Here is a 111132-nt window from a genome sequence, read left to right as displayed (position 1 = left end):
GTTCCACGAGCGCGCTCGATGACGCGATCGCCACGCTCGAAGCACATGGCGATCGTGCGAACGCCGCACATGCACGGTATCTCAAGGCCCGACGCCAACTGCTGATCGGGCGCGTGGATGACGCCGAAAGCACGCTCGCCGATCTGGACGTTGCGTCCTTGCGGCCCTCGTCGCGCGCATCGTTCGAAATGGTGGCCGCAGGTATCGCGATGAAGCGACTGCAAACAGTCATCGCACGCGCCGCTCTGCGCCGCGCGAGTGATGCGGCGCAGCTCGCCGACATACCCGCGCTGATCGCAGAAGTGCATGGTGCTACCCGTGGACTCGATCTTCCGGCCGCCCAACTCATCGAACGCGGCGAAAATCGGCTGCTGCGCCTGGATGAGGTCGAGGCGTTGCTGAACTCGGAGACGCTTGTCGTGGATGCGTGCCGCTACGCCGTGCGCCGCGCAGGCACGATCTTCGCGCTGGAGCGACGACCGGTGCTTTTCGCGCTCGCTCGATTATTGGGCGAAGCGTGGCCCGGCGACGCAACGCGGGCCGCGCTCATTGCGCAAGCGTTCCACACGAAGCACGCCGACGAATCGCATCGCGCACGATTGCGCGTCGAGATCGGACGCCTGCGTTCGCTTCTCCGATCCATCGCCCATGTGCACGCAACGAAGCAAGGCTTCATGCTCGCGCCGCACGACGCAAATCATGTGGTCGTGCTCGCGCATCCAACGGATGAATCGCATGCGGCCGTACTTGCGCTTCTCGCAGATGGCGAAGCATGGTCGAGCTCGGCGCTGGCGCTCGCGCTCGACACCAGCCAGCGCAGCGTGCAGCGAGCGCTCGACGCGCTGGCGACAAAAGGGAAAGTGGACGCTTTCGGCCGCGGGCGCTCACGTCGCTGGGTAACGCAGCCCATGCCCGGATTCCCGACAAGCTTGTTACTCCCACCCACATTTCCCGACGACTAGGATGGCTGCATGAAACGATCAAACGCAGAAATCATCCAGCAATATGGCCCTTTTTCGGGCGTCGACGCCGTGCATGGCGTCACCTACGACGGAGAGCGCGTGTGGTTTGCAACGGGCGACACGCTGGCCGCGTTCGACCCGGCAAGCGACGACGCGCCGCGCACACTCGACATCGCAGCGCACGCAGGCACCGCTTTCGACGGCCGCCATATTTTCCAGATCGTCGAGGATCGCATCCAGAAAATCGATCCGGAAACCGGCGACGTGCTCGCCAGTATTCCCGCACCCGGAAACGGTGGCGATTCCGGACTCGCGTGGGCCGAAGGTGCGCTGTGGGTCGGTCAATACCGTGAGCGCAAGATCCATCAAATCGAACCGGAAACCGGCACGGTTCTTCGCAGCATCACCAGCGATCGTTTCGTCACCGGCGTGACCTGGGTCGATGGCGAGCTCTGGCACGGCACCTGGGAGGACGGCGAGGCTGACGTGCGGCGCATCGACCCGACTACCGGCGAAACGCTTGAGAGTTTGCAGATGCCCAGCGGCACCGGCGTGTCGGGACTGGAGTCCGACGGTGGCGATCGCTTCTTCTGTGGCGGCGGTGCCAGCGGCAAGATCACCGCGATCCGAAAGCCGAAACACAAGGACTGAGCGACTGACCTATTCGCGGCTGCGCACGTCGATTCATTCATCACGAGCGCCTCAACAGCAAGCCGAATGTCTTCGCGCCACACCGGATCGCTTGCATCCACTTCACGCTGAAGAATCTAAAACGGCAGCTCCCGCCTGAAGCACGCACCGGAGCTCCACATGCAAACCGAACAGAAACTCGAAGAAAAATTCTGGAAGGCGCTGTCTTCCGACCGAACCGTGATGCTTGGCCTCGACGGCGTGGAGGATGGCCACTCGCGGCCCATGACCGCGATGGTGGAAGACGATCACGGACCGATCTGGTTCTTCGTCGGCAAGCCCAATGCAGTAGCCGACAACCTCGCGAAAAGCCCTCGCGCCATCGCAGCCTTCAGCGCGAAGGGGCACGAGCTGTTCGCCAGCATCCACGGCACGTTATCGGTCGATCAGGACCGCGCGGTGATCGATCGCCTGTGGAATCCCTTCATCGCCGCATGGTTCGACGGCAAGGACGATCCGAAGCTTGTGCTGCTGCGCTTCGACCCCGAACACGCCGAAGTGTGGCTCAACGAGTCGAACCTGCTCGCTGGCGTCAAGATGCTGTTCGGCTCGGATCCGAAGAAGGATTACAAGGACAAGGTCGGCGACGTGGATCTGCGCTGAGCGACAGCACTTGGTGCGGTCGACCTGCCTTTGTCGACGCAGCACTTGTCGAAGGCGATCAGCGATTCTCGGCCTCCGCGAATGTCCAGCCGCAAGCCAGCACGGACAAGCCCGCCATCACGGACAACAACGTGATGGCGGATGTTGACCAGTCGCCATGCATCACATCGCGCCAACCTGCATGCAACAGCGGCGAAAATAACAGGCTCACGACGCACGCAGCCACACCCGCCAGTACACCCGACCACACCGGCCACGCTACGCGACGACGGCGCGGCGGCAGCCGTTGCATCACGTGCTCGGAGAAACCTTGGTCGGCGATCGGCCCTTCGAATTGCCTGCGTAGCATGGCTTCGATGGAATCGTCGTTTTCTTCGTGATTCGTTTCGTGACTCATGTTCTTTCCTCACCGGCGGCTTCGCGCCATGGTGCCAGCCACGCTTTCAGTTTTGCCTTACCGCGTGTCGCGTGGGTTTTTACCGTGCCCAGCGGCATCGCCAAGACGTAAGACGCTTCTTCGTGACTGAGTCCGAGTTGTACGCAGTGCAGCAGCACGGTCTGCTCCGAAGAGGATAGACGTTGCATGGCCCGATCAATATCCAGTTGCAGATCGATCGCATGCACCGGCGCCGCCAGCTGCTCGACTACTTCGTCATCGCCATCCATCGAAGACGGCGATTTCTTCCGATACGCCTGCAGAAAACAGGAATAGGCAATGCGGTAAAGCCAGGTGGAAAAACGCGCGTCGCCACGAAACTGATCGAGCTTGCGCCACGCCAGCAGAAAAGCTTCCTGCGCCAGATCATCCGCCGCAGCGTCGTCACCGCGCATCAGTCGGCGCAACTGCGCGCGCACCATGCCTTGATGGCGACGCAGCAGCTGCTCGAACGCATGTTGATCGCTGCCCAGCAGAACCCGCGCAACCAGTGCCTGATCAATGCGCGCCTCGGCGGCGCTATCAGCCACGCGCATCTCCACGCCGGTTCAACCACCAGCTGGCGAGGTAACCCAGGCCGATCGTCAATGGCAACAATCCCAGCCCCCACAGACTGCCGATGCTGCGGCCGTTGTCGAGTTGACCCGGCAGCGCGAGGAATGTGGCCATCAACCCAAGACCGCTCGCGATCAGCACCAGCGCACGGCGGCGCTCGCTGTACGCCACCTGCGGTTCCAGCAGCAGTTGAGGCGGAAGCTCAACGCCCTTGTCTGCGAGTTGCAGCAGCATTCGATAGCGCGCCTGCGTTTGCTGACGGCGGTAACGCAGCGTGATCAGAACGATGAGCACGGGGGCCATCATCACGACGAGGGGAATGACAAAAAATTCCATGGTCTTGCTCCGATTTTTGTTGCAGATGCGGCGGTTGACAAACCGACGAGTCGGATCATCGATGTTTTGTGTCCTCGGCGGCGAGCAAGTCGGCGATGTGCTCGGCAAGCATCCACGTCTGGCCGGGGCCCTCATTGCTGGTCAGCACGACGGCCGACGTCGTTCCCCACACCATCTGCAGGTTTGCATCCGTGCCCTCGATCCCGCCGGCGTGGCCGCGAATATGCCGACCATGGGAAAGCCGATCGCCGAATCCGGCAGCGTAGCCGCCGGGGCCTGCAGGCACTTCGTCGTCGAACATTTTCGTCAATGTCGCCGGCTTGACCAGCCTGCCTTCGCGCAAGGCCTTGGCGAAGCGCAAGAGATCGGCGTTGCTGGAATAGCCGCCGCCTGCCGGGCTGCCCTTGAAACCGGTTTTCATCCAGTCCGCCTTCCACTCGCTTGAGAACAGACCGTCGTGAAAATAGCCGACGGCGAGATTCGGCGTGATGTCTTCCACGCTGTCGAATCCGCTGACCTGCATGCCCGCTGGCGCGAACACGTGATGCGCGATGTAGCTGAAATAATTTTCGTGCGAGACATTCTCGATGATGCGACCAAGCAGCACGTAGCCGGCATTGCTGTAGCTCCACTGCTTGTCGGGTTCGCCAAGTTTCGGCTGCTTCGCGACGAGTTCGAGATAGTCGGCCGGGTTGACGAACTTGCCCGGCTGCTGAAAGAACTCCGGAACCATGTAATCGCCGAGACCCGCCGTGTGATGCAGCAGTTGCCACACGGTGATCTTCTTTGCCGCTGCGTGATCGGGGTACTCGGGTACCGCTTCGGCCAGCGTCGTATTCCACGACATCTTGCCGGCTTCGACAAGCTGGGCGATGGCCACGGCGGTAAACATCTTGCCGATCGATCCGACGTGGAAACGGGTTTGATGATCGACGGGCACATGGAAGCGGCGCTCGGCGAAGCCGCGACATTCGTCGAATACGGTTTCGTCGTTGTCCACTACCGTCATGCAACCGGAGAAATCGGAGGTGTGCACAAGTCGGTCGAGCGCCGCGTGGATCAGGCGCGTCATCTCCGTGCGCGACACTGCGCCTTTCGGCCAGCCGGCATACAGCGCCGGGGCGTCCGTAGGATGCAACTCCGCCTGCTTCAGCCGGTCGGTGTGCGCCGGATCAGCCGCCAGAAAAAATAAGGCACCCTGCCCGTTGCGACGTCCCTTGATATCCACCATAAGGCCGGGTTGTCGCGGATCGACTTGCACATCGGTCAGCGCGACACCGCCGCTATAACGCACGGCCGATGCCAGATCATTGACGAAGGCGGCCTTGTCGTCCGCGTTGATGTCTGCGGAAAGAATCGTCGGCGCCCATTGTCTGATCTGTTCGGGTGTATCGGTATTGATGTGATGGATCAGTTCGCCGCCCAGCTTTCCCACCGGCGTGCCCGGCAAGGTTTTCGATGCAGGACCAGCGACAGCGGCCGAAACACCGAGCAGTGCCATGCACGTCGTCATCGCGCGAAGGCAATATCCGCTGCGTACTGAGATGGGTCTGGCATATTTCATGTACGACGCTCCCTTGCGTTCGATTCGCCCGCGAACGGGCAAATTCACAGCCGCGACCATCGCGGTGTCTGAGGCTTGGATGCGTCGACAGCTGGAAATGGATTCACCGCGAAGAAATCAATGTGTGTCGATTTTCGTCACGCTCATTCGTCCTTATGATGGAGAACCGATCCTCAGCAACGGGAAATAGTCATGAGCACCAACACACTTCGTCTTCATCGCGTGCTTTCTGCACCGCCGGATCGGGTATACCGCGCCTTTCTAGACGCCGACGCCGTCAGCAAATGGCTGCCGCCGAACGGCTTCACGTGCACGGTGCATCACCTCGATGCAAAGGTTGGCGGCACATACCGGATGACGTTCACCAACTTCTCGAGCGGCCACGGTCACAGCTTCGGCGGCACGTATCGCGAGCTCGTGCCCGGCGAACGCATCCAGTACAACGACCGTTTCGAGGATCCGAACCTGCCTGGCGAAATGACCACCACGATCACGTTCCACGCTGTGTCCTGCGGCACCGAGATGCATGTGACGCAAGAAGGCATTCCCGAAATGATTCCGGTGGAACAGTGCTATCTCGGCTGGCAGGAATCGCTGGTGCTGCTCGGCAAACTGGTCGGTGTCACCATTCCGGATTGATCCGTGCGACGGCGTTGATGGGCGAGGCCACTGCGTACGATCAGAGATCGGCTGCTACTCCTTTGTGGGTATGACCGTGCAGGCTCGATCGTCTAAGGTTGCGGCGCTCATCCTGTCGCCGCTACCTGGACTCCTCTCATGGCCACTCGCAAGATTGCCCCTGCCGCATTCGTGGCCTTGCTCGTTGCGACACACGCAGTCTTCGCTGCACAAATTCAACATGCGTCGGAAGATGCGAGTGCGGTCGCTCAGTACAAGCAATTGCATCTCAGCAAGAATCCGATGGCCGCTGACGCCGGCGAATACAAACTCGATCCGCATCACACGTCGGTGACGGTGAAGCTCGCCCACATGGATCTTTCCCGCTACACGCTTCGTTTCAATCGAGTGAACGGTGGGTTCCGATTCGATCCCTCGCTGTCGTCAGCGTCCAATCTGAAAATCTCCATCGATCCGGCATCCGTCGATACAGGCGACCAGATGTTCGACAAGCGCATTGCGCAGAAATATTTCGAGTCGGCGAAATATCCGGTGATCACTTTCGCATCGGCGACGGCGAAGATCGTCGGCGGACAGGCGACGGTCGATGGCGTGCTTGATTTTCACGGCGTCAAAAAGCCTGTGACGCTCAAGGTCACTTATCGTGGATCGACACAATCCCGCATGGGATTTTCCGGCGAAGCGACATTCAAGCGCTCGGAGTTCGGCGTCAGCGAATGGGTGCCACTGGAGGCGGATGAGGTCACCATTCTTGTCGAGACGGAATTGGTGAAGGCGTGACGTGTTTTTCCAGAGGCGCTGCCGATCGGCAGCTATGACGGCATGAGTCTGCGCCTTGTCGCGCATATTTTTCTCGCTGGTAGTGCATGAACCCAGCCTGCTGGACGTTACGAGAAGCCACCCCATGAAACGACTTGTCGCGCTGATCCTGCTTCTCCCGGCCCTATCGCAAGCGCAAACCCATCTGCCGGTTCGCGTCGGCTTTTATTCTTCCGCCGACTGCAGCGATCCGCCAAACGCGAGCCTGCTGCACTTCGATGGCAAGAATCTGACCGGTGCGCACTCCGCCGCTTGTGTCGACGATACCGTTCAAATAGCAGCGCACCGTTTTCGGTTGAAGCAACGTTGCCCCGCCCAGCAAGTCGGCCAGGCTGTGCCGGCCACGGCGACATCGCAATTGCGCATCGTGAGCATCAACCAGGATGCATCGTTCGACCTGCTCGGAAACGCCTCTGGATCGAGAGACCCGATTCACTACCACCTTTGTAAAAATCTGTAGCTCTTCGGGCGACTCCGGTTCAGCGATCGATGATTCCCCGCTTATGCGCGATCTGCACGGCGTGGGTGCGCGACGTGGCGTCAAGCTTTCCCAGGATGCTTTTCATGTGTACCTTGACCGTCGCTTCGCTGATGCACAACAGATCGGCAACGATCCTGTTGGAGTGACCGCCGGCCACGTAACGCAGCACGGTGAGCTCGCGGGATGTCAGGCGTTCGTCAATGGCGTGATCGGCTATCTCCGCCGCGATCTCGCGTGGCACGCTTTTTTTCCCTTCGTGCAGGGCGCGAATGGTGTCGATGAGATCGCGTCGCAGTGAACTCTTCAACAGGTAACCGCGCGCACCGGCCTTGAGCGCGCGCAAGGCTTGTGCGTCGCCCTTGAAAGTCGTCAGCACCAGGATCGCGGCGTCGGGATGTTCGTCGTGGATCTGCCGGATCGCCTGCTCGCCCGACATGCCGGGCAATTCCAGATCCATCAGGGTGACGTCCGGTTGGTGCGCACGGAACTTCACGATCGCGTCTTCACCGCTGGTCGCATCGGCGACAAGCTGCATGCCGGGCTCGGCGTCGATCACCGCAGCCAAACCCTCGAGCATCATCGGGTGATCGTCCACGGCGAGGATGCGGATCATCGGCTGCTCTGCGTCCACGGGGGTCATGTCTCGTTGCTCAGGAAAGAGGATCATTGTCGGGTGTCGGCATCGACGGCGCCATGCCATCGCGTCGATGTTGCGCGCTGTCGAGGCCTTTTTCCAGAACGCTTTCCGCGCGGTCGATGGCGGCGATCAGGTCAAGACGCGTCGGATGATCGGGTGGCAGTTGTCGTGCGATCGCCTCGAAGCGAAGGATCAGGCCTTGCCCGGATTGCAGCATGAATTCCTGCATCGATCTGGCCGCTGCCGCATTCGCGATATCTTCGGCCCGTGAGCGCGACGAGCGAAGTGCCTGATGGCGGCGCCAACGCAGCAGCACGCCGATCATCAGGATCATCGTGACAACGCTCGCCGTGATCCACCAGGCGCCGGGGCAACGCCACGAAATGCCTTGCATCGTGCTGATCCTTTCAGTCCGGCCTCTTCAATAGCGCACGACCTTGCGTGGCAGATCACCCGAAAGTGGTAGCCCGCAAAAGCACGCAGTCGTTGGACAATGAAGTCGATCCACGCCAGCGCAGGACAGCATCAACGCCGGCGTGAAATATCTTGCTGCACCGATGATTTGACGGGTCGAATGCCTTCGATCAGCACGCGGGTTCCACCCGTCTCGCCGGCGCCGATGACAAGGCGAACGCCGATTCTCCTCGCGCGTTCACGCATGCCGACAAGACCCCAATGTCCGGTCGTGCCCGCTTCATCGAGTTGTTCACTGCTGATGCCACAACCGTCGTCGGTCACACTGATGCCGATCCGACCAGCGCGTTCTTCGAGCTTCACCTTGACCGACTTGCCACCGGCGTGGGCGTACGCGTTGGCGATCGCTTCATGCACGATCGCAAGTACGTCCTCGCTCACGTCGTGCCGAAGCGCCGCGTCTGGTGCGTGGTCGATGACGACAAAGCCGGCGGCATGCAGGGCAGCGAATTTGTCGCCGATGACGCGAATCGCATTCGACAGGTTCACCAACTCGCCGTCGTCGGCGCGCAGCTCGGCAATGCGATCGCGGCCCTGCGAAAGCATCGAGCGTCCCTGCTCGCTGGCGCGCTGCATGTCGCCTTGCAGATCGGTCGGCAACTCGCGTCGTCCGGACCACACCTGCACGCGCATCAGCAAACCGCTGATGCCCTGCAATAACGTGTCGTGCAGCTCGCGTGCGATGCGTTCGCGTTCGGCATGGCGCACGGCCATCTTCTGTCGCATCAGCTTGCGCTCGTGACGCAATCGCCATCTGAAGATCAGCCACAACGCGACGAGGCCGATGATCACGCAAATGGATTTGAACCAGCCCGTCTGGAAAAACGTTGGCTCGATGTTGAATGGCAGTCCGGTCGCCTGACTGGTCCACACACCATCTTCGTTGCCCGCGATCAATTCGAAACGATAACGACCGGGCCCGAGATTGCCAAAAAACGCTTCGCGTCTCGTGCCGGCATCGATCCACTTGTCGTCCAGGCCCAACAGTCGATAGCGCACCTGCGTTCGATCCGGCCGCGTCAAGGAAAGAACGTGAAATCTCATCCGCAGTTGCCGCGTCCCCGCCGGCAAATCCAAACCGTTCGCTGGCTGCGCGACGTCATTGACGCCTGCAATCTCGACGGAGGGCGACTGCCGATTGACCGGAAGGGATGGAGGATCGATCGAAGACATTCCATTCGTCGACGCCACCCAGATCCTGCCATCGCTACCTCGTGTCAGGGTTGGCAGCGGCCGCGCCTGCTGCGCCGTGCCCGGCACGCCATCGCCTTCGTCGTATAGCCGTCCATGCATCGCGAAGTTTTCATCGCTCAGGGCGTGCGCGACTTCATCCGCGGGGTAGTGCACCAGACCGCGAAAACCGTTGATCCAGAGCGAGCCATCCTGATCACGCAGCAACCCGGTGATGCCCGAAAGTTGTGCGACGTCGGCGGCGTGAATCGCGTGAAACGCTTTTCCGTCGAACCATTGCAGACCGCGCTCGCCACCGACAAGCATCGGCTTTTTCGTGATCAGCGCGGTGACCGAACCAGTGACAAGTCCCTGCCGTTGATCCCACTGCGAGACGTGATCGCCGGCGTCCAGTCGGACCAGCATGTTGCTGCGGTAGCCCAACCAGGTGTCGTTGCCGGACGGAACGATCAGCGCCACCAGGCCGGCAGGCAGTTCGGCAATCCCGCCACGCTCGCGCCATCCGAGCGTGTCCTTGCGCCATGGCGGAAGCGTGTTGAACGCGAGCCAGAGTCTGCCGGCACCATCTTCGGCCATCGACTGCGGCGTGACACCTTTGACGGAAACCGCGTGAGGCCCCTCGAGTGGCACCTCGCTTCTGCCATCGAACCGCCAGATTCCCAGCGGCCCTGCGAGCAGTATTGAGTGATCCGGTTCCAGCCACGCAGCGGAGGTCGCATGACTCGAAAGCGAATGAATGGCGTTGTCGGTATCGACACGCCACAACTGATCCACGGCATTGTCGCTGCGGCCATCGGTTCCCACGACGACCGTGCCGTCCGCATCGGGAACGACGGTGAAAAAATAAGTGTTGTCGGGAAAACGCACGCGTCGCGCCGCCGCGAGACGAAATTGCACCAGCCCCAGTTTCGTTCCGACCCAGGTGTTTCCTTCTTCGTCGACAAGCAGCGTCATCGTCCCGGGAGATTTTTCCCCATCCGCTTTCCAGGGATCACTTTGCTCGTCGGCGCCACGCCGCAACGTCGTGGAATCACGTGGCGAAAAGCAAAGGTCGGCGTGATCGCATTCGACACTCCATATCGCACCCTGCACATCCCGCATGCTCATTTCCGACGACGCACTAGACCGGGCTGACCTCGATCCTGCCGGCACGCTCAGTTGCGTGGATGCGTCAGTGGGCGACATCGAGCCGTCCACCACCGACATGCCGCCCGCGGCACTGAAAACGAACGTCTGGATCGCGTGCCAGTTCCCGTTTATCGGCACAAACCGATTCGAAAAACGCGTGCGCACATAGATGCGCGTATCGGTGCAGTACCAGACATTGCCGCGGTGATCGCTGAAGACGGTTGGCTCGCCGTCTTCGGGCAAGCCGACGTCAGAAGGACGCACTTGCTCCCACTGATCGCCGTGGTTGCGATAGATATGCGGGCCTGAAGTGATCCATACGTGGTTCTGGTCGTCGTCAGCCTCGCTGTCGATGGTCGCGCCTTCGGACAGACCGGCAATCCATGCAGGGTGATCGCGATCTCCACGACGCAAGACCGAGGCGCCACCCGCACTGAAAAATACCCAGAGATCGCCGTTGGACGTAGTGAGCAACCGGCGCACGGATCTCGAATGCAGATTTCCCGCGGGCAAGCTGTCGCGAGGGCTGAAGCTCAGGCCGTCGAACTGGAATACGCCGGCACTGGTGCCGAGCCAGAGCCATCCGTCACTCGATCGCGCCATCGCCTGGATGCCGGCAGGCGCACCATCTTTCTGGGTCCAGGTGGTGCGCTGGTAATCCAGCAACGAAACAGGCGTCCGCGTGTTCGCAGCCTGCGCCGCAAAGTGCGCCACGGCCAACAGACTTCCCAGCACCCATCGCCAGTCCAGACGCACGCGGCCCCCATTGATCGCCGCACCGGCGACCTCGTCGGCATTCTGGAACGTGGACGGCTATTTGCCTAGAAAGATTGACATGTGCTTTTCGACAGATCGCGTCGGCCTACTCCTTTGGGATGAAGCCGTTCGTTGCGCCGGCGCCTATGCTGCAGCTAGCAAACGTTTGGGACGATCACCCTGAGCATGGCGTGTAGCACGTCAAAGGATGAACGATCACTTTGCTGCCACGCATCGGCGCGCTTCATCACGCCACGTTTGCGCCAACGACCACCCGCAAGGAGTCTTCGATGAATATCCGCCCACGCATCCCGCTTGTTCCTGCGAGTCTGTTCGGCATCGTTCTGGGTGTGGTTGGCCTGGGCAACGCGTGGCGTGTCGCGCACCGTGTATGGGGACTTTCCGCCGAGGTTGGCGAGGCGCTCGAGTGGATCGGCTCCGCGGTGTGGCTCGTGCTGGTGTTGCTGTACATGGCCAAGTGGCTGTTCGAGCGGACGCGCGCCATCGAGGAGCTGAAGCATCCCGTGCAGTGCTGTTTTGTGGGGCTGGCGGGCGTGACCACGATGCTGGTGGCCGGCGCCATCGCACCGTATTCCCATGCTGCGGCATCGGTGTTGTTTGCGCTGGGTGCGATTTACACCATCGCTTTCGCCGTGTGGCGCACAGGCGGTTTGTGGCAAGGTGGCCGCGATGTGGCGCAGACCACGGCCGTGCTTTATCTACCCGCCGTGGCCGGATCGTTCCTCACCGCGATTGTCGTTTCAGCGCTGGGTCGGCCGGATTGGGGACAGCTGGCCTTCGGCGCCGGTGTGTTTTCGTGGCTCGCGCTGGAGTCGGTGCTGGTGCATCGGTTGTTCGTCGCCGAGAGTCTCCCCGTTCCCATGCGTCCCACGCTCGGCATCCAGTTGGCACCACCGGCGGTCGGCGCCATCGCCTATCTCTCCATCACGAGTGGCATGCCCGATTTGTTCGCGCATGTGTTGATCGGCTATGCGTTGCTGCAGGCGTTGGTGCTGCTGCGCCTGATGCCTTGGATCGGCAAGCAGCCTTTCGCAGCGTCTTATTGGGCTTTCAGTTTCGGTGTCACTGCTATCGCGATCGCGCCGCTGCGCATGATCGAACGTGGCGATATCGGGCCCGTGGCGACGCTGGCGCCGTGGCTGTTTTTGTTCGCCAACGTGGTGATTGCCGTGCTTTCCATCGGAACGCTTTACCTGCTGATCATGGGCCGGCTGTTGCCGCCTGTCGCAGCGCCCGTTGTACCTGTCGTCGCGGTGGAACAAGGTGCGCGTTGATGCAATGTTCGCAGGCGCCGTGGCTTCAACGCGGCGCGTTGCCGGCGGCGTGACTACGCCGATATGCAGCCGGCGTCATGCCTGTCTGTTTGGCAAACACTTTTCCGAAGGCAGCTTCCGACTGGTAGCCCACGCGTTCGGCAACATCACCGACCGTCGACTTGCCACGCGAGAGCAATCCGGCCGCCATGCGCATGCGCAACAAGGTGAGCAATTCCCATGGCGAGGTATTTCCCTTCGCCGCGAAATGACGGGCGAAGCTGGCGCGGGACATCGCCGCGCGTTCGGCGAGGCTCTCCACTGTCCAGGCCGCTTCGGGCTGCCGCAACATGGCCTGCACGGCCTGGCCCAGACGTGCGTCCGCCAGCAGCAACAGCAGCGAAGCCGGTACGTCGTCGCGCAAGGTGTACGCGCGAATGGCCAGCACGAACAGCGCCCGACTCAACGCAGTGATCACGGCCGGCGCTCCGGGCGCCATCTCCGAGACTTCGGCGCGAAGCATGCCGACCACACCTCGCAGTACATCCATGCCGCCATGTTCGGCCAGCGAGACGTGCAGCACATCGGGCAACGCCGCCATGATCAGATCCGCCGATCCATGCGCGTAGCTGAAGCGTCCGCACAGCAGGTCGAGTTCTGCCGAACCATTCGTGTTGGAGCGCACAGGCAACGATCCGCTATTGTCGATGCTCATCGATCCAGCGTGCGCGGTGGCGCTGTCGGCGTCGCGCATCACGTGCGCGCTACCGCGCGGCAACAACAGCAGGTCGCCTTCGCGCAACGCGATCTCTTCGCCACCCGATATCTGCAAGCTTCCCTTGCCACTGAGCACGAGGTGATAAGGCGCTTCGCCCTCGGGCACCTGTTCGTGGTCGAGTTCGAACGGACCAGCCAGCAGGCAGCGCAGATCCGGCGTGCCTTTCACGTCAGCCAGTTCCAGCACGCGGCTCAGCGCATCCATGAGACGACCTCGCCAGAAATTGAGATCGCGCAGTATTCATCCGCTCCCTGCGCGGCGCAACACTGCACATCACGGCCAAGCACTAACCCGGCCGGTGAAAACACGAGAGGTGCACTCATGATGGATTGGCTGCAATACCGCAAAGAACTGACGGGCCGCATCGGCGAAATCGGCAAGCTCAGCCCCGACACCCTCGCCGGCTATCAGACGCTTTCGAAAGCTGGCGCCAAGACCGGCCAGCTCGATGCGAAGACGCGCGAACTGATTGCGCTGGCCGTGGCCGTGACCACGCGTTGCGACGGTTGTATCACCGTGCACACCGGCGAAGCGCTCAAGCATGGTGCGAGCCGCGAAGAAGTCGCCGAAGCACTTGGCGTCGCCGTGGCCCTGAATGCAGGCGCCGCGATGGTCTATTCGGCACGCGTGATGGACGCGATGAATCAACACGCGCCTGCTGCTTGAATCCACGGCGGCGCCGCTCCCCGCGGCGCAGCCTCTACCGAGGAATTCCCGTGAATCAATTGACTACCAAACACACCGCTGGCCGCAACGAAAACGAAGTGCGTTTCAACACGGTCGGCGTGGACGGCTTCGACGTGTTCTATCGCGAAGCCGGCCCGGCCGATGCGCCGGTACTGTTGCTGCTGCATGGCTTCCCGACGGCCAGCCACATGTTCCGCGACTTGATTCCGCGACTTGCGGGCAAGTACCGCGTGATCGCACCCGATCTTCCCGGCTTCGGCCAGACGTTCAAGTCGAAAGGCAAGTTCGATTACACCTTCGACAACCTTGCCAAGGTGATCGATCAGTTCACCGACGTGCTCGGTCTCGACCACTTTGCGCTTTACATCTTCGACTACGGTGCGCCGGTCGGCTTGCGCCTTGCACGAGCCAGACCCGATCGCATCACCGCGATCATCACGCAGAACGGCAACGCGTACATGGAAGGTTTCAGCGACGCGTGGGGCACGCTGCAGGAATACTGGGCCGACCCGACGCCGGCGCACCGCGAAGCGTGTCGCGACCTGATTACCCGCGAAACCATCGAGCAATTCCAGTATTTCCACGGTGCGCCGCGCGATCGTGTTTCGCCCGACGGCTACGAGCTGGATATCGCTTATCTGACCCGCCGCGGCGCCGATGAAATCCAGCTCGACCTTATTTACGACTATCGCAAAAACATCGACGCCTATCCTTCGTTTCACGGGTACTTCCGCGAACACCAGCCGCCACTGCTGGCCGTATGGGGAAAGAACGATCCGGCTTTCATTCCTTCCGGTGCGCTGGCGTACAAGAAGGATCTGCCCAACGCTGAAGTGCATCTGCTCGAGGCAGGACATTTCGCACTGGAAACGCATGCCGCGGTGATCGCAGACACGATCCTCGATTTCCTTGCGCGCCACTGAAACAACGCTTCCCACTACGTATCCCCATGACTACCCATCGCACCATGCAAGCCGCCATCGTCGATCACATCGACGGGCCTTTCTCACTCGTCGAACTGCCGGTCCCTGTTCCGGCAGACGGTCAGGTACTCGTCCGGATTCATGCGAGCGGTGTCAATCCACTCGACCTGAAAATTCGTGCCGGCAACGCTGCACATGCAAAGCAACTTTTGCCGGCGGTACTGGGCATCGACATGGCCGGCATCGTCGTCGCCATCGGTAGCGGCGTCATCGAATTCGCGATGGGCGACGAGGTTTTCGGCATGACAGGCGGCGTGGGCGGCGTGCAGGGGTCGCTTGCGGAATTCGCCGCCGTGGACGCATCCCTGCTCGCCCGCAAGCCTGCCGCACTCGGCATGCGTGAAGCGGCTGCGCTGCCCTTGGCTTTCATTACGGCGTGGGAAGGCCTGGTCGATCGTGCGCACGTGTCGAAGGACATGCGTGTACTGATTCACGGCGGCGCAGGTAGTGTCGGCTATCTGGCCATACAGATCGCGCGCGCGTTCGGCGCCCAAGTATTTACCACCGTCTCCGCGGCGGACGCAGCACTGGTCTTGGCTTGCGGTGCCGTCGCCATCGATCGGCACCTGGAAAGTCCGGAGGATTATCTGCAGACGCACACGCATGGCGACGGCTTCGATATTGTCGTCGACACCGTCGGTGGCGAAGTTCTCGATGCGTCGTTCAAATCCGTTGCGCGCTTCGGCCACGTGGTCAGCGCACTGGGCTGGGGTACGCATGCGCTGGCACCACTGTCATTCCGCGGCGGCAGCTATTCCGGCGTCTTCACCCTGCTCCCGTTACTCACCGGCATCGGCAAGGAACATCACGGCGACATCCTGCGAGAGGCGGCGCGCCTTGTGGATGCCGGCAAGCTTTACCCGCGCGTGGACCCGGAGCGTTTCGATCTTTCGACGGTGGCAGCGGCGCATGAGCGTGTCGGCAATTCGCGTAGCGACGGCAAGGTCGTCGTCGATCTCGTGCAACAGAAATCGAGAGTCGGTCACTTCTGATACCGACCAGGCCGAAGCTGGCAGCATCCATTCATCCCCACGGAAAAAAGAACGATGCCCATCATCAACGTGCAACTGCTGGCCGGTCGTAGCGCGCAGCAGAAAGATACTTTCATGAAAGAAGTAGCCGCCATCGCCATGCGCACATTGCAGGTGCCGGAGCACGTTGTAACGATCGTGCTGACCGAAGTGGAGCGCGAACACTGGAGCGTCGGCATGAAAAGCATGACCGAAATCCAGGCGGCACGATTGCGCGAATAATCCTGATGGTTCAATTCTCCACGCGTTGATGGAGACCAGCGTTTGGCATGTGGACAACGGTTTGCTCTACGACCATGCGAAGTACGGTTTCAGCAACGAGCCGACGCGGGTCAACCAAGGGGTGAATCAGCTTCGGCCCGAAAAATGCTCCGCATGGATCGGCGCTTTTCATTTGCCAACATTGCCCATCCCTTTGCCGATCTGCCACTGATGGCAGCAGCCAGCATCACCGTCAATGCAGATACGGATACAACAACGCGATATAGGCGCCGATGGTGATGGCGCTGAACGGCACGAGAGCCTTGTGAAACCACTCGCGCGAGGTGCAGGCGGCGACTACGGCTGCGATGAGAAAGAGCAACTGGACACCGGTATCCAACGACACCGGGAGGTTGCCGAAGAGCACCAGTTGCTTGATGAAACTCGCTGCCAGCAGCAACGCGAGGATGGTGAAGAACCACCGATGATTGTCGTAGTAGTGCCTGCGCAGGTCGAGCTGTTCGTGCGTTCCGGCATCCGGCAATACCAGGCCGGCCAGCAGGTACAGCGGAATCGTCTGCGCAAGCACGGCGGCAAAGCTGACAAAGCTCCAGACATGGCGCCAGCGCAGGATGTACATGGCCCACCACACCTGCACGTCGAGCACCAATAGCAGCACGGCCCACGCGATGCATGGCCAATAAGCATGAAGCCGCTTGCGCGCGAGCATCAGGCCGCGAAAGCCCTGCAACACCTGCGTGATCGCCAGACCGAGGATGATCGACAGCAGCACAGAGAGATAACTGAAGGCATCCATCATCGAATTCCGGTTGAGTCAGGCAAGGCCAAACGGGATAGCCTCCCCGGCGTGACGAATCGTCAGGATAAAGGCAGCGACGCCAGCTTCAAAGATGCTCGCTATGAAGGGCTTGCCACGAAGGGTCATTCGATCGCTTCCTCGCTCGCAGCCAGATCCGCCTCATCGTGCACATAGGTGAGCAAATCGCCAGCTTGGCAATTCAACGCTGCACACAGTCGTGCCAGCGTGCTGAAGCGCACACCACGCACCTTGCCTGAGCGAAACAGCGACAAATGCGTTTCGCTCACACCGATAAGCGTGGCCAACTGTTTGGCTTTCATCTTTTTTGCTGCGAGGACTTCATCCAATGCGATGCGTATGGGCATCAGAAAATTCCGTCCAGTTCCGCCTGGACGCCTGCGGCATGACGCAACACATCGGCGATGACTTTCAGGGACAGTCCGATCGCGCCCAACACCAGCGCGGAGACATCATAGGCGATCCAGTAACCCGGGTCGTATCCGAGCACGCGGCACAGTCCAGGCACCAGAAACACGCTGACGAACGCGCCGACAGCAAGCATGAGCCCGACGCGATCAAGCATGTGCTGGATGGTCGGACCATAGAGCTCGCCTTGCGCGATAGCGTTCAGCGCTTGTCGTATCCACCACAGCGCCAGCAAGTAGGACGCTTCAGGCAACGCATGAATCATCTGGACGGCCAGACGTCCAAACGATTGTCTTCCCGGACCGTTGTGAACGAGTTGTTCCAGCGCAAAACCGAAGCGTTCAAGCAATAGCAAAACGATCAGCAGAATGCATAGCGAAGTGACAAAACGGCGCAAGCCTGCGCTGCGATGCTGGATGGTTACGGTTGCGAGTTCGATGACCACATCAGCTCCAAAATTTAAGCTTGACATAAATTTTCGTGCTGATAGTTTAACTCTTATATCAACTTAATCAATCGTCTGATGCCGGTTTCCGGCGTCGAATCGCCCTCTCTGTGCCTTTTCATTGGCAGCGCCACGGATACGCCGACATGTACTGTCTCGAGACATCCAACCTGATCCATCGCTATTCGAATCGGGAAATCGCCCTCGACGGTGTCAACATGCACGTTCCGGCAGGAAGCATCTATGGATTCCTCGGGCCCAATGGCGCAGGCAAGACCACCACGCTGCGTCTGCTGCTGGGTTTGCTCAAGCGCCAGCAAGGCAATATCTCCATTTTTGGCCGCACCTTCGAACAGCATCGGGTTGAAATACTTGCCAGCGTTGGCTCGATGATCGAAAACCCTTCTTCCTACGACCATCTCACTGCAAGCGAAAACCTCTCGGTGCTCCAGCGCATTCATCGCTGTCCCACGCCACGCATTCCGGAAGTGCTGGCACTGGTCGGATTGTCCGGAACACAGCGCAAGAAGGTCCGCCAGTTTTCACTCGGCATGAAACAACGGCTCGGCATCGCGATGGCGCTGCTGCATCGGCCGAAATTTCTCATCCTCGACGAACCGACCAATGGACTCGATGCCAACGGCATGGTCGAGATTCGCCAGCTCCTGGTCCGGCTCAGTCGCGAGGACGGCATCACCATTCTTCTGTCCAGTCACCTCTTGGCGGAAATCGAAAAGCTGGCGACGCACGTCGGCATCATCGGTGACGGACGCATGAGGTTCGAAGGGACGATGACGCAGTTGCGGCAACAGCAGCAGACGACCGCGTCGTTGCATGTTCGCACCACGAACGACCAGCGCGCCCTGAAAATCATGGCAGGGATCGGCATGGCCGGCGTCGTCGACGAGAACGGCATCGTGTTGCCGGCCATGGCCGACGACCGTATGGCAGCAATGAACCGGCAACTGATCGATGCGGGGGTGGACGTCTACAGCCTGAGCAGCCGCGGCCACGATCTGGAATCGATTTACCTCGCAATGGTGGGATACGCGGCATGATCGCCGTGGCGCGCGCATTCGAAAGCGAATGGCTGAAGACGCGACACAGCCTCGCCGGATGGCTGGTGCTCGGCGGAAGCCTCTTCACGCCGCTCGTCGTCATCGTCGCTCGGCTGGTTCAGCACGAACGGCTGGTACACATTAATGCGGCAAACGGCTTCTGGTTGAGTCTTTGGCAAAGTTCATGGCAGTCGATGGCGATATTCTTCCTGCCGCTCTTCGCGATCCTGATCACCAGCCTCATCACGCAGATCGAACACCGCAACAATGCTTGGAAACAGGTGCATGCACTCCCGCTCCATCCGAGCGCCATCTTTCTATCCAAGCTCGCCGTCATCGTGGTGCTGATCGTGCAGTTTTTCGTGTTGTTCAACGTGGGTATCTGGTTGTCGGCGATCGTTCCCACGCTGCTGGTCGCTGTGGCGCCCTATCCGCACGACTCGTTGCCGTCGGCGCGATTTCTGCACGATGACACGATGTACTTCATCGATTGCCTGCCCATCGTCGCGCTGCAGTATTTGCTCGGGTTGCGCTTCCGGAATTTTCTGGTGCCACTGGGCGTCGGATTTCTGATGTGGATCGGCGCACTGGCAGCACTCTCGTGGAAGTACGGCTACGTGATTCCATACACCTACAGCATGCTGGAATACCTCAAGCACGATCCCGGCAAGGCAATCATTCCCAACGTCGACATCCACGCGTACGCACTCGGTTACGCCGTTGCATTCACCGTAGCCGGCTATGTGCTTTTCAGGTCGATGAAGGAAAGAGGCTGAGCGAAACAGTCGTCACTCATCCATGAGACCGGGCTTGACGTTCGGTTGTGCGACTGATCCAGCGCGCCGACTCTCAGAAAGCCTTGCCAACCTCGTCGAAATCACGACCCGCCTGCTCGACCTGCTCCAGGTTATCCGACGCCCATATCCAGACGCCGCAGAAAGCCGCGCCGAGACCGAGTCCCAACGTCGTGAGCCTGTATTCCACTTTGGGAGGCACGACGGGATGCACGGTGCGAGTGATCAGGCCATCCCGTTCCATGCGCCGCAGTGTCTGGGTCAGCATTTTCTGGCTGATGCCGTCGATGGCTTCGCTGAGACGCGTAAAGCGCAGCTCACCTTTTTCCGTGAGCACTTCCAGGATCAGCATGGTCCACTTGTCGGTGACCCGACCGATCAAGTCGTTCACCAAGGCGTCGATGCGCGGATCGATCTGCGCGGGAGGCGTCAGCGAGGCGTGGTGCTTCGCGATTGCGATTTGCTCGTCGGTGAATTTCGCCACGCGCGCCATCTCCACACTCTCTTTCAGGTAAGTATGAAACTTTAAAGTGCCTTCTTTTACTTCGGCAGTGTGGAACCCAGAATGAGGAATGCCAATGGCTACCTCAACTTCCGGAGCACCCCATGAAACTCGAACACAAAACCATCCTGATCACCGGTGGCACCAGCGGCATCGGCATGGAGCTCGCAAAGCAACTTCGCCAGCGCGGGAATACGGTGATCGTCACCGGGCGCGACCAGCAAAAGCTCGACATTGCGAGCCGCGAGATTCCAGGCCTCGTCACCTTTCGCAGCGACGTGTCCGACGAGAACGACATCCGCGCACTGCATGAACAGGTGACCGCGAAGTTTCCCGAGCTCGATGTGCTGATCAACAATGCCGGGATCATGCGCAACCTGAAGTTGCAGGCGCCGCGCGATTTGAACGATGTCACGCGGGAGATCGAGATCAATTTGAACGGGCCGATCCGGATGATTCAGCAGTTCCTGCCTCACCTCAAAACGCGAAAGAACGCGCTGATCGTCAACGTGTCATCCGGCCTGGCGTTTGTTCCCTTCCCCATCTCGCCCGTCTACTCCGCAGCCAAGGCGGCTCTTCACGCCTATACCCAGTGCCTGCGCATCCAGTTGCGCAACACAGGCGTGACGATTGTGGAGCTTGCACCACCGGCGGTGGAAACACCGTTGCTTCACGGTGAATTCGCCGAGGAGATGAAAGGACAGAAAGGCATGGATGTCATCAAGCTGGCGCAGAAAGCGATCGCAGGCATCGAAGCGGGCAAGCTGGAAATTCGCCCGGGCCTGAGCAATGTGCTGAAGTTGATGAGCCGTATTGCACCGAGCGTCATCCTGAATCAGATGGCCAAAGCGTCGAAATAAAATACGCGCTGTTCCGGTCGCGTCACTTCTCTCGGTTTCGCCGTATTCGCACGACGGTGGCATGATGGTTTTTCATCACGCACGCGAAGGGAAAGCGGAGATCGCCATGACCGAAGAGAACAAACCCTGGTTCGGCCCCAAGCGCATCGGCTTCGGCATTTCGCCGAAAAGCTGGCAGGGCTGGATGACGATATTCGTCTACATCGCAGTGGTGCTTGCAACGTTGCGCTTGCTGCGTATCGCGCATCCAGCCGCAACGACGGTTGTACTCGTCGTCGCTACCATCGCGCTCATCGTGATCATGATTGCGAAAGGCTCGACTCGCCGTCGCAGCTGAAACTACGGCGGCGGTTGAATCGAAAACTACGAATGGCCGTCCATCACGGCGCGCTCGATTCGCCGATCCGGTACGAGCCAAATCAGCGCGCCAAGGATGTAGAACACACCCGATAACCATGGGCGCCAGAACGCGGACGCCACGCCCAGCAAATAGATGAAGGGCGACAGCTTGCCTTTCCAGTCGTTGCCGATCGCGCGTGCGAGCGGTGAATCTCCCGGCTGGCAACCGATGATCGTGCGTTGCAAAATCCAGTACGCCGCCGCAGCCATCAGCAGGATCGCGCCGTAAAGTGCGGAAGGCGCAGCGGTGAAATGGTTCTCCCCCATCCAGCCCGTCGCGAACGGCAACAGCGACAGCCAGAAAAGCAGATGCAGGTTGGCCCACAACACGCTGCCGGTCACGCCGCGCGTCAGGTGCAACATGTGGTGATGGTTGTTCCAGTAAATGCCCACATAGGTGAAGCTCAGCACGTAGCTGAGGAAGGTCGGCATCAATGGCAGCAGTACATCCCAGCCGTCACCGTGCGGCACTTTCATCTCCAGCACCATGATGGTGATGATGATCGCCAGCACGCCATCGCTGAACGCTTCGAGTCTTCCCTTGCCCATGATATCCAGGTGCTTTGAGCTGCAAGGTTCAAGTATCCAACGGCAGACGCCGTTTGGGGCGTTTCCGTGCAGACAAGCACAGGAAATCGTTTTATACGATGTCGATTGCTCCCGCTTCCGCTCGTCGCATCAACGAGAGCTGCCATACAGGCAGCTCACTACACAGGAGAACACCATGTCTTACGTCGATGGTTTCGTGATCGCTGTCCCCAACGCCAATCGCGATCAGTTCATCGCGCACGCCAGCAAATTCGACGCCATTTTTATGGAAGTCGGCGCCACACGCGTGATGGAGTGCTGGGCCGAAGATGTGCCCGAAGGAGAACTCACTGACTTTCGTCGCGCCGTGCAGGCCAAGGACGATGAGTCGGTGGTTTTCTCCTGGGTCGAATGGCCCGACAAGGCCGCGCGCGATGCCGGCATGGAAAAATTCATGCAGGACCCGCGCATGCAGGACGCCAGCGACTGCCCGTTCGACGGCAAACGGATGATCTTCGGCGGGTTCACGCCGGTGGTGAATCTGCCGGGCTGACCGGAGAAAAACGTGGGCAGCGAGCACGCGCTGTCCACGCCCCGGAAAACTTCACCGTCATTTCAACTCCGAACACGCACGCTCTCCACTTTCCGAATGCGCTTCCCGCGTTCGAAATGGCCACGCCGGAGAATCCGTGATGAATCAGACCCAGATGAAGCTCGTGCGCATCCACGCCTTTGGCGATTCCAATGTGCTTTCACTGGACAGCGTTCCGGTGCCCGAACTGCGGGACGATGAAGTCCTGCTCAGGGTTCACGCCGCGAGCGTCAATCCGGTCGATTTCAAGATTCGTTCGGGCGGCTATCCGCAGGTTGGCGAGAGCCAGCTGCCGTATGCCATGGGTCGCGATGCTTCCGGCGTAGTGCAGCGGGTCGGCAAAAACATCGGCTCCGTGCAGGCCGGCGCGGAGGTTTACGCGATGTCCGACATGACGCACGGCACCTATGCGGAATACGTGATCCTGAAAGCGGACCAATGCGCCGTTCGACCCACGTCGATCGATCACGCACACGCGGCGGCCGTTCCGCTCGCCGCGCTCACGGCCTGGCAAGGTTTGTTCGATCATGGCGAACTGAGCAACGGGCAACGCGTGCTGATCCACGGTGGCGCCGGTGGCGTGGGTCACATGGCGGTGCAGTTCGCGCGTCACGCAGGCGCGCATGTCATCGCGACCGCCTCGGCGCACGACATCGATTTCGTGCGCGAACTGGGCGCGGATGAAGTGATCGACTATCACGGCGAGCCGTTCGAGCAACTCGTGAAAAATCTGGACGTGGTGTACGACCTGATCGGCGGCGACACGCGCGATCGTTCGTTCAAGGTACTTCGGCGCGGCGGCATCCTGGTTTCCACGCTGGGCGAACCGTCGCGAGAGAAAGCCGATGAGTACGGCGTACGCGTCGTCGGCTACAAGGCAAAACCCAGCGGCGAACAATTGACGCGCATCGCCGCGTTGATCGACGAAGGCGAGGTGCGCGCGCACATTGCGAAGACCTTCAGGCTTGAAGAAGCCGCCGCTGCGCAGGATTTCCTGGAAAAAGGCCACCTGCGCGGCAAGGTGGTGCTGGTCGATATCGCATCGACGCCATAGCGCGCTTCTGTTGGCGAAGGCGCGAACGCCAGTTTGTCATTTCGGAAACAGCACCGGCTGTGCTTCGCGCATGAAGATGCGCAAGGTCACCGGACCGAATCCCTTGAACGCAAGCAGCCGACGTTCAAATTCGGCGCGACTCTCCGCAGCGTCCGCGATGTAGAGCACGCGACCGTGGTACTCGGCGATCAAGTTCTTTCATAACAGCGCCAGGCGGTCGGCAGTGGATTCGTCGTAGCGCGCATAGCCGCCTTCACCCAGCATTTTCACCAGCTCGGCATGGGTGCAGTTGCACAGCTTGCGCGGCGTGTCGCGCCCATGTGTCTCCACCAGCACCCGCCAGGTCTGCGCGGCGATTTTCTGGCTTATGCGCTTGCCGAACAGAAAGCTTGCCAGCAACCACTTGAACAGACTTTCCTCGTCATTCTTTTTCACATGAATGCCGAGATCGGTGGCGGATATGTAACGGCTCATGACGGCTCTCCGACGGATCAGGCAGATACGACGCAAACGTATCCCGGCACGGTTGATCAATCGGTGAAACCATGGATGCACTCGCTGCGATGCCATGACATTCTCAGGCGCGCGTTCACGCAGTCATCCACCACGCCTTTGGTAAAAGACACGATGGATGATGCGTGTTCATCCCTCCCAAGGAGAACCACTTGCTGACCTTCTACGACCCGGAGAACAAGCAGCTCGCGTCCTGGCAAAAAGGGCAAACCATCCCGGATCACACGGCGTGGTTCGACCTGCGTGATCCATCTGCCGATGAAGTGGCCACAGTCGAATACGCGACCGGCCTGAAGATGCCGACGCGCGAACAGATCAGTGGCATCGGCGTATCCAGCCGAAATCGCAAACGCAATGGCGCCGTCTATCTGCACATGCCGGTGTACATCGACGTCAAGGACGATGCGCCGAGCTCTCCGCTGGGAATCGTGCTGGCACGAAAAATACTGGTGACACTTCACTACCACGCGTCGAAGACGGTCGCGCGGGTCAGCGAGCAACTGGACGGTTGCGAACAAGCACCAGGCAGTTGCGACATCTTCGCCACGATCGGAGAAGTCATCACCGACCGCATGGCCGAAAGCATGGAAGACATCGCCGCCGATCTGGTCCATTTGTCGGATGAGGTTTTCGTCACGCATCGCCTTCGCACGAAGGCCCTGCGCGAACTCATGCTTCACGTGGGACAACTGGAGGCGCGGCTTGCGCGCACGAGATCGTCGCTGCTCGGCTTTCGCCGTTTGATCTTCACTGTCTGCGACCACCATCCAAGCTGGTTGCCCGAAGACGAACACGTACGCCTGAAGATGATCCAGCACGATCTGGGCATGCTCGACCAGTTCGACGAACAGCTCACCGACAAACTGGCGTTCCTCCTCGACGCCATCCTCGGCTTCATCAACACCGACCAGAACGAAGTGATGAAGCTGCTGACCGTCGCCTCGGTCGCCACGATTCCGCCGGTCGTTCTCGCAGGCATCTGGGGAATGAACTTCAAATACATGCCGGAGCTTTCGTGGCCTTGGGGCTATCCGCTCGCGCTTGCCACCATCGCGCTCAGCATCATCATTCCGCTGCTGTGGTTCAAATCGAAAGGCTGGCTTTCCGACGACTGAGCCGACGGCATGACTGGCGCGAAATATTCCTTTTTGTCTGTTACGCCTCGTTTCGGTAGCTCCCGCATTTGCGCCGGCAGACAATCCTTGCCACCGGATGTGTGCGTCGACTACCTTCGGTCGTCCGCCCGCTGGCATTTCTCGCGAAAGGAGATCGACATGCTGCATTGGCGAATGAAGCACGCATCGAAACATCGAACCACTTGCACTCCACGCAAACGCATCGGCAACGTTTCCATCGCCATGACGCTCATTCTTCTTGGCGCATGTCGGCCAGTATCGGCCGTGATGGATTCACACACCCAATCCGCCAAAGAGCATCTTGCGATGACCACGCCGACAACGAGCAACGCCTCTCCCGCAACGCATTCGTCGCTCACCGCGAAACAGGCATTGGATCGGTTCGTTGAATTGATCCGCACGACCAACGTGGTGCAGGACGTCACGCCGGATCGTCTGCAGCAGACCATCGGCGTGCCGATCAACATCGAGACGCCCGAGCATTACGGTTACGGGCAGGCACTTTCGGGCGAATGGGCATTCAGCGTCGAGCGGCAGATTCCCAGCTCGGGCCATCCGGAAGTGAGCCTGAGCTTCGATCCCTTGCCGGGCAAGGACGCGTCGAGCAAGGACATCTGCGATCCGGATTTCGCGCACGTCACCGGCGCGCTCGAACATATGGGTTTCGCCCGCCATTCGATGCGCGGTGAACACGATCGCTGGCTGTTCGACTATTTCGAACGAGTCGGCATGCGGGTGGAGGTGTATCCGTTCGTTTCGCATAGCGATACCGGCGAACCGATCGGCCCGAATTGCGTCCGCCGCGTTCTGCTGCGCTAAGGAGATCAGCCATGCCGCTGAGCACGCAAGCGCAAGCCATCGTGACGGCCTTCGGCACCCAGCCGGGCGTCACTGCAGAGCAACTGAAAAATCTTCAGGCCACCTTCGACGCATCGCCCGCGTTGACCGATGAAGTGAACAACGCGGTCGCCCAAGGCCACTTGCAGCACATCGTGCCGTTGAACAACCCCCATGCCGGTGGCGAATACAACGCCGCCGCGCACGAGATGCGTCTTCCGCTGGCAATGTTGAATTCGCCAGCCAGCGGCGCGTTCAACATCGGTGAACCGACCTTCGTGCTGGGCCACGAATTGCAGCATGGCTTCAATGCCGCCACGGCCGCCACGGCGCAGGAGACGTTTGCAACCGACCTGCAAGCCATTGCCCAATCACCCGCGCATCGGCATGACTACACCGCCCCCATCGGCGCGATGATCGCCGCCAATCGGCGTGACGAGGCAGGCGCCGAAATTTCCGGCTGGAATGCCATCGTCAGCGCCGCGCAAAAGGATGCAACGGATCATCATCAGGCCGCGCCGGGCCTGGCTGAGATTTATGCGCGCAGTCCGGGACGCATGGGCGATTTCATCGACGTGGATCGTTCGCACTTTCCGCCGACCTATGCAGTCAGGCCGAACCTCACGCTCAATGCGGACATGACCATGGCTGCCACGCCGCACAACATCGAAGGCATGGGCCAGAATTATTTCGATCGTGGCGCCAGCCTCGGGCACAATGGCAATTCCAGTTACGCCAACTATTACGGCTCCTACGCGGTAGGCCTCGCCAGCAACTACGAGCGCAGCTACAACCCGCCGACTCATCCGCAACCCGGACATGCCGCGCCTGCCGGGCACGAGATGGACGTCAATCTCGCGCAGCTTCATCTGAGCCCGCGGATCATGGCCGAAAACGGCATCGACTTGGGGGCGAACACGCATCCCATGCCTTACGTGGATAACAGTACCCATCCGCCAACGCACGCGCAGTTTCGGCACACGATCAGCACCCACACTTACGCGCCGGTGACCTCCGCCAGCGAACCGGCTGCCACCGTGCGACTCGACGATGCAGCCCATCCCGACCACGCACTTTTTCAGCAGGCTCGCCAAGGTGTCCACGTGCTGGACGCGCAGCATGGACGCACGCCGGATCAACGCAGCGACAACCTGGCCGCCGCGCTTGTCGTCGCGGCGAGACGCGATGACATGCACGAAATCCACCACGTCGCGTTGGGCAACGATGCAGTGAAAACGTTCGCCGTGCAGGGCGAGTTGCATTCACCGCTGAAACAAATCACCCAGGTGGATACCGTGCAGGCCGTGCAGACACCCGTGGCGCAAAGCAGTCAGGCGTGGGAACAAGTCATCGCGCAGAAAGCAGTGCAGCCTGCGCAGGCGGAGCAGCCCGCGTTGCAGCCAGCGCAACCGTCGGCGCAACCCACCCTGGGTTGAACGGTCCGGCGTTGGGCACGAAATTGCATCGCCCTCAATGCAAAAGTGAACCTGCATAACGACTGGGCGACACGCCGACGACGCGCTTGAACGCATGGCTGAAAGCGCTTTCCGAGCTGTAGCCAAGATCACGCGCGAGCACCGCCACCGGCACGCTGTCGCGACGCAGCGCATCCTGCGCCAGCCGCATGCGCCATTCGGCCACATACGTGAGCGGCGCCACGCCGGCATGTGATTTGAAGTGTGCGGCGAAGATCGTGCGCGACATCGCCGCCGCGCGTGCCAGATCATCCAGCCGCCAGGCGCGACCCGGCTCTGCATGAATCATGCGCAACACCGGCGCGAGTCGTGCATCCGCTGCGGCGCGCAACCAGCCGGCCGGCATCACGTCGCCCGAAGCGAGGTACGCGCGTAAAATGTGCACGAACAACAAGTGCGCGAGCTGCGTCTTGGCTGCGCCTGAGCCGGGCAGATCCACTGCACATTCCTCGGTCATGCGATCAAGCAGCCAGCGTATCGGCGCAGCCTGCGGTGACGATGCACGCACGTGGATCAGTCGCGGCAACGCAGCCGACATCATCGGCGCGTACGCGCGATGCAGGCGAACGTGGCCGCCGATCTGCAGCACCTCGTCGCCCTCGTTCACTGCAACGATATTCGTGCTGCGCCCGGCGAAAACGTCATGCGCAAGTCGGGGCGTCGCCGTCAAATCGCTGCCCATGACGAAGCCGCACTCCACCGCGAGCAGCACAACGTCGCCGGACTCGATGTGCGTGGCCTCGGCTTCGTCGTCCAGGCGCAACCAGCAGCCACCGCGCACATTGGCAAAAAACTTCAGCTTGTCCGGTGGTGCAAATTGCACGGCCCACGCGCCGCCCGCCGTGAAACCGCCCGACACCACGGATTGCGCGTCGGCGAGGCGGAGTACATCGGTGATGGAGTCGCTGGTCATTTAAGTACGATCACGCATGCATCCGGGATTTTCAAGCATTCATCGTCCGCGACATGGCGACTATCGTGGTGGCCAGCAAATCAACGCGACCATCGATCCAGCAGGAGTCCACCATGCAAACCCCTCTTCCTTCGGGCTTCGGCCCCGCTACCACCGCCGCCGATGTCATCGCCGGTGTCGATCTCACCGGCAAGCTGGCGATTGTCACCGGTGGCTATTCGGGCATCGGCGTCGAAACCGTGCGCGCACTTCGGGGCGCCGGTGCGCATGTCATCGTGCCTGCGCGTGATGCGGGCAAGGCGCGCGATGCGCTGGCCGGGATTGATGCCGAGATCCTGCCGATGGATCTCGCCGCTCCGGCGTCCATCGACGCGTTCGCCGAACAAGTGCTTGCGCGCAATCGAGCGCTGCACATCCTGATCAACAACGCCGGCGTCATGGCTTGTCCACTCGAGCGCGACGCTCGCGGTTACGAGCGTCAGTTCGCCACCAATCATCTCGGCCATTTCCAACTTGCGGTGCGACTCTGGCCAGCTCTACTGCGTGCGAACGGCGCGCGCGTGGTGGCGCTTTCCTCGCGCGGTCATCGCTACGCCGCCGTCGATGTCGACGATCCGCATTTCCACAAGCGCGACTACGATCGCTGGATCGCTTACGGCCAGAGCAAAACAGCCACGTCGTTGCTCGCTGTCGGTGTCGATGTGCGCGGCAAGGCCGACGGCATTCGCGCTTTCGCGGTTCACCCGGGCGCCATCGTGACCCCGCTCGTGCGCCATCTCACCAACGAAGAGCTGCGCGGCTTCGACGCACTGGATGAAAACGACCAGCCCGTCGTCGACATCGCACGCGGCATGAAGAGTCCCCAGCAAGGCGCGGCCACCAGCGTATGGGCAGCCACCAGTAGACAACTCGATGGCCGCGGCGCCATTTATCTCGAAGACTGCGATATCGCACCGGTCGTCACGGAAACAGCCGCCGGTCCGCAAGACACATTGCACGCCGCCGGTGTGCGGCCCTATGCCATCGATCCTGTTGCCGCGGAAAAACTCTGGGCGTTGAGTGAGGTGCAGACGGGCGCGCGGCTTCAAGGATAGAAACCTGGCTGCGTTCAGTTCTCGCGGGAGTACGAATCGAAGCGCGATTCGTGATCAACGATCGACGCAGACGAGCGAGCGGATATCCATCGTTGACCTTTATTCCTGGAGCACTGCCTCGGGATCGCCGAACCATCGAGAGGCAGCCTCCGCCGCCGCTTCTTGATCGGGCGCGGCCTCACTGGCCCACGCAACCACGCCGTCAGGTCGCACCAGCACCGCGCTCAAACCCAGCCGATTCTTGACGTCGCCGGCGACATAGGCGATGCGGTCATGCCATCGGTTGGCGAGCGATCGAAGCGGCGCATCGGCATTGAAATCCAGCAGCAATCCTTTGCCGCTGGCGAGCAGTTCGCCGAGCTTTGTTCCGTCGGCCCACTCGAAATTCGGCGCGCTGCGACCTGCCAATGGATGACTGCCACCGAGATCGTAACCAATGGAAACACCCCACAGGCGCTCGGCGAAATAGGTAGCGCCGTCACGCGTGTCGATGAGGTCGCGAATGATGGATTCGAGTGCGCGTGAGTGTGGACTCGGCCGCATCAACACGACCTGCGCGCGTGACCAGTCGAGCACCCGCGCGCCAACCGGATGCCGCTCGCTCGCGTAGGTGTCGAGCAGGCCGGCCGGCGCGTGGCCACGAAGGGTAGCAACAAGCTTCCATCCGAGATTCATCGCGTCGCCAAAGCCGAGGCTGAGGCCCTGCCCGCCCAGCGGCGAATGGATATGCGCCGCATCGCCTGCGAGCAATACGCGTCCATTGCGATAGGTCGTCGCCTGATACGCACGATCCGTCCAGGTGGTGACGAGTTCGAGCGACGTCAGGGTGACGTCGACGCCGGCGACATGCCGCAGCACCTTTTGCACGTGCTCGCGCGTAACCGGTTGGGTTCGATGAAAAGCGCCGCCATCGAAATCGACCATCGCGATGGCGCCGGGTTGCGTCTGCGCATACATGCCGGTCGGCGTGTAGTTGCGGCCTGGCTTCAGCTTTTCGGCATCGGCGATCGTGGCTTGGAACGAGTAACCGGTGAACTCTGCATCGGTGCCGACGAACTCGAAGCCGCCCAGCTTGCGCACGGTGCTGCGCCCGCCATCGCAACCGACGAGCCAGCGCGCGTGCAAGGTTTCGCCACCGGCGTGAATCGTCACGCCGTCATCCGATGCAGCGAAGTTTTCGACACCGACGCCGCGCCTGATCTCCACACCCATCGCGATGGCACGGGTAGCAAGCGCGGATTCGAGATGCGCCATATCCGTGACCATCGAAGTGACGGACGAGCCCGGCAGGCGATACAACCATTTCGAGGTATCGATATGGTCGTCGTCGAATGGGATACCCGCGAAATGCCCCGCCGACCGGCGCGGTTTCGCTTCCGACGTGGACGCCGAAGCGCCGCTGCCCCAGCCGACTTTTACCGGCTGCGGCAACGCGATGTCGTCAAGCAATCCGCGCCGCTCGAAAGCCTCGATGGTTGACGCCCAAAGGCCGCGCATGCCGAACGGAAGTCCCTTCAGAGGCGTGTGCGGATCCTCGGCCTGTTCCAGCACCAGCACCGGAATTTCGGCGAGGCGCAGTTCGCAGGCCAGAAACAATCCGACCGGACCGGCGCCGGCAATCACGATGTCATGGATCAAGACATTTCCTCGCGACACGGCATGGACATGGGCATCAAAGGCCGTTCGCAGATGAGTTTATTTCGTCAGGCGTAGACGGAAAATCAAAGAGTCGGGACCACTACTGATGAAGAAGTTTTCCGAGCTGATCGATTTGAGAAACAGTGGTTGCGACCATGAAATGCATCGAATCCGTGCGGCGAAACGCCAGCGGCGGCGGATGTCGCTAGTTGCCCTTTTCACCATGCATGCGACGGACACGCACCACGCTGCCGCCCACATAGGTCACCACGTAAGTCGAGCCTTCGTGCGTCTCCTTGGCCACTTTCACCGGGTCGTTCATGGCGACTTTCTGTAGCGGGTCCTTCTGGTACATCGAAAGGTCGCCGGTGGGGATCAGCGTCAATGGCGGGCTGATCTGCTCGAAGCTGGTGAAGTGACTCCCGCAGGTCACGACCTCTTTGTATCCGATGAAGGTGGTCATGCCGCAGCTCTTGCCAGAGATTTCCGGCAGGCGCGCCAGAAAGATGAAGTACTTGTTCTCGTGAGTAATGCGCACCCGGTTGCGCACGGTGTCGTCGCCACCCATGTTGGTGGCAGTCCAGAAGCGCACCAGCGACGCATCATGGCAACCCGCCGAAGCGCACTCCTGCAGTACCAGATATTCGTCGTCCTGCAGATGCACCGGCTCGATGCTGAGAATATCGTCCTGCACCAGTGCCTGAGCGGGAAAAACGACCGAAGGCATGCGCGGATCGACCCGGAAGTCACCGGAGATCAGGTAGCCCCCGTGTTGCGTCGAGAACGCCGGCGCCGTCACTTTCACCGCAGGCAAGGTGGTTTGCGCCGAGGCGGAAAAGCCCGCGAACGCCAGACCGAGAATCGAAAGAGTGCGCAAGATTTTCATCAGGCCTCCAGGCCATGGACAAGGCGATAGCCGCCGCAACGCCCGGCAGTCTCCGGCGCTGCATCCTAGCAAACGTCCATTGCCATGACGCGGATGACACACTCCGACCCGACACGTCGTGGCGTCCTCATGGCCATGTCGATCTGCGTGCCCCTCGTTCGTCGTAACCATGAAAGGCACCCTCGTTGCCTTGAATCAGGAGAAATCACATGGTCAGCAAGAACACGATCTGCCTTTGGTATGACGGCACCGCGCTGGATGCCGCGACGTTCTACGCCAAGACGTTTCCGGACAGCAACGTGGGTGCGGTATTTCGCGCGCCGAGTGACTATCCCGCCGGCAAGAAGGGCGATGTATTGACGGTCCAGTTCAATGTCATGGGCGTTCCGTGCCTCGGATTGAACGGCGGCCCTGCGTTCAAGCACGATGAGGCCTTCTCGTTTCAGGTGGCAACCGACGACCAGGCGGAAACCGATCGCCTGTGGAACGCGATCATCGACAACGGCGGCCAAGCCAGCGAGTGCGGCTGGTGCAGGGATCGCTGGGGCCTGTCCTGGCAGATTACCCCGCGCGTCCTCACTGCCGGCATCGCCGATCCGGATCCTGCCGTCGCCAAACGCGTGTTCGAAGCGATGATGACGATGTCGAAGATCGACGTTGCCGCGATCGAAGCCGCGCGACGCGATTGATACGCATCGGCCAACGCAACAAGGAATGACGGCGTCATGTGTTCGCACAGCGCGCCTGACGCCTTGCTCGCTGACTCGGTTTGTCGTTTGCGCGGCTCATGCAACCATTCCGGCACCCTTGTTCCAGCGAAGAGGCAAAGCCCATGAAGCCCATTGGCCAGCGTTTCCTGATGATCTACGCCGGCGTGCTCACTGCCGTGTTTGCCGTCACGGTGCTCAGCGGTTTTGCGCGGACACCCGAAAAGTTGTCAGTCCATCAACTGGACGTGCAGCGCATCAACGTGCGCGAGCCGAATGGCACGCTTCGGCTGGTGATCACCGATGCCGCCAGCGCGCCGGGCATCTTCATCAAGGGCAAGGAATATCCGCACCCCGACCGAAAGACCGCAGGCATGATTTTCTATAACGACGAAGGCACCGAGAATGGCGGCTTGATCTTCGGTGGCGAGAAGAACAAGGACGGCACCAGGGAATCACACGGCCACCTGTCTTTCGACGCCTACGAACAGGACCAGACCATGGCGCTGGATTCCCACCAGGAAAAGGACGGCCGTTACACCAAGCTGCAGTTCAACGACTATCCGGATTATTCGATCCTCGAGGAAATCCAGTTGCTGGCGTCCATCAAGGATCTGCCGGCGGACCAGCAGAACGCCAGGCTCAAGGCCTTTTTTGCGGAACACGGCGGCCCGACCCGACGCATCCTGCTCGGACGCAACACCGACGGCAGCGTGCAGCTCGCCATGAATGATTTGCAGGGCCATCCGCGCATCGTGATGAAGGTCGCCAGCGATGGCTCACCGTCACTGCAGATGCTCGATGGCAACGGCAAGGTCATCGGCGAACTCGTGCCCCGGCAGTGAAAAGCAGCCATGCGCTGCTGCGCACCGCTGCCGTAAGAACATCGATTCGTGTCTGCCATCGCCCATCGCTCCATGGAACCCATCAATGACTCCCACCATCACCGCTTTTAAAAATTCGCCCGATCGGGGCAGAGGACTCGCGCGCGACATGCGTGTTCGCTGGGCACTCGAAGAAGTCGGACAGCCTTACGAGGTCAGACTGGTTTCTTTTGCCGCGATGAAAGAGCCCGCGCATCTGGCGCTGCACCCCTTCGGGCAGATTCCCACCTATGAGGAGGGCGGGCTCGCGCTGTTCGAATCGGGGTCGATCGTGTTGCATCTCGCGCAGACCCGTGCGGGCTTGCTGCCGGATGACGCGAATGCTCGTGCACGCGCGATCACCTGGTTGTTCGCCGCGCTCAACACGGTGGAACCGCCGCTGGTCGAACGCGGCATGGCCGCGATCATGGAACGCGACAAGCCGTGGTTCGAACAGCGCCTGCCGATGCTCGATGCGCGCGTGCATAAAACGCTGGGCGAACTTTCCCGACGCCTTGGCGATGCCGAATGGCTCGATGGTGCGTTCAGCGCGGGCGACCTCATGATGATCGGCGTGCTGTTCCGCTCGAAGCCGCTGGGCATGCTCGGCGACTATCCGAACATCGCCGCTTACGTTGCGCGTGGCGAAGCACGACCTGCATTTCAGCGCGCGTTTGATGCGCAGCTAGCGGTGTTCAACAGCCATCAACCAGCCGGCTGAAAAGGTTCGCCTCGTTTTCCGGATTCAATGATTCACAACGGACGCGGGTTCCTTCGCGCCTTGGAAAAAATCAGATCGACGGATATGTCGAGGGCGCGAGATAGCGCCCGAGAAAAAACAAAACGACGCCGAGCGAGACGACCATCAGGTTTCGCTTCGTGGAAGACCAGTGTGCTGCCACGAACAGCGGATACGTGACGACCCACAACGCGACCATAAAGGAAAGCCAGAGAATCGACTGCCGCTTCGCCAGAACAACGGACCATGCAATGCCGACCACCCAGATCCATCCACCCAGGACACTCAACAGCATGCCCGCCAGCGTCACCAATGCCCGCTCAGGCAAAGCAAAGTTGCCGGTTGCGTCGTACTTCAGTTGAAAATTGATGGGCACGGCGACCCAGTGCGCCACCGGCTTGCCGTCTTTTGTCGCGGGCCGAAACGACCAGCGCGAGATGTTCTGCAATGCAGCCGCGTCCAGATCGGGATACCCACTGGATTTGGACACTTTCGCATTAGTGGCCCGGCCATCGACGTCCACTTCTGCGACAACGGAAACGACGCCTTCTTCTCTTGCCGCTACTGCCGAAGATGGGTAGTCGATGGGGGAGTGAATAATGGCAGGGTCGGTCGTATCGAGGGCCGCGTTGGCAGTCGCGGAAAACAAGGCGGCAAGAAGCCACACCGCCGCAACGGATTTCCGAAACATCATCTCTCCCCCTGTTGCAATGATCCGCCGCGAATTCTAAAAAGCGGCGAACCTTCCGGAGAGCCTAACATCGGAAAAGCCGATATTTTGATGCTGCACCGCTTTGGCGCGATTCATGTCATCACCTCGCACAACATCGAAAGATCGCGCACGAAGTGTGCCGTGGCTTCGTGGCGTGCGCGCTCGTCAGGCAAACGCAGCAGATAGGACGGATGCACAGTGGCGAACGCACGCGTGCCGTCATCGAGGTCGATCCATTGCCCGCGCTGTTCGAGCAGCCGGAAACTTCTGCCGAAGATGGCCTGCGCCGCCATGGCACCGAGGCAGACGATGGCCTTCGGTGCGACGCGCTCGATTTCGGCAAGCAACCACGGTCGACACGCCGCCTGTTCCTGCGCGTTGGCGCGCGCATGCAGGCGGCGTTTGCCGCGCGGCTCGAACTTGAAATGCTTGACGGTATTGGTGATGTAAAGCGCGTCGCGCGCGATGCCGGCCTGCGCCAGCGCGCGATCGAACAGCTGTCCGGCCGGGCCCACGAACGGACGTCCGGCCAGATCTTCCTGATCGCCCGGCTGTTCGCCGATCACCATGACGCGTGCATCGTCGCGGCCTTCGCCAAACACCGTCTGTGTCGCCGGCTCCCACAACGGACACGCGCGGCACTGCTGCGCCTGCCTGCGCAATGCGTCGATGCTGCCATCGGGCAGTGACATTGCAATGCGCTCGACGGGCGCGGGAATATGTTTTTTCGGCGTGGTGGGCGCGCTTTGCACCATCGCATCCATCCGCGCGGTGGCATCGCGGATCAGGCCGGGAATCAGCACGGCTTCGGGCAGGTTCTTCCAGTAGCGCACCGGCATCTCGTTCTTCATTGCCTGCACTTTCAGACGCGCCGGATTGAACACGTTGGCGAAATACGTGAGCCACAACGCCTCCAGTGCGTCCTCGTTCGGGGCATCGCCTTTCTGTGCGCCCGCGCCAAAGGTGAGCGTCTGGCCGTCCCAATGCACGCTGCGTGCAGGCGTAAGAATGGACCAGTGCATGCCGGCGAAGCGACGCACGAAAAACGGCGCGACGCGCGAAAGAATCGCGTGCGATGGCTCGAACCACGCGATGAACACCGAGCCTTCCAGCTGCTTCACTTCGCGAAAGCGCACGAACGCTTTCATCTTGTGCATGTCGCGTCGCACTGCCTTGGCCGCCTGCTCGCACCAGGCCACATCGTCATCGGATGCGATGCCCAACACATGGCGTTCGCCGTGAGTCATTCGCCAGAGCAACCGATACAGCACGGCGTGGCGACGCGCGTCGGCGTGCGCGAGCACGGTGTCGGCCAGGCTCAGAAATTCGCGCGGCACGGTGCCGGTTTTAACTGCAGGCTTGTCGTCGGCCGGCGACGCATCCGCGGGAAGCAATCCTGCGATCTCGCCAACCTGCCATTGCACGTCGGAGGGCAACAAACCATCGGCGAGCAATGCGCGCGCGTGCGTGCGCCATTCTGCGAGGTCGTTGCCATCGTGAAGAACGACGACGCGCATCAGTGGCCGAACAGATCCGCCTGGCGCGGCACGGGGTCGTGCAGCGATGCATCGAGATGGCGCAGCGCACTGCTCTCGCTGTCGCCGCGCGGCCGATGGTCGATGGTCGCCACGAACGGCGCCACCTTGCGCATCGGCACGCGCAATTTGACCAGATCGGTGTAGCGCAGCTTGCGATGCGCGCGCATGCCGATCAGTCGTTGCACGGTGCGCACGCCGAGGCCCGGCACACGCAGCAACATTTCTTTCGGCGCGTGATTGAGGTCGACCGGAAACTGTCCACGATGACGCAGCGCCCAGGCCATCTTGGGATCCACGTCCAGATCGAGCATGCCGCTGTCGTTGGCCGGCGCGATCTCCTCCACGTTGAAACCGTAGAAGCGCATCAACCAGTCCGCCTGATACAGCCGATGCTCGCGCACCAGCGGCGGCGGCCGCAGCGGCAGCGCTTTCGATGCATCGGGAATCGGACTGAAGGCGGAGTAGTAGACGCGCTTGAGGTTGTAGTTGGCGTAGAGATTGGTGCTGCTGGAAAGCACATCGCGATCGCTCGATGCATCCGCCCCCACGATCATTTGCGTGCTCTGTCCGGCCGGTGCAAAACGTGGTGCCTTCTTGTCCGACTTCGCTTCTTCGATGCCGAGTCGCAAACGGCCCATGGCGCGGCGGATGTCACGCAAATCCTTTTCCGGCGCCAGCGCCTTCAGGCCGCCTTCGGTCGGCATCTCGACGTTGATGCTGAGGCGATCCGCCCAGCGGCCTGCCTCAGCGAGCAATTCCGGCGAGGCATCGGGGATCGTCTTGAGATGGATGTAGCCGCCGAATCGATGCTCCACGCGCAGGCTGCGAGCCACCTGCACCAGCATTTCCATGGTGTAGTCGGACGACTGGATGATCCCCGAGGACAGAAATAACCCTTCGATGTAATTGCGCCGATAGAAATCCATCGTCAGTTGCACGACTTCGGCGACGGTGAAGCGCGCACGCTGCACATTGCTGGTGCGACGGTTGATGCAGTACGCGCAGTCGTAGATGCAGAAATTGGTCAGCAGGATCTTCAACAGCGAAATGCATCGACCATCCGGCGCATATGCGTGGCAGATGCCCATGCCTTCGTTCGAGCCGATGCCGCCGGTTTTCAGCGAGTCACGTTTCTGCCCGCCACTGGACGAGCACGACGCGTCGTACTTGGCGGCATCGGCGAGAATCGCCAGCTTGTCCGAGAGTTTCATGAGGCGAACATGATGGTTCGATACCGCGGGAATTGGCGTGAAGAATCCCGATTCTCGCCATCACGTGTCGCACGCCTTGCGTCGGCATCGCCCTCCACGTCATCGGCAACCCGCGTACTCGCCATGCATACGGTGGCGCGCGCTGAATGGCACGCGCATTCACCGCATTCGACTCGACGACGCCTTTGCAGCTTTACCCGCGGCTTTTTCCACCATCCGCATGAAGCCATCGAACGCGCGATCGCTGAGGATCCGGCGAAAGAACAGGATCGTGCGCGCGCCTCCACCGGTCGCGTAGCGCGTTCGCGGTCGGCGCGCGTGCAATGCGCGGGCAATCGTGCTGGCGACCACGTCCGGCTCCGAAACCATGCTGGAATCTTCGCCGGACCCGAGCAGGCGCGCGTGCGCGTCGGCCTGTTCCGCATAGGCGGTGTGGCCGGAATGCTGCAGGAGGCTGTCACGGGCGATGCCGCCCCATTCGGTACGGATCGCGCCGGGCTCCACGATCACGACCTCGATGCCGAATGGCGCCAGTTCCATGCGCAGGCAATCGCTCAGGCCTTCGACGGCGAATTTGGTGGCGTGGTACCAACTGCCCAACGGCTCGTGCATCTTGCCGCCGATCGACGTGATGTTGACGATGTGGCCGCCGCGCTGTGCGCGCATCATCGGCGTGCTCAACTGAATCAGTCGCGCCAGCCCGAACAGGTTGACCTCGAATTGCCGACGCCCTTCATCCAGCGGCACATCTTCCAGCGCGCCGTAGGAACCATAGCCGGCGTTGTTGACCAGCACGTCCAGGCGTCCTTCCGCCTGTCGGATGGCGTCCACCGCAGCGACGATGGATGCATCGTCCGTGAGATCCAGCGAGAGCAATCGCGCACCGGCCGTTTTCAAGGCCTGCATGCGTTCGAGTCTTCGCGCAGCGGCGTAAACCACGTAGCCATCGGCGAGCAGTCGTCGTGCCGTCGCCTCGCCGATACCCGACGACGCGCCGGTAATCAGCGCCACCTTTTTCGTCGTTCCGGTGGGGATGTTTGTGGTCATGACGCTTGTCCTTGGGGAATCAGTGAATGGCAGTCTAAACTAGGGTCTATACACCCAAGTCAAGAGGTTCCTCATGCTGATCGCCGACTTCTGCCGCCGCGCCGACCTCACCCGGGATGCCGTGCGCCTGTATGTGAAGCTCGGCCTGTTGACGCCGAACGTCGGCGTCAATGCCAGCAACCGCTATCAGCAATTCACCGATAAAGACCTGAATACCACCGCGGTCATCCGCACCGCGCAGCAACTCGGCTTCACCCTCAGGCAGATCGTCACGTTCAACAAGGAATACGAATCCGGCGCGATGGATCGCAAGCGCAAACTCGCCATCATGCGCAGCCAGCTCGAAGCGTTCGATATCCAGGCCGAACGCATGCGCGCCATGCGCAAATACCTGCGCGCCAAAGTCGCCTGGCTGGAAGGGGGCGAGCGCGGTGTCGAGCCGGCGTTTCGTGGGGCGCGCTGTTGAGGCCTGTATGCATCGGTGCCGATCAGGCGAGCATGAGCCATGCCCTTGATCGCCGCGATTCGCCAGCCGCGAACGACGCGCACTTCCTTCACGCTGCTGGTCAGCGATAGAGTCGGCCGGGCAAAGGGGGCGATCGCGCGTCGGCACGGGGACTGGCCGCCGGTGAACGTATCGATGGATTCCGGTTTCGGAAAGCTTCATTCATGGGCGCATTCAATTCCCTGCTCGTCGAGCTTCGGCGTCGCCACGTATATCGCGTGGCTGTGGTCTACGCTGCCATCGGCTGGTTGCTGGTGCAGATTGTCACTCAGGTATTTCCGGTGTTCTCGTTTCCCGCCTGGACCGAGCAGTTCGCCGTGCTGGCACTGCTGGGTGGATTTCCCATTGCACTGATTCTCGCGTGGGCTTACGAAATGCGCCCGGATGGCGTGCATCGCGATGATGACTCCGCGGTGCACGAATCGGGCCGCAAGCGCGGCCACCGCGTCGATGTCGCCATTGGCATTCTGGTGCTCGCCACGCTCGGCGTGGGTGTCGCCATGTGGTCATCGCATCGCGCGTCTGCAACGCATGCCGTCGCAGCAACACCAGCGCCGGCGACAGCGCCACCGATCGAAACCAATGCGAAGTCGATCGCCGTGCTGCCTTTTGAAAACCTCTCCGACGAACACGCCAATGCCTATTTCGCGATAGGCATGCAGGAGCAGATTCGCGCGCAACTGACGCGGCTCAGTGGACTGCGGATTATTTCAGGCGACTCCACGCAGAAGTACCAGAGCCATCCGGATGGCCTGTCCGCGATTGCCCGCGAACTCAACGTCAATATCGTGCTTGAAGGCAGCGTGCAGAAAAGCGGTGACGAAGCGCGCATCAGCCTGCAGCTGATCGACGTGAACACGAACGCGACGCTATGGGCCGAAACCTACGACCGCAACCTCAGCCACATCTTCACTGTCGAAAGCGAAGTAGCAGCCCAAGTGGCAGGCGCATTGCAGGTGCGCCTGCTGCCGAAGGAACAGCAGCACCTGGATGTCGCACCCACACACAACCCGCATGCCTACGATGCACTGCTGAAAGGCGAGGCCGCGCAGCAGCGCGCCGAAGTGAGCTGGCAGAAAGCCGACATCGATGCGGCCATCGCCGCCTTCCAGCAGGCGACCACCGACGATCCGCAGTTTGCCCTCGCCTATGCGCGGCTCGGATATGCCTACGTGTGGACCGTCGAGTTCCTCGCTGACGTGGACATGCCATCGCTGCTGGAACACAGCCGGCAGGCTTTCAGTCGGGCTCTCGCGCTCGATCCGGATTCCACTGAAGCGCACGTGGCCGCGGGTTTCTACCACTTCTGGGCCGAAGAAGACGACGCGGCTGCCGCCGAACAGTTCAAGGAAGCGCTTGCGCTCAATCCGCAGAATGCCGAAGCGCAACTCGCCCTGGGCAAAATCCAGCACGACCTCGGTCACCTTGACGACAGCAACATCGCACTCCAGCGTGCAATCGAACTCGATCCCCGTAACGTGCTCTCGTGGCAGGCGCTGGCCGAGCTCCAGCAGGAAAAGCGCCAGTACGCCCAGGCGGACCAGAGCTTGCTGAAAGCGGTGCAGATCAATCCCGAGGCAGGCCTCACGTGGGGCCTGCGCTCGCGTCTCGCATACATGGTCAGCGGCGACGGCGCCACGATGTATGCCATGGTTCTTTCAGCGCCTGTGACCGTGCAGGCCAACCCTACCCATCTGGTCGATCGTGCCGTGTCGCGCTATCGCATGCACGACTACGTACAGGCGCTGAAGCTGATCAAGACGAGTCATGGCTCGGTGCACCCGCCCGATTGGCTATGCGGCATGCAGGCCGACATCGAGTGGGCCGCGCACGATCGCGACCTTGCGAAAACCGATTACCTTCGATGTGTCGACCTGATCCTCGCCGATGCGGGGCATGCCAACGATCCATGGCAAAGCCTGCATTTGGGCTGGTTCTACGCCCGCCTCGGGCGCGCCGCAGACGCCGAGCGCGAAGGGTTGCACGCCGTTGATCTGAAACCGATCGCCACGTCGTGGAACGACGGCGGTTATGTGCAGCTGAGCATGGCGGCCATATGGTCCCAGCTCGGCAAGCCGGACAAGGCCGTGCCGTTGCTCGACCAACTGCTGAGCACGGATCACGGCAACACCCTCACCGCCGCCATGCTGCGCACCGAAATCGAGTGGGACCCGATCCGTAACGATCCCGCGTTCAGGCAATTGCTGCAGAGATATGGTGCGCCGATGCACTAACGTCTGGCGTTCAAGCTACCTTGCATGCATCCATGGCTCGGGGGAGCAAGGCATGACGAGTTTCGAATTCGTGTTCGGGCTGATTTCGGTGATCACGTCGCTGGCGCTCACGAACATGCTCGGCGGTGCCGTCAGCTTGTATCGCCACGCGGAGCGGGTGCAGCTGTCGTGGCGTCACGGGCTCTGGGTCGCCATCGCATTCATGGTGCTGATCGCCAACTGGGCGGCGTTCTGGAAATCACACGACCAGCGCCTGTGGAGCGCCCTGGACATCCTCATACCGCTGGCATTTGTCAGCGTGCTGTATGCGTTCTGCGATCTGGTGATGCCCGACAAGACCGCGGAACACGCGGTGGTGAACCTTCGCGAATACCACTTGCGCAAAGGCGGGCGTTACAAGACGTTGCAACTGGCGTTCGCCATCATGGCGTTGATCCTCATCGCCCATCGGGAACACACCCTGGCTCACTGGTTTGGCGCGTCCAAATTCGCCATCCTCGCTGCGCTGATCGGTGCGCTGGCGCTGCGTGCGCGCAGCACGTGGCTGGATACCGCAACGGCCATCGTCCTCGCACTGCTGGGGATCGTTTTCATGATCGCCAACCTGCAACTGCTTTCGGCGTGAGCGAGCGGCGTGACCGCGGCGTCACTGGTACAGCGCCGTCGATCGCTACTCTTGTCACTCGTTGTACGCGTGGGCTCCAGCACCTCCGTCAACGCAGACCCTGAAGGGTGCGCAGCACAAGTGCGATTCCGGCTTTCACCGTAATGACGAAGATGAGCTTCCCTGTCCAGCATCAGCTTTTTTCACCTCGCCTCAGGAGCGTGCGATGGATTTCATGAAGATCCTCCGGTCGTTCGAAGAGTTCCTTTACGAAATCATGAGCTGGCTGGTGTTCTATCCGCGTACCTTGTTTCGCATCCTGCGACATCCGGTGGCGATGGCGGATTACACCTTGCGCGAGATGGGCAAGGAGCAAGACCGACAGTTCGCCGAAGCGATCAGCCCGCCATTGACGTTGATCCTCTCGCTGCTGCTGGCGCATGTGGCGGAACTGATTTTTGCGCCACCCATGGCGTATCCGCACAATCGCATCGGGCAGGCGATCTTCGGATCGGAACAAGGCTTGCTGTTGTTCCGCTGCGTGTGTTTCAGCGCCTATGCGCTCGTGGCCGCCGCATGGACGATGTACCGCACTCGACAACGCGTGGACCGCGACACGTTGCGCGGCCCGTTTTATATCCAGAGTTATCTCGCGGCGCCGTTCGCGATTCTTTTTTCACTGTCATCGCTCGTCGCGAGAGAGGGCGGACACACGCTGCACATCGCGGGCCTCGTTCTGTGCATTGCAAGCGTCGTCTGGTATATCGGCGCACGCATGATGGTCTATCGCCACCTCAGCGGCGCCGGCCTGCTGCGCTCATCGGCGATCGTCATCACCAACTTCGTGCTGACCACCGTGCTCATCCTCGGCGCTACAACTCTGCTGCTGAAGTTCGGGCAGTGAGAATCGACGACATCGCATCGAGCTGATCGGAAACAACATCCAGGTTCGCTCCGACGACATTCACCGCGCCTCTTTCGCGCCAGCCACCAGACCAAAACGAACCAGGCTTTCCGCAGTGGCGACGATGGCTTCCTCGCGCGGGCGTGGCGACCAGCCGAGCAGTCGCACGGCCTTCTCGCTGGTGGCATTCATGTTTCGCCCGAGCAAGGGTACGGCACCGCGCATCGCGGGATCGGCTAGTGCGCCGAGTCGAACCACCCAGTTGGGCAAGACGCGCCGCGTGACCTTGCGAGCTGAATCACCCATGCGTTTGCGCAGCACATTCGCGACATCGATCATCCACAAGCTGTCTCCGGAAATCGCGAGAAAGCGCTGACCCTTGGCGGCGGGATTCGTCATGGCGCGCAGATGCAGATCCGCCACGTCGCGCACATCGACAAAGCCGCAATTGATCTTCGGGCATCCCGGCTGCCCTTCCAACAGATTCTTGATCAGGCGGATGGAGTGCGAATAGTCCGCGCCCAGCACCGGGCCAAGCACCGCGGTCGGATTGATCGCAGACAACTCCAGCCCGTTACCTTCGCGCGCGATGAAATCCCACGCGGCGCGTTCGGAAAGTGTTTTCGATTTCTGGTACAGCCAGACGCCGCTGGCTGTGAGATCACTCCAATCGGTTTCGTCGAACGGCCGGCTGATGTTCTTGTGACCGGCGCAGATCGCACCGAACGCCGAGGTCAATACCACGCGCCTCACGCCTGCATCGCGTGCAGCCCGCAGCACGCGCAAGTTTCCATCGACGGCCGGTCTGATCCACTCTTCTTCGCTGCTTTGCTCGCCGGTAGGCGTGGGGGAAGCGCCATGCAGCACATAGGTGCAACCAGCGACTGCCTCGGCCCATCCGTTGTCGGAACCCAAGTCCGCAGTGACGAACGACAGACGATCGCCGGCCTCGACACCTCCGACCTTCAGTTGTTCTCGCACCTCCGCCTCGCGCTTCGGCGTACGAATCGTGGTTCTTACCTGATAGCCCGCATTCAACAGCGCGAGGATGCAATGCTGGGCGATGAATCCGGTGCCGCCGGTCACCAGGACAGTCTGCGGCTCATTCGACATCTTCATGCGTTTTCTCCCGCTGCCCCACCGGATGGATTCCGGCGTCCAAGGCAGCTTGTCTACATATGTATACATAACTTGCGGATCGATGTCTACGCCCGTAGACTCACGTGATGAAAACACCGACTGCCGTGCTTGTTGCTGCCCGCCGACGTGACGCCACCGCGACACGTGTCGCGATCCTCGATTCCGCGCGACGCGCGTTCGCCCGCGCCGGTTACGATGGTGCGGGCGTGCGCGAAATCGCATCGGGTGCCGGCGTCACCGCGATGCTGGTCAACCGCTACTTTGGTTCCAAGGAGCAACTGTTCACCGAGGTCGTGGAGCAGACGATGACCTCCAACAGCTTGATCGCCGGCGGCATCATGGATGCGCCGAATCCCGGGCGAGCGCTGGCCGAAGCGTTGGTGAAAATGACCCGCGCCGATATCGCGCCGCTGGATGGATTCCTCATCACGTTCCATTCCGCGTCCAGCCCGAGCGCAGCGAAAATCGGCCGCGACATGATCGCGGCGCATCACCTGAAGACGGTCGCGAAATCGCTCGATGGAAAACTCGCCGACGAACGCGCCGGCTTGCTGCTGGCGGTTATTTCCGGCTTCCAGGTGATGCGCCAGATGATCGCCCTGCCCGCGCTGGCGAACGCGAGCGAAGAAAAACTCGTGCAACTGCTGGCGGTCGTGTTCGACGGGTTGATCCAGCCACCCGCGAAAGAAACCGGCAGGAAAAAATCTTCCTGATTTCTTTCACGGTGGCGTGATCGCTGATCGTCTTCGCCGCTTTACGCTGACCACTGTAAGCATGAAGCGATGTCCACATCTCTGTCGACACCAACAACATCACATCGTCAAACTCAGCCGCCTTTCAACGGCCCGACGAACTCGTACTTGTTGAGCATGACGCCGGTCGGCGTGGTGCTTGAACCGACGAGCGAGAACGAACGCGCCGGGCTGCCTTCGGCGAAGAAACGTTTGCCCGTGCCTATGAGCACCGGGTAGACGATCAACACCATTTCGTCGACCAGCCCGTGTTCCAGCAGCGTCGAGGTAAGCGTGGAGCTGCCCCAGAGCAGGATGTCCTTGCTGCCGTCGGACTTGATCCGGCGCACGCCTTCGACCTCATCCTCCACCGCTTCATACGGACCCCATTCGAGGCTTTCCGGGCGATTTGTCACCACGTATTTCGTGGCCGCCTTGATCGAATCTCCCATCGGACTGGCTGGCGCGTTGGGCCACACGCCCGACCACATGTCATACGTGCGGCGACCCAGCAGCAAGTCGTAATGCGTGCCGTGCGTCGCAAGCAATGCATCGCGCCCGGCCGGGCTGCGATACGGCGCGGTCCAGTCGGTGTACGGGAAACCGTCTTCGCCGGTGGACTGGATCACGCCGTCCAGCGAGATGTGTTCCATGATCTTGAGCTTTCTCATCTTGAATCTCCTTGTTGATCGTTAGCCCGTTGCCTGCCTTCATTACCACGACGAACGACGGCAGCCGATTTCGACAACTCGCACGAACGCGGAGTTTGTGTGAGCGCCAGACGCTGCCCGAGGCGCGTTTGGCCAACCGCTCAGGCAGTCCAGGTGTCGTAGCTCCACACCTGCGTGCCATTGAGTAGTCGAAACTCTTCCCATCCGAAGAAACGCTTATTCACGTGACGAATCTCAAGAACGGGTTCCGGCAGATTCAGTTGTCGGGTGAAGATCGTAGCGTGGCCCTCTTCAAGTAGCAGCCCGACCACGAAACGGACATCGAAAGGCAAAGTCCCCTGCACGACTTGGCAACCACGCGCATCAATCGCTCCGAGTTGCGTGAGCAATGCCTTGGCACGTGTGCCGTTGATCCATGCCTGCCGAGTCAAAGCATTGTTGTCATCGACCGGCTTGTCGAAGCCGGCGAGACCATCTAGTTCTTCTCGCGAAAGCACGATGGTGGCTACGCCGCCATCAGCCGTCACCGCTACGCAACGCGCCGGAACGATCTCGGAAAGATGTACGGTCTGTATGTTCGTGCCCGTTCCGGGCTTCGGCTCTTCTGCATGCACGATTGCACTCATCGCCAGAGCCCACGCCACCGCCGTCACTAGTCTTCCGATCATGGCTTCCCCCGTTACCACAAGTAACCAACTCAACCCCTTTCGTTCTGCCGATCGCTTACTCGCTCTCCGCCGCCTTCTGCGCGAGTTCCTTGATTCTGATGATGCGCAGAAGCTCGGACTTCTTGAGTCCTTCGCGCGCTTCCTTGATCACTTCGTGCGCCAGGTTCTGGCTGGTGTGATGCCGCTTCGCGTCAATGGCGGCATCCAGCTGCAACTGCGCTGCCTTGATCGCCTTGTCCACGCGATAGAGCGGGCCGTGCGGGTTCGTGGTCAGCGGTGGTTCGTAGTTTTTCGTCATGGTGTCGGTTCGTGAGCAGAGCGGCACGATAGCGGGGTTTGACCTGCTCCGCACTTTGCGTTGGCGTTGTGCGTCATGTTGGCTCTACTGGTGCCGCCTCGGCGTCGATCAATCCGATGATCTTGCTGGCCATCTCATGATAATTCAGGGATTTCGACAGCTTTCCGACGGCCCAGCGCGCCCGATCGTAATCCTTGAAATGCATGGCGACCATGGCGTCAAACATCAGAACACCATCCGTGTTGGGGCGCTCTTTCAGGTAGCTCTTCGTGTAATCGCGCAGTTCCGCAAACTGCTCACGCTCCCACATGTCTTTCGCGCGCTGGTAGGGCGTAACCGCAGCTTCGTTCTTGATACGGGTGTAGTTAGTCGACACCAGAATCAGCACCAACAGTCCCGTAAGAATCCAAAGATGGATTTCGATGACGTGAAATTGGTTAGCCATACGTTTCCCCCAGCCCTGAAAGATACAAATCCGTGTCGAGTCGACTTGATGCGCGTGATGGCTCAGACAAATCCGTGACACCCGAAAGCTCACAGCTTTCCCTTATCTCTTCACTCACTCAATTGTTATTCCGATCAAGCATCGACCCGACGATGCCGCCGAGCAGTCCACCACCAACGCCCATCGATGCGGAGCGGCCTTCGCCGGATGGCAGGTATTCGGCGATCTGGTGGGCGAGTCTTGAGATGGGTAGCGTTTGCAGCCACACAGTGCCGGGGCCGGTGAGTGCGGCGAGGAAAATGCCGTCGCCGCCGAAGATCGCGTTCTTGATGCCGGGCACGGTGGTGATCTGGAAACTCACCGACGACTGGAACGCGCCGACGTGTCCGGGATGCACGCGCAGCGTTTCGCCGGGCGCGAGGTTCTTCTCGATGAGTTCGCCGGAGAGTTCCAGCCACGCCGTGCCGTTGCCGCCGATTTTCTGCAGCAGGAAACCGTCGCCACCGAAGATGCCCGCGCCCAGCGATTGCTGAAAGCCCACGCCCAGGGTCACCTGCGGTGTGGCGCACAGAAACCCATGCCGATGCACCATGTATTCGTTACCCGGGCTCACCGGCACCGGCACGATATGGCCGGGCACCTTGGTCGCAAACGCCACTTCGCCTTGCGTACCCACAGCGCGATATTCGGTCATGAAAAAACTGCCGCCACCGACCACGCGCTTGAACATGCCGAGCAACCCGCCACCGCCGCCCATCTGCGTGTGCGTGGTCATCTGGATCGACGATGTCATCCACGAAAGCTCGCCGCTCTCGGCGTACACGCTGTCGTTCGGATCAAGCTGCACTTCCAGCACGGGCATCACCGTGCCCTGGATACGGGTCTGCATGAAACGTTCTCCTGATGAAAGGTGGTGACGCGAAAGTCGGGCGAGCGTTGGCAACGCAGCAAAGGCTAGCGGATCGCCCGGCAATGCAATACAGGACGAACAGGCCATGCCATCGGACCGAGTGTTTCCACGCCCTGCGTCCCTCAAACCAGATGGTCGTCCTTGGGATGATCGTTGCTTCCCGGCGCCAGCAGCGGGAACGCCGTGATGCGCAGCTTGGGCGCCGCGTACGGCATCAGCGTGAGCATCACGGGCGCGTCGGCGGCATCGGCTTGTGGCCGTTTGGGCACCGGGTCGGCAGCGCCCTCTTCCGTTTTCCAGCTCGCCACCGGGCGGCCTTGCACAGTGAGCGTCACCGGCGGCTGCTTGCGCGAGAACGGTATCGGCCCGACCGGATGTTCGGCCCTGTGAAAGCTCGGGTTTTCCGGCAGGCCCATGTTCCAGCGCGACGCGGGATACACCTGCCAGTCGGCGGTCAATCCACGCGGGCGCCACTTGATCCACGACTCCGCGATCGGCAATGCAAACACCAGCGCGCCATCGCGCACGCTCACTGAATCATTGAAACCGGACACGGTGATCGGCGCGCTCGCAAAACTCAGCGCGATCGTGTCGCCCGGTCGCCACTCACGTTGCAGCGTCACGAAACGCCCGGCTTTTTCCGTTGGTTGCGCGTGTCCATTCACCGACAACGTCGAGCCGGTGGCCCAGCCGGGAATGCGCAACTTCAGTGCGAACGCGACGGCCCGCGCCGGATGCAGCACGATCTCCACGCGCGAGCGAAACGGATAATCGGTGCTTTGTTCGATGCGCAGCGGCGCACCCTGCACCACCGTTTGCACGCTGCATGGCGCATACACCATCGCCGCCATGCCGCCGTCCTCGGTGGCCATCCACAGACTTTGCGTGAGCTTGGGCCAGCCCTGATGGAAGTTGGCGGTGCAGCAGCCGAAGTGCGGCTCGAGTCCGAACAGGTTCGACTCCGGACCATTGGTGGTCCAGGGCCGCCGATGCAGGCTGCACTCCACCTGGTTCGGTTCCTGATCGTACTGATGCGCCCACATGTCGTCGGTGAACGTGCCCGGCAGCGCGTTGTACGCAATCGTCTCCAGCCGGTCGGCCAGCGCCGGATCGCCGGTGATCGCCAGCGCCACCTCCAGCGAAAACATCGTCTCCACCACCGTGCACAACTCGGTGCCCTGAGATGGATTGCGCCCGGCCAGATGCTCGTCGGCCGAGAACATGCCGTTCGGCAGGCCGTGATACGTGTCCAGCATCGACAGCTGGTGATGCACCGCATCGCGATCGCTCGCATGGCCCGACAGCTGCGACCACACCGGTGAGGATTTCAGCGCCATGGCGATGTTGACGCCGTGCACGCGCTGGCCGAGGTCTTCCATGAAGACATCATCGCCGCCGCCTTCCGCCTTGAGCTTGGCGACATCGACTTTCTGCTTGAACGGGAAGTCGGCAAACATGCCCTGCCAGTCGAAGCCCTGCTTGTGCAGCAACGCCGCCAGTTGCAACAGGCGCGGATCGGCCGTGCGGTTGTACAGCCACACCACCGACAGCAACTCGTCCTGCCAGCGCGAGCGACCCCAGTCGCGCAGCGGCCGCGCCGGCAGTGCGCCCAGCTGGTAGACGAAATAATTCGTCATCAGCGGCATCACCCGTGCATCGCCGGTGAGCTCGTGGTACTGCGTGAGCACCTTGAGCATGACCATGCGCGGCCACCAGTCGTCATTGCTGCGCGGACCGAACATGCCGTTGGGCCAGGGATGATCCAGCGTCCAGTCGATGAACTTCTGCGCCTTCGCCTTCAGCGGCGCCGAATCCAATTGCCACGCCAACGGAAGCAGGCCGTCGAGAAAATACGGGCCGCGTTCCCAGGATTCACCACTGCCGCCGAGCCAGCCGCTGTCAGGCCCGACATCGGCCCAGGTTTCATCCAGATGTCCGCCGAGCCCCGAGGCCTGGATCTCCAGCTGACGATGCAACCAGCCGGCGGGCTGGATGGCGCCTGCGGGCAGCCGATGGAAGGGTTGTGGGGCCAGTGGGGCGAGAGATGGCGTTGCTGTGTTGGAGGCAGCGCCGACCTTGTTCGTCGTCGCAGACCTGGTATCGGTGATGGCGGCACGCACCGCTGCGGGCAACATCGTCGCCAGGCCCAGCGCACCGGACGCGCGCAGAAAATCGCGTCTGGCCTGGAAGGGGTTGCGCTCGGTCATGCCTTTTGTCTCCGCACTGGGTTCGCCGGTTTTGCGGGCACGAGCGCGGGCGTATGCCACGGCAACTTCGCGCTTCTCGGCGGTGCGGTATTGATACTACAAATAGACGGCTGAGACTTCCTCCCTCGCTTAGTAGGGATTCATTCCGGCGAAGGCCGGAAAAGCTTTTCAACAGCCTCATGCGTGAGGCACAACAGCCTCATCGTTGAGGTTCGGAAGCTTCAGGCGTGAGTTTTTTTGCCTCGGCGATGAAGCAAAAAGACTCATCGTTGACCCCTGGAGACTCATGCGTGAGTGTTTTTGGCTCATCGATGAGGCAAAAGACTCAACGGCCAGTTGGTGCAGCTTTGAGATTGAGCGAGAAGGCCTGTGCATCAGCCGTTTGGCGGATGGTCACCACGGTAGGAAGTACCAGTGGCGCGGCGTTGCTGATTCGGTAAGCTCGCCGCAGGGGTGACGGGGTCGCCAGCCACAGGGGAACAACATGAAGCTTCGGATTCTGGCGTTGTCGGTGCTGGCGCTGGCGGCGTGCACGAGCGTGAAAGTGAAACCGGTGGATCGCGGCGTCGCCATGAACCGCGTCTGCATCCGCACCAACCCGGCGGTGGCCGTCGCCGACTTTGTGCTGGTGATGCAGGATGGCTTCCAGCGGCACGGCATCGCGGCGGAAGTCTATGACCGCGACCTGCCCGCCTCCTGCGAGTACCTGGTCGATTACACGGCGCTGCGTTCGTGGGATTTCAAACCCTACCTCTCCCACGCCGAAATCCGCATCACCGAACACGGCCGCCTCGTCGCCTCGGCGACGTATCACCTCAACGGCAAAGGCGGCTTCGACATGGGCAAGTGGCGTGGGACGAAAGCGAAGATGGACCCGGTGATGGACGAGCTGCTGGCGGGGGTTCATTCGTAGCAGTGAGGGTCAGAGACACTCAGTTGTGAGATGTCTCTGACATCTTCGTTACTTTTCGGCCCTGTCTTGTACGTTCTTGCCATCCACCGTGCTACCTCCACCGTGTGTTTTTTCGGCAAGAATGACGTTATCAATCCAATTCGCATAGTGGCTCAGGCGGACGTTGTAGTTGGTTTGGCCGTAGGAGCCTGGGTGAAGAAGAATGGCGTTGTCTTTCCCACGTTTCCAGGAAACCAGTCCAGCCACTTGCCACTGGCCTTTGACCTGGATGAGCGCGGGGCCGCCGCTGTCACCATCGCCCGATATGCCCTCAAGTGGCAACGCTGACGGTGGCTTATGGAATGTGTAGCTGAGCCATTGGTCTTGAACACCGGTGATCTTGTTGAATGCGCGACGGAGCGCCGTGCGATGGCCACCGGGGACATCCTGCCCGCGAGATCCCGTTCCGGTCGCCCCCTTACCCACGATCTTGATGGTCTTTCCCATTTCGTCGCCGCTTCTGTACATGGCGATCGGGGCAACATCGGTGACCGGCTCGCTCAATTTCAACAAAGCGACGTCGTTTGATGCCGAGAGAAACGCGATGATCTGAGTCGCGTCACCGGTTTTAACGGCCTTGTCGATCAGCGGTTGAGGAAGTTTCTGGTATCCCGGATAAAGCACAACACGTTCGACATGCCGGGGAACATGGTTGATGGTCACCTCGTTCACGCCGCCGGATTGCCATGTCACCGCATGCGCGGCAGTGGCGACCCACTGCGGATCGATCAACACGCCTTGGCCTTCCATCGGTATATCGGCCAGTGCAGGCAGTTCGGAATCGGGCACCCGATACTTCGCGTCACTGACGTCGTCTCGGATGACAACCGCACCAGCGGAAAATGAAAGAACCAGCAGCACAAGGCAAAGCGACTTCGACAACATGCGTGTTCTCAGGCAGTAAGGGGATGGAGAAAGTTCTCTGTTCTCGATATCAGCTGAAACAGGTCAGATCCGATTTTCAAAAGTGTCTCAAAAAAAACTCCGTGCTGACCCGCGGTTTTCCGCCGCATGCACTCGCGCGAATATGGCGGCGGCGGCGCCATGAACCGCGTCTCGCCTCGGCGACGTATCACCTCAACGGGACGGAGGAACCGGAGAAACATAAAGAGGAACTAGGCGGACCTGTGGCGCTGCGCCCGCGCCAACCGCTTCGAATTCAGGCGCGCCTCCCTCTTTACATCGGCGCCATAGCGGAGCTTCAGTTTCGCTTCCGTCATGAAGATAGCTGCGTCGAGATTGTTCCGGATCCGACGATAGTCCTCGATCCATTGCTGCCTGTCGGGATAGGGAGCGTCCTGCAACACGCGCAGCAACGCGACCTGGAGGAATCCGATCTGGGACGGATCCACAGGCGCCTCGCGAACTTGCTTGCGGCGATAGATGCCGTCGACCCTGGCAGCCCGCAACTCGGCAAGCTCTTCCCTGAGACGCACGCCCGATCCGTCATCCTCGTCGCCGCATGGGAGTGGCGGGAGATCGTCGGCCACCGGCAATAGTGTGAGCGGTGCATCGGTTCGCGGGGTCGCCAGCGAAAAGAGCGGCAGCAGGTCGGCGGCATGGGCATCCCGCGCAGTCAGGTGACCCATCCCGAACAATCTCTGCAACGTCGCCAGCGTTGACGTGTGATCACGTTCCGTCTGGTCGATCAGGCCTTTGCGGATCAGGGGCGAGATCACCAGCGTCGGCACGCGGACGCCGTATCGATCGAACTGGAAGTGATGCTGGATGTACGCCTCGGTGAACTCGTCGCCGGGCGGTGTGGCGGCCGGTGGTGCGACGTGATCGTAGAAGCCGCCATGCTCGTCGAACGTCACGATCAGCACGCTGTTCTCCCAATGCGGCGAATTGCGGATCACCTCGTAGACATTCTTGATCAGCTTTTCGCCGCGCCTCACGTCATCGAGTGGATGCATGGAGTTGCCGCAAGTGAAACTGCCGGGGCCGGTGATATCGAACTTGTCGGCGCCATATTTCGGCTCGATCCAGACAAACTTCTTGTCGAAGCCCGGGTCGTTGACTTCGCTCTCGAAATTTTCGAAACCGGTCAGGCGCCCCTGAAGCTCGTTGAGGTTCATGCCGCTCAGCAGGTACGCCGCGGGGAAATCGTCACCGCGATAGATCCGCCACGGCAGGCAATACTGGTCAAGCTGGTCGAAGATGCTGCCGTTCTCGAAACGATAGCCCTCGAAGCCCGTCGCAATGACGGTATCGGGATCGCTGGGACTGCCGTCGAGTCCACCCGAGGTGGCCGCCATCGCAAAGAAGCGGTTCGGAAACGTGGGACCCGGCAAGGAGGAGAACCAGCTGTCGCAGACGGCGAATTCCCGGGCGAGCTGGTTCATGACCGGCAATTGCTCGCGGCTGTAGCAACGCATGATGCGCGCCGGATCGGGCGCATCACCGGCGAAATAGTCGGCGATGAAGCCCAGGTTGTTGATGGCAGGGTACGGAGCGCCCGGGGTGTATGCGGTGCCGCAAAGCTGCGCGAGCACGTTCTCGAATTCGTGGCCGGGGCCTTTTTCCGCGTCCGAGAGGTAGTACTCGGCGGGGGAGCCAACCGATACGTCGGTGCCGGTACTGGCATCGAAATTCGTGTTGACGTTCACGGCCACGCCATTGGCGGCGACGGGGTTGCCATCGATATCCACGCCGGTCAGCTCGCTGAGGCCCAGCATGTGATCGAAAGAACGGTTTTCCAGCATGAGTACGAAGACATGCTCGATCTGCGGTCCGCTCTTTCCGCCGCCGCGGCCGAACAGTGATGTGAGCCAGTGCCAGAAGCCGAGCAGCGCGCACCGGAGCGTATCCCAGGCGAGGCAGACGAGTTGAAGGATCCATCCGAACAGGACACAGAACTTCTCCACCACCCAGGCGAAACCTTTGCAGACCCATTTCGCCACCCAATACCAGCCCTTGCAGACCCACTTCGCCACCCAGTACCAGGCGCGACAGAAAAAGCCGGCGATGCAGTCCCACGGCGTGTACCAATGGCATTTGCTCCACGAGGTGCATTGACTGGAGCCTTCGTCGGCCCATGCCGAACATTGGTCGGAGCCCTCATCCGCCCAGTTCGTGCATTCGTAATCGGTCTTCGACGACCAGTTCTTGCAGGTAATAACGGCCTTGGTGACCCATTTCGTGCAAGTTGTCATGGAAGCACTCCCCTTGATGCCGGCATGAGGCGAATCAGCGAACGGTGCAGGAACAGCAGCCTCACCTTCGCCCAGCCGACTCCGATCGCCTTGCCCGCGAGCCCGGCGCAGAAAACGCCGATCACACCAAGGGGGATCAGGCTCCAGGAGAAAGGATCGGCCAAAACGAGGCGGGCCAAGCAGGCCAGGATCGCAAGCACAAGAAACGCACCACCGAAGCCGCAGCCGCATGCGTGGTCATACCGTCGTGCGCGCCTGCGCACCTGCGATTTCTCGTCTTCACTCCAAGGCATGCGGGCAATGGCCGCATCGACCTCGTTGAGGAGTCGGCTCATGGATCACCCCCCGAGTTGCGATCTTCAATGCGGCGTCAGTATGGGCGCGGCAAACCTGTTCGGGCGGCCCCTACAACTTTCGAACGAGTGAAAGGCGCACTGACCCTGTTTTTCAACGCCAACATGCGCTTGGCTCAGATCGCTTTCGTTCCGACATCGAAGCCCAGCTGGCGCGCTCGGTCGGACCACTCAGGATCGGGCGACCCCGCAAAATGCCGACCGACTGAAAAGCGCACTCTGACCCCTATTTCGTTTTTGCAATACTTTGGTCACGCGCATGGTGTGGTCTCCTCTGGCTTCGTAACCCGTGAGGAATGACCGCATCATGCGCGCACTGTTCCTTCAGAACGCACGCAACGTTTTGATTGAGCGAGGAGATTCGTGGGGAAACCTCAGCCTCCGTCCCCTTTTTCGCGGAACCCGGGACGATTGAATTAACTCGATAGCTCAGCGGTGAGCTCTCCGAGAAGCACTTCTCGCACCGCTGGAGCAAGCACCCGGTGATGAATCGAATAGCGGCCGAGAAGCTCGTGCAAGTGCGAGTCCACCAATTCCCTGAAGACGGCGTCAATGTCTCGCCCAGGGCCAAGAACGACGGACGTATCAAGCTTTGTAGCAATAACAGTCGCGCAGTTTGAGCAGTGGTTGAGCATGAGCTCGTTTACCGCTTTCGCCTCACACGCAACGGCGCTGGCGCCTCGATACGCAAGGGCCGCGTTCCAGTAAGCCACCGCATCGATGACAGGACGATCGACAAGCACGACCTCAGCATTGGCGCGAGCTGCTTGTTCCGCTTCAAGCGTTCTTTCAATAAACCACATCGTGGAATCGTAGGTATGGTGGGTTAACACTGGAATTTTTTCCAGAACCGCGCGCGCGCCGAAGGACGGAATGGTCACCACGCGAATACCCTTCAACTCAATGCAAGCTTTCAGGTCACGACAGAACGTGGACTTGCCGGTCGAATGAGTGCCGGCCACACCGATAACAATGGCGCTCACCATAGGTCCCCTTGATCCGGCGCAACTGGCTTTTTTTGTATTTGCGTTTTGAGCTGGGCGATCTTGCATATCTCGATCCAGCTCTTGCAAAGCGAGTCTGTGATCAGGCGGCCTAGGAGGAGTGCCGTCACCCGAGAATCCTCACCGGCACGGTGCAGCTCACCTGACACCTCTGTTTCCAAGCCAGTCAAAGCCAGCAGTGCCGAGAGGCCATGGCTCTGAGCATTTGGATAAACATGACGAGCAAGCTTCAATGTGTCTATCACGCCGATGGGAACCCATTCCGGTAGATGGCGTTTGATCACGCCATAGTCCACGGAGGCGTTGTGGGCGACAAACCATTTACCTCGTAAACGCCGTTCTACATCGCCTTCTATCTCATTCCAAGTAGGGGAGCTTTTTATATCCGAATTACCGATGCCATGCACTTGTTTCGCTTGCCAGGTAATCGGGTTGGGAGGCTTGATGAGCCAACTCGATGGACCAATGCCCTCGACAATTGGAAATGAGGAAATGGCAAGTTCCACAAGATCAGGCGGAGAATGGCCATTGCCTTCGACGTCGACGATTACGATGGGCTCGGATGGCCACTGAAACTTCATTTCCATCATCAGGTATTCCTCTCAGCTTCCGAGCGGCCATGGCGCTCATAGTGATGCGGCTTGTCGATATCATGTACTTGATATCCAAGCGTGTGCTGTAGGAAATATCGCCGCTGTTCATCCAGGCCGCGAACAACGATGGAACGATCTGTAATCACGGGCTCACCCTGGACTCCTAGGCTCTTGCACAAGCTGCTAAGAAGCGCGTCATCAGGTTTTTTCCAAGCGGCTTTGCACGTCGAGAACTGCGTGGACGGGCAAATGTCACAGATTTCCGTGATGCCGAAATGACCATTGTAATCGGGTTGTTGGTGAGCATAGGCCACACCACAGGATGTCTTGCGAAAGATGGGAGCGCTCGAGGTGTGCGTTTGGTAAATCCTGATCAACCGCTTTTCGTCCTCCAGCGGCAGAAGCTTGCGCCTCGCGGTCGAGCTATAGGGTTCGGGAATACCCTGGCTTTGGTAATACTGCGCAATCTCTTTACGATAGAACAATCCGCTAAAAACCGTCGCGTGAGCGTGTCTCGCTAATTGCGCCGCCCGATCAATGTGCTGCACCGAGTCATTGAGTCCTGGAACGATAGGTCGCCAATAAAGCAACGTCCTGTACCGCTGCGCATGCTTGAACAGGACGCCTAGACTGCTGGCAGCAATTGATGACTTGATCGGCTCGACCTCAGGGTCGTCGATGCCCGAGTACGTTACCAATATGGTCAGCTTGATATTGCTCAAGGCATTGAATCGCACGCAGTCCTCTGGCGTCACGCGCCAGCGGGTAATGACGAGGACGTTGTTGGTCAGTCCGGATTGATCCAGCAATCGCAATATCTTATGAGTATGATTTTTCACCTCAGGAAGCATCGGATCGGTTGCCCGATTGAACAACTGAATTGGTGTGATGTGAGGCTGGAAGTAGCGATGTGAGATCAGCTGCTCAAAAGCTTGCTCGTCAGTCATCAACGCTAGAGGCTTACGCTGATCGAAATTACCGAACAAGTGCCTTACGCAGTAGCTGCAATCCAAAGGACAACCGATGATATGGTTGAGGCTCAGCCCGCTTTTGCGGTATTCGACAGGGTTCTTAAGGCTCGGATTGACCTGTGACAACTGTGCGGTTCCAATGATGGCAACGTGCTTATCCATTGCTGGGCTCCTAGCGACTCATTCGAGTCGCAGACATCCTTAGCGGATTCAACTACGACGTACATCAGTTTTTGAAGAAGTTGGATCAGTGAACAAAGGGGTCAGATTCATTTATCAAGCCGAATTAAATGAACCTGACCTTTATTCAGCTCCGATGTAGACGTTCTGGTTGCTACTGACGATCCATGTCTAGTTCGTGAATCAATGAGTCAGCACCCTCAGCAATCGTCACTGAAGGACTCCGCTGGCACTGAGCGTCGAGGCGCTTTTGTAGTGTCGCGATGGTTAGGTCTTCGTGCTCCATCCCCTGCGAGCGGCCGGAAACATCACCCGTGAGCCAACTTGTCGCCATGCCAACGAGCAACGCGCTGTCCCTTGAAGAATCGTAGGTCGAGCGGGCTTGCGTCCATTCCAAGCACTTCAATGTCCCCGCTCCAATAATCGGGCCCGGCGATTGAACCTTGCCTCCGCACCCGGCCAGTCCGATCACAGCTGCAAAGACGGGTAGGTATCCGCGCATATCTGTCCCCTCAAGTTAGCCGAGAATTTCCAAGTATGGCTTCTTATCAACAATGGCGGCGCGAGACTTTTCCTTGAGAAATTCCACAAGATCACCCTGTCGCTGAAGCAGCAACACAAACTCTTGCAACGAACACAGAAACATAGTCTTAAGACTTAGCGCGTTCGCGCATTCGGTGATGACCGGCTGCGTGTATCCATTTGTGGCAATGAAAATTCCGTGTGCGTTAGCACGCATAAATAGTCGACTGAGATGCGGTGAAAACTCCCCCATTCCTACAGGTGAATTTAGCCACTTCATTTCAACAAGATGAATCGTGCCGTCGAGTTCAATTACACCATCAATCTGTTCAAGAACTACGCCACTATCCGGCTCCCTCCTGCGAAAATCCTCACGAACAAGGATGCCATAGACTTTGAAGAGGTCGTTTAGCACGGCTTCGAGCAGCCTACCCCGCTCTTGAGGTTCTTTGTCCATTGAAAACAAGGCGAATAGCCGCCTGCTTACGTCTTCGATGTTTGCTCGTTTAAGGGCAGCAGCCACCTGCTCACGCCGTTGACGAGAAAGCACTTGCTCGCGCTCCACATCGCGCTCTCGCTTCATCCTCGTGAACGAGTCTTTGGCATTTACCGCTTCACGAACACTGGCCACGAGTCCTTTCGCTTCGAGCCGATCCTCTGGCCAACAGGTATCAAAACTTTCAAATTCAGTGACGCGCTTTATGATCTCGCGGCGCGGGCGAAGGCCACTGTCTCCACGCGCATTTACCTTCGTAAGTACCTTACGTACGATTTCAAACTTAGTAATAGACTTGGGGTTAGTACGAACGATTTCGTTGACCTCAGCAAGGTCGTCATGCGCAACTCCAGCGCCTTGAAGAAACAGAACGACACCTTTTTTGCCCCGACTTAAGCGCGAAATGGTCTCAATTAGTAAATCGAAGACATCCGGCGGATAGTGGAACTCAGCATCCATTTTGTTCTTACCCTCACTGTCTCGCACATGTGGTTTTTGAAGATGACTCTACTCTTCCAAAACCTCGATTGAGGTAGTGCACGCTCAAGTGTGCTATCGAAGCATCCTCAAACCATCGGCAACTTCAACCCCAACTCCTTCGCACACTCCACCGCAATCTCATACCCCGCATCCGCATGCCGCATCACGCCGGTGCCCGGATCGTTCCACAACACGCGCGCAATACGCTTGTCCGCCTCGGCCGTGCCGTCGCACACGATCACGACGCCTGAGTGTTGCGAATAGCCCATGCCCACGCCGCCGCCATGATGCAGGGAAACCCAGGTGGCGCCACCTGCAACATTCAACATCGCGTTGAGCAGCGGCCAGTCGCTGACGGCGTCGCTGCCGTCTTTCATGGATTCGGTTTCGCGGTTGGGTGAGGCGACGCTGCCGGAGTCGAGGTGGTCGCGGCCGATGACGACGGGCGCTTTCAACTCGCCGTTGCGCACCATCTCGTTGAAGGCGAGGCCGAGCTTGTCGCGCAGCCCGAGGCCGACCCAGCAGATGCGTGCGGGCAGGCCCTGGAAGCTGATGCGCTCCTTGGCCATGTCGAGCCAGTTGTGCAGGTGCGCGTCGTCGGGGATCAGTTCCTTCACTTTCTGGTCGGTCTTGTAGATGTCTTCCGGATCGCCGCTCAGCGCGACCCAGCGGAACGGGCCGACGCCGCGGCAGAACAGCGGGCGCACGTACGCGGGCACGAAGCCAGGGAACGCGAAGGCGTTCTCGCAGCCGACGTCTTTCGCCATCTGGCGGATGTTGTTGCCGTAGTCGAAGGTGGGGATGCCTTGCGCGTGGAACGCGAGCATGGCGTCGACGTGCTTTTTCATGGACTGCTTGGCGGCATCGCGCGTGCCGTTGGGATCGCTCTTCCGACGCTCGAACCACTGCTCCACCGTCCAGCCCTGCGGCAGGTAGCCGTTGACCGGATCGTGCGCGCTGGTCTGGTCGGTAACGGCATCGGGACGCACGCCGCGCTTGACCAGCTCGGGCAGAATGTCGGCGGCGTTACCGAGCAGCGCGATGGACTTCGCTTCGCCGGCTTTCGTGTACTTGGCGATGCGCGCGAGTGCGTCGTCGAGGTTGCTGGCTTGCTCATCGACGTAACGGGTCTTGAGGCGGAAATCGATGCGGCTCTGCTGGCATTCGATATTGAGACTGCACATGCCGGCCAGCGATGCGGCCAGCGGCTGCGCCGCGCCCATGCCGCCGAGCCCGGCGGTGAGCAGCCACTTCCCTTTGAGATTGCCGCCGTAATGCTGGCGGCCCATCTCGACGAAGGTTTCGTAGGTGCCCTGGATGATGCCCTGCGAGCCGATGTAGATCCACGAGCCGGCGGTCATCTGGCCGTACATCATCAGGCCTTTCTTATCGAGCTCGTTGAAGTGCTCCCAGGTGGCCCAGTGCGGCACGAGGTTGGAGTTGGCGATAAGTACGCGCGGCGCATCCGCATGCGTGCGGAACACGCCGACCGGTTTGCCGGACTGCACCAGCAGGGTTTCGTCGTCGTTGAGTTCACGCAGCGCAAGCAGGATCGCGTCGAAGCACTCCCAGTTGCGCGCGGCACGACCGATGCCGCCATACACCACCAACTCCGCCGGATTCTCCGCCACCTCGGGATCGAGGTTGTTCTGCAACATGCGGAACGGCGCCTCGCTGAGCCAGCTCTTGCAGGAAAGCTCGGTGCCGCGCGGCGCGCGAATGGTGCGGGTGGTGTCGATGCGGGTGGGTGCGTTCATGCGTCGAGGCTCTTGGACGGGACAGACGATCGAGTATAGGCGAGGCAAAAAACGGACGCCGGACGCTTGCCGCAGCGGCTCGGATCGACCGCAGGCCTAGTGATTTTTCGACGCCCGGAAACTCGGCGCGCTTCTCGGCCCCCTCGCGAGCACTTCGCGCATACGGTTGATCTGCCATTGCATGGAAGGGTCATGGCCAAAATGTTCGACGACGTGCTGCAGGGTGTCGGCCAGGCCCGCGCGCGGCTGGTTTTCCTGGATGGTCGCCCGCGTCATCCATCCAGCGGGGCTGTTTGGATATTTCTGGATGATGCGATCGGCGATATGCCAGGCCTTGTCCCACTCGTACGTCTGGTTGGCATAGAGGTCGCCCAGCGGCACGAGCACATCGATGTCGTCCGGGTCGATCGCCAGTGCCTGCTCGAGATCCTTTTCGGCAAGCGCAACTTTCCCCATCGACATATAGATATCGGCGCGCGCCCGAAAATTGCGAGACGGCAACGGGTCGGCGGCGATGAGGCGACTGGCATCGTCCAGCGCCATGGCGGTTTCGCCAAAGGCGGGCAAACTGACGTCACGCTGCCGGCGCGCGCCTTCGGCGCCGGGCTGAAAGCGCAACACTTCGGACAGATAGATCGCTGCGAGGTCGAAGTGGTTCTGCTCGCTGGCCGCGCCACCGGCATAGGACAGCAACGACACGCTGGAGACGTTGTCGAATACCGTGGGGAACATGGACCAGTCGGCCGAAGACCGGCAGTTGCACACGTCATAACGATAAGCCGGCTCGGCGGAAAGCAGGATCGCCAGCAGCGGATTCTGTTTCACGTACGCCTGCGCCTGCCTGGCCATGTGATCCATGGCGGCGAGCGAACCACCCCATCGTGGCTCTGTCGCGCCACTGAGGGTGCCGTAGATGGCGTAGTTGTCGGGTGCCGCGGCCAGGCCGGCTTGTGCGGCGCGCCGGAGGTAATCGCCGCCCAGGCTCATCGAACCGGCGTTGATCATGGCGACGTAGGTGGGCGTGACCTTGGGGTCGAGTTTGGCTGCGCGCTGCAGGTCGGTATCGGCCTGTTGCAGCAGGCGGTCCATGGCGTCGATGTTGCTTTGTGGCGTTTCGTTTATGTAGGCGCCACCGCGCGCTTTGGAAGCCATCGCCACATAGGCCGAACCACTTGCGGCGAAGGCAAAGGCGCTGGAGGGCGATGCGCGCTTCCATGCGTCCAGTGTCTCACGCACGTCGAACGAGCCATCGTTGAACGAGGCGAAATACGTGTGGTCAAGCAAGCCGTGCGAGTCCGGGCGAGTGAGTTGCGCCTGCAGCTCCTGTGCAAGTCGGCGATCCAGCTCGGCAGCCTGCCCGTGCTCGATGAGTTTTTCAGCCTCGTCGAATGTGATGGTTTGTTGCAGGTAATAAAGGCAATACGCCTTTGCCGATTCCGGTGACCAGTGACTGCGTGGCGGATCGGGATAACTGACGCACCGCTGCAACGGATCGGCGATGGCCTCGGCGCTCCTGACCTTGGCGAGAAAGGCACGCACCTCGTCGGGGGTGAATGCAGGCCGAGGTGGAGGCCATGAACGAGCGGCTTGCCCGGCGCGTTGCGCCTGCGCGACGTGCGTTGCCTGGGAGGTTCGCCATGCGATGTCGGAGACGATCCAGCAGCACCCGACGATACCCAGGATAACCAGGCCCGTGATCAGAACCACGCGTCCATGCGACGTCATAACCTGCTCCCCCAAAAGCACGATGGGCGCGACAGTAGCACCGCATAGCAACGCTTGTCAGTCGTGCGACTGATCATGCGCCCCGCATCACGAAAGCTTTAGGCAACGCGTGTAACCTCGGGTCACGGGGGGGGACGAAAGATTCGCGGCATGGATGTCGACACGAACTCGTCGCTGCACGCCACTACTCGATTGCCCAGGAGCCAACCATGCCAGAACCATCGATACGCGAAGGTCGATCACGACCGATTGTTTTGTGGGTAGTGATCATCGCCGTGCTGGCCATGACAGTCGCGGCTTTCGCCTATGTCGGTGGCTGGTTGTCGCCGCAGCGGCTGACGCCGAAAAAACTGGTGGATCAGTTTCAGAAAGACGCGGGGACGTTTCCCGGATTTCGTCGCAATCACGCGAAGGGTGTTTGCGTGGGCGGCTATTTCGACAGCAATGGACAGGCGCAGCCGTTGTCCATCGCGAAGGTGTTTGCGCAAGGCCGCACGCCGGTGGTCGGGCGTTTTGCGATACCGGGCAGCAACCCGTATGCGCCCGATGGCAGCGTGCCGATACGCAGCATGGCGTTGCGGTTTGCATTGGCGAACGGACAGCAGTGGCGCACGGGCATGAACTCGATGCCGGTGTTTCCGGTGGCGACGCCACAGGCGTTTTTCGAACAGCTGCAGGCGCAGCAGCCGGACCCCGCGACGGGCAAACCGGATGCCGCAAAGATCGGCGCGTTTTTCGCGTCGCATCCGGAAACCGCCGCGTTTCTCGCGTGGGTGAAAACGGCGAAGCCATCGGCAAGTTTTGCCACCGAGTATTACGACAGCCTCAACGCGTTCGTGCTGGTGGATGCGAACGGCCTGCGCCAGCCGGTGCGCTGGCGCATGGTGCCGCAGGCCAGCGATGCGACTGTCGACACGGGCAAGGCCGGCGACGCGGATTATCTCGCCGCCGATCTCACGCAGCGGTTGCGCCAGTCGCCCTTGCGCTGGACCTTGCAGTTGACGCTGGCCGACGCAAGCGACCCGACCAACGACGCGACGAAGGTGTGGCCGGCGACACGCAAGACGATCGAGGCCGGCACGCTGGTGATCGATCGCGCCGAACCGCAGGACAGCGGCCCATGCCGCGACATCAATTACGACCCGCTGGTGCTGCCCGCAGGCATCGAGGCGTCGGACGATCCCTTGCTGCCGGCGCGTTCTGCCGCGTATGCCGATTCGTACCTGCGCCGCACCAGCGAGGAAGCCCACCTGCCCGGCACCGCCGCGGCGCATGCAAAACCGGAGGGCACGCCATGAGTTCGCAGATCCCGCATTTCACGCGCGCGGCGCGCACGCTGCACTGGCTGATGGCGATCCTGATCGTGTCGATGCTTTTCATCGGCGTGGGCATGGTGGCGTCGGTGTCGGAGCGACACGATCTGTTGCTGCGCATCCACAAGCCGCTGGGCATTGCGATATTGATACTGGCGATCGTGCGCATCGTGGTGCGCGTGCGAAATCCGCCGCCGCCGTTGCCCGCCGACCTGCCTGCGTTGCAGAAGCTGGCGGCGCTTGCGTCGCACTGGCTGCTGTACATCCTGATGGTGGCGATGCCGCTGATCGGCTGGGCAATGCTTTCGGCCGGCGGTTATCCGGTGATGCTGAGCGACACGCTGCGATTGCCGCCGATCTTTCCGGTGAGCCCGACCGCGTTCGCGGTGCTGCGTCACATGCATGCGTGGTTTGCCGCAGCGTTGCTGCTGACGTTTCTCGCGCACATGGGCGCTGCGCTGTACCACGGACTGATTCGTCGCGACGGTGTTTTCTCGAGCATGGCGCACGGCGAGCGCGTGCCGGAACTCGGCGAAGAACTGGGTTTGATCGACGAGCCGCCGGACGATTCGGAGGATTCACTGTTGCGTTGAAGCGGTGAGCGACGCTGGCGGAATTCAGCGATTCAGCGCGCGCTCTTCACGACTTTCGTGGTGCTGCCGTTGCATGCCTTGCACCGGCATGCGAAACACAAAGCAGGTTTCCGCTTCGGTCGACGAGACCTGCAACGTGCCGCCATGTGCCTTGGCGATTTCCATCGAGATATACAGACCCAGGCCGAGGCCGGAAGGCAGTTGCTCGTCACCGCGGGTGAACGGCTCGAACAGGCGATCGAGCTTGTCGGCAGCAATCGGCTGGCCACCGTTGACGACGGTGAGTTCGAACGTGGTGTTGTCGCTACGGGCGACAACGAGCACGGGTTGATCGTCGGCGCCGTGCGTGAGCGCGTTGGAAAGGAGGTTGACCAGCAACTGCGCAAGCCGGCCCGGGTCGCACGCGACGGGCATGTCGATGGCAATGGCGGCGTCCACGGCCCGGCCCGGGTTGGCCTGCTGCACTTCGGCGATGACATTGCGCAGCTGATCGGCCAGATCATGTTGTGTTTCAAGCACCACGGGAATGCCACTACCCAAGCGGCCCCGCGCGAAATCGAGGATGTCGTTGATGAGGCCGCCCATGCGGTCGCCACTGCGGAGCATGTGCTGCAGGATGGTCAGTGACCGTTCGTCAGAGACTTTCAACTGCAAGGCTTCGGCACCCGCCTGGATCGCCATCAGCGGGTTGCGCAGATCGTGGCCGAGCACGGCGATGAACTGCTCGCGCAACTTGGCCGTTTGCTGTGCATCAAGCAATGCGTTCGCGCTGATTTCCATACGGTCCTGCGCATCGAGCTCGGCGCCGATCAGCTGCGCGAACAACTCCAGCGTCCTGACGATATTGGGATCATCGAGCTTGGCCGGCAGCGGATCGATGGCGCACAGCGTGCCGAAGAAATCGCCGTTGGCGAGAAAGATCGGGATCGAGACGTAGCTCTCGAAACCGTACATTTTCGGCGTGTGATGGGTGGAGAAATACGGATGCTTGCTGGCTTGGTTGAACACCACCGCCTGGTGGTGCTGGCGTATTTCGTTGCAGATGGTGGATTCGAGCACCAGTTCGCTGCCGACGCCCAGGCCGAAATCGATATGGTCGTAAACGGCGCAGGCGGTCCAGTGCGTGTCGGTAACGCGCGCGACGGCGGTGAAACGCATGCCGGTGGTGTGCGCGACCGTCTGCAGGATCGTCGGCACGGCATCGATGCGCGACACCGCACGGATGTCGTCGTCGACCGTTCGTGTGGAAGTTGGTGGCGGTCCCGGGGTGCGCATAGGTATGAAAGTTTAGCGGTTGCCGCGCGGATAGTATCGGGTCGGCGTTTCGCCGGCCTTTCCGGTTGCATAGGGGCAATTACCGCAGCTGTTTCCAGGCGTGAGCGCGCCGTCGCGGGTTTTCTCGCCATGTGTACAATCCGTGGCGGATAGTTGTTGGCTAGGCTCACGGTCCAGGCGGCGGTGACACAACCCAAGGGTGTTCATGACGCAGTCGGAACTATCAAATCAGCCGGCGGTGACGGTCGTGGGCATTGGCGCATCCGCAGGGGGCGTGGAAGCGCTGAGCGCGTTTTTCGATCATGAAACCGAGCAGCCGCGCGCGGCATATCTGGTAGCGATGCACCTGGCGCGGGAACGACCCAGCCACCTGCCGGAGATCCTTTCCCGTCATACCGGCATGCGTCTGTTGCTCGCGGAAAACGGCATGCCCGTCGAAGAACGGACGATCTACGTGATTCCGCCCGGTCAGGTGATGACCGTGCAGAACGGGATGCTGGACATCGCGCCGATCAACCCGATGGAACGCGTGCCGACGGTGATCGACCGGATGTTCAACTCGATGGCCGAGGCGTACGGCGAACACGCTATCGGCGTGGTGCTGTCCGGCACGGGTGCAGATGGCGCATTGGGCCTGAAGGCGATCAAGGAGCGTGGCGGCCTGACCATCGCGCAAGGCGAAGATGGTTCGACGCCGCTTTTTTCCGGCATGCCGCGAAGCGCGATCGCCGCAGGCGTGATCGACCTGCAATTGCCGGTGGAGAAAATCCCCGCGCGCATCGCCGAAATGATCCTCGCAACCAACGATGCCGGGCAGAAACAGCACGACGAAGTGGCCAGGCATCGAGAGGAATCGCGCCTGGCGATCTGCGCCCTCCTACTCACACAGACCGGGCACGACTTCAGCGGCTACAAGCCAAGTACCTTCTACCGCCGCATGTACCGCCGCATGCACGTGTTGCAGCTGGCGACGATGGACAAGTACCTGGAACGCCTGCGGCACACGCCCGGGGAAGTGACCATGCTGTTCCGCGATCTGCTGATCAGCGTGACCAGCTTCTTCCGCGACATCGCCGCGTTCGCGTTGCTTGAACAGCAGGTCATGCCGGCGTTGTTCAAGGGCAAGGATTCACAGGCCGAAATTCGCGTGTGGGTACCCGGCTGTGCCACCGGCGAAGAAGCCTATTCACTCGGCATCCTGCTGCTGGAATGCCTGGACAAGCTCGGCGGCAACGCGCCGGAGGTACGCATTTTCGCGACCGATATCGACGAACACGCGTTGAGCATCGCGCGCAAGGCGCGCTATCCCTCCGTGCTGCTGGAAGATGTATCCGACGAACGCCGCAAACGGTTTTTCGACGAGGACCGTGGCCATTTCACCGTGCGGAAAAGGTTGCGCGACATCTGCACGTTTTCGCCGCATAACGCGTTGCGCGATCCGCCGTTCTCACGCATCGACCTGGTGTCCTGCCGGAACCTGCTGATTTATCTCGGGCCGGAATTCCAGGATCGCATCCTGCCGATCCTGCATTACGCATTGCGACCGGATGGCTTCCTGTTTGTCGGCATCGCCGAGGGCGCGTCGCGCCACGGCACGTTGTTCACGCCGGTGAGCAAGGAACACCGCATCTACCAGCGGCTTCCCAATGTCACCGCCGGGCTGTCGCTGCCGCTGCTGACGAAGAGTGGCAAGCCGGCCATCACACGTTCGTTCGAAGCGAGCGTCGCGGCGTCGTCGAGCAACGCGATGCGCCGACAGATCGAGGCGCGCATGCTGCAGGCGCATACGCCGCCCTACGTGTTGGTGAATGGTCGCAGCGATGCATTGTTCTACTCCGCGCGTACCGGCAATTACCTGGAGTTTCCTTCCGGTGCGCCGAGTCGGCACCTGCTATCCAACGCGCGCAAGGAGCTTCGCCTTGGTTTACGCCACGCGCTGCAGGAGGTAGTGAACACGCAGCTGAAAGTGGAACTGCCCGAAGTCGTCATGCCGCGCGATGACGTTCCGCATCGTGTGCAGGTGACCATCGAACCGTTCGACGACGGCGAAACGCCGTTGTACCTCGTAGTATTCAACGACCACGGCGTGGCCCCCAAGCTGCCCTTGGTTTCGCAACCGGCCGACATCCAGACAGTGGAGCATCTGGATCGCGAACTGCGCGACACACGCGAGCAATTGCAATCGACCTACGAGGAATTCGAAACGGCGATCGAGGAATTGCGCGTTGCCAATGAAGAGCTGATGTCGCTCAACGAGGAGCTGCAATCCTCCAACGAAGAACTCGAAACCTCGAAGGAAGAACTGCAATCCGTCAACGAGGAGCTGCAGACGGTCAATAGCGAGATGACGCATAACGTGGAGGCGCTGGACCAGGCCAACGCGGATCTGCAGGGGCTGCTCGAAAACACCGGCATCGCGACGATCTTCCTCGACCGCGACCTGGGCATCCGCAGCTACACGCAGGCGGCCACCGAATTGTTCACTCTGATTCCGTCGGATCGCGGGCGGCTCATCACCGACCTGGCGCATCAACTCGATGCGATCGACTTGCGCCAGAACCTGGAGAACACACTGGTACGGCGCACGGCCATGGAAATCGCGGTAAGCCGTCGCGACGGGCAGAAGCATTACCTGATGTGCATCCTGCCTTATGCGGGTGAGGCGGAAGAAACCGGCGGCGTGGTGATGACTTTCGTCGAGGTCACCGCGTTGATCAGCGCAGATGCGCGGCACAAGACGATGATCGGCGAACTCAACCATCGCGTGCGCAACATGCTGGCGGTGGTGAGCGCCATGGCCAGCCAGACGCTTGCCGATCATGTGGAGGCCGAAGCGTTCGATGCGTTCCTCAATCGCCTGCACGCCATGGCGCGGACGTACAAGCTGCTGACGGAAACCGACTGGTCCTACATGTCGTTCCGCGGGCTGCTGAAGGAAGAACTGGGAGTGATCGCCGGATCGACGCGTTATTCCCTCGACGGACCTCCGCTGAAACTTCATCCGCGCGAAGCATTGGCACTGGGCATGGTTATCCACGAGCTGGCCACGAATGCATTGAAATACGGTGCGCTGTCCAATCAGGACGGACACATCAACATCACATGGGCGTGCATCGATGATTCGGCAAAAACGATGGAGATTCACTGGAGTGAAACAGGGGGGCCACCCGTGGGGCCACCGTCACATCGTGGATTCGGCACGCTGCTGGTGGACCGACAGCTCGCCTATGAACTCAATGGTCACAGCGACATCACCTACGCTGCGGAAGGATTGCAGCTGACGTTGCGGGTTCCCCGACTTCAGAAGAGTGAAACGAAAATAGCTGATGAACAGTAAGCCGCCAGATGGGCCCCTTGTGATGGTTGTCGAGGACGAGCTGCTGATCGCCGCCTCACTCGAGATGGCGCTGGAAGCGAAGGGCTATCGCATTCTCGGGCCGGTGGCCACGGTAGACGCAGCATTGGCACTGTTGGAGAACTCGCCCTGCCCCGATATGGCCGTGATCGACTACCGGCTTGCCACCACCACTACCGAGGCGCTGATTCCTGCGCTGAAGGAAAACCGCATCCCGGTTTGCGTGCTGACCGGCTACGCGCCGAGCCAGCTACCCACGGCATACGACCATCTCACGGTGCTCGAAAAACCCTTCCGACTGAAGACACTGCTCACCGCGCTCGAGCATCTTCGGGCCGCTTGAGGCCCGCTACGGCGTATTACTGCAGCTTTTCATGGCGATCGCCAATCTTGTCTGGCGCCACATAACATGCCTGCGTATGCTCGCTGCAACAGGAAGCAAGAGCGACCGGATCGTCAGGGGGTTCCACCATGCACAGCACAGCCATCCGGGTGATGGTGATCGAGGATGATTTTCTCCTCGCGGGCACGCTTGCCGATGTGTTGACCCGGTTGGGCTGCAAAGCGGGACCTTGCATCGGATCGTTCGACCAGGCGATGGAAGCTGCGCTCGATGAGAGCTGCGACCTGGCTGTGGTGGATCTCGACCTTCGCGGCATGGCGGCGTATCCGATTCTCGATCGGCTGATGCAACGAGGCATTCCTTTCATCATCGCCACGGCGCTGACACGCAGGGATATCGATGCGCGTTATGCGTGCGCGCCGTGCGTGTCCAAGCCGTACGACATCGGTGAGCTCCGGCAGGCGGTGATGCTTGCATCGGCGACCCTGCTTCCGCGAGCGAATGTTTCGTCCATCCGGCCGCCGCAGACCAGCGAATCCTGAAGTTGCAACCCTGAGTCTGTATCGCGAGCACATTCCACAGCGCGTCGTGCATTCGCTTGGCATGCAGGCGTGGCGAAACGTCTACGCAGTCGCTGGCATTCGATGGCCGGATTCGCTCCTCACATTGATGTCCGAAAACGGCGAGTCATGGCGTATGCGCAGTGCTAGCCTGCGTGCATGTCCGAGACCTTCAACACGACCCTTCCCGATTTCAAGATCTGCGAGCAGGCGCGTCGCAGTCGCGATGCGCGCTTCGACGGATTGTTCTTTACCGCCGTCACCAGCACGCGCATTTATTGTCGGCCGGTGTGCCCCGCACCCTCGCCGAAATCGCAGAACATTCGCTACTACACCAGCGCCGCCGCAGCGGAAGCGGCAGGATTCCGGCCGTGTCTGCGCTGCCGGCCCGAACTCGCGCCGGGCAATGCGATCTGGCAGCGCGGCGAGCACGTGGTAGCGCGTGCACTCAAACTGATCGACGCAGGTTTCCTCGCCGATCATTCGCTGGAAGAACTGGCAGCGCGCGTGACAATCGGTGCGCGGCAGCTGCGCCGATTGTTCGTCGAACATCTCGGTGCACCACCGATGGACGTCCATACGACGCGTCGCCTGCTGTTCGCGAAACAACTGCTCACGGAAACCGCGATGCCGGTGACCGAAGTCGCGCTTGCGTCCGGCTTCGGCAGCCTGCGCCGGTTCAACGCCGCGTTCGCGCAGGCGAACCGCATCCAGCCGCGCGAACTTCGCCGGCATCCGCGCGCGACCATCGGCGACGCGCTGGTGCTGCGGCTCGGCTATCGGCCGCCCTACGATTTCGAGGCGATCCTCGCGTTTCTTCGCGGGCGTTCGCTGCCCGGCGTGGAATGGGTCGACGAGCAAAGTTACATGCGCGTATGCGGGCCGGCGGATGCGCCGGGCTGGCTGCGTCTGAGCGCATGGCCGAATGGCGAGCACGCGCTGAAACTCGAGCTGCACAGCCCGCAACCCGCACAACTGCTTCCGATAGTGACGCGACTGCGGCGCATGTTCGATCTCGATGCCGATCCGCAAGTGATCACCGCCACGCTCGGCATCGGTGGCGTGCTGAAGCCGATGCTGCGCAAGCGTCCGGGCCTGCGCCTGCCGGGCGGCTGGGATGGTTTCGAAGTCGCGGTGCGCGCCGTACTTGGGCAACAGGTGAGCGTGGCTGCCGCCCGCACGCTGGCGACGCGCATCGTGCATCGTTACGGCAAACCGCTGGCCGTGCCGATGGCACCAGGACTCGACCGGCTGTTTCCCACGCCAGCGCAACTCGTCGATGCCGACCTGCGCGAGATCGGCGTGACCACGGCGCGCGCCGCGACGATTCGCGGCATTGCCAGCGCGCTGCTCGATGGTCGCGTCGACTTTCGCGCGGAGCAATCGCTGGAGGAATTCGTCGAGCGCTGGGTCGCCCTGCCCGGCATCGGCGAGTGGACCGCGCATTACATGGCGATGCGCGCACTCAGTCATCCGGATGCATTCCCCGCCGCGGACCTGATTCTGCGCCGCGTCGCTGCCGGCAACGCGCCTGAGCTCAGCACGCGGGCATTGAAGGAACTGGCCGAAGCGTGGCGCCCGTGGCGCGCCTATGCCGTGATGCACCTGTGGCGTGCCGCCGGCGATGTCGCGCCTGCGACTGCGGCGAAGAAGAAAGCGAGTACGCGATGAGCAACGAAACAATTCACTACGACATCATGCAGACGCCGATCGGCCAGCTGCTGCTTGCTGCAGATCACGAAGGACTGCGCTGCGTGTGGTTCGAGACTGCGCGTCGCCCGCAGAAGCCATCCCCCAACTGGGTGCACTCGCCGAAAGCACTCGCGTTGGCGCGCACGCAGCTGGACGAATATTTCGCGGGCGCGCGGCGGGTGTTCGATCTGCCGTTGCATCCGCTGGGCACGCCCTTTCAAATGGCCGTGTGGCGAGCGCTGGAAATCATTCCTTACGGCGTCACCATCAGCTACGGCGAACTGGCGCGGCGCATCGAACAACCGCAAGCGGTGCGCGCGGCCGGTGCCGCGAACGGCAGCAACCCGTTGCCGATCGTGATCCCCTGCCATCGCGTGATCGGCAGCAACGGCAGCCTTACCGGCTTCGGCGGCGGCCTGCCGACAAAACGATTTCTGCTCTCGATGGAAGAACGCGTGGCGCACGGCGATCTGTTCGCCTGAGTCGCCGGCGCGCGCGATGACTCAGCTGCTGCGCGCGGATGCCGGCTGATTCTGTGCCGCGTCGGCGTCGCGAACCATGTTCTGCTGCTGCGCGCGTTCCTGCTGCTGACGCGCCTGATCAGCCTGGTCGCTTTGCTGTGTCGCTTGCGGATTGTTGGCGTTGGGCGCCTTGGCGTTATCCGACACGCCCTGATGCAACTGCTGTTGCTGTTGGCTCTGCTGCAACTGATTCTGCGTCTGCTGTTGTTGCACGTTCTGCTGGGCCTGCGCGCGCGATTGCGCGTTGCATGCAAGCGGCACCAGCAGCATCGAACCAGGCAATGCGAATGCAAACGCGATGCGCAATGTCGTCGTGCGTGATGTCGTGGTCCGTGTCTTTGTTGTGCGTGTATTGGTCATGTCGATGCGCGATCATGCAGGGATGGCATTCGCATTGTAGGACTTCATGCATGAAAAACCCGTTCCGCCTGCTGCTCTGTTTGACGGCAGCATTGACCGCCGGCTGCGCCACGCAAAAACTTTCGGTGCCCCATGCAAGCGATGCAAGTGAACATGCAAAGCGCCCCGTACCGCTGCTGCTGATTTCGATCGACGCCTATCGCCACGACTATATCGACCGCGGCCTCAGCCCGACGCTGGCGATGCTCGCGAACACCGGCGTGCGGGCTGCGTCGATGCAGCCATCGTTTCCATCGCTGACGTTTCCGAACCACTACACCATCGTCACCGGCCTGCGCCCCGACCACCACGGCGTGGTCAACAACATGATGACCGACCCGGTACTCGGCAGTTTCTCGATGGGCAACCGCAAAGCGGTGAGCGACGGACGCTGGTGGGCGCAAGGCACGCCGATCTGGGAGACCGCCGATGCGCACGGCCTGCGCACGGCGACGATGTTCTGGCCCGGCACCGAGGCCGACATCCACGGTCACCATCCGGACGAATGGAAGCCTTTCGATATCCAGGAAACCGCCGACCAGCGTGTGGATCAGGTGCTGGCGTGGTTCGATCGGCCGGCAGATGGACGGCCGGATTTCACCACGTTGTATTTCGATGCGGTCGATCACGCCGGCCACGAATTCGGACCGGATTCGGTGCAAGTGAACAATGCGCTGCGCGAGACCGATGCAGCGATCGCTCGGCTGGTGCAGGGCCTGAAACAGCGCGGGCTGTTCGAGCGCATGAACATGATTGTGCTGTCCGACCATGGCATGGCGGCAGTTGCGCCATCGCACCTCATCGTCATCGACAAACTGCTGCCGCTGGACGAGGTCGAGATGGTGGCGACCGGCGTGCTGGCGGGATTCAATCCGAAAAACCAGAGCACCGACGCAATGATGAAGTTCGCCGCGATCGAACGGACCATGGCACGGCCGCAGCAGCACATGCAGTGCTGGGACAAGACACGTGTGCCGGCGCGCTTCATCTACGGCCACAACCCGCGCGTGCCGCAATTGCTGTGCCTTGCCGATGCGGGCTGGCACATCACCACCGCATCGAAACTCGCGGAGAAAAAACCCAATCTCGGCGAGCACGGTTACGACAACAGCACCCCCGCCATGCAGGCATTGTTCGTGGCGCACGGGCCTGCATTTCGTGTCGATGCAAAAGTGGACGCGTTCCCGAATGTAGACGTCTATCCGCTGATGACGCATCTGCTCGGTATTCCGCCAGCAGCCAACGATGGCGACTATGACGCGGTGAAGGACATGCTCAAGCCGTCCGCGCGTTGACGCAGTTTGCAGGAGCGCCCCGCAGGACTACGATCAATGCCGGGAGATGGTTCGGCGTGGCATCAGGCGATGGCTCGCGCGAATGCATCGTCGCGGCGCGTGGCCAAGGGGACGCATCATGGGCAATCGGCAATTACGCACGCTGTTGCGCAAGGAATGGTTTCTCGCATTCAGCGCGCTGACCAGCGGCCTTTTTCTCTGGTTCGGGCATCGCCTCATGGACGGCTTTGTCAGCCCGTTGTGGCTGGTGACGGTTTTCTTCTGGCTGTTCCTCACCATCCTGGGTTCCGCTGTCGCGGTCGTGCAGCACGCCGACTGTCTCGCCGAACGACTTGGTGAACCGTACGGCACGCTTATCCTGACCTTGTCGATCACCTCGATCGAGGTCATGAGCATCACGGCGGTGATGCTGCACGGAGACAACAACCCGACGCTCGCGCGCGACACGTTGTTCGCGGTGAGCATGGTCATCCTCAACGGCATGGTCGGGCTTTCGCTGTTGATGGGCGGCTGGCGTCATCGCGAACAGCAATACAACCTGCAGGGCGCGAACGCGTATCTCGGCGTGATCATTCCGCTGGGCGTGCTGTGCCTGGTCATGCCGGATTTCACCGTGTCGACCTCCGGGCCAACGATGTCGTTTCCGCAGGAAATGTTTCTCGCCACGGTGTCGGTAGTTCTGTATGCAGCTTTCCTGTTGTTGCAGACGCATCGGCATCGCGGCTATTTCGTCGAAGGCGAACAGCTGGTCGCGCACGCGCCGAAAAAGACGAATGCGCACGCAGCCCATGCGCCGCAAGGCAAGAGCGTGTTGCGCCACACGGTGCTGCTGATCGCGTACATGGTGCCGATCATCTATCTTGCCGAACAGATCGGCGTACCGGTGGATTACGTCGTCGAAACCGTGCACGCACCGGCCGCGCTGGCGGGCCTGACGCTGGCGATTCTCGTGGCGGCGCCGGAGGCGATCGGTGCGGTGCGTGCCGCAGCGAGCAATCATCTGCAGCGTTCGGTGAATATCTTTCTCGGCTCGGTGCTGGCGACGATCGGGCTGACGATCCCGGCGATCCTGATCGTCAGCCATCTCACCCATCACCCGATCATCCTCGGCCTGCAACACACCGATCTGATGCTGTTCGTGCTCACGCTGGCACTTTGCCTGGTGACGTTTTCCAGCGGCCGCACCAACGTGCTGCAAGGTGGCGTGCATCTGGTGTTGTTCGTCGCGTACCTGTTTTTCACTTTCGAAGGCTAGGCGCCGCGATCACCTTCCAGTGCATCGCTTGCGTCGTGGTTGGTCCCTGCGCCGCGGCCGCTGACCCATCCGAACAAGGCGATGCCGATGATGATCGCCAGCGCGCCGCATGCCGCATAGCCGGTTGGCCATGCCTCACCGAGAAACAGCACGCCGAGCCATGTGGCGAACAACAGTTCCGCCGCCTGCATCGCTTCCACCGCGGCAAGTGCGGTCGGTTCGCGGCGCACCATGTCGGTGGCGCGGAAAAACATCACGGTGGCGATCGTGCCGGACGACAACGCCACGCCACCGGCGAGCAGCGCTTCGCGCAGCGTCGGCGGGCCGACGGTGATCCATGCGATCACGGCGAGTACCAGCCACAGCGGCCAACTGCACAGTGTCATGCCGAACACGCGCTGCACCGCATTGAGCCGACAGCCGCAATGTTCGAGATGCAAGAGAACCTTGCGGTTGCCCAGCGGATACGCGAACGCGGAAAGCACCACCGCGCCGATCGCCAGCCAGTCGTTCGCATGCAGCTGCCCGTGCGCGTGGCCCCATTGCAGGGTGAACACGCCGATGACGATCAGCACGCCGATCGCCAGCGTGCGCCAGGCGAGCGTGCGGCGTTCGTCGCGATAGATCAGCGGCGCCAGCAGCGGACCGGCTAGCACGGTGGTCTGGAAGCTGCCGGCGATCAGCCACGACGGTCCACTGCTCGCCGCCCAGGTCAGCGGGATGCCGAACAGCACGAAACCGACACTGCTCCAGGTGAGCCATGTACGCGCGTGGTGTTTCAATTCGCGCGGCAATTCACCGAGCCTGCCCTGAAACGGCAGCACCATCGCCAGCAGAGGCAGCGTGATCAGATAGCGCAGGATCACCGCCCATGCCCAATGTCCGCCACCCGCAACGAGGCTGCGGTTGAGCACGTACGTCAGCGTGAAAAACAGCGCCGAGCAAAGCGCGAGACCAACGGCGGCGAGCGAAGAGGAGCGCATGGGAATCCGTTCGAGAGGCGACTGTCAGTGTTGCAAATCGGCGCTCGATGCGAAACGCAGGAATTCGAGGATCTTCTCGCGACATGACTTCATGCACGGTTGCCGGTCGCGCCAGTGCGCGCAGACTCGCCCGCATCACGGTTGCAACTCGAGGAGAAACCATCATGCGGACGACGGCAATCGCTGCGGCGCTGGTCTGCGCAGGATTTCTTCATGCCGCTTCGGCACGCGCTGCGGAAGCGACACCTGCGTTGCGCGACCAGCTGGTCGCCATCACGCAGGCGTGGGTCGATGCGATTCCGCAGGGCGACAAGAGCGTGTGGCAGAAAACGCTGACCGACGACGCGATCCTCATCGACGAATTCGGTCACATCCAGCACAAGAAGGACGCGGTGGATTCGCTGCAGACATTTCCCGCAGGGTTTTCCGGCAGCATCGAGTTGCGCGATCCGCACGCCACGCAGTACGGCGACAGCGTCGTGCTGCAGGCGGAAGAATACGAACGCGAAACCGTGTTCGGGCAACAGTTCGTGGTGCGCTACCAATCGCTGCTGACTTTCGTGAAGCAGAGCGGCCAGTGGAAAATCGCTGCCTATGAAGACGTCACGATGCCGACCGCGCCGCCGAAGCTGAAAGTCGATGGATTGAAACCGGCCGATTACGTGGGCACCTATCGCTACGCGCCGGATCGCGCGTGGATTTTCAGCGTGAAGGATGGTGTGGTCGGTTACGTGAGCAAGGCTGGACGTCCATTCAACGCGTTGGACCCGATCGCGCCGGATATCTTCACGAGCACCGACGACGAACGCAGCCTGCTGATTTTCCGTCGCGACAGCCACGGAAAAGTGATCGAGGTGATCGAGCGGCGCAAGTTCAACGACCTGCATCTCGCGCGCGACGCAGATCGACCGACGCGCTGATGCTCAGGTAATCGCTGGCGCCAACGGCAACTGCAACTGCACTTGGAGTCCGCCGCCTGAGGCGTTGATCGCGCGAATGTCGCCGCCATGGACCTGCACCACGCGCTGCACGATCGCCAGGCCCATGCCGTGTCCATCGGCACGCGCGGCGTTGCTGCCACGAAAGAACGGGCGAAACAGAAATTCCAGCTCGCCCTCCGGCACGCCCGGACCGTGATCGCTCACCGAGATCTTGGCGAGCTCCGTATCCGCCGTGACATCGAGTTCGACGGTGGCGCCTTCGGGACTGAACTTGATCGCGTTGGCAATCAGGTTGTCCAGCGCACGCTCCAGCAGCAACGGGCTGCCGAGCACGGCGACCGGGCCACTCGACGCAAGCTGCAAGCGGATGTTGCGTGCGCCGGCTTCGAGCTCCGCCTGCGCCATGCAGCCGTGCGCCAGATCGACCAGATCCAGATGCTCGCGGCTCATGCCAGGAATGCCGCTTTCCAGCCGTGACAGCGTGAGCATTTCGCCGGTCATGCGGTCGAGTCGATCGATTTCCTGCTCGGCCTGCGTGAAATAACCCGCGGCCTCGTCCGGCGAGTTGCTGCGCCGGGCAAGGTCGAGGATCAGGTGCAGTCGCGCGAGCGGCGAACGCAATTCGTGCGAGAGATCCTGCAGCACGCTGCGACCGTGCGCGACCAATGCTTCGATGCGCTCGGCCATGGCATCGAAGTCGTAGGCGAGCTGCGCGATTTCGTCGTGTGCCAGTCCGCCCTGCCGGCCGACGCGCGTCGACAATTCGCCCGCCGCCATGCGATGCGTCGCATCGCGCAATGCTTCGACCGGCTTGGCCACGCTGCGCGCAACCCACCAGCCAAGCAGGCCGATGCACAGCAGCGACAGCACAAGCTGCACGCTGAGTAGAATCGTCTGGCGTGTCTGCGGCCGCAGGCGCGTGTGGGTTCGGCTCATCGCCACCAGCTGGCGTGTCTGTCCGTCATTGCCCACGACCTGCTCCACGGCCACGTAAACGCCCGGCCAGGGTTGCAGCACGGTGTCGCCATCGGCGGCGAGCAGGTTCGGCAAGCGTCGCTCGATCAGCTCGTGCAGGCGGATCGGATACAACGCTTCGCCATGCTGATACAGCGTGGCCTGAATGCCATCGTGCTGCTGCTGTCGGGACCAGTCCGCAAGCGCCTGCGCACCACCGTTTTCGTAAACCTGGTCGGCTTCCTGCGCAATCGCCGACCAGTTGATATCCCTGGCCGTGCTGTATTCGATGAAGCCGCGCGTCAGGAAGCCGCCGAGAAAAAGCACCAGCACATTGGCGACGCAGAACCAGATCAGCAGTCGCCAATAGAGTGAACTCTTGAACGGATTCATGGCCCACCCGCGATGAGTACATAACCGGCGCCGCGAACGGAGTCGATGCGTGGAGCCGATGGCGATGCTTCGCCCAGTTTGTGGCGAAGCCGGCTGACGTGCACGTCGACACTGCGATCGAAACGCTCCAGTTCGCGGCCCAGGGCCACGCGTGTCAATGCCGCCTTGTCGATGAGTTCGCCCGCGCGTTGCGCCAGCGCGAGCAGCAGCATGAATTCCGCGCCGGTCAGCGTGAGCTCGGCGCCGCCGACCTGCGCGCGTCGCTCGGCCGGCAGCAGGCGAAGCGAGCCCACTTGCAACGCGCCGCCAACGGTCGGTGCATGTCGGCGCAGCTGCGCACGCACGCGCGCCAGCAACTCGCGCGGCAGGCAGGGCTTGGCGAGGTAATCGTCCGCACCGAGTTCGAGGCCGATCACGCGATCCACCGCTTCGCCGCGCGCGGACAGCATGATCACCGGGAAGCGGTATTGCTGGCGAACTTCTCGCAGGGTTTCAAGGCCGTCGCGGCCCGGCATCATCACGTCGAGAATCATCAGGTCCGGTCGATGCGTCGGGGAATGCAGCACGGCAAGGGCTTCGTCCGCATCGTGGGCGACGCTCACGATGAAACCTTCACGCTGGAGGTACTCGGCCAGCAGGCTGCAGAGCGCGCGGTCATCGTCGACGATCAGGATTCTGGACATGGCAACCGTTGGGTTCATGCCCATTCAACCTGTGCGCGCGCGTGAACTCCATGGTCTTTACCCATCTTTACCCTCCCGCAACGAACATACACGCAGTGGCGTCGTCTAATGTCTGCAACACCACTCCCCCACAGACGAAGGTACTACCCATGCGCAAGACTCTCCTTCTCGGCCTGACTTTGGCATCGGCCGTTGCCCTCTCCACGTTTGCCGTCGCCGGCCCTGCCGGTGGTGAAGGTGGCTGGCACGGCGGACACGGTCATCACGGCGGCCAGTTCATGGCGTTGAAAAAGCTCGACCTCACGGACGCACAGCGTGCAAGCATCAAGCAGATCGTGCAGGCCAGCTTCGCGCAGAACAAGACGCAGCGTACGGCACTTCGCCAGCAGCGCAGCGCCTTCGAATCGATGACGCCGGATCAGGTCGGCTACACCGCAACTGCTTCGCGCCTCGCCCAGGCCGAAGGTGCCGCGACCCAGGTTCGCGTGCAGCAGCAGGCGACTATCCGCGCGCAGATCTACGCCGTGCTGACCGCCCCGCAGAAAGCGCAGCTCGCCACCATGAAGGCGCAGCAGGATGCACGTCGCCAGCAGTGGCAACAATTGCGCGCACAGCAGAAAGCCGCCGCCGGCACCACGCCGCAGGCCGCGCAGTAAGCAGCAAGGGAATGGCGCCAGCGATCATGCTGGCGCCGTTTTCCTCACCAAGGTTTCGAGCGCGGACACGACTCAACGATCACGCCAGTGCGGGCCCACCCAGACGTGACCGCGGCCCCAGTACCCGGGCACCCAGACGCGGGCATGACGCGGCGGCACAACGACACAGCCCGTCATTGATACGGCGCCGCCGAGCAGCGCGACGGCGAGAAGACACGAAGACATGAAACGACGCATGGCACATTCCTCATTGGGGACGTGCCATGGAAAACGTCGCATGCAGCGCGGACGATGACCGCGTTCGACGCCGGCGATGGTTGGCGTTCATCAAAAACACGGCGACCGTTCAGCGCGCAGCAAGCGCCTCGACCACTTTGCGGTAACGCACCGCGATGCGCACTTCGTCGTGATGATGGAAATCGCGCACCAGCCACTTCCCGCCGCACATCACGTCGCGCACCAGCGGCGTGTTGCCTGCGAACACGAAACTGTCGAGCATCGAACGCGTGTCGCGCGCCGCGAGCAGCGGAGAGTTTTCGTCCAGCACGACGAGATCCGCGCGCGCACCAGCCTGCAACGTACCGACCGGCAGGCCGGATGCCTGCGCTCCGCCAAGCAACGCAGCACGCCACAAGGTTTCGCCGACGCTCACCCCTTGCCCGCGCGCGGCGATGTTGCGATGTCCGCTGGTCAGCCGCTGGCCGTATTCCAGCCAGCGCAATTCCTCCACCGGCGAGATCGAGATATGCGAATCCGAACCGATGCCAAGCGCACCGTGCGCATCCAGATAGGCGGCCAAAGGAAAAAGTCCATCGCCAAGATTTGCTTCCGTCGTCGGGCACAGCCCTGCCACCGCACCGCTGCGTGCGACCTGCAGCATCTCGGCGTCGGTGAGGTGCGTGGCGTGTACCAGACACCAGCGTGCGTCGACATCGGCGTGATCGAACAACCACTCCACCGGGCGCGCACCGCGCACAGCCAGGCAGTCCTGCACTTCGCCAATCTGCTCGGCGATGTGGATATGGATCGGGCGATCCTTCGCGATGTCGCTGGCAAGCACGGCATCCATGGCTTGCTGCGGCACGGCGCGCAGCGAATGCAGCGCGATGCCGACACGCAGGCCGGCGTGTTCGTGTGCGCGCAATGCTTCCAGCAATCGCAGATAGCCGTCCACATCGTGGCCGAAACGCCGCTGACGCGCGGCAAGCGCGCGCCCGTCGAAACCTCCGCTGATATACAGCACCGGCAGCAACGTCATCGCGATGCCGGTTTCGCGCGCCGCTTCGATCAACGCCAGCGACATTGCTTCCGGTTGCGCGTAGGGCGTGCCGTCGGGCTGGTGATGCAGGTAATGAAATTCGCAGACCTGCGTGTAACCGGCCTTGAGCATTTCGACATAGAGTTGCGCAGCGATGGCCTTCAATTCTTCCGGGCCGATGGATGCGGCGAACGCATACATCGTCTCGCGCCAACTCCAGAAACTGTCGTCGCTGCGTCCCTTGCGTTCGGCCAGCCCGGCCATCGCGCGCTGGAATGCATGCGAGTGCAGGTTGGGCATGCCGGGCAGAACCCATGCGCCACTCGAAGCATCCGCTTTCGTCGCTTCGGACAGATATCCATCGGCCGTGATGCCGAGCGTTGCATCGGCCTGCCAGCCGTCGCGCTGCCACAGATGTGTTGCCTTGATGCCATCAACCACTGCGTTGTCGCTCATGAATCGCTCCCGTACTTGCGCAGCATTGTAGCCGCGTCGGCAACATCGCCTTCACTCGATCGTCCGCGGCGCTGGGCATAATCGTGCGATGGTCAAGAAAACTGATGAACTGAATCCCAAGCTGCTGCTGCGCCACGCGACGCCGGCCGACGTACCGGCGCTGGTCGAACTCACCGGCCGCATCTACACCTCCGAGTGGGGCCACTCAGCCGAAATGCTGCGCTCTCAGCAGACGCATTTCCCCGAAGGCCAGTTCGTGGTCGAGTACGAGGACAAGCTCGTCGGCTACTGCGCCACCTTCCGCATCGACGAAGCGACGGCGCTGTCGCCGCATACCTGGATGCAGATCACCGGCGGCGGCATGGGCTCGCGCCACAAGCCCGACGGCAACTGGCTGTACGGCATGGAAGTGGTGGTGCACCCGGACTATCGCGGCATGCGCATCGGCAAGCGCCTTTACCACGCGCGCAAGCGGCTGTGCATGGACCTCAAGCTGCGCGGCATCGTGTTCGGCGGACGCATTCCCGGCCTCTCGAAAAACATGCAGCGCTACGGCAGCGCCGAGGCTTACGTGCAGGCGGTGGTCGAGGGGAAACGCCGCGACCTCACGCTGAGTTTCCAGCTTTCCAACGACTTCGAGGCGATCGGCCTGCTGCGCGGATACGTGCCCTCCGACTACGACTCGCTCGGCTACGCGGTGCATCTGGTGTGGCGCAACCCGCGTCTGCTCGATCACCCGGACATGCCGTCGATTCCCTCGCCGCAACGCCTGCCCGATCTGGTGCGCGTGGCGTCGGTGCAATACCAGCAGCGACGCATCCAGTCGTTCGAGGAATTCGCCAGCCACGTCGAATATTTCACCGACATCGCCGCCGACTACAGCGCCGACTTCGTTACCTTTCCGGAACTGATCACGCTGCAGTTGCTGTCGATCGAAAACTCCGAACTCTCGCCGGTCGATGCGATCCGCAAGCTCAGCCAGTACACCCCGCAGGTGAAGGAACTCTTCAGCCGGCTCGCCGTGCACTACAACATCAACATCATCGCCGGCTCGCATCCGACCGAGCAGGAAAACGGCGACATCCACAACGTCTGTTACGTATGCCTGCGCGATGGCTCGATCCACGAGCGCGAAAAACTTCACCCGACGCCGAGCGAACGCAACGTGTGGAACATCACCGGCGGCGATAGCGCAGCCACCGTGCAAACCGACTGCGGTCCGATCGGCGTGATGATCTGCTATGACTCGGAGTTCCCTGAGGTCGCGCGGCATCTGGTCGACCAGGGCGCGCTGATCTTGTTCGTGCCGTTCTGCACCGACGTGCGCGAGGGTTATCTTCGCGTTCGTTATTGCTCGCAGGCGCGCGCGATCGAAAATCAGTGCTACGTGGTGCTGTCAGGCAACGTCGGCAACCTTCCCGGCGTCAACAACTTCGACATCCAGTACGGACAGAGCTGCATCCTCACGCCGAGCGATTTTCCGTTCGCGCGTGATGGCATCGCGGCGGATTCGACGCCGAACATCGAGACGGTACTGTTCGCCGATCTGCGCCTGGAGAGCCTCGCTCGCGCACGCAACGCCGGCGCGGTGCAGAACCTGAAGGATCGCCGCTTCGACCTGTACGAAACACGCTGGCGTCCGCGGTGATTCACCACGCAGCGTGCGCTACTCATCGTCTGCAATAATCCGGCGATGACCGATTCGCCCAAGTCCGCGTCATCTAATCCACGCCTGCAGGCGTTGCTCGGACACGAGTTCTTCGCCGCGCATCACTGGAAGCGCCGCCTGGTGTTGTGGAGTGGCGCGGTGCTCGTGGCGCTCGCGGCGATCCTGTTCGCCAAGGCGAGCAACTGGGCGTACCGACTTTTCCAGCTACTGCTTTCACACGGTGCATGGCTGCCGTTGCTCATCACGCCGGTGGTGTTTGGGCTGCTGGCGTGGGCCACGGAAGGACGCTTGCGCGCCACGCGCGGCAGTGGCATTCCGCAGGTCATCGCGACGCTGCATATCGAGGACGAAAACTTTCGCGCGCGCATGCTTGCCTTGCCGATCGCCGCCGGCAAGATGCTGTTGACGCTGGTCGCACTGGCGGTCGGGGCATCGATCGGACGCGAAGGGCCCACCGTGCACGTGGGCGCGGGATTGTTCTATTCGCTCGGCCGACGTTTCGGTTTCACCGATGCCAAGGCCGCATCGCGTTTCATCCTTGCCGGGGGTGCCGCGGGCATCGCCGCTGCATTCAACACGCCGCTGGCCGGCGTGATGTTCGCCATCGAAGAACTGGCCGGAAGTTTCGAGCATCGCCTCAGCGGGCTGCTGCTCACGGCGGTGATCATTGGCGGCGTGGTGACGCTGGGCATCATGGGCAACTACGCGTATTTCGGGAACGTGCAGGCGGATTTGCCGTTGGGACGCGCCTGGCTCGCCGTGCTGCTGACCGGCGCGATCTGCGGTTTGTGTGGTGGCCTGTTTGTGCGGCTGATCCTGCTCGGTCCGAAAGGCCCGTTGTCACACATCAGTCGTTGGCGCGCACGGGGCCCGGTGCTGTTTGCCGCGGGCTGCGGACTCGTGCTGGCACTGATCGGGCTGCTTTCGCACAACAGCGTTTACGGCACGGGCTACGAGCAAGCGCGCGCTTTCGTGCAGAACGCGACGACAACTCCCGGCGAGAGTTTCGGCGTCGCCAAGTTGCTGGCCAACGTGGTGTCGTACTGGGCCGGCATTCCCGGCGGCATTTTTTCGCCGGCGCTGGCCGTCGGCGCCGGACTCGGCCACAACATCGCTTACCTCCTGCCGGACGTACCGCCCGCGTCGGTCGTGCTGCTTGGCATGAGTGCCTACCTCGCCGCCGTCACCGGCGCGCCGCTGACGTCCACCGTGATCGCGATGGAACTGACCGACAACCACGCCATGGCCATCCCGATCATGGCCACCTGCCTGCTGGCGCGCGCCACGGCTTCGCTGCTCAGCCCGACGCCGGTCTATCGCGCTTTTGCCGAGCGCATGGTGCAGGATTTCGAGCGGCAGCATCGAAGCGTCGTGGAGGTCTCGCCGGAGACCGATGAACCCGGCAAACTGTCGCACGCAGAGCGCAGCGATGAACTCGGCGGCGCGCCGTTTTCCGGCAAAGATCCAGCCAAGCCATCGTAAACATCACCACGGAGCCGGCACCGCCATGAGCGACACGCGTTGGGATCGACTGCTGCTGAATGCCACGCTGGCAACCTTCACCGGTGACGCGGCGTATGGCCTGATCGAACGCGGCGCGATCGGGCTGCATCAGGGACGCATCGCCTGGGTCGGCCGCATGGATGCTTTGCCTGACGCACCGCATGCGCTGGCGGCGAAAGTCGAATCGCTGGACGGCGCGCTGGTCACGCCCGGCATGATCGACTGCCACACGCACCTCGTGTTTGCCGGCGATCGTTCGCATGAATTCGATCTGCGCTTGAACGGCGCGTCATATGAAGACATCGCGCGCGGTGGCGGCGGCATCGTCTCCACCGTGGCAGCAACGCGCATGGCTGGTGAAGATCAACTCTTCGTGCAGTCGCTGATCCGCGCACAGGCACTATTGGCCGACGGCGTCACCACGCTCGAAATCAAATCCGGCTACGGACTCGACCTGGAAGGCGAGCGCCGCATGCTGCGCGTGGCACGTCGCATCGGACGCGAGCTTGGCGTCGGCGTGCGTACGACCTTTCTCGGCCTGCATGCGTTGCCGCCGGAATACCGCGAGCGCCGCGACGATTACGTCACGCTGGTTTGCGACACGATGCTGCCGACGCTTGCGGCCGAAGGCCTGGTCGATGCGGTAGATGCGTTCTGCGAAAACATCGGGTTCACTCTTGACGAAACGCGACGCGTGTTCGAGCGCGCCACGCAACTCGGCATTCCGGTAAAGCTGCACGCGGAGCAGTTGTCCGATCTCGATGGCGCCGCGCTGGTGGCCGAATACCAGGGGCTTTCGGCGGATCACCTCGAATACCTCAGCGAATCGGGCATCGGCGCGATGGCTGCGGCCGGCACGGTAGCCGTGCTGTTGCCCGGAGCGTTCTACGCATTGCGCGAAACGAAATTGCCGCCGGTGGAACAACTTCGCAAGGCGGGTGTACCGATGGCCGTGGCCACCGACTGCAATCCGGGTACGTCGCCGTTGCTGTCGCTGCGCCTTGCGGCCAGCATGGCCTGCACGCTGTTTCGCCTGACGCCGGAAGAAGCACTGCGCGGCGTCACCGTCCATGCAGCGCGCGCACTGGGATTTGCCGACCGCGGCACACTCGCGCCGGGCCAGCGTGGCGACCTGCTGGTATGGGATGCGCGCAAGCCCGCGGAACTCTGCTACTGGATCGGCGGGCAATTGTTGCAACAGGTGTGGCTCAACGGCGAACAGGTACTCGCCGCCTGAGTTCGTTTTCCGTCGTGCAACTGCAAGCGTCGAAGCAAGCCAGATCGACGCAGAGACATGGCAGTCAGATGATACGCAGCGCCTGCAAACGTGCTGCCACTGCGTCGTGAAACGACGACGACAGTTCGGCGCGGACCGGCACGCGCCACCAGTTTGACTTGGCGAAGCGCCGGCATTTCACCGCGTCCTTGTCGGTCATCCATACGGGCAGATCATCCGCAAAATCAAGATCGCTCGCGACGAACGCATGGTGATCGACGAACGTGTGCTCGACCGGCTCGATACCGGCAGCGCGCAGGCTGTCGAAAAACCGTTTCGGATGGCCGATGGCCGCGACCGCATGCACGCTCTGCCCGACAAAATCTTCGAGCCGTTGCGTGCGTCCATCGAGCAGATTCACCACATCGCCACCGCGCAATGTCATGGCGAATTCATCTGCGTCTGCAGTGTCGCCATTGCAAACGCGAAAATCCACATCGACAAGCCGACTCACCGGTTCGCGCAATGGACCGGCCGGCAACAAGCGGCGATTTCCGAAACGGCGAACGCCATCGATCACGCATATCTCGATGTCGCGTTGAAGCCTGTAGTGCTGCAGGCCATCGTCGGCAATCACCACGTTGCATCCGGCGGCGAGCAGCAGGCGCGCTGCCGCAGGACGATCCCGACCCACCGCAACCGGCACGCCACCGGCGCGGATCAGGCACGACTCGTCGCCCACCTGCACCGGATCGGGCGTGTGACCCAGCAACAACGGCTCCCGTTGCGTGCCGCCATGGCCACGGCTGACCACGCCCGGCCGCCATCCGCGTGCGCTCAACTCGCTGCAGATCGCGATGGTCAACGGCGTCTTGCCGGTGCCGCCGACACTGATGTTGCCGACGACGATCACCGGCACATCCAGGCGTTCGCGCTTCAACACATTGGATCGATAAAGCGCACGCCGCAGCGCAGTGACACCGCCGTAAAGTTTTGCCAGCGGCCACGTCCACCAAGGCGCGGACGCGCCGCCATACCACGCTGATTCGAGTCGGCCGACCAGCGTCATGGCCAGTCTCAGCCGCGAACCTGACCGGGCGAATCGTTGAACTGCATCCGGTGCAGCGCAGCGTAATGTCCGCCCAGTGCGATCAACTCGGCATGCGTGCCACGCTCCACGATGCGTCCCTGATCCAACACCGCGATGAGGTTGGCGTGCTCGATAGTCGAAAGGCGATGCGCGATCACCAGCGTCGTGCGGTCCTTCATCAAACGCTGAAGTGCCTGCTGGATCAGCCGCTCGGATTCCGTATCCAGCGCACTGGTGGCTTCGTCGAGCACGAGGATCGGCGCGTTCTTCAAAATCGCGCGCGCGATCGCGATGCGCTGGCGCTGGCCACCCGAAAGCGTGTTGCCACTCTGCCCGATCGGCGTGTGCAAGCCCTGCGGCATGCGCGCGATGAACTCCATCGCGTTGGCCGCCTCCGCGGCTGCGACGATGTCCGCCTCGCTCGCACCGGCGAGCTCGCCATACGCGATGTTGTTGCCGACGGTGTCATCGAACAGCATCACGTTCTGTCCGACCCAGGCAATCTGCTTTCGCAACGATGCGAGCGTGTAGTTCTGATAATCGTTGCCGTCCAGCACGATGCGCCCTTGTGTCGGCGCGACGAAGCGCGGCAACAAGCTCACAAGGCTGCTCTTGCCGCTACCCGAACGCCCCACCAGCGCAGTCACTGTGCCCGGTGCGCAATGCAGGTCGAGTCCGCGAAGCGCCTCGAAATTGTTGCGTGGATAGGTGAGCCGAACGTCCTCGAAACGTAGATCGCCGCGCGTGCGCGTCAACACGCTTGTACCTGTATCGACCTCCGCCGGCAGATCGATGACTTCGAAAATATCCTCGGCCGCGGACAGGCCGCGCTGAATGTTCGACTGCACCGTGGTCAGTCGCTTCAGCGATGCCAGCATGGTGCCCATCGCAATAAGAACGGTGAGAAAAATCCCCGGCGATATCTGGTTGATTACCTGCGGTCGCGTGCCGAGATAAACCAGTGCCGCCATCGCCGTCGAGGCGATGATCTGCACGGTCGAACCGGACGCGGCGTTGGTTGCGGCGATCTTCAGGTTGAGTCGGCGAGTTTGCTGGGTGACCGCGCCGAAGCGAGCGCTTTCATGTGCCTGGCCTCCATAAATGCGCACTTCGCGATGCGCACCGACCGATTCCTCGACCGTGCCCGCCACCGAGCCCATCGTGCCCTGGATGCGTCGGCTGATCCGGCGATAGCGTCGGCTCACCACCGTGGCGACCAGCGCGATGGCCGGCACCATGATCAGCAACGACAGCGTGAGGTACGCATTGTTGTAGAGCATGACGGCGAACATCGCGATCACCGTGAAGCCGTCGGTCACCGCGATCTTCAGCGCATCGCTGGACGCGGAGGCCACCTGCTCGCTGGTGTAGGTGACGCGCGAAACCTGCTGACCGGAAGGCTCGTTGCCGAAATACGCAGCGGGCAATTTGAGATACGCCGAAAACACATCGCGCTGCATCACCTGCACCACATGGCGCCCGATGTAGGAAATGCCATAGTCACTGGCAAAGGTGCCAAGCGCGCGCACATAGAAGATGCCGATGATCCAGATCGGCATCCAGAAAATCCAGTAGGCGTCCTTGTCCCGAAAAAGTTTGTCGACCAGGATCTTGAGCATCTGGTTGAACAGTGCCAGGCCGCCGCCATCGATCAGCATGCCGACAATGGCAATCAATCCGATCGGCCAGTAACGCGCCGAATAGCCTAGCAATCGCCGGTACACCTGGCGGCTTTTGGCATCCCAAACGCCGCCGCTGTTGTTGCTCACTGCGCGCTGTCCGACTTCGTCGGCGTGGTCGCTATCGACAATCGGCTGAAGCCGACCTGGCCGAGCGCGTCCATGGCCGTCACCACGTCCTGGTGCGGCGTCATGGCATCGGCGCGGATGGTGACCTGGCGATCGCGATCGGTGCCGGCGACGCGGCTGATGGCCTGCTTCAGCGGTTCGATGCCTTCACCCATCACTTCATCACTGCCCACGTAGAAGCGGCCGTCGCGATCGATCATCACGGTGAACGCGGGCGCGTTCATGTCGCGATCCTGCGTGCTGGCCTTGGGCAGTGTCACCTGCAGGCGTGAATGCTGCACGAAGGTGCTGGTCAGCACGAAAAACATCAGCAGCGTGAGCAGCACGTCGATCAACGGAATCACGTTGATCTCGAAGTTGTCGCCGCGACGATCGTTGCCGATACGCATCGTGCGCTCAACCTGCCGCCGGTGCGTTGGGCGCCGGCACGCGACGGGGAGCACGTGCAGGTGTTGCCGTGGGGCGCAACGTCAAATCATCCAGCAAGGCAGTGGCCTGCTTTTCCATCGCCACGCAATAACCGGCCACGCGCGAACGGAAATAGCGGTGCAGCACATACGCGGGAATCGCCACGGTGAGACCGGACGCGGTACAGATCAATGCCTCGCCGATACCACCTGCCATCTTCGCCGGATCGCCGATGCCGCCGGCCATCACTTCCATGAACATGCGGATCAGGCCGATCACGGTGCCGAACAGACCGAGCAGCGGACCGATCAATGCGATCGTGCCCAGCGTATTGAGATAGCGCTCCATGCGATGCACGACGTGCCGGCCGGTGTCCTCGATGCGCTCCTTGATCAACTCGCGCGGCTGGTTGCGCACGGCCAGCGCCGAGGCCAACAGCTCGCCCAGCGGCGAGCCGTTGGTCAATGCGTCCAAATGCGACTGCTGCAATTGACCGCTGCGTGCCCATTCGCGCACTTCGTCGATCAGGCCCGGCGGCAACACCGCCTTTCGGCGCAACGTCCAGCAGCGTTCCAGCACGATGGCGAGCGCGAGTGCGGAACAGATCAGGATGGGCACCATCGCCCAGCCGCCAGCCATCAGGATTTCCAGCACGTCGACTCCACCCTCGGATCACGGGAGACGCATCATACCAGCCCCATCCAGCGGTTCCGCGAGGCGCTTGGCATTCGCGCCAGTGCGCGCGATCATCCGCGCGGGAGCTACTACGAAGGGAAACATCATGTCCGAGTTGATCGAACGCATTGCCGGTACGTATGACGAACTGCCATACAACTCCAGCGCCTTCGCGCAAAGCGCGCCGGAACATCTGCACGCCGTCGCTCATTTGTTCGGGCTGAAAACGCCACCACCCGCGCGTGCCCGCGTCCTTGAATTGGGCTGCGCAGCAGGAGGCAACCTGATTCCGTTTGCCGCGCACCATCCCCAAGGGCATGCCGTCGGTGTGGATTTGTCGGGCGTGCAGATCGACGCGGGGCAACGCGCCGTCCGCGCGATGGGACTGAAGAACATCCAGCTGAAGCAGGCCAGCATTCCCGACCTCGGCAAGGATCTGGGCGAGTTCGATTACATCATCTGCCACGGCGTCTACAGCTGGGTGCCGGAGGATGTACGCGAGGCGATCCTGCGGGTCAGCCGCGAAAATCTCAGCGTCGATGGTGTGGTCTATATCAGCTACAACACCTACCCCGGCTGGAAAGCAAAGGAGGTGGTTCGCGATGCGATGCTGCTGCGCGCCGGTCCGCTGAAAACGCAGAGCGAGAAGTTGCGGTATGCGCGCGGCATGGTGGATTTTCTGCACGACATGGCGCGCGATGGCAGCGTGCTGAAGAAAATCATGCAGGACAACATCGAGATGATCCGCCACGGCAACGAGAGTTACCTGGCCCATGAATTTCTCGAGCTGTGCAACGCGCCGTGTTATTTCCGCGATTTCCTCGACGCCGCCGGACGGCACGGGCTTGACTTTCTCGCCGAGTCGGAAGTTCCACGCATGTTCGCGTACAACTACGGCAGCCAGGCCGCCGAACCGCTGCTGCGTGAATGCAACGGCAGCCAGGTGGTGCTGGAGCAACTGCTGGATTTCCTCAACAACCGCACCTTCCGGCAGACCTTGCTGGTGCATGCCGATCGCGCGAGCAGCATCCGCTACCAGCTGGATAACAGCCGCTTCAAGGACATGCACGTCGCCGGGTTTTTCACCCTCGTCGAAGGCGAACAAAGCACCTGGCGAACGAGCAACGACACCCATCTCTTCTACGGCCGCCCGATTCCTCGCGAAGTAATCCCTCGCCTCGGTGCGGCCTGGCCAGCAACGATTGCCGTGTCCACGCTGATTGCCGATGCACGCGCTGGCGACGCCAACCACGCAGATGCAGCCGAAGCCGAACTGCTGCAGCTGATCGAGCAGCTGATCATCACCGGTGCGGTGCGCGTACGCCTTGATGAGGTCAAGCCCGCGAACCCAACGAGCGGTGCGCCCCACCTGCCCGAACCGCTACGCCATCTGGCCAAAGCGCAACAGGGCGAGAAACTCCCGATCTCCCTGTACAACGCGTGGCACGACACCATGCCGAATCCGGACGTGGTCGAAACCGTGCTGTTGCCACTGCTCGACGGCGAGCATGATCACGCTGCGCTGATGGCTGCCATGCGTGAGAGCGTGAAGAACGGCCAATTGAAATTCATGCAGGACGGGCAGCCACTCACTGAAGAAAAAGACATCGAACGTGCCGCTGTCGAGCACATCGATGCGGTGTTGAAACGACTGGCCGAGCGCGGGGCCTTCCTCACGCCGGGCTGAGCCGATCGCAACGGTTTATTCGCGCCAGTAGCGTCGGCTCTCAAGGCGCCAGCGAGTGACCACGCGTGGCGGCTGGCCCGGCATGAACACCAACTCCATCGCGCCCTCGTCGGCTGTGTTCAACAACGGCACGCGGGCCAAGCGGTAACGCTCGACTACTTCCGGCTTTGGATGGCCAAACCGGTTGTGCCAGCCGGCCGACACCAGCGCCAGCGGCGGATTCACCGCCGCAATGAACGTTCCGCTGGAAGAAGTCTTGCTGCCGTGATGCGGTACGAGCAACACCGGCGGCGCACCCGTACCGATGGCCTCGGCCACCTGCGGCTCGATCTTCGAACTGATGTCGCCGGTCAGCAGCAGGCGACCGCCAGCGCTCTCGACCAGCAGCACGCAGGAGCTGTCGTTGTCGCGCCCGGTGCCGTCGGCGGCCGGACTCAGCACGCGAAAGCGCACGCCATCCCACTGCCACGACTGACCTGCGACACACTGTTCCATCGGCTTGTGCATCCGCGCAGGCTCGCCGGCGTAGCGTCTGGCCTGAGGGAATGCATCGGCCACGACCGTAGCGCCGCCGGCGTGGTCATTGTCGCCATGACTGATCATCAACACGTCCAGTCGCGTGATGCCCAACGCATGAATCGAAGGCAGCACCACCGCCTCGCCCAGATCGAAACCGGATGGATAGCGCGCGCCGGCGTCATAGAGCAACGCGTGATCGCGCGTGCGGAGCAATACCGAAAGACCCTGCCCCACATCGAGCACCCAGACCTCGTACGCACCGTTCGCCGGTAGCGTACGCATCGGCAGCAACAGCGGCAGAAACATCAACAAGCCGAGCCAGCGCAAAGGAACGCCGCGCGGCATGAACAGCCATAGCGCGCCACACAGTGCGAGCAGCAATGACCACGCACTGACCGTCGGCAAATACCAATGCGCACCCGGCCAGGTGGCCATGCGTTCGAGCAACCACCATTGCGCGTGCGCGAGTTTCGCAGCGAGCCAAAACACCGGCGCAGCCGCCGGTGGAAACACGCCGAGCAGCAACGTTCCCAACAATGCGAGCGGCACGATCACGAAACTGATCACCGGAACCGCGATCAGATTCGAGAGCGCACCGACCAGCGATGCCTCGCCGAAAAACCACAGGCTCAACGGCAGCAGCGCCACGGTCATCACCAGCTGACCTGTTGAAAGTTCGTGGATGAAAGCGCGCCATCCGCGTCCACGCGATGGCAGGCACAGCATCAGAAACGACACGCCGACAAACGACAACCAGAAACCCGCGGAAAGTACCGCCAGCGGATCAACGAGCAGCGTTGCGATCATCGCCAATGCCAGCGACATGGAACCGCTGCCACCACGCCGGCTGCAGCGTGCCAGTGCCACTACCGCTATCATCAGCAACGTTCGAACCGTTGGCAGACCAAAACCTGCCAATGCGCTGTAGATGCTGGCGACCAGCAAGGCCGACGCCGCCTGCGACTGTATGCGCGGAATCCTCACTGCGAGCCGAGGCCACAGTGCGTAGACGATCAGTATCAGCCACACGCCAAACACAGCGGCGACGCCGACATGAAAGCCCGAAATCGCGATCAGATGGGAAACGCCGTTGGCCCGGGCGATTTCCCAATCCTGCTGATCGAGCCCGCGCGTATCGCCGATGGAAAACGCCTGCAGCAAGGCTGCGTCATGCGGATCGTGCACGCGCGCCGCGATGCCGCGTGATATCGCATCGCGCACGCCATCGATGCACCAGCGCGACCCCGGAAGCTTCGCGTTGCCATCGTCTTCGCGCACATACCCGGTGGCGACGATGCCGCGTTCGAGCGCCGAGCGTTCGCTGTCGGCACCGCCCGGATCAATCAATCCGCGCGGCCGTTTCAATCGAAGCAGCAGTTGCCAGTGCGAACACGCTGGCACGATGGGCGCACCGTCGTACCACGCGACGCTTATGCGACCATGCAACGCAATCCGCTTTCCATCGATCGTGGCTTGCGTCGTTTCGAACTCGAACGTGGTTGCGCCTTCGCGCAATGCGGGCAGACCCGTGACCGTGCCGACGACGACCACATCCTGACCTTCGAGCGCGCGCGGAAGACGCGCATCCATCGCCATCTTTCCGCACCACGCAGCCCAGACAAAACCAAGCGGCAGGCAGGCAACCCAGCGCAGGCGTGGCCATCGCCACGCGCATCCGATCGCCGACAGCAGCAACGCGCCAAGAACCATGAGCGGCGGCAGTGCGGGCAACCACTGCACCAGCAATACACCAGCCAGAAAGGCCAGCGCCGTGCTGATCGCCGTTGGCATGCGTGCCACTTGCACCATGATTCGTCCGTTCCATCCTGGAAGGAGTCGAGCCTAGCGCAGCGGCGATCGGGACTTGGCTGAAAAGCGGGTGGGCCGTCGCCCGCATGTGAACCTGCGTTGGTACCGGCTCACATGCACATGCACGATCAGGGTTTCGGCGATTCCTGCAACACGCCGTTGTGCAGTACCAGCGTGCGATCCATGCGCGCGGCAAGCCGGGTGTCGTGCGTGACCAGGATGAAGCTGGTGCCAATCTCCTGATTGAGCTCCAGCATCAGCGCGTAGACCTGTGCGGCGTTGGCTTCGTCGAGGTTGCCGGTGGGTTCGTCGCCGAGCACGCACGGAGGTTTGGTGACCAGCGCCCGCGCCACGGCGCAGCGCTGACGTTCACCGCCGGACAACTCGGATGGCTTGTGATGCGTGCGTGATCCGAGGCCCACGCGATCGAGCAGCACCATCGCCTGCTTCTGCGCTTCGCCAATCGACGTGCCGCGGATCAACAGCGGCATGCACACATTTTCCAGCGCGGTGAATTCGGGCAACAGGTGATGGAACTGATAGATGAAACCCAGCGAGCGATTGCGCACACGGCCACGTTCGGCATCGGAAAGTGTCGACAGCACGCGGCCATCCACTTCCACTTCACCCTGGGTCAGGGTGTCCAGCCCGCCGATGATGTGCAGCAGCGTGCTCTTGCCCGAACCCGACGCGCCGACGATGGCCATGGTCTCGCCGCGCTTGAGGGTGAAGCTGACATCGCTCAGCACCTCGGTACGCAAGCCGCCTTCGTCGTAGGTCTTGGCGACGTGGCTGGCGCGCAGCACGTTTTCGCTGGATTTGATGCTGGGTGTCGGATTCATGGCGGTCTTATTCATAGCGCAATGCCTGCGCCGGCTGCGTGCGCGACGCGCGCCACGCGGGATAGAGGGTGGCCAGCAACGAGAACGTGAAAGTCAGCAGCGCGACCCAGCCGACGTCGTGCCAGTCCAATCGACTCGGCACCTCGCTGATGTAATAGACATCCGGCGAGAGGAACGTGACGTGGAACGTATGCTCGATCCACTTGACGATACCCGGCAGTTTCCACGACAGAAGCGCGCCAAGCCCCACGCCGAAACCGATGCCGACGAAGCCCACCAGGATGCCTTGCACCATGAACGTGCCCATGATGCTGCGCGGCGTCGCGCCGAGCGTGCGCAGGATCGCGATGTCTGCCTGCTTGTCGGTCACCAGCATCATCAGCATCGAGATCAGGTTGATCACCGCCACCAGGATGATCAGCGAAAGAATGATGAACATCACCAGCTTTTCCATCGACAATGCGTGGAAGAGATTGGCGTTGGTGTCCATCCACGTCTGCACGCGATAGACACCACCGAGTTTGTCCGCCAGCTCCCTCGCTACCGGGCCGGCGTTGAACAGGTCGTCCAGTTTCAGGCGAATGCCGGTGGGCCCGCTGAGGTCGTTGAGCTTTTCGGCATCGCTCATGTTGATCACGGCGAGCCCGGAATCGAACTGCTCCATGCCCATCTCGAAAGTGCCGACCACATGAAAGCTGCGCACCTTGGGCACGCCGCCGAACGGTGTGCCGCGCATTTTCTGCACGATCACGGTGACGCGATCGCCCACGCCGACGCCGAGCGACATCGCGAGATCCCGACCGAGCACCACGTTCCAGCTATCCGGCGTGAGATCCGCGAGGCTGCCCTCGACCATGTGCTGACCGATGTCCACCACCTTCGATTCCTGCGACGGCTCGATGCCTCGCAGCAACGCACCATTCGCATGACGTGCATTGAGATAGGCCTCCGCTTCCACATAGGGTGCGGCGCCCAGCACATGCGGATTGGCTTGCGCGATCTGTAGTGCGCGCGGCCAGTCCTGCACGCTCTCGTCGATGCCTGAAACGGTCGCGTGCGAGATCGCGCCGAGAATGCGCGACTTCATCTGATAGTCAAAACCGTTCATCACTGACATCACGGTGATCAGTGCGATCACGCTGATCGCGATGCATACGATCGAGACGGTAGAAATGAAGGATATGAACTGATTGCGTCGCTTGGCGCGGGTGTAGCGCAGGCCGATGAAAAGTTCGAGCGGTCGGAACATGGAGGGTTCGCTTGTGGGGATCGCAGGGCGGGCCGCCCGAACGCGCATTATCAGGCATTCGCTCAGACCGCGCTTCGCGATCGAAGTTGCCGTGCAGATCAAACGCGCTGCGCTGAAGCGTCCAGTTGCAGCGTCGCCAATCGCATGCGCAGCCGCCGACGGATATCCGCATCACTGTTGTCCGGCGCCAGCACCACGATCTGTACGCCGCCGCGCGCCAACCTCAAGCGCAACAAAACGACACCCGCCATCACGCGAAACGACGCCAACGTGGCAGGCATGTCTTCGTGATCTGCCAGCCGCACGGTCCACGCGTTGTCGTGGCTCAGTCCGACCGCCGCTACGGATGAACGAGAGGTTCCGGATAGCGAACGCCAGGTGGCGATCAACACGATCGCGATCGACAGGAACTTCAGCCAGAGCGGCAACGCGCACGACGCGACGGCGAGCACCGCCAGCACGGCCACGACGATCGACAGCCGAGCCGCCCATCGCGAAACGCGATATTCAAAGCCGATGGCGGGCGCGGATGTCATCGATGATGGCCTGCCAATCCTTCCGTTCGGGACGACCGTGTCCCATCACCCAATCCCAGAGATCGGGGTCCTGTGCGTCCAGCAATTCGTCGAATGCCTGGCGCTGCATGTCATTCGATATTGCGTATCGCTCTGCCAGCCACCCGCCGAACAACGCATCGAGTTCGCGCGTACCGCGGCGCGCGCGCCACGATAGTCGCTTGAATCTTGGATCGTCGGGCGTCGTGTCCGCCATGGCTAGCGTGAGGCCACGGGCGCGTCGGACATCACCGCGCTGCGTTCACTGCGACGTTTGTAGAAATCCAGAATCGTTCGCGCCGAATCGTCCACCAGCACGCGGGCCAATCCACCCGCGTACCAGTTGAAATGAGTGCTGACGCGATAGGTGACGTGGATATCGAGGCGGGTGCCGCCGGCCTCGGGGTCGAGCGTGTACGACGTGTCCAGCAGATCGAAATACTGCCCGCCCACGCGCACATGTTCGTCGAGCGCGCCGGCGGGAATCGAGTCGGCAGCAAAGCGATAGTGCCACTGGATGAAGCGATTTTCGTCCCACGCCACGATCGGTTCGTCGAAATGCACGCCATGCTGCCAGCGCAATTTTCGCACCCTGCCCTGCGGCGTATCCACGGTGACTGCTTCCATCGGATACGGCACACCGATACGCCAGGCCAAGCCGCGATCCATCTCCGAAGGAGTGATCGCGCGCGCGGCGTTGATCAACGCCCAGATCGCCGCGGGCGACGCGTTGATGTGCACGGATTCATCGGACTGACGAATCGCATCAGTGGTCCGCAGATAGCGCTCGCCGTAGCCCAGCAGCAGCGGCACCAGCAACGCGACCGACAATATTCCCGGGCGTGGCTTGAACATCGCCAACGCGCCGAGCATGAGCAGACCGCCGACCGAGCTGACAATCAGAAAAATCGGCGCCGCCAGCGCAATGCAGATACTGCCCTCGATATTGAACAGCGCCGAGAGGCCGAGCACGACCAGCATCGGAAGCCACGGTCCGAGGATCGCACCACCGACACCGATCAGGTCGCGACGCAAGTAGACAGTGATTGCACCGACGACAAGCGGCGTGAGAAAAAGAAACGACACCAGCATGGCGCCGCCGGTGTGTCCCAAGGCAGGGCCGGCCAGCATCCGGGATCCGAAAAGAAGTCTCACCCCCAAGCCATAGGCAATGCCGACGGCCAGCGCGAACCAGTAGCTGCGACGGCGCCCGGGGTATTTTTCGTAGGGCGGCGGATCGATGCTGGCCTCGTTCATGACGCATCCCTGTGATGTCGCGAATGAAGCAGGCTACCGCAAAGACGTCGAATCTACGCGCGCCGCTAAGCCTATCGGCCAACGGCGTCATGAACGATCACAACTCTGATCAGCCGCGACGTTCCACCATCAGCTTCTTGATTTCCGCGATCGCCTTGGCCGGGTTGAGACCTTTCGGGCAGGTGCGCGTGCAGTTCATGATGGTGTGGCAGCGATACAGCTTGAACGGATCTTCGAGATCGTCCAGGCGCGCACCGGTGTCCTCGTCGCGCGAGTCGACGATCCAGCGATAGGCCTGCAGCAGGATCGCCGGGCCGAGGTATTTCTCGCCATTCCACCAATAGCTTGGGCAGCTGGTCGAGCAGCAGGCGCAGAGGATGCATTCGTACAGGCCGTCGATCTTCTTGCGCTCTTCCGGCGACTGCAGGCGCTCGCGATCCGGCGCCGGGCTCTGCGTGCGCAGCCATGGCTTGATCGAGGCGAACTGCGCGTAGAAGTGCGAGAGGTCGGGCACCAGATCCTTCACCACCGGCATATGCGGCAACGGATAGATCTTCACGTCGCCCGAAGCGCATTCATCGATGGCGCGCGTGCATGCCAGCGTGTTGGTACCGTCGATATTCATCGCACACGAACCGCAGATGCCTTCGCGGCATGAGCGGCGCAACGTGAGCGTGGGGTCGATCTCGTTCTTGATCTTCAGCAGCGCGTCCAGAACCATCGGGCCGCAAGCGGCCATATCGACCTCGTAGGTGTCGATGCGCGGATTCTTGCCGTCATCCGGCGACCAGCGATAGATTCGGAACGTGCGTGGATTCTTGGCACCCTTCGCCGGGTAATGCTTGCCCGGCTGGATCTTCGAATTCTTGGGTAGCGAAAACTCTGCCATGTCCTGAACCTTTCAGTCTTCTGTTGGAGGGGCATCGGCCCCGACCGCACAACCTGATGATGTGGAGCTTTCGCGGCCGCAGCCGCATCGCAATATCAGTAGACGCGTTTCGCTGGCGGAACCACCTTGACCTCGTCCGTCAACGTGTACATGTGCACCGGACGGAAATCGAAGCTGCTGTTGCCGGCTTCGTCCACTTTGACTAGCGTGTGTTTCTGCCAGTTGGCGTCGTCGCGATCCGGGAAGTCTTCGCGCGCATGTCCGCCGCGGCTTTCCGGACGCTGCTGCGCCGAGTGCATGGTGGCAACGGCCTGATCCAGCAGGTTGGCCAGTTCCAGTGTTTCGATCAGATCGGAATTCCACACCATCGAACGATCGCTGACGCGCACGTCCTTGAACGAGGCGCGCACGGCAGAGATTTTTTCGGAACCTTCCTTCAGCGTGCTGCCGGTGCGGAATACCGCCGCATCGCTTTGCATGATGCGCTGCATTTCCAGGCGGATCTGCGCGGTCGGCTTGCTGCCATTTGCGTTGCGCAGACCGTCGAAGCGCGCCAGTGCCTTGTCGAGCACGTTGGTCGGCAGATCCTGATGCGCCGTTTCGGGCTTGATCAACTCGGCGCAGCGATGCGCCACGGCGCGACCGAACACCACCAGATCGAGCAGCGAGTTGGAACCGAGTCGATTGGCACCATGCACGGACACGCACGCGGCTTCGCCGATGGCGAACAGACCCGGCACGATCGCGTCGACATCGTCGCCGCGCTTCTGCACGACTTCGCCGTGATAGTTGGTCGGGATGCCGCCCATGTTGTAGTGCACCGTCGGGATGACCGGAATCGGCTCCTTGGTCACGTCCACGCCGGCGAAAATGCGCGCACTTTCGGCGATGCCGGGCAGGCGCTCATTGATGACCTCCGGCCCGAGGTGCATCAGATTGATGAAGATGTGATCCTTGTGCTCGCCGACGCCGCGACCTTCGCGAATTTCCATCGTCATGGCGCGACTGACCACGTCGCGCGATGCGAGATCCTTCGCGTTGGGTGCGTAGCGCTCCATGAAACGCTCGCCTTCGGAGTTGGTCAGATAACCACCTTCGCCACGAACGCCCTCGGTGATCAGGCAACCAGCACCGTAGATGCCAGTGGGGTGGAACTGCACGAACTCCATGTCCTGCAACGCGAGACCTGCGCGCAGCACCATGCCGCCGCCGTCGCCGGTGCATGTGTGTGCCGAGGTCGCGCTGAAATAGGCGCGGCCGTAGCCGCCGGTGGCCATCACCACGGCATGGCCGCGGAAGAAGTGCAACGTACCCTCGTTCATGTCGAGCGCGAGCACACCGCGACAGACACCCGCGTCGTCGAAGATCAGATCAATGGCGAAATATTCGATGAAGAACGCGGCGTCATGCGCCAGCGCCTGCTGGTACAGCGTGTGCAGGATCGCGTGACCGGTGCGGTCGGCCGCGGCGCAGGTGCGTTGCGCCGTGCCCTTGCCGTAATGCGTGGTCATACCGCCGAACGGGCGCTGGTAGATCTTGCCTTCCTCGGTGCGCGAGAACGGTACGCCGTAGTGCTCCAGCTCGATGATCGATGGCACCGCCTCGCGGCACATGTACTCGATCGCGTCCTGGTCGCCCAGCCAGTCGGAACCCTTTACGGTGTCGTAGAAATGGAAGCGCCAGTCATCCTCGCCCATGTTGCCGAGTGCGGCGGAAATGCCACCCTGCGCAGCGACCGTATGCGAACGCGTCGGAAACACCTTGGTAATGCACGCAGCCTTCAAACCTTTCTCGGCGAGACCGAACGTGGCGCGCAAACCCGCGCCGCCGGCGCCGACCACGATCACATCATAAAGATGCTGCTGGACCTTGTAGCTTTCCATGAAACTTCTTCCTCGCGTCTTAGGGGGTCAGCGCAATGCGCAGCACGGCCAGCACGCCAGCCAGCGCGCCCAGCACGGCGAGAAACTTGATCGCGAGCAGCCACGCGACCGCCTTCCAGCGAACATGCACGTAATCCTCGACCACCACCTGCAGGCCGAGCACGGCATGCCAGAACATGGTGAGCACGAACGCGATCAGCAGCAGCGCATTCCACGGCCGCGCCACAACCGCATGCGCGTGGGCAAAATCCGAATGCGCCAGCGAAACCACGACGAACACGAACCAGATGCCGAGGGGAATCAGCGCAACGGCCGTCACACGCTGTGTCCACCAGTGCCCCACGCCGGACTGCGACGAGCCGAGCCCGCGCGCGACCTTGATCGGGTTGCGGAGATCTTTCGCGGTCATGCCGCACCTCCGGTCTTGAACACGTAGATCCAGACCAGTGCCGTCAACACGACGCTGACCGCGACCGACAGCCAGCTGGAACGAATGAACTGGTTGATCGCATAACCCGCGCCGGCATCCTGGACCAGGTGGCGAATGCCGTTGCACAGGTGATAGAACAGCGCCCAGCTCCAGCCGATCAGCAACACGATGCCGATCGGACTGCCCACAATGGTTCTGTATTGAGCGAAGCCTTCTTCACCGCCGGCCAGTGCCAGCAAACCCCACACCACCAGCAAGCTGCCGATCGCCAACGCGATGCCGGTGGCGCGATGCAGGATGGAACTCACCATCTGCACTTGCCAGCGGTAGACCTGTAGATGCGGAGAGAGCGGTCGTCGCGTGTCTGCCATGGTGGCTATCCTGTGTGGAATCGCTGATGTCCGCACCACACTCCGCTTCCGAACATCGCCGACGACAAGCGTCGGCATCATTCAGAAGTCGATGCAGCGCCCGTTCTTTTCCCAGTCGCCATAACGCGTGGGATCCAAAGCCGGTCGCTCCGTCGACACTTTGTCCGTGACCGGCCCGGCGGGCACGGCTGCCGGCTCCGTCGGAACGGAAACAGGCTGAGACTTGGTTGGGGAAGTGGTATCGGACATGGTTTTGTAAGCCGGCAAAGGTTAATACCTGCGGCAAAGCAGCACAACCTCGACAACTTGCGATCAAAGCGCATCAAAAGGCGCACAAGACTTGCGGCGGCATTGGCTCGCCCCCACCCTTGTCGTTCAATGATCGATTCCCATCCCGCTGAAACACTGACGATCGAAGGACCCGACGCGGTCGCCTTCGCGCACGCGCAGTTCAGCAGCAACGTCAAATCGCTCGCCGCCGACGAATGGGAGTTCAGTGCGTGGCTCAATTCGCAAGGTCGAGTGCTTGCACTGTTTCATCTCATCAGAATGTCCGACAACGCGTTGCTTCTTCTGTTGCGCGGCGGCAGCGCAATGTCGATGGTCAATGCGTTGCGGCGTTTCGTGTTTCGATCGAAGGTGATTTTGACTGCGCATCCCGTTCGCACACTGAGCACCGGCGATGCGATGACGATGCATGCGACGCGCAACGAAAATGACGTCGTCGCACTTGGCTGCGGCGATCACAGTCTGCTCATCGATTCCGCCAGCAACGGCGATGGCGAGTGGCGAACAAAACAGTGGCGCGACGGCTGGGCGTGGCTGCCCAAATCAGCGTTGAACGAAGTGCTTCCATCGGCATTGTCGTTGCAGCGACTGCGCGCCGTGGTGATCGACAAAGGTTGTTATCCCGGTCAGGAAATCGTCGCACGCATGCATTTTCGCGGCGGGCACAAACGACATATGCACAGCGTCGTATTGTCGCAGCCGATCACCAATGGTGAAGTGTTGCGCGTGGATGAACGCGACGTCGGACATGTACTCGATGTGGTGACATCGAATGACGAGGTGCAAGCGCTCGTGGTGTTGAACGACGAATTCGTCACGCAACATGCGGACAATCAACTGACTTCGTTCGACAACAAAGTCGTGATGCAACTGCGCGCATCATGGCCTGCGTGAAACACGTCATCCCGTTTTCATGAATTGAAATGTGAGCGAGGGATGAACTCTCGACCCCTGGCACTTGTCATAGTGGAAAGCGACCACTAGGCTCCGCCGATCGAATATCGCGACATCCGGAATACGGGGTGTCGATTGACGCGACGAATCGGATGAATCCGAATCGGCGCGACCCGGGGAACAAACCGGATGGCACGCCGCCTCACAGTAAGAGTGCGGAGCAGTTGCTTAGAAGCACCGTCGACGCGGCAGGTGCGACACCTATGCAACATCAATCCCCCGATCGGCAATGACATCGCCGGTCGACCGCCACAATCCCGTGGCAAAGCGCCCGACCACACGTTTCGGTGGCGGCGATTGATCCAGGTGGAACGGCCTGCCCGCCCGTCCACCGCAATGGCGCACAAAGCTGCACTCTGCTTTGCGCGTACAGCACGTTGGAGGCAGAAACAAAAATGAAACTTTCCATGCTGTTGTGGCTGACGTCATTGATGCCACAACCCGTCGCGGACCAGGCTTGCCTGGCCACCACCGTCTATCTCGAAGCACGCAGTGAACCGATGAACGGCCAGATGGCTGTTGCAGAAGTGGCCATGCGTCGTCGCGATCGCGGGCAGTGGGGAACCACCGTCTGCAAAGTCGTAACGGCCCCGCACCAGTTCGCGACCACCACCACATCCGGTTCGTTCGACATCAACAATCTCGATGCATTTCACAAGGCGTGGATGGTTGCAGGTCGTTCGATTCAGAACTGGCAGTTGCCGCTGGCGCAGCGTCGCATGCTGGTGCCGCACGCGGATCATTTCGCGACGGTTGCAGTCGCGCCGGCGTGGTCGCACAACCGTCCGCGTGTCACCATCGGCGAACACGCGTTCTACGCCGTGAACTGATTTTCGGCAGACATCGACAAAAAGGCCCTCTTTCGAGGGCCTTTTCTTTTGGACGTCTGGACGTCCAAAAAAATTTACATCTCGATCAGCGACCGTAGACCTGCCCGTCGCGCACTTCGACGTAATCGCCATTGCGCACGCCCGGATTGTCACGCTGCGTCACCGTCGCGTACTGGCCGTTATCGAGCCTCACCACGATGCGCCACGCAGTTCCACCGCCACCGCTTCGCTGACCAACCTGGTTGCCGACTACGCCGCCCGCCACGGCACCACCCACTGTCGCCGCTGTGCGACCGTCACCCTTGCCGATGGTGCTTCCCAGCACGCCGCCTGCGACAGCACCAATGATCGCGCCCAGCGTGCCATTGCCGTTACCACGATCGGTGTAGACCTGCTGCACATCCTGCACCACGCCGCACACCTGGCAACGATACGGACGTTGACGATATCCCTGGTCCGCATAGCCACGGTGGTAGCCATTGCCGTACGGCTCGGTGACACAGCCCGACAGTGCGAGGCCGGTGGTCACAACGGCGGCGAAAACGAGCTTGCTCAGTGATGCGTTCATGGTCGCTTCCTGGTTGATGTTGATGGAATAGATCTAACGGACATCCGATACCGCAGTGACGCCTTCCTGTATCTGCACGCGGTCGCCTGGATCGTGGTCCATGCGCACTGTGCGGGTGACGCCGTTATAGAGATAATGCACGTCGTAACCAACGATCTGATTGCTCGTGTCGTTGACCGTGCTGCAGCGGTGCTGCACCGACTGCACCACTTGCCCATGCTGACGATTCGCCTGGATGCGGTTGCCGGCATAACCGCCACCTACCGCACCCGCCACCGTCGCCAACGTGCGGCCACGCCCGTGACCAACCTGGTTTCCGAGCAAGCCTCCGGCGACCGCACCGATGGCCGTACCCAGCACGCGATGCTCATCCCTTGGCGGCAATGTACGGGTAACTGTTTCGTCGCGACAAACCTGGTGCGGACCGCCTGGATCACGCACAGGATCAACGCTAACAACCTTGGCATACTTCACCGTATCGCCGTTGCTTGTGGTGGCTGCAGCCGACGACATCGCCGAAGCACCTTGCGTGGTTCCGGTATCCGCAACGCGATTGCAGCCCGCAATCACAACTGCAAAAGTCGCCGTCATCATGATGTGGGCTGCACTGATCGCCAATCGCGTCATGATTGTTTCCTCATTTGTTGATCCACCCGTCGATGGCATGATGGCCTCGACGCAAATACCTGCGAGCCATTGAACTGTTATACGACTGAATCGGACTTAGCTCGCCATCGTGACGTCGTCTTCACATGCGCATGACGTCGTGCAATTGGTTTTTCCTGCGAGATGCGAAACATGCTCAGACTGATCGATAGTCACGTCCACCTCGACGATGACGCATTCGACGACGATCGCGATGCAGTGATCGATTGCGCGAGTAACGCGGGCGTCGACACCATGGTGATACCAGCCGTCGACATGGAAAGCTGGTCGCGTATCCGCGAGTTGTGCGCCCATCACAATCGCCTGCATGCGGCGTTCGGCCTGCATCCGATGTTCCTTGCAAACCACGCGCCTGAACATGCGGACGCGCTGGCGACCTGGCTCGACGATGGCCATGCAGTCGCGATAGGAGAAATCGGTCTGGATTTCCACATCGACGGCCTCGACCGGCAGCTTCAGCAGCAATATTTCCAGCGTCAACTTGACCTCGCGGTCGAACGCGGGCTTCCCGTTATCGTGCACGCACGCGGCGCGATGGATCAGGTCATCCTCACCTTGCGTCGAAGCGGTGATCTCCGGGGCGTCGTGCACAGTTTTTCCGGCAGCGAACAACAGGCGGAACAGCTGTGGAAAATGGGCTTCCTCATCGGCATCGGCGGTCCTGTCACCTACGAGAGGGCGCAACGCCTTCGTCGCATCGTGACGAACATGCCACTCGAATTCCTGCTGCTTGAAAGCGATGCCCCCGATCAGCCGGATTCTTTACACCGCGGGAAACGCAACGAGCCCGCGCGTATTGTCGAAGTGCTCCGGACGATCGCAATGCTACGCGGAGAAACGGAGGCAATGATTGCTACCGTGACCACGGCGAACGCAGTGCGCCTGTTCGGGCTGGATCGTCACGTCCACTGAAATCATGAAATAAACGCAGGCGGTTGCTTAGGCGATGCCGCGCTGCTATTTTACTTCACCAGTGAAATATGAATCAGTGAAATGGCGCAACTGACCAGCTGTATCGAGATGATGGACGAAGGCATCGGCCGGGTGAGTCAGATCATTCCGGAGATGCCGGCACCCGAGGCCAGGCTGTGCCGACTCATGCTGATGGTCGGCACCAGCCTCGAGGAAGAGCTCGAATTCAAGCTCAAGCCGCACAAGCTCAACCACAGCGAATTCCTCACGTTGATGATTCTCTATAGCCGTCCGGATGGCAGCTCGACGCCAGGTGAGCTATGCGAGTACGCCACGCAGGGCGCGACCAACATGACGCGCATCGCCAACGCGCTGGTCAAGCGCGGACTGATTACCCGTGGCGCAAGCACAGAAGATCGCCGGCGTGTCGAGATCCGCATCACCGCGGCCGGCAAGCGTTTCGTGCAGAAAATGTTGCCGCCGATGTTTCCCCGCGTCGCCGTCATGTTCGCCGGCTTCAGCGTTGCCGATAAGCGCCAGCTCGATCGGTTGCTACGGAAGCTCGCGCGGAATCTCGATCAACTCAACGAGTCCATCCATCCATGAACGAGGCTCCGATGAAGCGCGCCCTGCTCCGCGGTCGCACCATGCTGATGGCGGCGATGATGCTTGCACTTGTCGCCTGCGCGAGTGCGCCGGCGAAGCTCGAACATCCTGCATTGCGCGACGACGTGCCGCTCGCAGGCTTGCAGGCTCCAACGCGCGATCAGTGGCCGGATGCGCAGTGGTGGCGCGGATATGGCGATCCGCAACTTGACGATCTCGTCGATCGTGCCATGCAGCACGCGCCGGATTTGGTGCTGGCGCAAAGTCGCGTGCGCAGCGCTGAACAGTCCGCGCGGCTTGCGGCGGCGCAGATGGGCCTGACGATCGATGGCAGCGCGCAATTCGCGCGCCAGCGCATGAGCGAACACGGCTTGATCCCGAGCCAGTTCCTCGGCTTTACCTGGTACAACCAGGCCGATCTTGGCGTGCAACTTCAATACGATTTCGACTGGTGGGGCAAGAAGCGTGCGTCGGTGGAGGCCGCGCTCGACCAGGCACATGCGGCGCAAGCCGAGCGCAGTGCTGCCGCACTTGCGCTGCAGTATTCCGTCGCCGATACCTACTTCGGCTGGCAGGCCGATCAGGCACGGCTGCAACTGGCCGATCAGTTGCTCGCCACGCAACAACATCTGTTGAACATCGCCGAGCTGCGCGTAAAGCACGGCGTCGATCTGCCCGATAGCGTGGAGACGGCGAAGGCACAACTGGCGCAAGTGCGCGAGATGCGCGTTGCCCTTGATGGCTCCGCAAAGATCCGTCGCGTAATACTCGCATCGCTCCTTGGCGTATCGCCGGCAGAACTGCCGTCTCTCCAGCCACGACCGCTACCGAGCGTGCAACGCGGCATTCCCGCCAATGCGCGACTCGACCTGATCGCGCGCCGTCCGGATATCGCCGCCAGTCGCTGGCAGGTCGAGTCGGCGCTGAAGAAAACCGATGCGGCGCGCGCCGAATTCTTCCCTGATGTCGACATTTCGGCGATGGCGGGATTGTCCAGTATCGACATGAGCAAGCTGCTCACCGCCGGCAGTCGCGTGTTCGGGCTGACGCCGGCGCTGCATCTGCCGATCTTCGAAGGCGGCCAGCTTCAGGCGAATTACGGGCTGAGCAAATCGCAGCTCGATGCCGCCGTTGCGCAATACAACAGCACTGTGCTGACGGCTGCGCGCGACGTGGCAACGCAGGCGCTCAGCGCAGAGCAACTGGCCGATCGTCACGACCAGCAACGCGCACAACTCGACGCCGATATGCAGCTGCTCTCCACGGCGCAGGCTCGCGCCCGCCAGGGCGTACGCGACGACCGCGAACGTCTCGCTGCCGCAGCTGCGTTGCTGCAGCAGCGCGATGCCGCCGCCCAGTTGCAGGCAGAAGCTTTGAGCACCGACCTCACCCTGATCAAGGCGCTCGGCGGCGGATATCGCAGCGATGCGCCGTCGACCTCGTCCATTTCCTCACCTTCCGCCGGAGCCGCCGATCATGAGCGCCACTGAGTCCGACACGTCGCAAGACAAAGAAAAGGCCGGCGACGGCAAGCCGAACGACAAGGCAAACGACAGTGGCATGGCCGCGAAGGATCCGGCCAAGCGGCGACGCGCGCTCATCATCGTGGCAAGCGTGTTCGTTCTGGCTGGCTTGATCTGGCTGTTGCTCGAACTGTTCGTATTTTCGAAGCGCGAGAAGACGGACAACGCGTATGTCGGCGGCAATCAGGTAGCGATATCCGCGCAGGTGCCCGGGACGGTGGTGGCGATCCTCGCCGACGACACGCAGCGCGTGGAAGCCGGCCAGGTGCTGGTGAAACTCGACGGCACCGACGCCGACGTGCGCATGGAACAGGCGCGCAGCGCGCTGGCCGACGCGGTTCGCGGCGTGCGCCAGCAGACCAGTTCGGCCGGTGGCGCCGATGCGCAGGTGACCTCAAGCAAGCTCGATCTGGCCAAGGTGGAGGGCGATCTGAAACGCCATTTGCCGCTGCTTGCCGCGCGCGCCGAATCGCCGGAGATCGTGCAGCACCTGCGTGATGGAGTGGCGCAGGCACGCGCTGCCGTGGCAGCTGCACAAGCCCAGGCTGATGCCGCGCATGCATCGATCGAAGGCATTGACGTCGCGCAGAACCCGAAGGTGTTGCAGGCACGCGCCAACTTCCGCGCTGCGTGGGTGGCTGCACAACGCAACGCCATCTACGCGCCGGTGTCCGGCTACGTGGCCCAGCGCAGCGTGCAGCTCGGCAATAGCGTGCAACCGGGCCAGCAATTGATGACGGTGATTCCACTGCATGGCCTGTGGATCGAGGCCAACTTCAAGGAAAGCCAGTTACGCCATATCCGCATCGGCCAGCCAGCAAAGATTGAATCGGATCTCTACGGCGGCGATGCGGATTACCACGGCAAGGTGCTCGGCATCGGCGCTGGAACCGGCAGCGTGTTCTCACTGCTGCCCGCGCAGAATGCGACCGGCAACTGGATCAAGGTCGTGCAGCGCGTGCCGGTGCGCATTTCCCTGGACGACAACGAACTGGACAAACACCCGTTGCGCATCGGCCTGTCCACCGACGTCACCGTGGATATCGGGGATGACAAAGGCGCGGTGCTGACCACCGTGCCGGCGCAGCAACCGGTGGTGCAGACGACCGTCTACGACCAGATGACGAGCAAGGCCGACGCGGAAGCCGAACGGATCATTCGCGCCAACCTCGCCTCGTCCGCGGACTGAAGCACGCCATGGCCGACAAGCCCAGCGACGCCCACACCGATGAAGCGTCGAAGCGCGAGCCTCTGCATGGCGCACCGCTCGCGCTGCTGACAATCGCCGTTGCATTCAGCACCTTCATGGAAGTGCTGGACATGACGATCGTCAACGTCGCCGTGCCGCACATTGCCGGCAGCCTTGGCGTGAGCCCGAGCGAGGGCACGTGGACGATCAGTTCGTATGCACTCGCCAGCGCGATCATGCAGCCGCTGACCGGATGGATCGCCAAACGCTTCGGCGAGGTCAAGACGTTCGTCGTATCCGTGTTGCTGTTCGTGGTGTTTTCGATGCTGTGCGGCCTGGCGACCTCGATGCCGATGCTGGTGCTCTGCCGGCTGATGCAAGGCGCGGGCTCTGGTCCGATGGTGGCGCTGTCGCTGACCTTGCTGCTGTCGAGTTATCCGAAGGAGAAACAGGGCATCGCGCTCGCCTTGTGGGCGATGACCGTCGTGGTCGCGCCGATTTTCGGCCCGATCCTCGGCGGCTGGATTACCGACAATTTCTCGTGGCCGTGGATCTTCTACATCAACCTTCCGGTCGGCCTCGCGGCTGCCGTCATCACCTGGTCGCTGCTGCGCAAACGCGAGACGAAAATCTTCCAGTCGCCGATCGACGTGATCGGTCTGGTGCTACTGGTCGCCGGCGTCGGGGCGCTGCAATTCATGCTCGACAACGGCAACGATAACGACTGGTTCGCCTCGCCGATGATCACCACGCTCGGCATCGTCGCAGCCTTGTGCCTTACGTTTCTGGTGGTGTGGGAGCTGTACGCAAAACATCCCGTGGTCGATCTCTCGCTGTTCAAGGAGCGTAATTTCACCGTCGGGGTGATCTCGCTGTCGCTGGGCATGTTCGCGTTCTTCGGTATCAACGTGGTGTTTCCGTTGTGGCTGCAGACCACGCTGGGCTACACCGCGACATCGGCCGGCCTGGCAACCGCGCCCGTAGGCGTGCTCGCATTTCTCATAGCGCCGATCCTTGGCCGCAACATAGGCAAGCTGGATTTGCGCGCCGTGGTGACGTTTGCCTTCGTGGTGTTCGCCGGCACCGCGTACTGGTTTTCCACGTTCGACAGTTCGGCGTCGTTCTCCAGCCTGATCCTGCCGCGCTTCGTCATGGGCCTGGCGATTCCGTGCTTCTTCATTCCGTTGAACCAGATCTACCTTTCCGGATTGCCGGCGTCGGAAATTGCCAGCGCCTCGGGGCTATCCAATTTTTTCCGCACGATGGGCTCAAGCATGTCCACGGCGATCACGGTGACGCTGTGGCAGCATCGAGGTGAAGAGCATCACGCGACGCTGACCGAAAACGTCACGCTCGCCCACCCGGCCACTACCAGTTTTCTGCAGCAACTTTCGCACGCGGGATTTTCGCATCAGCGCAGCCTTGCCCTGATCGATCAGCTGCTGACGCGTGAGGCGTTGACGCTGGCGGTAAACGATGTATTCCTGGGCTGCGCAGTCTTGTTCGTGCTTCTGATTCCTGTGCTCTGGTTCGCTCGACCGCCGTTTGGCAGCGCTGGCGGCGCAGCGGGCCACTGAGAATTGCTGCGCTGAGCGGTTGCAGCAATTCCGGCCTTGCGCGACTGGTGCGGCGCAATATCTTCTGTTAGCGTGCGCCGCATGGCACAGACTAAACGCACCATCAAGAAGTATCCGAACCGTCGTCTCTACGATACGGAAATCTCCAGCTACATCACGCTGGAAGAAGTCCGGCAACTGGTCCTGGACAACGAGAATTTCGAAGTCCGCGACGCCAAGAGCGGTGAAGACCTGACCCGTTCGGTCTTGCTGCAGATCATCTCCGAGCACGAAGACAAGGGACAGCCGATGCTGTCGCCGCAGTTGCTCAGCCAGATCATCCGGTTCTATGGCGATTCGCTGCAGGGCTTCATGGGGCCATACCTGGAGCGCAGCCTGCAGGTGTTCCTGGATCAGCAGACGCAGTTCCGCAGCCAGCTCAACAGCTTGATGGGCCAAACGCCCTGGAACACGCTGAACGATTTGACCGAGCGCAACATGGCTGCCTTCAAGGCCATGCAACGCGGCATCATCGATACCGCCGCGCAGGTGATTCCGACCCCGACGTCGACCGCCAGCGGTCGCGGCAAGAAATCCGGCTGATTTCCCGGCAGCGGCGTCGCAGCGCGCCGCTCGCAACATCTCCGCATACCTATCGTTCGCCGCAGCACACCGCGTGTTGTCCTGCGGCATGAGCCACGAGACGCAAGTTCATGACTGCAACATCCCTTCCGAAACG

General features: G+C 61.4%; 113 protein-coding genes and 1 pseudogene (1 of these 114 cut by a window edge). 53 read left to right on the top strand and 61 right to left on the bottom strand.

Annotated elements, in window-relative coordinates:
- The 3 genes from GSQ73_RS11680 to GSQ73_RS11670 form a co-directional block, all read left to right on the top strand.
- Window positions 1-962, top strand: the 3' portion of a protein-coding gene (locus GSQ73_RS11680) for a helix-turn-helix domain-containing protein (RefSeq protein WP_158884184.1). Its footprint begins 259 nt before the window's first position; 962 of the gene's 1221 nt are visible here — the last part of the coding sequence; its start codon lies beyond the left edge, outside the window; it ends in the stop codon at window positions 960-962.
- A 9-nt stretch (window positions 963-971) separates the two neighbouring features.
- Window positions 972-1613: a glutamine cyclotransferase gene (locus GSQ73_RS11675; RefSeq protein WP_158884182.1), complete on the top strand. Its 642-nt coding sequence runs from the start codon at window positions 972-974 to the stop codon at window positions 1611-1613.
- Window positions 1614-1772: 159 nt separating this feature from the next.
- A complete protein-coding gene (locus tag GSQ73_RS11670) occupies window positions 1773-2255 on the top strand; it encodes a pyridoxamine 5'-phosphate oxidase family protein (RefSeq protein ID WP_158884180.1) in 483 nt (160 codons plus the stop codon).
- A gap of 58 nt (window positions 2256-2313) precedes the next feature.
- On the opposite strand, the gene GSQ73_RS11665 is transcribed toward GSQ73_RS11670, so the two are convergent.
- From GSQ73_RS11665 to GSQ73_RS11650, 4 genes are read right to left on the bottom strand one after another with little or no spacing between them, the layout of a single operon-like run.
- Entirely contained in the window at window positions 2314-2652 is a 339-nt protein-coding gene (locus GSQ73_RS11665; RefSeq protein ID WP_158884178.1) for a DUF5056 domain-containing protein, read from the bottom strand.
- A complete protein-coding gene (locus GSQ73_RS11660; RefSeq protein WP_158884176.1) occupies window positions 2649-3221 on the bottom strand; it encodes an RNA polymerase sigma factor in 573 nt (190 codons plus the stop codon). Before GSQ73_RS11660 ends, GSQ73_RS11665 begins: the two co-directional genes overlap by 4 nt.
- A complete protein-coding gene (locus GSQ73_RS11655) occupies window positions 3214-3582 on the bottom strand; it encodes a DUF6249 domain-containing protein (RefSeq protein ID WP_158884174.1) in 369 nt (122 codons plus the stop codon). Before GSQ73_RS11655 ends, GSQ73_RS11660 begins: the two co-directional genes overlap by 8 nt.
- A 55-nt stretch (window positions 3583-3637) precedes the next feature.
- Window positions 3638-5146: a serine hydrolase domain-containing protein gene (locus tag GSQ73_RS11650; RefSeq protein WP_254063394.1), complete on the bottom strand. Its 1509-nt coding sequence runs from the start codon at window positions 5144-5146 to the stop codon at window positions 3638-3640.
- Between the two features lie 192 nt (window positions 5147-5338).
- Between GSQ73_RS11650 and GSQ73_RS11645 the strand changes: the two genes are divergently transcribed.
- The 3 genes from GSQ73_RS11645 (at window position 5339) to GSQ73_RS11635 (ending at window position 7064) form a co-directional block, all read left to right on the top strand.
- Window positions 5339-5785, top strand: coding sequence for an SRPBCC family protein (locus GSQ73_RS11645; protein ID WP_158884172.1), 447 nt, complete (start codon window positions 5339-5341; stop codon window positions 5783-5785).
- A 138-nt stretch (window positions 5786-5923) separates the two neighbouring features.
- On the top strand, window positions 5924-6565 hold the full coding sequence (locus tag GSQ73_RS11640) for a YceI family protein (RefSeq protein WP_158884170.1): 642 nt from the start codon (window positions 5924-5926) through the stop codon (window positions 6563-6565).
- Window positions 6566-6689: 124 nt separating this feature from the next.
- Window positions 6690-7064 carry a hypothetical protein gene (locus GSQ73_RS11635; protein WP_158884168.1) on the top strand — a complete coding sequence of 125 codons (375 nt, stop codon included), beginning with the start codon at window positions 6690-6692 and terminating at the stop codon, window positions 7062-7064.
- A gap of 19 nt (window positions 7065-7083) precedes the next feature.
- On the opposite strand, the gene GSQ73_RS11630 is transcribed toward GSQ73_RS11635, so the two are convergent.
- The 3 genes from GSQ73_RS11630 to GSQ73_RS11620 form a co-directional block, all read right to left on the bottom strand.
- A complete protein-coding gene (locus tag GSQ73_RS11630) occupies window positions 7084-7689 on the bottom strand; it encodes a response regulator transcription factor (protein WP_216844811.1) in 606 nt (201 codons plus the stop codon).
- Window positions 7690-7735: 46 nt separating this feature from the next.
- Window positions 7736-8116, bottom strand: a complete 381-nt coding sequence (locus tag GSQ73_RS11625) for a hypothetical protein (protein ID WP_158884166.1) — start codon at window positions 8114-8116, stop codon at window positions 7736-7738.
- 131 nt (window positions 8117-8247) lie between these two features.
- Window positions 8248-11271: a sensor histidine kinase gene (locus GSQ73_RS11620; protein WP_158884164.1), complete on the bottom strand. Its 3024-nt coding sequence runs from the start codon at window positions 11269-11271 to the stop codon at window positions 8248-8250.
- Window positions 11272-11561: 290 nt separating this feature from the next.
- On the opposite strand from GSQ73_RS11620, the gene tehA reads away from it, so the two are divergent.
- Entirely contained in the window at window positions 11562-12566 is a 1005-nt protein-coding gene (tehA, locus tag GSQ73_RS11615; RefSeq protein ID WP_158884162.1) for a dicarboxylate transporter/tellurite-resistance protein TehA, read from the top strand.
- Between the two features lie 25 nt (window positions 12567-12591).
- On the opposite strand, the gene GSQ73_RS11610 is transcribed toward tehA, so the two are convergent.
- A complete protein-coding gene (locus GSQ73_RS11610) occupies window positions 12592-13527 on the bottom strand; it encodes an AraC family transcriptional regulator (protein ID WP_158884160.1) in 936 nt (311 codons plus the stop codon).
- Between the two features lie 117 nt (window positions 13528-13644).
- Between GSQ73_RS11610 and GSQ73_RS11605 the strand changes: the two genes are divergently transcribed.
- The 4 genes from GSQ73_RS11605 (at window position 13645) to GSQ73_RS11590 (ending at window position 16246) form a co-directional block, all read left to right on the top strand.
- Entirely contained in the window at window positions 13645-13989 is a 345-nt protein-coding gene (locus GSQ73_RS11605; RefSeq protein ID WP_158884158.1) for a carboxymuconolactone decarboxylase family protein, read from the top strand.
- 98 nt (window positions 13990-14087) lie between these two features.
- Window positions 14088-14933 (top strand): alpha/beta hydrolase, encoded by an 846-nt coding sequence (locus GSQ73_RS11600; RefSeq protein WP_158886425.1) that lies wholly within the window; start codon window positions 14088-14090, stop codon window positions 14931-14933.
- A gap of 26 nt (window positions 14934-14959) precedes the next feature.
- Window positions 14960-15985, top strand: a complete 1026-nt coding sequence (locus tag GSQ73_RS11595; protein ID WP_158884156.1) for a zinc-dependent alcohol dehydrogenase family protein — start codon at window positions 14960-14962, stop codon at window positions 15983-15985.
- Window positions 15986-16039: 54 nt separating this feature from the next.
- Window positions 16040-16246, top strand: a complete 207-nt coding sequence (locus GSQ73_RS11590; RefSeq protein ID WP_158884154.1) for a tautomerase family protein — start codon at window positions 16040-16042, stop codon at window positions 16244-16246.
- 232 nt (window positions 16247-16478) lie between these two features.
- Here the strand turns inward: GSQ73_RS11590 and GSQ73_RS11585 are convergent, their stop codons facing one another.
- From GSQ73_RS11585 to GSQ73_RS11575, 3 genes are all read right to left on the bottom strand, one after another.
- On the bottom strand, window positions 16479-17042 hold the full coding sequence (locus GSQ73_RS11585; RefSeq protein ID WP_158884152.1) for a hypothetical protein: 564 nt from the start codon (window positions 17040-17042) through the stop codon (window positions 16479-16481).
- A gap of 125 nt (window positions 17043-17167) precedes the next feature.
- Window positions 17168-17410, bottom strand: coding sequence for a helix-turn-helix transcriptional regulator (locus GSQ73_RS11580; protein ID WP_158884150.1), 243 nt, complete (start codon window positions 17408-17410; stop codon window positions 17168-17170).
- Window positions 17410-17916: a DUF2975 domain-containing protein gene (locus tag GSQ73_RS11575; RefSeq protein ID WP_158884148.1), complete on the bottom strand. Its 507-nt coding sequence runs from the start codon at window positions 17914-17916 to the stop codon at window positions 17410-17412. The genes GSQ73_RS11580 and GSQ73_RS11575 overlap by 1 nt, the downstream gene beginning before the upstream one ends.
- A gap of 146 nt (window positions 17917-18062) precedes the next feature.
- On the opposite strand from GSQ73_RS11575, the gene GSQ73_RS11570 reads away from it, so the two are divergent.
- Window positions 18063-18974: an ATP-binding cassette domain-containing protein gene (locus tag GSQ73_RS11570; protein ID WP_158884146.1), complete on the top strand. Its 912-nt coding sequence runs from the start codon at window positions 18063-18065 to the stop codon at window positions 18972-18974.
- Window positions 18971-19750, top strand: a complete 780-nt coding sequence (locus GSQ73_RS11565; protein ID WP_158884144.1) for an ABC transporter permease — start codon at window positions 18971-18973, stop codon at window positions 19748-19750. The genes GSQ73_RS11570 and GSQ73_RS11565 overlap by 4 nt, the downstream gene beginning before the upstream one ends.
- A 73-nt stretch (window positions 19751-19823) precedes the next feature.
- Here the strand turns inward: GSQ73_RS11565 and GSQ73_RS11560 are convergent, their stop codons facing one another.
- Window positions 19824-20252 (bottom strand): helix-turn-helix domain-containing protein, encoded by a 429-nt coding sequence (locus GSQ73_RS11560; protein ID WP_254063393.1) that lies wholly within the window; start codon window positions 20250-20252, stop codon window positions 19824-19826.
- A gap of 122 nt (window positions 20253-20374) precedes the next feature.
- On the opposite strand from GSQ73_RS11560, the gene GSQ73_RS11555 reads away from it, so the two are divergent.
- Both GSQ73_RS11555 and GSQ73_RS11550 read left to right on the top strand, forming a co-directional pair.
- Entirely contained in the window at window positions 20375-21130 is a 756-nt protein-coding gene (locus GSQ73_RS11555; protein ID WP_158884140.1) for an SDR family NAD(P)-dependent oxidoreductase, read from the top strand.
- A 106-nt stretch (window positions 21131-21236) separates the two neighbouring features.
- Window positions 21237-21467: a hypothetical protein gene (locus GSQ73_RS11550; RefSeq protein WP_158884138.1), complete on the top strand. Its 231-nt coding sequence runs from the start codon at window positions 21237-21239 to the stop codon at window positions 21465-21467.
- Between the two features lie 26 nt (window positions 21468-21493).
- Here the strand turns inward: GSQ73_RS11550 and GSQ73_RS11545 are convergent, their stop codons facing one another.
- The gene (locus GSQ73_RS11545; protein WP_158884136.1) at window positions 21494-22078 is read right to left on the bottom strand and encodes a TMEM175 family protein; all 585 of its coding nucleotides are present in this window, start codon (window positions 22076-22078) and stop codon (window positions 21494-21496) included.
- Window positions 22079-22253: 175 nt separating this feature from the next.
- Between GSQ73_RS11545 and GSQ73_RS11540 the strand changes: the two genes are divergently transcribed.
- On the top strand, window positions 22254-22610 hold the full coding sequence (locus tag GSQ73_RS11540; protein WP_158884134.1) for a DUF1428 domain-containing protein: 357 nt from the start codon (window positions 22254-22256) through the stop codon (window positions 22608-22610).
- A 139-nt stretch (window positions 22611-22749) separates the two neighbouring features.
- The gene (locus GSQ73_RS11535; RefSeq protein ID WP_216844769.1) at window positions 22750-23703 is read left to right on the top strand and encodes an NADP-dependent oxidoreductase; all 954 of its coding nucleotides are present in this window, start codon (window positions 22750-22752) and stop codon (window positions 23701-23703) included.
- A 36-nt stretch (window positions 23704-23739) separates the two neighbouring features.
- On the opposite strand, the gene GSQ73_RS18065 is transcribed toward GSQ73_RS11535, so the two are convergent.
- Window positions 23740-23895, bottom strand: a complete 156-nt coding sequence (locus GSQ73_RS18065) for a hypothetical protein (protein ID WP_254063392.1) — start codon at window positions 23893-23895, stop codon at window positions 23740-23742.
- A 6-nt stretch (window positions 23896-23901) separates the two neighbouring features.
- Window positions 23902-24177 (bottom strand): hypothetical protein, encoded by a 276-nt coding sequence (locus GSQ73_RS18060; protein ID WP_254063391.1) that lies wholly within the window; start codon window positions 24175-24177, stop codon window positions 23902-23904.
- A gap of 164 nt (window positions 24178-24341) precedes the next feature.
- Here GSQ73_RS18060 and GSQ73_RS11525 point away from each other — a divergent pair, with 164 nt between their 5' ends.
- From GSQ73_RS11525 to GSQ73_RS11515, 3 genes are all read left to right on the top strand, one after another.
- Window positions 24342-25331 (top strand): CorA family divalent cation transporter, encoded by a 990-nt coding sequence (locus GSQ73_RS11525; RefSeq protein WP_158884132.1) that lies wholly within the window; start codon window positions 24342-24344, stop codon window positions 25329-25331.
- 327 nt (window positions 25332-25658) lie between these two features.
- Window positions 25659-26171 (top strand): hypothetical protein, encoded by a 513-nt coding sequence (locus GSQ73_RS11520; RefSeq protein ID WP_158884130.1) that lies wholly within the window; start codon window positions 25659-25661, stop codon window positions 26169-26171.
- Between the two features lie 11 nt (window positions 26172-26182).
- Complete coding sequence (locus tag GSQ73_RS11515; RefSeq protein ID WP_158884128.1) at window positions 26183-27625, top strand: XVIPCD domain-containing protein; 1443 nt, start codon at window positions 26183-26185, stop codon at window positions 27623-27625.
- 34 nt (window positions 27626-27659) lie between these two features.
- Here GSQ73_RS11515 and GSQ73_RS11510 read toward each other — a convergent pair whose 3' ends face one another.
- A complete protein-coding gene (locus GSQ73_RS11510) occupies window positions 27660-28577 on the bottom strand; it encodes an AraC family transcriptional regulator (protein ID WP_158884126.1) in 918 nt (305 codons plus the stop codon).
- Window positions 28578-28690: 113 nt separating this feature from the next.
- Between GSQ73_RS11510 and GSQ73_RS11505 the strand changes: the two genes are divergently transcribed.
- Window positions 28691-29671 (top strand): oxidoreductase, encoded by a 981-nt coding sequence (locus tag GSQ73_RS11505; protein WP_216844768.1) that lies wholly within the window; start codon window positions 28691-28693, stop codon window positions 29669-29671.
- Between the two features lie 99 nt (window positions 29672-29770).
- Here GSQ73_RS11505 and GSQ73_RS11500 read toward each other — a convergent pair whose 3' ends face one another.
- Together GSQ73_RS11500 and GSQ73_RS11495 are read right to left on the bottom strand one after the other, a co-directional pair.
- Window positions 29771-31309 (bottom strand): FAD-dependent monooxygenase, encoded by a 1539-nt coding sequence (locus tag GSQ73_RS11500; protein ID WP_158884122.1) that lies wholly within the window; start codon window positions 31307-31309, stop codon window positions 29771-29773.
- Between the two features lie 205 nt (window positions 31310-31514).
- A complete protein-coding gene (locus tag GSQ73_RS11495; RefSeq protein ID WP_158884120.1) occupies window positions 31515-32195 on the bottom strand; it encodes a hypothetical protein in 681 nt (226 codons plus the stop codon).
- A 209-nt stretch (window positions 32196-32404) separates the two neighbouring features.
- On the opposite strand from GSQ73_RS11495, the gene GSQ73_RS11490 reads away from it, so the two are divergent.
- The 3 genes from GSQ73_RS11490 (at window position 32405) to GSQ73_RS11480 (ending at window position 34486) form a co-directional block, all read left to right on the top strand.
- Window positions 32405-32884, top strand: a complete 480-nt coding sequence (locus GSQ73_RS11490; protein WP_158884118.1) for a VOC family protein — start codon at window positions 32405-32407, stop codon at window positions 32882-32884.
- A 143-nt stretch (window positions 32885-33027) separates the two neighbouring features.
- On the top strand, window positions 33028-33747 hold the full coding sequence (locus GSQ73_RS11485; protein ID WP_158884116.1) for a hypothetical protein: 720 nt from the start codon (window positions 33028-33030) through the stop codon (window positions 33745-33747).
- Between the two features lie 85 nt (window positions 33748-33832).
- The gene (locus GSQ73_RS11480) at window positions 33833-34486 is read left to right on the top strand and encodes a glutathione S-transferase family protein (RefSeq protein ID WP_158884114.1); all 654 of its coding nucleotides are present in this window, start codon (window positions 33833-33835) and stop codon (window positions 34484-34486) included.
- 70 nt (window positions 34487-34556) lie between these two features.
- On the opposite strand, the gene GSQ73_RS11475 is transcribed toward GSQ73_RS11480, so the two are convergent.
- The 4 genes and pseudogenes from GSQ73_RS11475 to GSQ73_RS11460 all read right to left on the bottom strand — a co-directional run bounded on the left by GSQ73_RS11475 (window position 34557) and on the right by GSQ73_RS11460 (window position 39012).
- On the bottom strand, window positions 34557-35195 hold the full coding sequence (locus tag GSQ73_RS11475) for an energy transducer TonB (protein ID WP_158884112.1): 639 nt from the start codon (window positions 35193-35195) through the stop codon (window positions 34557-34559).
- Window positions 35196-35308: 113 nt separating this feature from the next.
- Complete coding sequence (locus GSQ73_RS11470) at window positions 35309-36733, bottom strand: UdgX family uracil-DNA binding protein (RefSeq protein WP_158884110.1); 1425 nt, start codon at window positions 36731-36733, stop codon at window positions 35309-35311.
- An 86-nt stretch (window positions 36734-36819) separates the two neighbouring features.
- Window positions 36820-37965, bottom strand: a pseudogene (locus GSQ73_RS11465) (putative DNA modification/repair radical SAM protein); the annotation flags it as partial.
- Between the two features lie 159 nt (window positions 37966-38124).
- The gene (locus tag GSQ73_RS11460) at window positions 38125-39012 is read right to left on the bottom strand and encodes an oxidoreductase (protein WP_158884106.1); all 888 of its coding nucleotides are present in this window, start codon (window positions 39010-39012) and stop codon (window positions 38125-38127) included.
- Between the two features lie 73 nt (window positions 39013-39085).
- On the opposite strand from GSQ73_RS11460, the gene GSQ73_RS11455 reads away from it, so the two are divergent.
- The 4 genes from GSQ73_RS11455 to GSQ73_RS11440 all read left to right on the top strand — a co-directional run bounded on the left by GSQ73_RS11455 (window position 39086) and on the right by GSQ73_RS11440 (window position 43259).
- Window positions 39086-39478, top strand: a complete 393-nt coding sequence (locus GSQ73_RS11455) for a MerR family transcriptional regulator (protein WP_158884104.1) — start codon at window positions 39086-39088, stop codon at window positions 39476-39478.
- 203 nt (window positions 39479-39681) lie between these two features.
- The gene (locus GSQ73_RS11450) at window positions 39682-41751 is read left to right on the top strand and encodes a tetratricopeptide repeat protein (protein ID WP_158884103.1); all 2070 of its coding nucleotides are present in this window, start codon (window positions 39682-39684) and stop codon (window positions 41749-41751) included.
- A gap of 52 nt (window positions 41752-41803) precedes the next feature.
- Window positions 41804-42376 (top strand): hypothetical protein, encoded by a 573-nt coding sequence (locus GSQ73_RS11445; RefSeq protein ID WP_158884101.1) that lies wholly within the window; start codon window positions 41804-41806, stop codon window positions 42374-42376.
- Between the two features lie 214 nt (window positions 42377-42590).
- The gene (locus GSQ73_RS11440) at window positions 42591-43259 is read left to right on the top strand and encodes a hypothetical protein (protein ID WP_158884099.1); all 669 of its coding nucleotides are present in this window, start codon (window positions 42591-42593) and stop codon (window positions 43257-43259) included.
- A 60-nt stretch (window positions 43260-43319) separates the two neighbouring features.
- Here GSQ73_RS11440 and GSQ73_RS11435 read toward each other — a convergent pair whose 3' ends face one another.
- A complete protein-coding gene (locus GSQ73_RS11435; protein WP_174236098.1) occupies window positions 43320-44378 on the bottom strand; it encodes an aldehyde reductase in 1059 nt (352 codons plus the stop codon).
- A gap of 107 nt (window positions 44379-44485) precedes the next feature.
- Between GSQ73_RS11435 and GSQ73_RS11430 the strand changes: the two genes are divergently transcribed.
- The gene (locus GSQ73_RS11430) at window positions 44486-45112 is read left to right on the top strand and encodes a TetR/AcrR family transcriptional regulator (protein ID WP_158884097.1); all 627 of its coding nucleotides are present in this window, start codon (window positions 44486-44488) and stop codon (window positions 45110-45112) included.
- 113 nt (window positions 45113-45225) lie between these two features.
- Here the strand turns inward: GSQ73_RS11430 and GSQ73_RS11425 are convergent, their stop codons facing one another.
- The 6 genes from GSQ73_RS11425 to GSQ73_RS11400 all read right to left on the bottom strand — a co-directional run bounded on the left by GSQ73_RS11425 (window position 45226) and on the right by GSQ73_RS11400 (window position 50329).
- The gene (locus GSQ73_RS11425; RefSeq protein ID WP_158884095.1) at window positions 45226-45801 is read right to left on the bottom strand and encodes a dihydrofolate reductase family protein; all 576 of its coding nucleotides are present in this window, start codon (window positions 45799-45801) and stop codon (window positions 45226-45228) included.
- A gap of 140 nt (window positions 45802-45941) precedes the next feature.
- The gene (locus GSQ73_RS11420) at window positions 45942-46427 is read right to left on the bottom strand and encodes a hypothetical protein (protein ID WP_158884093.1); all 486 of its coding nucleotides are present in this window, start codon (window positions 46425-46427) and stop codon (window positions 45942-45944) included.
- Between the two features lie 97 nt (window positions 46428-46524).
- Entirely contained in the window at window positions 46525-46767 is a 243-nt protein-coding gene (locus GSQ73_RS11415; protein ID WP_158884091.1) for a hypothetical protein, read from the bottom strand.
- A 73-nt stretch (window positions 46768-46840) separates the two neighbouring features.
- Window positions 46841-47212 (bottom strand): hypothetical protein, encoded by a 372-nt coding sequence (locus tag GSQ73_RS11410; protein WP_158884089.1) that lies wholly within the window; start codon window positions 47210-47212, stop codon window positions 46841-46843.
- A 118-nt stretch (window positions 47213-47330) separates the two neighbouring features.
- Window positions 47331-48101 (bottom strand): TIGR00266 family protein, encoded by a 771-nt coding sequence (locus tag GSQ73_RS11405; RefSeq protein WP_158884087.1) that lies wholly within the window; start codon window positions 48099-48101, stop codon window positions 47331-47333.
- A gap of 143 nt (window positions 48102-48244) precedes the next feature.
- Window positions 48245-50329: a beta-L-arabinofuranosidase domain-containing protein gene (locus GSQ73_RS11400; RefSeq protein WP_158884085.1), complete on the bottom strand. Its 2085-nt coding sequence runs from the start codon at window positions 50327-50329 to the stop codon at window positions 48245-48247.
- Window positions 50330-50813: 484 nt separating this feature from the next.
- Here GSQ73_RS11400 and GSQ73_RS11395 point away from each other — a divergent pair, with 484 nt between their 5' ends.
- Window positions 50814-51242: an Sbal_3080 family lipoprotein gene (locus tag GSQ73_RS11395; protein WP_158884083.1), complete on the top strand. Its 429-nt coding sequence runs from the start codon at window positions 50814-50816 to the stop codon at window positions 51240-51242.
- 48 nt (window positions 51243-51290) lie between these two features.
- Here GSQ73_RS11395 and GSQ73_RS11390 read toward each other — a convergent pair whose 3' ends face one another.
- The 9 genes from GSQ73_RS11390 to GSQ73_RS11350 form a co-directional block, all read right to left on the bottom strand.
- Window positions 51291-52166: a trypsin-like serine protease gene (locus tag GSQ73_RS11390; RefSeq protein WP_158884081.1), complete on the bottom strand. Its 876-nt coding sequence runs from the start codon at window positions 52164-52166 to the stop codon at window positions 51291-51293.
- Between the two features lie 230 nt (window positions 52167-52396).
- The gene (locus GSQ73_RS11385; RefSeq protein ID WP_158884079.1) at window positions 52397-54217 is read right to left on the bottom strand and encodes an alkaline phosphatase family protein; all 1821 of its coding nucleotides are present in this window, start codon (window positions 54215-54217) and stop codon (window positions 52397-52399) included.
- 215 nt (window positions 54218-54432) lie between these two features.
- A complete protein-coding gene (locus GSQ73_RS11380; protein WP_158884077.1) occupies window positions 54433-54771 on the bottom strand; it encodes a hypothetical protein in 339 nt (112 codons plus the stop codon).
- Window positions 54772-55205: 434 nt separating this feature from the next.
- Complete coding sequence (locus tag GSQ73_RS11375) at window positions 55206-55772, bottom strand: AAA family ATPase (protein WP_158884075.1); 567 nt, start codon at window positions 55770-55772, stop codon at window positions 55206-55208.
- A complete protein-coding gene (locus tag GSQ73_RS11370; RefSeq protein WP_158884073.1) occupies window positions 55769-56383 on the bottom strand; it encodes a 3'-5' exonuclease in 615 nt (204 codons plus the stop codon). Before GSQ73_RS11370 ends, GSQ73_RS11375 begins: the two co-directional genes overlap by 4 nt.
- On the bottom strand, window positions 56383-57519 hold the full coding sequence (locus GSQ73_RS11365) for a radical SAM protein (RefSeq protein ID WP_158884071.1): 1137 nt from the start codon (window positions 57517-57519) through the stop codon (window positions 56383-56385). Before GSQ73_RS11365 ends, GSQ73_RS11370 begins: the two co-directional genes overlap by 1 nt.
- 535 nt (window positions 57520-58054) lie before the next feature.
- Entirely contained in the window at window positions 58055-59014 is a 960-nt protein-coding gene (locus GSQ73_RS18055; protein ID WP_158884069.1) for a restriction endonuclease, read from the bottom strand.
- A 107-nt stretch (window positions 59015-59121) separates the two neighbouring features.
- Window positions 59122-60792 carry a urocanate hydratase gene (hutU, locus tag GSQ73_RS11355; protein WP_158884067.1) on the bottom strand — a complete coding sequence of 557 codons (1671 nt, stop codon included), beginning with the start codon at window positions 60790-60792 and terminating at the stop codon, window positions 59122-59124.
- Between the two features lie 96 nt (window positions 60793-60888).
- Window positions 60889-62517: a tetratricopeptide repeat protein gene (locus tag GSQ73_RS11350; RefSeq protein WP_158884065.1), complete on the bottom strand. Its 1629-nt coding sequence runs from the start codon at window positions 62515-62517 to the stop codon at window positions 60889-60891.
- A gap of 209 nt (window positions 62518-62726) precedes the next feature.
- On the opposite strand from GSQ73_RS11350, the gene GSQ73_RS11345 reads away from it, so the two are divergent.
- Window positions 62727-63815, top strand: coding sequence for a catalase family peroxidase (locus tag GSQ73_RS11345; protein WP_158884063.1), 1089 nt, complete (start codon window positions 62727-62729; stop codon window positions 63813-63815).
- Window positions 63812-64423, top strand: coding sequence for a cytochrome b/b6 domain-containing protein (locus tag GSQ73_RS11340; protein WP_158884061.1), 612 nt, complete (start codon window positions 63812-63814; stop codon window positions 64421-64423). Before GSQ73_RS11345 ends, GSQ73_RS11340 begins: the two co-directional genes overlap by 4 nt.
- Window positions 64424-64447: 24 nt before the next feature.
- Here the strand turns inward: GSQ73_RS11340 and GSQ73_RS11335 are convergent, their stop codons facing one another.
- Window positions 64448-65638 (bottom strand): GAF domain-containing sensor histidine kinase, encoded by a 1191-nt coding sequence (locus tag GSQ73_RS11335; protein ID WP_254063390.1) that lies wholly within the window; start codon window positions 65636-65638, stop codon window positions 64448-64450.
- Between the two features lie 265 nt (window positions 65639-65903).
- Between GSQ73_RS11335 and GSQ73_RS11330 the strand changes: the two genes are divergently transcribed.
- The 5 genes from GSQ73_RS11330 (at window position 65904) to GSQ73_RS11310 (ending at window position 72130) form a co-directional block, all read left to right on the top strand.
- Window positions 65904-69035, top strand: a complete 3132-nt coding sequence (locus tag GSQ73_RS11330) for a chemotaxis protein CheB (protein ID WP_158884057.1) — start codon at window positions 65904-65906, stop codon at window positions 69033-69035.
- Complete coding sequence (locus GSQ73_RS11325) at window positions 69025-69396, top strand: response regulator (protein WP_158884055.1); 372 nt, start codon at window positions 69025-69027, stop codon at window positions 69394-69396. Before GSQ73_RS11330 ends, GSQ73_RS11325 begins: the two co-directional genes overlap by 11 nt.
- A gap of 128 nt (window positions 69397-69524) precedes the next feature.
- On the top strand, window positions 69525-69938 hold the full coding sequence (locus GSQ73_RS11320; RefSeq protein ID WP_158884053.1) for a response regulator: 414 nt from the start codon (window positions 69525-69527) through the stop codon (window positions 69936-69938).
- 177 nt (window positions 69939-70115) lie between these two features.
- Complete coding sequence (locus GSQ73_RS11315) at window positions 70116-71627, top strand: DNA-3-methyladenine glycosylase 2 (protein ID WP_158884051.1); 1512 nt, start codon at window positions 70116-70118, stop codon at window positions 71625-71627.
- A complete protein-coding gene (locus tag GSQ73_RS11310; RefSeq protein WP_158884049.1) occupies window positions 71624-72130 on the top strand; it encodes a methylated-DNA--[protein]-cysteine S-methyltransferase in 507 nt (168 codons plus the stop codon). The genes GSQ73_RS11315 and GSQ73_RS11310 overlap by 4 nt, the downstream gene beginning before the upstream one ends.
- Window positions 72131-72151: 21 nt before the next feature.
- Here the strand turns inward: GSQ73_RS11310 and GSQ73_RS11305 are convergent, their stop codons facing one another.
- Window positions 72152-72529 (bottom strand): hypothetical protein, encoded by a 378-nt coding sequence (locus GSQ73_RS11305; protein ID WP_158884047.1) that lies wholly within the window; start codon window positions 72527-72529, stop codon window positions 72152-72154.
- A gap of 50 nt (window positions 72530-72579) precedes the next feature.
- Here GSQ73_RS11305 and GSQ73_RS11300 point away from each other — a divergent pair, with 50 nt between their 5' ends.
- Both GSQ73_RS11300 and GSQ73_RS11295 read left to right on the top strand, forming a co-directional pair.
- Complete coding sequence (locus GSQ73_RS11300; protein ID WP_158884046.1) at window positions 72580-73863, top strand: ectonucleotide pyrophosphatase/phosphodiesterase; 1284 nt, start codon at window positions 72580-72582, stop codon at window positions 73861-73863.
- A 118-nt stretch (window positions 73864-73981) separates the two neighbouring features.
- Complete coding sequence (locus GSQ73_RS11295) at window positions 73982-75118, top strand: calcium:proton antiporter (protein ID WP_158884044.1); 1137 nt, start codon at window positions 73982-73984, stop codon at window positions 75116-75118.
- On the opposite strand, the gene GSQ73_RS11290 is transcribed toward GSQ73_RS11295, so the two are convergent.
- Window positions 75115-76101, bottom strand: coding sequence for a multidrug resistance efflux transporter family protein (locus tag GSQ73_RS11290; protein ID WP_158884042.1), 987 nt, complete (start codon window positions 76099-76101; stop codon window positions 75115-75117). The genes GSQ73_RS11295 and GSQ73_RS11290 overlap by 4 nt on opposite strands.
- 164 nt (window positions 76102-76265) lie before the next feature.
- On the opposite strand from GSQ73_RS11290, the gene GSQ73_RS11285 reads away from it, so the two are divergent.
- Complete coding sequence (locus tag GSQ73_RS11285; protein WP_158884040.1) at window positions 76266-77021, top strand: nuclear transport factor 2 family protein; 756 nt, start codon at window positions 76266-76268, stop codon at window positions 77019-77021.
- 3 nt (window positions 77022-77024) lie between these two features.
- On the opposite strand, the gene GSQ73_RS11280 is transcribed toward GSQ73_RS11285, so the two are convergent.
- A complete protein-coding gene (locus GSQ73_RS11280) occupies window positions 77025-78389 on the bottom strand; it encodes a HAMP domain-containing sensor histidine kinase (RefSeq protein WP_158884038.1) in 1365 nt (454 codons plus the stop codon).
- Window positions 78386-79072, bottom strand: coding sequence for a response regulator transcription factor (locus GSQ73_RS11275; RefSeq protein ID WP_158884036.1), 687 nt, complete (start codon window positions 79070-79072; stop codon window positions 78386-78388). Before GSQ73_RS11275 ends, GSQ73_RS11280 begins: the two co-directional genes overlap by 4 nt.
- A gap of 149 nt (window positions 79073-79221) precedes the next feature.
- On the opposite strand from GSQ73_RS11275, the gene GSQ73_RS11270 reads away from it, so the two are divergent.
- On the top strand, window positions 79222-79728 hold the full coding sequence (locus GSQ73_RS11270) for a Spy/CpxP family protein refolding chaperone (protein WP_158884034.1): 507 nt from the start codon (window positions 79222-79224) through the stop codon (window positions 79726-79728).
- Window positions 79729-80074: 346 nt separating this feature from the next.
- Here the strand turns inward: GSQ73_RS11270 and GSQ73_RS11265 are convergent, their stop codons facing one another.
- A complete protein-coding gene (locus tag GSQ73_RS11265; RefSeq protein ID WP_158884032.1) occupies window positions 80075-81442 on the bottom strand; it encodes a formimidoylglutamate deiminase in 1368 nt (455 codons plus the stop codon).
- 88 nt (window positions 81443-81530) lie between these two features.
- Between GSQ73_RS11265 and GSQ73_RS11260 the strand changes: the two genes are divergently transcribed.
- From GSQ73_RS11260 to hutI, 3 genes are read left to right on the top strand one after another with little or no spacing between them, the layout of a single operon-like run.
- The gene (locus GSQ73_RS11260; RefSeq protein WP_158884030.1) at window positions 81531-83090 is read left to right on the top strand and encodes a bifunctional GNAT family N-acetyltransferase/carbon-nitrogen hydrolase family protein; all 1560 of its coding nucleotides are present in this window, start codon (window positions 81531-81533) and stop codon (window positions 83088-83090) included.
- Window positions 83091-83135: 45 nt separating this feature from the next.
- Complete coding sequence (locus GSQ73_RS11255) at window positions 83136-84593, top strand: chloride channel protein (RefSeq protein ID WP_158884028.1); 1458 nt, start codon at window positions 83136-83138, stop codon at window positions 84591-84593.
- A 25-nt stretch (window positions 84594-84618) separates the two neighbouring features.
- Window positions 84619-85851, top strand: coding sequence for an imidazolonepropionase (gene hutI, locus GSQ73_RS11250; RefSeq protein WP_158884026.1), 1233 nt, complete (start codon window positions 84619-84621; stop codon window positions 85849-85851).
- Window positions 85852-85915: 64 nt separating this feature from the next.
- On the opposite strand, the gene lpxK is transcribed toward hutI, so the two are convergent.
- Genes lpxK through GSQ73_RS11230 form a run of 4 tightly spaced genes read right to left on the bottom strand, consistent with a single transcriptional unit; the run spans window position 85916 to window position 89775 of the window.
- On the bottom strand, window positions 85916-86899 hold the full coding sequence (gene lpxK, locus GSQ73_RS11245) for a tetraacyldisaccharide 4'-kinase (protein ID WP_158884024.1): 984 nt from the start codon (window positions 86897-86899) through the stop codon (window positions 85916-85918).
- 8 nt (window positions 86900-86907) lie between these two features.
- Complete coding sequence (msbA, locus tag GSQ73_RS11240) at window positions 86908-88689, bottom strand: lipid A export permease/ATP-binding protein MsbA (RefSeq protein WP_158884022.1); 1782 nt, start codon at window positions 88687-88689, stop codon at window positions 86908-86910.
- Entirely contained in the window at window positions 88686-89117 is a 432-nt protein-coding gene (locus GSQ73_RS11235; RefSeq protein WP_158884020.1) for a biopolymer transporter ExbD, read from the bottom strand. The genes msbA and GSQ73_RS11235 overlap by 4 nt, the downstream gene beginning before the upstream one ends.
- A gap of 7 nt (window positions 89118-89124) precedes the next feature.
- The gene (locus GSQ73_RS11230; RefSeq protein WP_158886419.1) at window positions 89125-89775 is read right to left on the bottom strand and encodes a MotA/TolQ/ExbB proton channel family protein; all 651 of its coding nucleotides are present in this window, start codon (window positions 89773-89775) and stop codon (window positions 89125-89127) included.
- A gap of 142 nt (window positions 89776-89917) precedes the next feature.
- Between GSQ73_RS11230 and GSQ73_RS11225 the strand changes: the two genes are divergently transcribed.
- Complete coding sequence (locus GSQ73_RS11225) at window positions 89918-91498, top strand: class I SAM-dependent methyltransferase (protein ID WP_158884018.1); 1581 nt, start codon at window positions 89918-89920, stop codon at window positions 91496-91498.
- 15 nt (window positions 91499-91513) lie between these two features.
- Here GSQ73_RS11225 and GSQ73_RS11220 read toward each other — a convergent pair whose 3' ends face one another.
- The 11 genes from GSQ73_RS11220 to GSQ73_RS11170 all read right to left on the bottom strand — a co-directional run bounded on the left by GSQ73_RS11220 (window position 91514) and on the right by GSQ73_RS11170 (window position 101550).
- Window positions 91514-93826 (bottom strand): DNA internalization-related competence protein ComEC/Rec2, encoded by a 2313-nt coding sequence (locus GSQ73_RS11220; protein WP_254063389.1) that lies wholly within the window; start codon window positions 93824-93826, stop codon window positions 91514-91516.
- A 128-nt stretch (window positions 93827-93954) separates the two neighbouring features.
- Window positions 93955-94683, bottom strand: a complete 729-nt coding sequence (gene lolD, locus GSQ73_RS11215) for a lipoprotein-releasing ABC transporter ATP-binding protein LolD (protein WP_158884013.1) — start codon at window positions 94681-94683, stop codon at window positions 93955-93957.
- Window positions 94676-95917 (bottom strand): lipoprotein-releasing ABC transporter permease subunit, encoded by a 1242-nt coding sequence (locus tag GSQ73_RS11210; protein WP_158884011.1) that lies wholly within the window; start codon window positions 95915-95917, stop codon window positions 94676-94678. Before GSQ73_RS11210 ends, lolD begins: the two co-directional genes overlap by 8 nt.
- 98 nt (window positions 95918-96015) lie before the next feature.
- A complete protein-coding gene (locus GSQ73_RS11205) occupies window positions 96016-96453 on the bottom strand; it encodes a protein YgfX (RefSeq protein WP_158884009.1) in 438 nt (145 codons plus the stop codon).
- A complete protein-coding gene (locus GSQ73_RS11200; protein ID WP_158884007.1) occupies window positions 96425-96688 on the bottom strand; it encodes a succinate dehydrogenase assembly factor 2 in 264 nt (87 codons plus the stop codon). Before GSQ73_RS11200 ends, GSQ73_RS11205 begins: the two co-directional genes overlap by 29 nt.
- Before the next feature lie 2 nt (window positions 96689-96690).
- Window positions 96691-97728, bottom strand: a complete 1038-nt coding sequence (locus GSQ73_RS11195; protein WP_158884005.1) for an SRPBCC family protein — start codon at window positions 97726-97728, stop codon at window positions 96691-96693.
- Window positions 97729-97837: 109 nt separating this feature from the next.
- Window positions 97838-98617, bottom strand: a complete 780-nt coding sequence (locus GSQ73_RS11190; protein ID WP_158884003.1) for a succinate dehydrogenase iron-sulfur subunit — start codon at window positions 98615-98617, stop codon at window positions 97838-97840.
- 95 nt (window positions 98618-98712) lie between these two features.
- Window positions 98713-100500 carry a succinate dehydrogenase flavoprotein subunit gene (gene sdhA, locus GSQ73_RS11185; protein ID WP_158884001.1) on the bottom strand — a complete coding sequence of 596 codons (1788 nt, stop codon included), beginning with the start codon at window positions 100498-100500 and terminating at the stop codon, window positions 98713-98715.
- 19 nt (window positions 100501-100519) lie between these two features.
- Window positions 100520-100909 (bottom strand): succinate dehydrogenase, hydrophobic membrane anchor protein, encoded by a 390-nt coding sequence (gene sdhD, locus GSQ73_RS11180; protein WP_158883999.1) that lies wholly within the window; start codon window positions 100907-100909, stop codon window positions 100520-100522.
- On the bottom strand, window positions 100906-101301 hold the full coding sequence (gene sdhC, locus GSQ73_RS11175; RefSeq protein WP_158883997.1) for a succinate dehydrogenase, cytochrome b556 subunit: 396 nt from the start codon (window positions 101299-101301) through the stop codon (window positions 100906-100908). The genes sdhD and sdhC overlap by 4 nt, the downstream gene beginning before the upstream one ends.
- Before the next feature lie 81 nt (window positions 101302-101382).
- Entirely contained in the window at window positions 101383-101550 is a 168-nt protein-coding gene (locus tag GSQ73_RS11170) for a DUF1674 domain-containing protein (protein WP_158883995.1), read from the bottom strand.
- Between the two features lie 129 nt (window positions 101551-101679).
- On the opposite strand from GSQ73_RS11170, the gene GSQ73_RS11165 reads away from it, so the two are divergent.
- Window positions 101680-102483 carry a folate-binding protein gene (locus GSQ73_RS11165; protein WP_158883993.1) on the top strand — a complete coding sequence of 268 codons (804 nt, stop codon included), beginning with the start codon at window positions 101680-101682 and terminating at the stop codon, window positions 102481-102483.
- A gap of 455 nt (window positions 102484-102938) precedes the next feature.
- Window positions 102939-103373 (top strand): cell wall hydrolase, encoded by a 435-nt coding sequence (locus GSQ73_RS11160; RefSeq protein WP_254063388.1) that lies wholly within the window; start codon window positions 102939-102941, stop codon window positions 103371-103373.
- Window positions 103374-103458: 85 nt separating this feature from the next.
- Here GSQ73_RS11160 and GSQ73_RS11155 read toward each other — a convergent pair whose 3' ends face one another.
- Together GSQ73_RS11155 and GSQ73_RS11150 are read right to left on the bottom strand one after the other, a co-directional pair.
- Window positions 103459-103941: a glycine zipper 2TM domain-containing protein gene (locus tag GSQ73_RS11155; RefSeq protein ID WP_158883991.1), complete on the bottom strand. Its 483-nt coding sequence runs from the start codon at window positions 103939-103941 to the stop codon at window positions 103459-103461.
- A gap of 33 nt (window positions 103942-103974) precedes the next feature.
- Entirely contained in the window at window positions 103975-104568 is a 594-nt protein-coding gene (locus GSQ73_RS11150) for a glycine zipper 2TM domain-containing protein (RefSeq protein ID WP_158883989.1), read from the bottom strand.
- A gap of 171 nt (window positions 104569-104739) precedes the next feature.
- Between GSQ73_RS11150 and GSQ73_RS11145 the strand changes: the two genes are divergently transcribed.
- The 6 genes from GSQ73_RS11145 (at window position 104740) to phaR (ending at window position 110996) form a co-directional block, all read left to right on the top strand.
- Window positions 104740-105519, top strand: coding sequence for a TatD family hydrolase (locus GSQ73_RS11145; RefSeq protein ID WP_158883987.1), 780 nt, complete (start codon window positions 104740-104742; stop codon window positions 105517-105519).
- 81 nt (window positions 105520-105600) lie between these two features.
- Complete coding sequence (locus GSQ73_RS11140; RefSeq protein ID WP_158883985.1) at window positions 105601-106125, top strand: MarR family transcriptional regulator; 525 nt, start codon at window positions 105601-105603, stop codon at window positions 106123-106125.
- Window positions 106126-106136: 11 nt separating this feature from the next.
- Window positions 106137-107615 (top strand): efflux transporter outer membrane subunit, encoded by a 1479-nt coding sequence (locus tag GSQ73_RS11135; protein WP_158883983.1) that lies wholly within the window; start codon window positions 106137-106139, stop codon window positions 107613-107615.
- Between the two features lie 70 nt (window positions 107616-107685).
- Window positions 107686-108837, top strand: a complete 1152-nt coding sequence (locus tag GSQ73_RS11130) for an efflux RND transporter periplasmic adaptor subunit (RefSeq protein WP_254063452.1) — start codon at window positions 107686-107688, stop codon at window positions 108835-108837.
- Window positions 108838-108845: 8 nt separating this feature from the next.
- Window positions 108846-110414: a DHA2 family efflux MFS transporter permease subunit gene (locus GSQ73_RS11125; protein ID WP_158883979.1), complete on the top strand. Its 1569-nt coding sequence runs from the start codon at window positions 108846-108848 to the stop codon at window positions 110412-110414.
- Between the two features lie 81 nt (window positions 110415-110495).
- Entirely contained in the window at window positions 110496-110996 is a 501-nt protein-coding gene (phaR, locus tag GSQ73_RS11120; protein ID WP_158883977.1) for a polyhydroxyalkanoate synthesis repressor PhaR, read from the top strand.
- Window positions 110997-111132: the final 136 nt, after the last annotated feature.

Source organism: Rhodanobacter sp. L36 (genome assembly GCF_009765755.1).
Classification (GTDB): domain Bacteria; phylum Pseudomonadota; class Gammaproteobacteria; order Xanthomonadales; family Rhodanobacteraceae; genus Rhodanobacter.
This window is presented reverse-complemented; position numbering and strand designations above follow the sequence as displayed.

Excerpts from the sequence above, each read along its gene's own strand:
- GSQ73_RS11675 (WP_158884182.1), top strand. The coding sequence starts at position 972 with ATGAAACGATCAAACGCAGAAATCATCCAGCAATATGGCCCTTTTTCG.
- GSQ73_RS11670 (WP_158884180.1), top strand. The coding sequence starts at position 1,773 with ATGCAAACCGAACAGAAACTCGAAGAAAAATTCTGGAAGGCGCTGTCT.
- GSQ73_RS11665 (WP_158884178.1), bottom strand. The coding sequence starts at position 2,652 with ATGAGTCACGAAACGAATCACGAAGAAAACGACGATTCCATCGAAGCC.
- GSQ73_RS11655 (WP_158884174.1), bottom strand. The coding sequence starts at position 3,582 with ATGGAATTTTTTGTCATTCCCCTCGTCGTGATGATGGCCCCCGTGCTC.
- GSQ73_RS11650 (WP_254063394.1), bottom strand. The coding sequence starts at position 5,146 with ATGAAATATGCCAGACCCATCTCAGTACGCAGCGGATATTGCCTTCGC.
- GSQ73_RS11645 (WP_158884172.1), top strand. The coding sequence starts at position 5,339 with ATGAGCACCAACACACTTCGTCTTCATCGCGTGCTTTCTGCACCGCCG.
- GSQ73_RS11640 (WP_158884170.1), top strand. The coding sequence starts at position 5,924 with ATGGCCACTCGCAAGATTGCCCCTGCCGCATTCGTGGCCTTGCTCGTT.
- GSQ73_RS11635 (WP_158884168.1), top strand. The coding sequence starts at position 6,690 with ATGAAACGACTTGTCGCGCTGATCCTGCTTCTCCCGGCCCTATCGCAA.
- GSQ73_RS11625 (WP_158884166.1), bottom strand. The coding sequence starts at position 8,116 with ATGCAAGGCATTTCGTGGCGTTGCCCCGGCGCCTGGTGGATCACGGCG.
- tehA (WP_158884162.1), top strand. The coding sequence starts at position 11,562 with ATGAATATCCGCCCACGCATCCCGCTTGTTCCTGCGAGTCTGTTCGGC.
- GSQ73_RS11610 (WP_158884160.1), bottom strand. The coding sequence starts at position 13,527 with ATGGATGCGCTGAGCCGCGTGCTGGAACTGGCTGACGTGAAAGGCACG.
- GSQ73_RS11605 (WP_158884158.1), top strand. The coding sequence starts at position 13,645 with ATGATGGATTGGCTGCAATACCGCAAAGAACTGACGGGCCGCATCGGC.
- GSQ73_RS11595 (WP_158884156.1), top strand. The coding sequence starts at position 14,960 with ATGACTACCCATCGCACCATGCAAGCCGCCATCGTCGATCACATCGAC.
- GSQ73_RS11590 (WP_158884154.1), top strand. The coding sequence starts at position 16,040 with ATGCCCATCATCAACGTGCAACTGCTGGCCGGTCGTAGCGCGCAGCAG.
- GSQ73_RS11585 (WP_158884152.1), bottom strand. The coding sequence starts at position 17,042 with ATGGATGCCTTCAGTTATCTCTCTGTGCTGCTGTCGATCATCCTCGGT.
- GSQ73_RS11580 (WP_158884150.1), bottom strand. The coding sequence starts at position 17,410 with ATGCCCATACGCATCGCATTGGATGAAGTCCTCGCAGCAAAAAAGATG.
- GSQ73_RS11570 (WP_158884146.1), top strand. The coding sequence starts at position 18,063 with ATGTACTGTCTCGAGACATCCAACCTGATCCATCGCTATTCGAATCGG.
- GSQ73_RS11565 (WP_158884144.1), top strand. The coding sequence starts at position 18,971 with ATGATCGCCGTGGCGCGCGCATTCGAAAGCGAATGGCTGAAGACGCGA.
- GSQ73_RS11555 (WP_158884140.1), top strand. The coding sequence starts at position 20,375 with ATGAAACTCGAACACAAAACCATCCTGATCACCGGTGGCACCAGCGGC.
- GSQ73_RS11550 (WP_158884138.1), top strand. The coding sequence starts at position 21,237 with ATGACCGAAGAGAACAAACCCTGGTTCGGCCCCAAGCGCATCGGCTTC.
- GSQ73_RS11545 (WP_158884136.1), bottom strand. The coding sequence starts at position 22,078 with ATGGGCAAGGGAAGACTCGAAGCGTTCAGCGATGGCGTGCTGGCGATC.
- GSQ73_RS11540 (WP_158884134.1), top strand. The coding sequence starts at position 22,254 with ATGTCTTACGTCGATGGTTTCGTGATCGCTGTCCCCAACGCCAATCGC.
- GSQ73_RS11535 (WP_216844769.1), top strand. The coding sequence starts at position 22,750 with ATGAATCAGACCCAGATGAAGCTCGTGCGCATCCACGCCTTTGGCGAT.
- GSQ73_RS18060 (WP_254063391.1), bottom strand. The coding sequence starts at position 24,177 with ATGAGCCGTTACATATCCGCCACCGATCTCGGCATTCATGTGAAAAAG.
- GSQ73_RS11520 (WP_158884130.1), top strand. The coding sequence starts at position 25,659 with ATGACCACGCCGACAACGAGCAACGCCTCTCCCGCAACGCATTCGTCG.
- GSQ73_RS11515 (WP_158884128.1), top strand. The coding sequence starts at position 26,183 with ATGCCGCTGAGCACGCAAGCGCAAGCCATCGTGACGGCCTTCGGCACC.
- GSQ73_RS11510 (WP_158884126.1), bottom strand. The coding sequence starts at position 28,577 with ATGACCAGCGACTCCATCACCGATGTACTCCGCCTCGCCGACGCGCAA.
- GSQ73_RS11505 (WP_216844768.1), top strand. The coding sequence starts at position 28,691 with ATGCAAACCCCTCTTCCTTCGGGCTTCGGCCCCGCTACCACCGCCGCC.
- GSQ73_RS11495 (WP_158884120.1), bottom strand. The coding sequence starts at position 32,195 with ATGAAAATCTTGCGCACTCTTTCGATTCTCGGTCTGGCGTTCGCGGGC.
- GSQ73_RS11490 (WP_158884118.1), top strand. The coding sequence starts at position 32,405 with ATGGTCAGCAAGAACACGATCTGCCTTTGGTATGACGGCACCGCGCTG.
- GSQ73_RS11485 (WP_158884116.1), top strand. The coding sequence starts at position 33,028 with ATGAAGCCCATTGGCCAGCGTTTCCTGATGATCTACGCCGGCGTGCTC.
- GSQ73_RS11480 (WP_158884114.1), top strand. The coding sequence starts at position 33,833 with ATGACTCCCACCATCACCGCTTTTAAAAATTCGCCCGATCGGGGCAGA.
- GSQ73_RS11475 (WP_158884112.1), bottom strand. The coding sequence starts at position 35,195 with ATGTTTCGGAAATCCGTTGCGGCGGTGTGGCTTCTTGCCGCCTTGTTT.
- GSQ73_RS11470 (WP_158884110.1), bottom strand. The coding sequence starts at position 36,733 with ATGCGCGTCGTCGTTCTTCACGATGGCAACGACCTCGCAGAATGGCGC.
- GSQ73_RS11460 (WP_158884106.1), bottom strand. The coding sequence starts at position 39,012 with ATGACCACAAACATCCCCACCGGAACGACGAAAAAGGTGGCGCTGATT.
- GSQ73_RS11455 (WP_158884104.1), top strand. The coding sequence starts at position 39,086 with ATGCTGATCGCCGACTTCTGCCGCCGCGCCGACCTCACCCGGGATGCC.
- GSQ73_RS11450 (WP_158884103.1), top strand. The coding sequence starts at position 39,682 with ATGGGCGCATTCAATTCCCTGCTCGTCGAGCTTCGGCGTCGCCACGTA.
- GSQ73_RS11445 (WP_158884101.1), top strand. The coding sequence starts at position 41,804 with ATGACGAGTTTCGAATTCGTGTTCGGGCTGATTTCGGTGATCACGTCG.
- GSQ73_RS11440 (WP_158884099.1), top strand. The coding sequence starts at position 42,591 with ATGAAGATCCTCCGGTCGTTCGAAGAGTTCCTTTACGAAATCATGAGC.
- GSQ73_RS11435 (WP_174236098.1), bottom strand. The coding sequence starts at position 44,378 with ATGAAGATGTCGAATGAGCCGCAGACTGTCCTGGTGACCGGCGGCACC.
- GSQ73_RS11430 (WP_158884097.1), top strand. The coding sequence starts at position 44,486 with ATGAAAACACCGACTGCCGTGCTTGTTGCTGCCCGCCGACGTGACGCC.
- GSQ73_RS11425 (WP_158884095.1), bottom strand. The coding sequence starts at position 45,801 with ATGAGAAAGCTCAAGATCATGGAACACATCTCGCTGGACGGCGTGATC.
- GSQ73_RS11420 (WP_158884093.1), bottom strand. The coding sequence starts at position 46,427 with ATGAGTGCAATCGTGCATGCAGAAGAGCCGAAGCCCGGAACGGGCACG.
- GSQ73_RS11415 (WP_158884091.1), bottom strand. The coding sequence starts at position 46,767 with ATGACGAAAAACTACGAACCACCGCTGACCACGAACCCGCACGGCCCG.
- GSQ73_RS11410 (WP_158884089.1), bottom strand. The coding sequence starts at position 47,212 with ATGGCTAACCAATTTCACGTCATCGAAATCCATCTTTGGATTCTTACG.
- GSQ73_RS11405 (WP_158884087.1), bottom strand. The coding sequence starts at position 48,101 with ATGCAGACCCGTATCCAGGGCACGGTGATGCCCGTGCTGGAAGTGCAG.
- GSQ73_RS11400 (WP_158884085.1), bottom strand. The coding sequence starts at position 50,329 with ATGACCGAGCGCAACCCCTTCCAGGCCAGACGCGATTTTCTGCGCGCG.
- GSQ73_RS11395 (WP_158884083.1), top strand. The coding sequence starts at position 50,814 with ATGAAGCTTCGGATTCTGGCGTTGTCGGTGCTGGCGCTGGCGGCGTGC.
- GSQ73_RS11390 (WP_158884081.1), bottom strand. The coding sequence starts at position 52,166 with ATGTTGTCGAAGTCGCTTTGCCTTGTGCTGCTGGTTCTTTCATTTTCC.
- GSQ73_RS11380 (WP_158884077.1), bottom strand. The coding sequence starts at position 54,771 with ATGAGCCGACTCCTCAACGAGGTCGATGCGGCCATTGCCCGCATGCCT.
- GSQ73_RS11370 (WP_158884073.1), bottom strand. The coding sequence starts at position 56,383 with ATGATGGAAATGAAGTTTCAGTGGCCATCCGAGCCCATCGTAATCGTC.
- GSQ73_RS11365 (WP_158884071.1), bottom strand. The coding sequence starts at position 57,519 with ATGGATAAGCACGTTGCCATCATTGGAACCGCACAGTTGTCACAGGTC.
- GSQ73_RS18055 (WP_158884069.1), bottom strand. The coding sequence starts at position 59,014 with ATGGATGCTGAGTTCCACTATCCGCCGGATGTCTTCGATTTACTAATT.
- hutU (WP_158884067.1), bottom strand. The coding sequence starts at position 60,792 with ATGAACGCACCCACCCGCATCGACACCACCCGCACCATTCGCGCGCCG.
- GSQ73_RS11350 (WP_158884065.1), bottom strand. The coding sequence starts at position 62,517 with ATGACGTCGCATGGACGCGTGGTTCTGATCACGGGCCTGGTTATCCTG.
- GSQ73_RS11345 (WP_158884063.1), top strand. The coding sequence starts at position 62,727 with ATGCCAGAACCATCGATACGCGAAGGTCGATCACGACCGATTGTTTTG.
- GSQ73_RS11340 (WP_158884061.1), top strand. The coding sequence starts at position 63,812 with ATGAGTTCGCAGATCCCGCATTTCACGCGCGCGGCGCGCACGCTGCAC.
- GSQ73_RS11330 (WP_158884057.1), top strand. The coding sequence starts at position 65,904 with ATGACGCAGTCGGAACTATCAAATCAGCCGGCGGTGACGGTCGTGGGC.
- GSQ73_RS11325 (WP_158884055.1), top strand. The coding sequence starts at position 69,025 with ATGAACAGTAAGCCGCCAGATGGGCCCCTTGTGATGGTTGTCGAGGAC.
- GSQ73_RS11320 (WP_158884053.1), top strand. The coding sequence starts at position 69,525 with ATGCACAGCACAGCCATCCGGGTGATGGTGATCGAGGATGATTTTCTC.
- GSQ73_RS11315 (WP_158884051.1), top strand. The coding sequence starts at position 70,116 with ATGTCCGAGACCTTCAACACGACCCTTCCCGATTTCAAGATCTGCGAG.
- GSQ73_RS11310 (WP_158884049.1), top strand. The coding sequence starts at position 71,624 with ATGAGCAACGAAACAATTCACTACGACATCATGCAGACGCCGATCGGC.
- GSQ73_RS11305 (WP_158884047.1), bottom strand. The coding sequence starts at position 72,529 with ATGACCAATACACGCACAACAAAGACACGGACCACGACATCACGCACG.
- GSQ73_RS11300 (WP_158884046.1), top strand. The coding sequence starts at position 72,580 with ATGAAAAACCCGTTCCGCCTGCTGCTCTGTTTGACGGCAGCATTGACC.
- GSQ73_RS11295 (WP_158884044.1), top strand. The coding sequence starts at position 73,982 with ATGGGCAATCGGCAATTACGCACGCTGTTGCGCAAGGAATGGTTTCTC.
- GSQ73_RS11290 (WP_158884042.1), bottom strand. The coding sequence starts at position 76,101 with ATGCGCTCCTCTTCGCTCGCCGCCGTTGGTCTCGCGCTTTGCTCGGCG.
- GSQ73_RS11285 (WP_158884040.1), top strand. The coding sequence starts at position 76,266 with ATGCGGACGACGGCAATCGCTGCGGCGCTGGTCTGCGCAGGATTTCTT.
- GSQ73_RS11280 (WP_158884038.1), bottom strand. The coding sequence starts at position 78,389 with ATGAATCCGTTCAAGAGTTCACTCTATTGGCGACTGCTGATCTGGTTC.
- GSQ73_RS11275 (WP_158884036.1), bottom strand. The coding sequence starts at position 79,072 with ATGTCCAGAATCCTGATCGTCGACGATGACCGCGCGCTCTGCAGCCTG.
- GSQ73_RS11270 (WP_158884034.1), top strand. The coding sequence starts at position 79,222 with ATGCGCAAGACTCTCCTTCTCGGCCTGACTTTGGCATCGGCCGTTGCC.
- GSQ73_RS11265 (WP_158884032.1), bottom strand. The coding sequence starts at position 81,442 with ATGAGCGACAACGCAGTGGTTGATGGCATCAAGGCAACACATCTGTGG.
- GSQ73_RS11260 (WP_158884030.1), top strand. The coding sequence starts at position 81,531 with ATGGTCAAGAAAACTGATGAACTGAATCCCAAGCTGCTGCTGCGCCAC.
- GSQ73_RS11255 (WP_158884028.1), top strand. The coding sequence starts at position 83,136 with ATGACCGATTCGCCCAAGTCCGCGTCATCTAATCCACGCCTGCAGGCG.
- hutI (WP_158884026.1), top strand. The coding sequence starts at position 84,619 with ATGAGCGACACGCGTTGGGATCGACTGCTGCTGAATGCCACGCTGGCA.
- lpxK (WP_158884024.1), bottom strand. The coding sequence starts at position 86,899 with ATGACGCTGGTCGGCCGACTCGAATCAGCGTGGTATGGCGGCGCGTCC.
- GSQ73_RS11235 (WP_158884020.1), bottom strand. The coding sequence starts at position 89,117 with ATGCGTATCGGCAACGATCGTCGCGGCGACAACTTCGAGATCAACGTG.
- GSQ73_RS11230 (WP_158886419.1), bottom strand. The coding sequence starts at position 89,775 with ATGGCTGGCGGCTGGGCGATGGTGCCCATCCTGATCTGTTCCGCACTC.
- GSQ73_RS11225 (WP_158884018.1), top strand. The coding sequence starts at position 89,918 with ATGTCCGAGTTGATCGAACGCATTGCCGGTACGTATGACGAACTGCCA.
- GSQ73_RS11220 (WP_254063389.1), bottom strand. The coding sequence starts at position 93,826 with ATGGTGCAAGTGGCACGCATGCCAACGGCGATCAGCACGGCGCTGGCC.
- lolD (WP_158884013.1), bottom strand. The coding sequence starts at position 94,683 with ATGAATAAGACCGCCATGAATCCGACACCCAGCATCAAATCCAGCGAA.
- GSQ73_RS11210 (WP_158884011.1), bottom strand. The coding sequence starts at position 95,917 with ATGTTCCGACCGCTCGAACTTTTCATCGGCCTGCGCTACACCCGCGCC.
- GSQ73_RS11205 (WP_158884009.1), bottom strand. The coding sequence starts at position 96,453 with ATGACATCCGCGCCCGCCATCGGCTTTGAATATCGCGTTTCGCGATGG.
- GSQ73_RS11200 (WP_158884007.1), bottom strand. The coding sequence starts at position 96,688 with ATGGCGGACACGACGCCCGACGATCCAAGATTCAAGCGACTATCGTGG.
- GSQ73_RS11195 (WP_158884005.1), bottom strand. The coding sequence starts at position 97,728 with ATGAACGAGGCCAGCATCGATCCGCCGCCCTACGAAAAATACCCCGGG.
- GSQ73_RS11190 (WP_158884003.1), bottom strand. The coding sequence starts at position 98,617 with ATGGCAGAGTTTTCGCTACCCAAGAATTCGAAGATCCAGCCGGGCAAG.
- sdhA (WP_158884001.1), bottom strand. The coding sequence starts at position 100,500 with ATGGAAAGCTACAAGGTCCAGCAGCATCTTTATGATGTGATCGTGGTC.
- sdhD (WP_158883999.1), bottom strand. The coding sequence starts at position 100,909 with ATGACCGCGAAAGATCTCCGCAACCCGATCAAGGTCGCGCGCGGGCTC.
- sdhC (WP_158883997.1), bottom strand. The coding sequence starts at position 101,301 with ATGGCAGACACGCGACGACCGCTCTCTCCGCATCTACAGGTCTACCGC.
- GSQ73_RS11170 (WP_158883995.1), bottom strand. The coding sequence starts at position 101,550 with ATGTCCGATACCACTTCCCCAACCAAGTCTCAGCCTGTTTCCGTTCCG.
- GSQ73_RS11165 (WP_158883993.1), top strand. The coding sequence starts at position 101,680 with ATGATCGATTCCCATCCCGCTGAAACACTGACGATCGAAGGACCCGAC.
- GSQ73_RS11160 (WP_254063388.1), top strand. The coding sequence starts at position 102,939 with ATGAAACTTTCCATGCTGTTGTGGCTGACGTCATTGATGCCACAACCC.
- GSQ73_RS11155 (WP_158883991.1), bottom strand. The coding sequence starts at position 103,941 with ATGAACGCATCACTGAGCAAGCTCGTTTTCGCCGCCGTTGTGACCACC.
- GSQ73_RS11150 (WP_158883989.1), bottom strand. The coding sequence starts at position 104,568 with ATGACGCGATTGGCGATCAGTGCAGCCCACATCATGATGACGGCGACT.
- GSQ73_RS11145 (WP_158883987.1), top strand. The coding sequence starts at position 104,740 with ATGCTCAGACTGATCGATAGTCACGTCCACCTCGACGATGACGCATTC.
- GSQ73_RS11140 (WP_158883985.1), top strand. The coding sequence starts at position 105,601 with ATGGCGCAACTGACCAGCTGTATCGAGATGATGGACGAAGGCATCGGC.
- GSQ73_RS11135 (WP_158883983.1), top strand. The coding sequence starts at position 106,137 with ATGAAGCGCGCCCTGCTCCGCGGTCGCACCATGCTGATGGCGGCGATG.
- GSQ73_RS11130 (WP_254063452.1), top strand. The coding sequence starts at position 107,686 with ATGGCCGCGAAGGATCCGGCCAAGCGGCGACGCGCGCTCATCATCGTG.
- GSQ73_RS11125 (WP_158883979.1), top strand. The coding sequence starts at position 108,846 with ATGGCCGACAAGCCCAGCGACGCCCACACCGATGAAGCGTCGAAGCGC.
- phaR (WP_158883977.1), top strand. The coding sequence starts at position 110,496 with ATGGCACAGACTAAACGCACCATCAAGAAGTATCCGAACCGTCGTCTC.